The organism is Dyella solisilvae, assembly GCF_003351225.1.
Lineage (GTDB): Bacteria > Pseudomonadota > Gammaproteobacteria > Xanthomonadales > Rhodanobacteraceae > Dyella > Dyella solisilvae.
In genome coordinates this window covers 787311-902653 of record NZ_QQSY01000001.1, presented here as the reverse complement: position 1 = coordinate 902653, position 115343 = coordinate 787311, and the positions used below count along the sequence as shown (strand labels likewise).

The following is a 115343-nucleotide window of genomic DNA, read 5'->3' as shown; positions in this document are numbered from 1 at the left end:
GTCAGGTCCGTCGTGCACCGTGAAGCAGCAGGCCATCTTTCGAGCCCTCGCCGACCCGACCCGCCGAGCCATCCTCAAGCGGCTGCAGGGCGGGGCGCTGAGCGCCGGCGACATCGGCGCGGCGTTCGACATCACGCCGGCCTCGCTGTCGCACCACTTCGCCGTGCTCAAGCAGGCGGACCTGGTGCGCACCGAGCGCCGCGGCCAATACATCGTCTATTCGCTCAACAGCACGCTGATGGAAGACATCGCGCGCATGGTGCTTGACCTGTTTCCCCCTCATTCCCCCAAGGGAGGCAAGCGATGAAGCTCTCGCACAGTTTGCTGGTGTCGCTGGCGTTCGTCGTCGTCGCATTGGCGGCGGTGGCCTGGCTGTATCCCTCATTGCCGCAGCAGGTGCCGATCCACTGGAACATGCAGGGCGTTCCGGACGGCTATCGCCCGCGGCCCTGGGGCGCGGCGATGCCGGTTCTGGTGATGGCGGGCTTTGCCCTGCTGTTGTGGCTGTTGCCGAGGATCTCGCCGCGTGGCTTTGAGCTGTCGACGTTTGCATCGGTATACGCGCTGCTGATGCTCGCCGTGCAGGCGGCGCTGCTGGTCATCCTGCTGGCCGGGCTCCTGGTGAGTGCGGGCTACGCCGTGCCGATGTGGAAGGTGATGTCGCTGTCGCTGGGGGCGCTGCTGATGGTGCTGGGCAACTTCATGGGCAAGCTGCGCAAGAATTTCTTCATCGGCATCCGCACGCCCTGGACCTTGGCGAGTGATGCCGTATGGGAGCGCACCCATCGGGTCGGCGGCTGGATATTCGTCGCCACGGGCGCATTGGTGATGTTGGCGGCGTCCCTGGGTGGCCCGCGCTGGTTGACCTTCGCACTGATCCTGCTGATGGCTGGGTCATGCGTGCTGTATTCGCTGCTGGCCTACCGGCGCATCGAGCATCGCTAGGCTCCATGACATGAGGGAGTGGGCGCAATGTCGGGCTTGAGGAAACTGTGGTTCATCGTCGGCCTGTTGGCGGCAAGCGCTGCGCAGGCGACGCCGGAGGTCTGTGCGCAACGCGCGGCCGAGATTCTGCAGGCCCTGCAGAAGGGTGACTTCGCGTTGGTTGCGACGCATTTCAATGCGCGCATGAAGGACGCTTTGGACGCATCGCGGCTGGAGAAGGTCTGGACCCAGGCGCTGCCTCAACAGTTCGGCGCGTTCGATCATGCCGCTGATACCAAGGTCAGTCTGTTGGGTGATGGCGCGCTGGCTGAAACGCCTCTGCATTTCGCCAACCAGTGGCTGGTCATGCGGGTGGGTTGCGATGCGCAGGGGCAGGTGGATGGCCTGCGCTTCGCACCGGGCGCTGCTCCCGCGGGCGCGGAGGCGATGGGGCCGGGCGAGCGCTCGCTGGCGGTGCCCACGCCGTGGGGGCCGTTGCCCGGCGTGCTGACGCTGCCGTCCGGGCAGGGGCCCTTTGCGGCGGTGGTGCTGGTAGCCGGGTCGGGACCCAATGACCGGGATGAAACCGTAGGGGCCAACAAACCGTTTCGCGATATCGCACAAGGGCTCGCCGCGGCAGGCATCGCAAGCCTGCGCTATGACAAGCGCAGCCGCGTGTATGGCCCGCGCATGGCGCAACAAGCGGATGCCGCAACCATCGACAACGAAGTGACCGACGACGCTCTGGCCGCGGTGAAGCTGCTGTCCGTCCAGCCGGGCGTCGACCCGCATCGGGTGTTCGTGCTGGGCCACAGTCTGGGCGCGTATATGGCGCCGCGCATTGGCCAGCGCGAGCCGCAACTGGCGGGGCTGGTCTTGCTGGCGGCTTCGGCGCGCCCATTGCTGGACGTGATCGCCCAGCAGACCCGCGAGCAAGGCAAATTGCAGGGTCTCAGCGACGAGCAGATCCAGCAGAAGGAGCAGTCCATTGCCGCGGAGCAGCGGTGGCTGGCCACGGCCGATCCGTCGCGGCCGCCGCCGGGTTCGTTCGGCAATGCGCCGCAAGGCTACTGGCTGAGCTTGCGCGAATACGACGCTGTCGCGGTGGCCGGGGCGCTGTCCATGCCCATGCTGATCCTGCAGGGCGGCAGCGATTTCCAGGTATCGCCCACGCAGGACTATGGTCGCTGGCAAACGGGGCTGGCCGGCCGATCACTGGTGAGCTTCCACCAGTACGAGGGCTTGAACCATCTGTTCATGCCTGCCGGCAAGACAGGCACGCCGGCCGACTATCAGACGCCCTCTCGCGTCGACGGCAGGGTGATCCAGGACATCGCCAAGTGGATCAAGGCCCAGCCTGCCGCCCATTGATCCGGAAGGTGGCGGGATGGCTGTCCCCGGCCTCTGCTATATTTACCCGCTTGTCCCTGGACTCCTGTCTGCCATGTTCGAATCCCTCAGCCAACGCCTCTCCGCCACCGTCAACCGCCTGCGCGGCCGCGGTCGCCTGACCGAGGAGAACATCCGCGAATCGCTGCGTGAGGTGCGCATCGCCCTGCTCGAGGCCGACGTGGCCCTGCCGGTGGTGCAGGCGCTGGTCGAGCGCGTGAAGGTGCGCGCGGTGGGCCAGGAAGTGCTCAAGAGCCTCTCGCCGGGCCAGGCTCTGGTGAAGGTGGTCAGCGACGAGCTGACCGCGCTGATGGGCACTGCCAATACTGAGCTCAACCTTGCGCAGCAACCGCCGGCCGTGGTGCTGATGGCCGGCCTGCAGGGCGCGGGCAAGACGACCACGGTGGCGAAGCTCGCCCGCTTCCTCACCGAACGCAAGAAGAAGAAGGTGATGGTGGTGAGCTGCGACGTGTACCGTCCGGCCGCCATCGAGCAGCTGCGCACGCTGGCCGAGCAGGTTGGCGTGAAGTTCTTCCCGTCCGAAGCGGGCCAGAATCCGGTCGACATCGCCAAGAACGCCATCGCCGCCGCCCGTCGCGAAGTGGTCGACGTGCTGCTGGTCGATACCGCCGGTCGTCTGCACGTGGACGAGGCGATGATGGCGGAGATCAAGGCGCTGCACGCCGCGATCACCCCGATCGAAACCCTGTTCGTGGTCGACTCCATGACCGGCCAGGACGCGGCCAACACCGCCAAGGCATTCGCCGAAGCGCTGCCGCTCACCGGTGTGGTGCTGACCAAGACCGACGGTGATGCGCGCGGTGGCGCCGCGCTGTCGGTGCGTTATGTCACTGGCCGCCCGATCAAGTTCCTCGGCGCCGGCGAGAAGACCGATGCGCTGGAGCCGTTCCATCCGGACCGCGTGGCTCAGCGCATCCTCGGCATGGGCGACGTTTTGTCGCTGGTCGAGGAAGTGGAGCGCAAGGTCGATCAGGAGAAGGCGCAGAAGCTCGCCGAGAAGGTCATCAAGGGCAAGCGCTTCGATCTCAACGACATGCGCGACCAGCTCGAGCAGATGAGCAACATGGGCGGCCTGGCCGGCCTGATGGACAAGCTGCCGGGCGTGTCGAGCCTGCCTGACAACGTGAAATCCAAGGTCAACGATGGCGAGATCAAGCGCATGGTCGCGATCATCCAGTCGATGACCAAGAAGGAACGCCGTCACCCGGACCTGCTGAACGGCTCGCGTCGTGCCCGCGTGGCGCGTGGGTCAGGCACCCAGCCGGCCGACGTGAACCGTCTGCTCAAGCAGTACATGCAGATGGAGAAGATGATGTCCAAGCTGTCCAAGGGCGGCACCAAGGGCCTGCTGCGACAGATGCGCGGCGCCATGAAGGGCATGGGCGGCATGGGTGGTGGATTGCCGCCGATGCGCTGAGGCTGAACGGTCCGGTTGGTTTTTCCGGCCGGATTTGCCTGTCGGCTCTTCCTTTTTCCCCAAAATTCATTAAAATGCTGCGTTTACCGCGCACGGCCTCGTGCGTGCTGCCGGCATCCGGCAACTCTGGAGCTTTTACTTATGGTCAAGATTCGTCTTTCGCGCGGCGGCGCCAAGGGCCGTCCGTTCTACCACATCGTTGTCACCGATCAGCGCAACAAGCGCGACGGTCGCAGCATCGAGAACGTGGGTTTCTACAATCCGGTTGCTTCGGGCAAGGACAAGCGCCTTGAGCTGAACGTCGCCCGCGTGCAGGAGTGGGTTGGCAAGGGCGCCCAGCTGACCGATAAGGTCGCCGCCCTGGTCAAGGAAGCCGGCAAGCAGCAGGCTGCCTGAGCATGACGGCAGCCGGTCGACGCGTCCTGGTGGGACGCATCGTCGGGCTGTACGGCGTGCAGGGCTCGGTCAAGATCGAATCCTGGACCGAACCCCGCACGCGGATCTTCACCTACCAACCCTGGCTGCTCACATCGGCGCCGGGTGTGGAGATGGAGGTCGCGGGAGTGAAGGGTCGTCCGCAGGGTAAAGGGCTGATCGCCCAGTTGCCTGGAGTGGATGACCGCGACGCTGCGGCGGCGCTGGTGGGGCAGGACATTTATGTCGCCCGCGAGCTGCTGCCGCCTCCCGGCAAGGATGAGTATTACTGGGTCGACCTCGAGGGTCTGGAGGTCGTCACCACGGAAGGCGTGGTGCTGGGGCGGGTCAGTCATCTGTTCGCGACCGGCGCCAACGACGTCGTGGTGGTGAAGGACGGTACGCGCGAGCGGCTGATTCCTTTCATCCAGGGTTCGTATGTGCGTTCGGTGGATTTGTCCGGCGGGCGCATGGTGGTGGACTGGGATCCTGAATTCTGAGCGCGCCTGTGCGCGGCCACATGGGTTGAGGATCATGCGCATCGATGTCGTCACGCTGTTTCCCGACTTCATGCGCCAGTGTGCTGCAGTGGGGGTCGTGGGACGTGCGCAGCAGCGTGAGCTGCTGCAGGTGGAAACCTGGAACCCGCGCGACTACGCCACCGACAATTACCGCACCGTGGACGGCCGCACTTGTGGCGGCGGACCCGGAATGGTGATGCTGATCCAGCCTTTGCGCGATGCCCTCAAGGCGATGCGCGAGGCGGCGCCGGAACCGGTGCATGTGATTTACCTCAGCCCGCAAGGTGCGCGGCTGACGCAAGGCAGGGTGGAAGCGCTGGCGAAGCTGCCGCGCATCGCTCTGCTCTGTGGGCGTTACGAAGGTGTGGACGAGCGTCTGCTGGCGCACGAGGTCGACGAGGAGCTCTCCATCGGCGATTATGTGCTGTCCGGCGGTGAGCTTGGCGCCGCGGTTATCATTGATGCCGTGGGCCGCTTGCAGGACGGTGCGTTGAACGACGCGCAGTCGGCGCAGCAGGATTCGTTCTCGGACGGACTGCTGGATTGCCCGCACTATGCAAAACCGGTGCATGACGCACTGGGCGACGTGCCGGATGTACTGCTTTCCGGTGACCACGCGGCGATCCGCCGCTGGCGCCTGAAGCAATCGCTGGGACGGACCTGGTTGCGACGTCCCGACCTTTTGGCGCAGCGCGCGCTGGATGCAGAATCCCGTGCGCTGTTGGATGAATTCCGCCGCGAGCATGCTCAGCAGACGCGGCACGACGATACGGCCCACTAAGGGCTCAGAAATTAGACAGGTGTTGCCATGAACAAGATCATCGAACAGTTCGAAGCCGAGCAGATCACCCGCCAGCTGCCGGAGTTCGGCCCTGGTGACACCGTGGTGGTCAACGTGAAGGTGAAGGAAGGTAACCGCGAGCGCGTCCAGGCGTTCGAGGGTGTCGTCATCGCCAAGCGTAGCCGCGGCCTGCATTCGGCCTTCACCGTGCGCAAGATTTCGCACGGCACCGGCGTGGAGCGCGTGTTCCAGGCTCATAGCCCGGCCATCGACTCGGTCGAAGTGAAGCGCAAGGGCAAGGTGCGTGGCGCCAAGCTGTACTACCTGCGCAACCTGGAAGGCAAGGCTGCTCGCATCAAGGAAGACGTCGCCGCCGTCTCGGCCGCCAAGGCCGCGAAGAAGGCTGCCGCTGCGGAGTAATCCCGGCGTCTTGCCGATACACCAAAAACCCCGCGGAGCGATCCGCGGGGTTTTTGTTTGCGATTACGAAGTAGATAGGTGTGGGTGGGCTCGCCTCGGGGCTGTCTATGGATTGCCGCAGGCTCGCTCAAGGCGAAACACGGGAATTACCACGGTCTCCCTATCCGTCATCCCAGCGCAGGCTGGGATCCAGTGACTTTGGCTTTTGGCTCTGTGTTTGGCGTTGCCGCCAGCGTGCCGCCTACGCGGCGGGCGTTTCAATCGTCTGCCGACGCTCGAGTCACTTTTCTTTTGCTGGCCCAAAAGAAAAGTAACCCAAAGAAAACGGCCTAAGAGGCTCGTAGCGACATGTGGGTTACCAGCCCGGTGGACTGCGGCCAGCTTGATCGGTGACGTGATACCTCAGGGACAGCGGCTACCCAGTAACGCGCCGCGGCCGAGAGGACTTAAGGCAGACGGTCGCTGGTTCTAGTAGCGGTGATCATCGGGGAGAGGGGGAGTCTCGCCCCATGTCGCGGTGTGCCCCTGCGCGGGGCTGCGATTCCACCGGTCTCAGGTATTGGCGCCCTTTCCAAGCAAAGGGCAGCCCGCCTCACGCCAACCGCTGCGGCTCCTGCAGGAAGTTGCCCTGCACGAAGTCCACGCCGCAGGCGAAAAGCAGCGAGGTGCTGGCGGCGTCTTCGACCCACTCGGCGATGGTCAGCTTCTTCAGCTCGCGGGCCTGGCGGCAGATTTCGGCGACCTTTTTCTGGCTTTCCTGCTGCTGGGGCAGGTCGGCCATGTAGCTGCGGTCGATCTTCAGGTAGTCCGCGTCGATGTGGTTGAGCAACTGGAAGGAGTTCAGGCCCGAGCCGAACTGCTCCAGTGCGAACTGGCCGCCGAGCTGTTTCCACGCCCTGATGAATTCCTGCGCGGGGCGCAGCGAGGTCACGACCTTGCTCTCGGTGGTTTCGAGCACGAGCTTGCCGTTCTTCAGTCCCGCGCGACGCAGTTGCTCGCCCAGCCACGGCAGTAGCTGGGTGTCTTCCAGCGAGCCGGAGGTGAGCTTGACGAAGAACGTCGTGGGCGTGCCGCTGCGGTCGCGGGCGCGCAGATGCTCGATGGCCTGGTGCAGCACCCAGCGGTCGATGGCCGGGGTGAGGTTGTGCTTTTCCGCGATCGGCATGAAGAAGCCCGGCAGCACCTCGCCCTGTGGGCCGTTGAGGCGCAGCAGGATCTCGGAGAATTCGCCGTCGGCGTCCTGCAGGCTGATGGTCTGCTGGTGGTACAGCACGAAATCGTTCTGGGTCAGCGCCTGCTTCAGCACGCCCAGCCAGTAGCGCTCGCGCTCTTCCTCCGCCTTTTCGCGCGCGGCGGGGTCGTGCAGTTCGCTGCGGTTGCCGCCCTGGCTCTGCGCATTGCGCAGGGCCTGGCTGGCCTGGTTGAGCAGCAGTTCGGTGTTGGCATTGCGCTCGCCCAGCAGGCTGCCGCCGATGCTCGTGGTGACCGTGATGGAGCGCGTGCCCAGGTCGAAGATGCCGCCGGCGATCGCCTGCTGGAGCCCGGCGATCCACTGCTTGATGCTTTCGTCATTGCGGGTATGCAGCAGCACACCCACGGTGTGCTCAGCCAGCAGGCCGGCCGTGTCATGGGCGCCCAGCTGGCCCTCCACCCGGTTGGCGAAGGCGGCCAGCAGTTCGTCAGCCTTGGCCAGGCCCACGCCGGCGACGATGGCCTGCCAGTTGTCCGGCTCGATCAGCAGCAGCGACTGGCCCTTGACGCCTTCGGTGGCGGCGGAGACCGCCTGGTCGACGCACTCGAGCATGCGGGCGCGGTTGAACAGGCCGGTGACGGGGTCGCGCTGCAGCTGCTCGATGACGCTGGCGTCGATCTGCTGGCGACGGAACACCACCTGCAGGCAGGGCTCGCCCTCGAAGGTGGCGTGGGCGAAGTCCACGCTGGCCTTGAAGTTGCTGGCGTCGGCGCGACGCGCCTGCAGCTCGATCGGGGCGCTGGGCTTTTCCCCGCGCGAGAGGCCCTTGAGGGTGGTCTTGAACTCATCGGCGTCGGTGGGGCTGATCATGTCCAGCACCGGCAGTCCGAGCAGGTCGTCAAATTCGGTGTAGCCGAAGGTATCCAGGTAGGCCTGGTTGGCGCGCACGTGCATGCCTTCGTGCACGTAGGCGATGGCGTCGGTGGAGGAGTCCAGCAGGGCGTCGCAGCGGCGCTCCGATTCGCGCAGCGCGGTTTCCAGGCGGCGCAGCTGTCGGCGTGCATGGAGTGCGTCGAATTCCCGCTGCACCACCGCCATCAGCTGCTTGGGTTGCGTACGCAGCGCAACGCTGCGCGCGCCGCCCACAAAGAGTTCGGTGATGGTGGCGTTGTCGACCTGGCCGACCAGGGCGATCAGCGACAAATCGCGCCCATGCGCGTCGAGCAGGCGCGACACCTCGCGCAACTCCAGCGTGCCGACCGTCGGGTCGAACAGCACGACGTCCGGACCCAGTTCATCAAGCGCCGCATTGACCTGCTCGGCGCTGGTGGCGCGTGCGGGGCGGACGGCGATGCCGCTGTTGCGCAGCAGGCTGATGATCTGTTCCGCGTCTTCGACCGACTTTTCGATGAAAAGGATCTTGATGACCTGGTCTGTTTTCATGGGCACGTCGGTCTATCCATTGTTCGCCGCTGCTGTTGAAACCTGCCGTGACAGCAGGGCGCGGGCCTTGCGTGGTTGTAGCGGATTCCGCCCGTCACTGCCAGCGGAAAGTTTCCGGAAGTGACGCGGCCCACAAGTGTCGGGCGGGTATTACAGCGGGCGCTTGGATGCCTCGCCGCCAACCTCACGCACCAGCCTGGGCACGAGGTAGCCGGGCAGGCGGTGGCGCACGTCCTCGACCAGCGCGAGGGCGCATGCATCGTCCACTTCGAAGTGTGCGGCTCCCTGCACCCGGTCGAGCTGGTGCAGGTAATAGGGCAGGACGCCGGCGGCGAACAGGCGCTCGGACAGCGCGGCCAGGGTGTCCGCGTCGTCATTGATCCCGCGCAACAGCACGGACTGGTTGAGCAGGGTGGCGCCGGCCCCGCGCAGACGGCGGCAGGCTTCGTCGACATTGGCGTCGAACTCGTTGGCGTGGTTGGCGTGCAACACCACCACTTTCTGCAGCGGCAGCGCCGCCAGCCAGTCGACCAAGGCGTCGTCGACGCGCTCGGGCAGCACCACCGGCAGGCGGGTGTGGATGCGCAGGCGGGTGACGTGCGGAATGTCAGCGAGGCCGCGGGAAAGCTCCTCCAGCTTGGGCGTGGCCAGCGACAGCGGGTCGCCGCCCGAGAGGATCAGCTCGCTGATCGAGGCGTCAGCACGCACGTGCTCCAGCGCCTTGCGCCACTGCCCGGCAGCGGCCATCTCATCGCCGTAGGGGAAGTGGCGACGGAAGCAGTAGCGGCAGTTGATCGCGCAGCTGCCGCTGGCGATCAGCAGGGCACGCCCTTGGTACTTGTGCAGCACCCCTTGCGCCGAGCGGGCCGCCATGTCGCCGACAGCGTCCGTGCTGAAGCCCTCCACCTGGTCCAGTTCGGCCAGCTGGGGCAGGACCTGCAGCAACAGCGGGTCGTTCGGATCGCCCTGGCGCATGCGGGCCAGGAAGCCGCGAGGCACGCGCAGGGCAAAGCCCGCATCGTCCGCCGGCAATTGGTCGGCCAGGTGGGCCAGGCCGGCGGCCTCAAGCAGCTCGCGCGGGTCGGTGACGGCCTCGCGCCAGAGCGTGCGCCAGTCGGATCCGGGCGGAGATAGGCGGGCGGCTTGGCTTGCGGTTATCATAGTGGGTCTTGAAACGGGCCCCAGGCCCGGGGCAAACCCCTATTCTAGCCGCCTCCCAGCGGCATCACATCTGGAGCGCTACGCATGGCCACCGCCGGTCTCAACGACGTCAAGAAGGGTATGAAGATCCTTCACAACAATGACCCGTGGGTCATTACGGACGCCGACTTCATCAAGCCCGGCAAGGGTCAGGCGTTCACCCGCATCTTCATCCGCAACCTGAAGAACGGCCGCACTACCGAGCAGACCATGAAGTCCAGCGACTCCTTCGAAGTCGCCGACGTGGTCGATACCGACATGCAGTACCTGTACTCCGACGGCGAGTTCTGGCACTTCATGCACCAGGAAAGCTTCGAGCAGCACCAGGCCAGCAAGACCGGCATGGGCGACGCCGTGAAGTGGCTGAAGGGCGAGGAAGAGTGCGTGGTGACGCTGTTCAACGGCGAAATCATCTCCGTGCAGGCGCCGAACTTCGTCGAGCTGAAGATCACCGAGACCGACCCGGGCCTGCGTGGCGACACCTCCGGTGGCGGCGGCAAGCCGGCGACGCTGGAAACCGGCGCTGTCGTGCGCGTGCCGCTGTTCGTGACCACCGACGAAGTGATCAAGGTCGACACCCGCACGGGCGAGTACGTCAGCCGCGTCGGCAAGTGACGCATTGGCCCGCGCGCTTGCGCGCGGCTTGCCAATACGTCATCCCGGCGCAGGCCGGACGAGCGCGCAGCGCGAAGAACGTCCGCAGGACGGCCCCGAAGGGGCGAGCGCAGCGAGTCATCCAGTGAAGTACGTTGTGCGAAGCACGCGATATTGCTCTTGCGACGGTACGGCGAAAGTCACTGGATTCCGGCCTTCGCCGGAATGATGAGCGAAAAAGCGTCACGCCGTTAGGCAACCATGGGGCGGCCACCGCGAGGTGATCCGCCCCATGTCGTATCCACCACCGATAAAGCGAGCCTAAGGATGAGCCAGACCACCCCGCAATCCATCGACCTGTTGATCGAAGCGCGCTGGGTCGTGCCCGTGGAGCCTCACGGTGTCGTGTTGGAGCATCACGCGGTCGCGGTGGACAAGGGCGCGATCACCGCGTTGCTGCCGATTGCCGAGGCCCGCGCCGCCTATGCGCCGCGAGAGCGCGTCGAGCTGGGCGAGCACGTGCTGATCCCGGGCCTGGTCAACACGCACACGCACAACCCGATGACGCTGCTGCGCGGCCTGGCCGACGACCTGCCGCTGATGGTGTGGCTGCAGAAACACATCTGGCCGGTCGAGGGCCAGGTGATCGGCCATGAGTTCGTGCGTGACGGCGTGGAACTGGCGGTGGCGGAAATGATCCGTGGCGGGTCTACCTGCGCCAATGAGAACTACTTCTTCCCCGATGTCATCGGCGCCACTTACAAGCGCTTGGGTTTCCGCGCGGTAGTTGGCCTGCCGGTAATTGAATTCCCCACGGCGTGGGCGAAGACGCAGGACGAGTATTTCGACCGTGCCATCGAAGTGCACGACAGTTTCCTGGGCGATGCGCTGATCGGCACCTCGTTCGCGCCGCATGCGCCGTATACCGTCTCGGACGAGAGCTTCGAGCGCATCCGCGTGCTGTCCGACCAGCTGGATATCCAGGTGCACCTGCATACGCACGAGACTGCGCATGAGGTGGAAGAGGAGAAGGCCAAGAGCGGCCTGCGCCCGTTACAGCGCCTGCAGAAGCTCGGCATCGTCAACGATCGGCTGATCGCCGTGCACATGACCCAGCTGACCGACGGCGAGATCGCCGCCTGCGCGGAAGCCGGCGTGTCGGTGGTGCACTGCCCCGAGTCCAACCTCAAGCTCGCTTCGGGCTTCTGCCCGGCGGAGAAGCTGCGTCAGGCCGGCGTGAACGTGGCGCTCGGCACCGACGGTTGCGCCTCCAACAATGACCTGGACATGTTCGGCGAGATGCGCACCGCCGCGCTGCTGGCCAAGGCGGTGGCGGGTGATGCCGCGGCCTTCGATGCGGCCTATGCACTGCGCGCCGCCACGCTCAATGGCGCCCGCGCCATCGGCCTGGAAGATCGCATCGGCTCGATCGAGGCCGGCAAGCAGGCGGACCTTGCCGCTGTGCGCCTGTCCGATCTGGAAACGCAGCCGCTGTTCCACATCGCCTCGCAGCTGGTCTACGCGACCGGTCGTCATCAGGTGACGGATGTGTGGATCAACGGTGTGCGCAAGCTGGCCGGCCGCGTGCTTACCGATATCGACGTCGACGCCGTGCTGGCCAAGACGCATGCCTGGCGCGAACGTATCGCCGCGATCGACGCCGCCTGAGGATCCCCCATGAATCGCTACCTCGTCATGGCCATGCGCCGGCCGCATTTCGATCCGGCGGTGGTGCAGCCACACAAGGATTTCCTCGAAGGCCTGCGCGCCGGTGGTCGCCTGGAACTGTCAGGCGGCTTCAGCGACCAGTCTGGCGGCGCCTACCTGATGCGCGCGGAAAACCTGGATGAGGCGCTCGCCATCGCCCATCAGGACCCCGCGCATACCAGCGGAGGTTGGGATATCACGGTCTACGAATGGCAGGCGCGTTAAGCTCTGCGACCAGCTACCAAGGATGCTTCCGATGCAAGCCGCTGCCAATGTCAGCCCCGAGGAAATCGCCCGTTTCGGCAAGCTCGCCGCGCGCTGGTGGGATCCGGACGGCGAATCCCGCCCGCTGCATGACCTGAACCCCGTGCGCGCCGACTATGTCGCTGCGCGGTTGGACCTGCGCAACGCGCGCGTGGCCGATGTCGGCTGCGGCGGTGGACTGCTCAGCGAAGCCCTGGCCAAGGCTGGCGCGCGCGTCACCGGCATCGACCTCGGCGAGAAAGTGATCGAGATCGCCCGGTTGCACCTGCATGAATCGCGACTAGAGAAGCCCGAGCTGTCGATCGACTATCGCGTGCAGTCGTCGGCTGAACTGGCTGCGGCCGAACCGGAGAGCTTCGACGCGGTGTGCTGCATGGAGCTCATCGAGCACGTGCCCGATCCCGAGGCGCTGGTGCAGGATCTCGCTCGCATGGTGAAGCCCGGCGGCGTGGTGGTGATGTCCACACTCAACCGCACGCCCGCGGCGTTTGGCGCGGCCATCCTCGGCGCCGAATACCTCATGCGCATGCTGCCGCGCGGTACGCATCACTACGCCCAATTCCTCAAGCCGTCCGAACTGGGACGCCTGATGCGCCACGCGGGCCTGGAAGTGCAGGACGTCTCCGGCCTGGGTTACAACCCCATCAACCGCAAGGCCTGGCTGAGCCGGATCACCGCGGTCAACTACCTGATCAGCGCACACAAGCCGGCATGAAGGCGTTCCCCGAGTCCATCCAGGGCGTGCTGTTCGACCTCGACGGCACCTTGCTCGACAGCGCCACTGATCTTTACGCCGCGCTGCAAACGCAGTGCGATGAAATGCAGGTGGCCGCCCCGCCTTACGCGATGGTGCGTGAGGTGGTATCGCGGGGCTCTCGCGCCATCCTGCGTTGTGCGTTTCCCGACCACGATGACGACGGACTGATGCAGCTCGTGCCGCGCTACCTGGAGATCTACCAGGCGGTGATGGCCCAGCACACGCGCCCCTTCGACGGCGTCGAGGCATTGCTCGCCACCATCGAGTCGCAGGGAATGGCCTGGGGCATCGTCACCAACAAGCCGGGCTTCCTCACTGACGATCTGGTGCAGCGCATCGGCTGGGCCGGGCGCGCTGCGGCAGTGGTGTCGGGCGACACACTGCCGGTGAAGAAACCCGACCCGGCGCCGGTGCTGCTCGCCTGCGAACGCGCTGGGCTCGACCCCGCCCACTGCCTGTTCGTGGGCGACGACCGACGCGACGTGCAGGCCGGCGAAGCCGCCGGCATGTACACCGTGGCCGTGCGTTGGGGTTACCTCGACGGCGGCGATCCCCATGCGTGGGGCGCCGACCTGGTGCTCGAGCATCCCTCGGACCTCACTCGTCGCCTGCAGGTGGCGGCATGAGCGAGGCGGCGCTGCAGAGCTATATCGACAAATGGCTGGCGGTGCAGCCGCAGCAGCGCATCGCGCTCGCCTTCGTCGACCCTCACACCTATCCCGGCCACGTGGCGCTCGCTGCGCTGGAGCAGGAACTGCTGGCCGCCGCCTATGGCATTCGCGAGCCGCAGGTCGCCGCGACCAAGCTCAACTGGTGGGCGGAGGAGCTGTCTGGCGCCGCGGCCAGCGGTGGTCGCCATCCGTTGACCCAGGTGCTGTTCGACGATGAGCGCGCCCATGCGCTGCCGAACGAGCGTTGGGTGGCGCCGGTACTGGCCGCGATGGCGCAACTGGAGCAGGGCACGGCCGCCGATTTTCCGGCCCAGCTGGCCGCCGGCGGCATGTTGCACGGAGCCCTGGCTTCGCTGGAAACAGCCTGGTGGTATGGCGAGGGCGCCTCGGCCGAACACGCCTCGCGGGTCGCCACGCTGTCCCACCTCGTGTTCGCCCTGATGCGCCTGGAAGAAGACGCGGAGCGCGACCGCCTGGCCTTGCCGATGGCGCGACTGGCCCGTCACGGGCTCAGCCGCCACGATCTGCGCACGGCCAGCACCGCGCGCGAGGAAGCCGTTCGTGCCCAGCTGGAGGACCTGCACGCAGCCTGGGGTACAGCCGGGCAGCTTCCGGGGCCGCTCAGTGCATTCCGTGGGCTGGAGGCGCGCCAGGGCCGCACCTTGGTGGCCAAGGCCCGCAAGGCGGCCGATCCGCTCGCCGTGCTGCGCAAGGGGCAGGGGCGTCAGGGGCCCGGCGTGGCCTGGCAGGCCTGGCTGGCGGCGCGGGCCTGGCGCCGGCAGGCCGGCTGAACGCCGCTTCGGACGCATCGTTTCCGCTGCGCCACTATTGCCCGACCGCCAGGCTGCCCCAAGATTGGTTCTCGTTTGCGGCGGCCCCGACCGCTGAGTCACAGGATTTCCGCTATGTACAACGAGGAAAACACCGCTCGCCTGCTGCCCGACGTGGCCGTGCACGCCCAGCCCCACCTGGCCGGCGAGTTGGACTGGGTGGGCATGAACGGCATCGAGGTGCCGGTGCGCTTCGACGCGGGTGATGGCGACGCGCAGCGCGCGAGCGCCCGCGTGGGCGCCTTCGTCAACCTGCGCCGTCCCGACAAGCGCGGCATCCACATGTCGCGTCTGTACCTGATGGTCGAGCAGGCGCTCAGCACGCAGACGCTCAGCGCCGACAGCCTGCGCGATCTGCTGAAGGGTTTCCTGGAGTCCCACAAGGATCTTTCCGACCGCGCCTGCCTCAGCATCCGCTTTGAGCACCTGGTGCGAAGGCCGGCGCTGCGCAGCAGCAACAGCGGCTGGCGCGCCTATCCGGTGTGCATCGAAGCGAGCCTGGTGGGCGATGAGTTCCTGCTCGAGTTCGGCACCGAAGTCGTCTATTCCTCCACCTGTCCCGCTTCGGCGGCGCTTTCGCGCCAGTTGATCCAGGACCAGTTCGCGCGCGACTTCGATGCCGCCGCGCAGCTCGACCACGCCGCCGTGCTGGCCTGGCTCGGCAGCGAGAAGGGCATCGTGGCCACGCCGCATGCGCAGCGCAGCGTGGCGCGCCTGCGGGTGCGTCCGGCCAATGGCGCGAAATTCAACCTGATCGACCTGATCGACCAGACCGAGCACGCGCTGGGCACGCCGGTGCAGACCGCGGTCAAGCGCGAGGACGAGCAGGCCTTCGCGCGCGCCAACGGTGGCAACCTGATGTTCTGCGAGGACGCCGCCCGGCGCATCCAGAAAGCGCTCGATGCCGACGCCAGCCTCGGCGACTTCCACATCCGTGTGGAGCACCAGGAGAGCCTGCATCCGCACGACGCCGTGGCCTACGCCAGCAAGGGCGTCGAGGGCGGTTACGCCGGCAAGGGCTGCGATTGAGCCCGGTGGCAGGGGCTGCCTGTTAGGATCGGGGATGCCTCACGCCAGGCTCCCCGCTCAGGAGATTTGCATGCTGTCCCGTGTTTCCCTGCTGGCCATCGGCGCGCTCGCGCTGTCGGCCTGCTCGCTGTTCCCGCATCACGCCAAACCCGACACAACCGCTGCCGCGCCCACTCCGACGGCGGCGCCCGTGCACCAGACGCTGATGAAGTCGCTTGTCGGTGACATTCGCTACGAACTGCCGCAGCCGCTGCCAGCCGACGCCACGCTGAGGGTGACCCTGGCCGACGTGAGCCGCCAGGGCGCGCCCGCGCGCACCGTGTCCGAGGAGCGCATCCAGCCGGTCGGGGCCTCGCCCGTGGATTTTCTGATCAGCTACGACCCTGCGGACCTGCGCGATGGCGTGGACTTCGCCATCAACGTGCGCCTCGAACAGGGTGACAAGTTGCTCGCAATCAATGACACCCGGGTCAGCGTGCTGGGCCGCTCGGGCGAGAATGGCCCGGTGAGCATCACGCTGAAGGCCGTACCCTGATTCTTTCCCCTTCCTGAGGGAAACCCCGCTCGCGCCGGTCATTCCTGCGTTCGCAGGAATGACCAGTTGAGCGCAAGGGGTTACCGGGCGAACGCCAGCCGCTGGCCGCGCACGCCCTGGTCGACGGCGCTGCCGTCCCACACGCGCTGGCCGTTGACGAAGGTGGCCGCGATCGAGCTGTTGAAGGTGTAGCCCTCGAACGGCGACCAGCCGCACTTGGACAGCACTTCCTCGCGGCGCACGGTGTGCGGCTTGTTCGGATCGACCAGCACCAGGTCGGCGGCATAGCCTTCACGCAGGTAGCCACGTTCCTTCACGTCGAACAGGGTGGCGGGGGCATGCGTCACGGCTTCGACCACACGTTCTAGCGTCAGCTTGCCCTCGAACACGCGCTGCAGCGCCGCCTGCAGCGCGAACTGCACCAGCGGCAGGCCGCTCGGAGCCTTGTCATACAGCTGGCCCTTTTCCTCCAGCAGGTGCGGCGCGTGGTCGGTGGCCAGCACATCGAGGCGACCTTCCGCCAGCGCCTTGATGATCGCCTCGCGGTCGGCGGCGGTCTTGACTGCCGGGTTGCACTTGATCAGGAAGCCCAGGCGCTCGTAGTCGCGATCATCGAAGTGCAGGAAGTGCACGCAGGTTTCCGCGGTGATTCGCTTGCCCTTGATCGGGCCCGGTTCGAACAGCGCCAGTTCGTCCGCGGTGGAGATGTGCAGCACGTGCAGCCGGCTGTTGTGGCGGCGCGCCAGTTCGATCGACAGCCGGGTGGACTTGATGCACGCCTCGCGCGAGCGGATCAGCGGGTGCTCCCAGGCAGGGATGTCATCACCGTACTTTTCGTGGGCCTTGGCGAGGTTCGCGTCGATCATCGGCGTGTCCTCGCAATGCGTGATGATCGGCGTCGGCGCCTCGCGGAAAATGCCGTCGAGCACTTCAGGGTTGTCGACCAGCATGTTGCCGGTGGACGCGCCCATGAACACCTTGATGCCCGGCGCCGACAGTGGGTCCAGGCGGCGGATCGCCTCGAGGTTGTCGTTGCTGGCGCCGAGGTAGAACGCGTAGTTGACCGCGGAGGTTTCCGCCGCGCGGGCGTACTTGGCCTCCAGCGAGTCGCGATCCAGGGCAGGGGGCTTGGTGTTGGGCATCTCCATGAAGCTGGTGATGCCGCCGGCGGCGCAGGCGCGCGATTCGTGGGCGATGTCGGCCTTCTGGGTCAGCCCGGGTTCGCGGAAGTGGACCTGGTCGTCGATCATGCCGGGGAACAGCCACAGGCCGCTGGCGTCCACCACTTGTTCGCCGGGACGCGCGGCGAGCTCGCCGGCAATGGCGTCGATGCGGCCTTGCTTCACGCGCACGTCGGCGTGGAAACGGCGGCCTTCATTGACCAGTTCGGCGTTCTTGATCAGCCAGTCAGTGGACATGATTTGCTCCAGGGTTGCGGCAACGGCGGAAGGTGAACTGCTCGGGGACGGGGTCATCCCCCCCCTCGCACAACGGCTGGCAGCGCAACAGGCGCCAGCCGGTCAGTGCGCCGCCCCGCAGCGGACCGAAGCGCACGACCGCAATCCGTGCATAATCGGAACAGCTGGGATGGAAGCGGCAGCGCTGACCCAGCAGGGGGCTTAGCCAGCGCTTGTAGAAGCCGAGCAGTAGAAGTATTAGTCGGGTCACGACGGTTTTACGCTGCCGAAACGGCTTGCGGCATGTAGTGTCGCAAAGTATTCCAGAAGCAAGGTTGCCGGTGTTAGATACTTGGGCTATAACACCCGGCCGCCAAGGCCAAAATGGTGAAGGGAAATGGCGAAAACGACGCGTAGTGCGACAGCCACCAAGCCGCAGAAGGGAAAGACTGCCGGCAAGGTGAAAGAGGTCAAGGCTGCCAAGAAGCCCGCTACGGCGCGGGTTGCGAAGGCGGCGGCCAGCAAGGCTGCAGCGGCCAAAAAGCCCGCGGCCAAGAAAGCCGTGACCAAGAAACCTGCCGTGAAGAAGCCCGTCGCCAAGAAAGTCGCCAAGGCCCCGGCCAAGCACGTCGCCGCCAAGAAGCCCGCGCCCAAGCCGGCGGCCAAGAAGGCTGCCCCGGCGAAAAAGCCGGCGGTGGTCAAAAAGTTAGCCAAGCCGGCTCCGAAGAAGGTCGCTGTTCCCGCCAAGAAGCAGCCGCCCAAGACGGTCGCCAAGCCCGCGCCCGCCGCGAAGCCTGCCAAGGTGGAACCGGCCAAGGCTGCCGTCAAGGCGACCCCGGCCAAGCAGCCGGTCGCTCCAAAGGCGGCGGCTCCGACGCCGGCGCCCAGGTCCACCCCCATTCCCGCCGCGCCGGTGAAGCCGGCTGCCCCACCTATTGCAGGTAAGGTAGCCAGCGCCACCGCCCGACATACCCCCATCAAGAAACAGAAAGCTCAGCAGTCCTCGATGAACAAGTCCGCTACTCTCGACAATGGCATCACCCGTGAAGACGGCCGTTATGCGCTGCCTTCCACCACCCTGATCGACCTGCCCAAGGGTTACCGTCCCTCGAATGACGAGGAGTACATGAACCCCAAGCACCTCGCTTACTTCCGCAACAAGTTGCGTGAGTGGCGTGACCAGTTGGTGGAGGAATCGCGCCAGACCATGGAGAACCTCCGTGACGAGGTGCGCGATGTGGGCGACGAAGCCGAGCGCGCCACCCGCGAGACGGAGAACTCGCTGGAGCTGCGCACCCGCGACCGCTACCGCAAGCTGATCTCCAAGATCGACAAGGCGCTGCGCCGCATTGAAGAAGGCCGCTACGGCTACTGCGAAGAGACCGACGAGGAAATCGGGCTCGAACGCCTCGACGCCCGCCCGATCGCCACCCTGTCGCTCGATGCGCAGGAGCGTCGCGAGCATCTGCAGAAGCAGATGGGCGACTGATCGCTCGACGCGTCCCTGGTTGGAAAAGACAAAGCCCCGCCATTGGCGGGGCTTTGTTTTGCGAGAAGGTCCAGGTCCGGTGCGCCGTGCCGCCGACGCCGGAATGACGGCTTGGGAGACGCGGGCTCAGGTATTGAGCGTTGCCGCCGCGTACGCCTTGAGCTTGGCCAGCATCGCCGCCAAGCCGTTCGAGCGCGTGGGCGACAGGTGCTTGGCCAGGCCGATGGCTTCGATGAAGCGCGGCTCGGTGGCGACGATCTCACGCGCCGGGCGGTCGGAATACACGCGAAGCACCAGCGCGATCAGGCCGGAGACAATGGCCGAGTCGCTGGCCGCCTGGAAATGCAGCTTGTCCCCGTGGACGCTTGGCGCCAGCCAAACCATCGACTGGCAGCCGTGCACGCGGTAGTCCTCGGTCTTCAGTTCATCGGCGAGCGGCGGCAACTGCTTGCCCAGGTCGATCAGGTATTGATAGCGCTCGGTCCAGTCGCCGAAGAAGGCAAACTCCTCGACAATGTCCTGCTGCGCCTGTTCGGCATTCGGTGTGGCGATAGCGTTCATACGCGCATTATCGCGCGTTTGCCGCTTAACCGCCCCCTATGACTCCCTCTCCCCATGGGAAAGAAGGCCGCAGCGAGGGCCAAACGGGTGAAGAGCGAGTGCGCATTGCATGACCACCAGTCGCGAGCTCCTGGTGATCCGTAGGTCACGTCCCGTGCAAGAACCGGGTTGTCTCAGCCCTTGGCCACGCTCCACCGGGTGCCCTGCGCGCCGTCCTCGATGACGATGCCCATGGCGGTAAGTTCATCGCGGATGGCATCGGCCCGCTTGAAATCGCGGGACGCGCGCGCGGCGCGACGTTCTTCCAGCAGCGCTTCGATGCGAGACTCGTCGATCTCACCGGCGCCGCCTGCCTGCTTGAACCAGGCCTCCGGGTCCTGCTGCAGCAGGCCGAGCAGGGCGCCGGCGCCCTGCAGGGCGGCCTTGGCCGTCCGCCTGGCATCGTCGTCGCTGGCCTGGCGTGCGGCATCGGCCAGCTGAGCCAGCTCGGCCAGTGCCTGCGGCGTATTCAGGTCGTCGCACAGCGCCGCTTCCACTGCATCAGGCACAGGCAGCCTGGCCGAGTCCACCTCGACATCGACCAGGTCGCGCAGCACGCGGTACCAACCGTCGAGCGTGCTGATCGATTGCGTGATGGCCGCTTCGGACCAGTCCAGCGGCTGTCGGTAGTGGCCGCGCATGAGCAGCAGGCGCAGTGCCTCGGGCGGATGCGTCTTGAGCAACTCGTGCACCAGCATCACGTTGCCCAGCGACTTGGACATCTTGCGGCCGCTGAAGGTGAGCATGCCGTTGTGCATCCAGAAGCGCGCGAACACCTTGCCACCATGCGCGCAGGTCGACTGGGCGATCTCGTTTTCATGGTGCGGGAACTGCAGGTCAACGCCGCCGGCATGGATGTCGATGGTGTCGCCCAGGTGGGCCTCGGTCATGGCCGAGCATTCGATGTGCCAGCCGGGGCGGCCGCGTCCCCAGGGGCTGTCCCAGCCGGGCAGTTCCGGTGTGGAGGGCTTCCACAGCACGAAGTCGCCGGGGCTCTTCTTGTAGGGAGCCACCTCGACGCGCGCGCCCGCCAGCAGCTCTTCCGGATCGCGACCGGACAGGGCGCCGTAGGCGGGGTACGAGTCCACTTCGAACAACACGTGGCCTTCGGCGGCGTAGGCGTGGCCATCCTCGACCAGGCGCTCGATCATCGCGATGATCTGCGGGATATGCGCGGTGGCGTGCGGCTCCACGTCGGGCGGGGCGATGCCCAGCGCGGCCATGTCTTCGCGATAGGCCTGCGCATAGCGGGTGGTGATGCTTTCGATGCCCACGCCCAGTTGCAGGGCGGCGTTGTTGATCTTGTCGTCGACGTCGGTGATGTTCCGCGCGTAGACCACGTTCGGGTAGTGGCGGCGCAGCAGCCGCGCCAGCACGTCGAACACCACCGGACCGCGCGCATTGCCGATATGCACGTAGTTGTAGACGGTCGGTCCACACAGGTACATCGTCACCCGGTTGGGATCGAGCGGGGTGAACGGTTCGACGCGGCGCGTCAGGCTGTTGTGGAGCGAAATGGGCATCGGCGGGAGGTCTGGACGGTGGTGGCGGGCGCCTGCTGGCGCTGCCGGTCGCGCATCTTAACAAGCCGCAGGGCGCGCCGCAGGCGGTTGGCGGGCCGGTTGCCGGGGTCCCCTGCAACCTGCGGACCCAAGGCGGGGAGATCGGCCGGAAGTTCCTGGGCTTTAGGAAAAGTTCTAAGCCTCGATTCAGAGAGATTTTGTTGCAATGGATGGTAAGAGGTGCACAAATGCGCCCAACTTGCCCCCCGCGGAGGCCGCAGTGACCAAGTGGTTGTTCCCCGCGCTGGCGCTATCGATGATAGCGACCGGCGTGTGTGCGCAGGATGCGCGGTACCAGAACCAGAATGATGACAACACCCATTACGGTTGGGCCGACGTGCTGCGCGTCGATCCGGTGTATGGGGTGGCTCGTACCGAAGTCCCGCGCCAGGAATGCTACGACCAGCCGGTCGTGCGCCAGGCACCGCCGCAGGGTTCGGCCGCCGGCACCATCCTCGGCGCCGTCGTGGGCGGCGTGCTCGGCAGCACGGTAGGCAAGGGCGACGGAAGGACCGCGGCCACCGTGGCCGGCGCGGTCGCCGGCGGCGCCGTGGGCAACAGCGTCTCGGCCTCCGGCGGTGGCGAGTACCAGACCACCGAGACCCATTGCCGCCAGGTCAATGCGGTCAGCGAGCAGCGCCGGATCATGGGCTACGACGTGGAATACCGTTATCGCGGCGAGGTCTACCTGTCCCGCCTGAACTACGATCCCGGCGAGCGCCTGCGGGTCCGGGTGAGCGTTTCTCCCGCCGACTGAGACACGCCAGCATCGCCGCCTCCGGGCGGCGATCTTGCATCCGTCTGTGGCGAACCCCCGCTGCTTGTTGCATGGCAGCGAAAATCCCGTCATGATGCGCGTTCCATCACCCGGTACACCCATGTCCGCAGCCGTCTATACCGCCACCGTACTCACCAGCGCCCGCATGGCCGCTGGCATGACGTCGCGTGCGCGCCGACCGCTGGTCCGACATCTGGCCGGGTAGGCTGTCGCACGCGTTTCATGTGTATCGACGACAAAACCCGGCCTGCAGCCGGGTTTTTTTGTTTCCGGAATCCGAAGTTTCGACCAGGACATTCACCAACATGACTCTCCGCCACTTTCTGACCACCCAGGACTACAGCCGCGCCGAGATCGACGCGCTGCTCGATGAGGCCGCGGCCTTCAAGCGCTCCCCGCGCGGCCAGCAGCTGGCGGGCAGGTCGGTGGCGCTGATGTTCTTCAATCCCTCGATGCGCACGCGCACCAGCTTCGAACTGGGCGCGTTCCATTTGGGTGGCCACGCCATCGTGCTGGCGCCGGGCAAGGATGCGTGGCCGATCGAGTTCGAAGTCGGCACGGTGATGGAAGGTGATACCGAAGAGCACATCGCCGAGGTTGCGCGAGTGCTGTCGCGCTACGTGGACCTGATCGCTGTTCGCGCCTTCCCGAAGTTCCAGAACTGGTCGGTCGATCGCGAGGACAACGTGATCAAGGCGTTCGCCAAGTACGCCACGGTGCCGGTGATCAACATGGAGACCATTACCCATCCGTGCCAGGAACTGGCCCACGCGCTCGCGCTGAAGGAGCACCTGGGCAGCCTGCAGAACAAGAAGTACGTGCTGACCTGGACCTATCACCCGAAGCCGCTCAACACCGCGGTGGCCAATTCGGCGCTGCTGATCGCCACCAAGATGGGCATGGACGTGACCCTGCTGTGCCCGACGCCGGACTATGTGCTCGATGAGCGCTACATGGAGTTCGGCTACCAGAACGCGAAGGAGAACGGTGGCTCGCTGAAGGTCAGCCATGACGTCGAGGAAGCCTATCGCGGCGCCGACGTGGTCTACGCCAAGAGCTGGGGCGCGCTGCCGTTCTTCGGTCGCTGGGAGCAGGAAAAGCCGATCCGCGACGCCCACAGGCACTTCATCGTGGACGAGGCCAAGATGGCGCTGACCAACAACGGCCTGTTCAGCCACTGCCTGCCGCTGCGTCGCAATGTGAAGGCCACCGATGCCGTGATGGATTCGCCGGCCTGCATCGCCATCGATGAAGCCGAGAACCGCCTGCACGTGCAGAAGGCGGTGATGGCGTCCCTCATCGGCCAGCGCTGATCATGTATCTGCCCCCGTACTTCAAGGAAATCGACGCCTGCCGGCTGGACGCGCTGATGCGCGATTACCCGTTCGCCACCGTCATCGTGCATGGCGAGGGCGGCGTCGCCGCCAATCACCTGCCGCTGGAGCGCGCGGGCGAGTCGCAATTGCATGGCCACGTGGCGCGTGGCAACGAGCTGGCGAAGCTGGATGGCGCCGAAGTGCTGGTGATCTTCCGCGGGCCGGACGGCTACGTGAGCCCGAACTGGTACCCGAGCAAGCAGGAGACCCATCGCGAAGTGCCCACCTGGAACTACGCGGTGGTGCACGTGCATGGCCGCCTGCGCGTGATCGACGATGCCGTGTGGTTGCGTGCCTTGCTGGAGCGGCTGACCGATCGCCACGAGGCCGGCCAGCCCAAGCCCTGGCATGTGTCCGAGGCGCCGGAAGACCACATCGAGAAGAGCCTGCGCGCGATCGCAGGCATCGAGATCACCATCGAGCGCATCGAAGGCAAGTTCAAGCTGAGCCAGAACCACCCCACGGCCAATCGCCAGGGCGTGATCGCAGGTCTGGGTGAGCGTGCGGGCCGTGGCGATGCGGAACTCGCCGCGCTGATGAGCCAACTCGAAAAGGACAGGGCATGAGCAGGACGCACCAGCACCAGTACCGGGCAGAGGTGACCTGGACCGGCAACCAGGGCTCGGGCACCAGGACTTACCAGGGCTACAGCCGTGCGCACGAGATCCGCATCGCCGGCAAGCCGGTGATCGAGGGTTCGTCCGATCCGATGTTCCGCGGCGATGCCAGCAGGCTCAACCCGGAGGACATGCTTGTCACGGCGCTGTCCACCTGCCACATGCTGTCCTACCTGCACCAGGCGGTGCTGGCCGGAGTGGTGGTGACCGCCTATGTGGACCACGCCGAGGGCGTCATGGAAACCGATGCGCACGGCGGCCGCTTCGTCGAAGTGGTGCTGCGCCCGGTGGTGACCATCAGCGCCGACAGCGACCCGGCCAAGGCCACCTCTGCGCACGAGCCGGCGCACCACGCCTGCTTCATCGCCAATTCCGTGAATTTCCCGGTGCGCTGCGAACCGCGCATCGTCGTTGAATCTGCCTGATCACGCACTTTGAATGCAATTCAAAGTGTTCAATTGAAATTATCCGTTTAGCCTTCCATTTTCAGGATCTGCAAGCCATGAGCAAAGACATCGTTCTCGCCTTCTCCGGTGGCCTCGACACGAGCTTCTGCGTGCCCTACCTCAAGGAGCGCGGCTGGGCCGTGCATACCGTCTTCGCCGACACCGGCGGCGTGGACGCCGAGGAGCGCGCCTATATCGAGCAGCGCGCCAAGGAACTGGGCGTGGCCAGCCACGTCACCGTGGACGGCGGTCCGGCGATCTGGGAAGGCTTCGTGAAGCCCTTCGTGCAGGCTGGCGAGGCCTACCAGGGCCAGTACCCGCTGCTGGTGTCCGACCGCTACCTGATCGTGGACGCCGCCATCGCGCGCGCCAAGGAGCTGGGCACCAAGGCCATCGCGCACGGTTGCACGGGCATGGGCAACGACCAGGTGCGTTTCGACCTGGCGGTCAAGGCGCTGGGCGATTACGAAATCGTGGCGCCGATCCGTGAGATCCAGAAGGAGCACACCCAGACGCGTGCCTACGAGCAGGCTTATCTGGAGGAGCGTGGCTTCGAGGTGCGCGCCAAGCAGAAGAGCTACACCATCAACGAGAACCTGCTGGGCGTGACGCTGTCCGGTGGTGAAATCGACCACTGGAAGACCCCGGGCGAAGGCGCGCGTGGCTGGTGCAAGCCGCGCGCCGAATGGCCGTCTGAAAAGCTCACGGTCACCCTCGGCTTCGAGAAGGGTGAGGCCGTGTCGCTGAACGGTCAAAAGCTGCCGGGCGCCAAGCTGCTGGCCAAGCTCAATGAACTGTTCGCGCCGTACGGCGTGGGTCGCGGCATGTACACCGGCGACACCACCATCGGCCTCAAGGGCCGCATCGTGTACGAGGCTCCGGGCCTGATCTCGCTGCTCGCCGCGCATCGTGCGCTGGAAGAGGCGGTGCTGACCAAGCAGCAGAACCGCTTCAAGCCGGAAGTGGCGCGCAAGTGGGTTGAGGTCGTCTACGAAGGTTTCTTCCATGATCCGATCAAGACCGACCTCGAGGCGTTCCTTGCTTCCAGCCAGGCCTGTGTCAACGGCGAGGTGGTGCTGGAGACCTCCGGCGCCCAGGTGACCGCGGTGGAAGTGCGTTCGCCGCACATCCTCAACGCCAAGGGCGCGACCTACGCGCAGTCGGCGGACTGGGGCGTGGCCGAGGCCGAGGGCTTCATCAAGCTGTTCGGCATGAGCAGCACGCTGTGGGCTGAGGTCAATCGCAGCTGATGCCCGTCATCCCGGCGGAGGCCGGGATCCAGTGACTTTTGCTGATGAATGCAAAGGCGCTGGATTCCTGCTTTCGCAGGAATGACGGTGAAGTATCAACAAGGCCACAACTCCACCAGACGGATCGCATGAGCGCACTACTGGACGACACCCTCCGACATCTTCGAGCGCTGGTCGGCTTCGACACGCGCAATCCGCCGCGCGAGATCGGCACGGGCGGCATCTTCGACTACCTGCGGGACAACCTGCCGGGCTTCGATGTCACCGTGACCGATTACGGCGCAGGCGCCGTGACCCTGTATGCCGTGCGTGGACAGCCGAAGGTGCTGTTCAACGTGCACATGGACACGGTGCCTGATTCGCCGCACTGGACGGCCAGTCCTCACGAGCTGCGTGTGACGGCGGACCGCGCCATCGGCCTCGGCGCCTGCGACATCAAGGGCGCTGCCGCCGCGCTGGTGGCGGTGGCCAATGTCACCGACGGCGACATGGCGTTGCTGTTGTCCACCGACGAGGAGGCCAATGACCCGCGTTGCGTCGCCGGCTTCCTCAAGGGGAAACCGGCCTACGACGCGGTGATCGTCGCCGAACCTACCAAGGGCGAAGCGGTGCTGGCGCATCGTGGCATCCATTCGGTGCAGATGCGTTTCAAGGGCAGCGCCGGTCACGCCTCGGGCGAGCAGAAGCCCAGCGACAGCGCCTTGCACCAGGCCATGCGCTGGGGCAGTGCGGCGCTGGACTTCGTCGAGCGGCAATCGCACGAGCGCTTCGGCGGCCTCACTGGCCTGCGCTTCAACATCGGCAAGGTCGAAGGCGGCATCAAGGCGAACATGATTGCGCCGTCGGCAGAGGTTCGCTTCGGCTTCCGGCCGCTGCCGACCATGCATCCGGACCGGATGCTGGACGCCTTCCGCACCCTGGTCGAACCGCAGCCGGTGGAGTTCGCCGAACTGTTCCGCGGCGATTCCCTGCCGGCGGGCGACACCGCCACGGCCGAGGCGCGTCGCCTCGCCGCGCGCGACCTGGCCGACGAGCTGGGCATTCCGATCGGCAACGCCGTGGACTTCTGGACCGAAGCCGCGCTGTTCTCGGCCGCCGGCTACATCTGCTTCGTCTACGGCCCGGGCGACATCGCGCAGGCCCATACCGCCGACGAGTGGGTCTCGCTCGCACAGCTGCAGCATTACGCCGACACCATCTACCGCATCATCGATAAGAGCTAAGTCAACGTGGAAGCCCACAAGCACACCCGGAAAACCATCGTCCGCCTGCTATCGAGCATGGGCAGCGCGAAGGAGATCCAGCAATACCTCAAGCGTTTCTCCCAGCTGGACGCCAAGCGCTTCGCCGTGGTGAAGGTCGGTGGCGCCGTCCTGCGCGACGATCTCCCGGCGCTCACTTCCTCGCTGACCTTCCTGCAGCAGGTAGGCCTGACCCCGATCGTCCTGCACGGCGCCGGTCCGCAGCTCGACGAGGAGTTGTCGGCCGCCGGCATCGAGAAGCAAACGGTCAACGGCCTGCGCGTGACCACGCCCAAGGCGCTCGCCATCGTGCGCAAGGTGTTCCAGGAGCAGAACCTGCGCCTTGTCGAGGCTTTGCAGAGCATGGACACGCGCGCCACTTCGGTGTCGTCGGGTGTGTTTACCGCCGACTACATTGATCGTGATACCTACGGTCTGGTCGGCAAGGTCAGCAAGATCAACCTGGCGCCCATCGACGCCAGCCTGCGCGCGGGTTCCATCCCGGTGATCGCCAGCCTGGGCGAGACGGAGGAGGGGCAGATCCTCAACGTCAACGCGGACTTCGCGGCGAACGAGCTGGTGCGCGTGCTGCAGCCGTACAAGATCGTGTTCCTCACTGGTACCGGCGGCCTGCTGGACGACCAGGGCAAGATCATCGACTCGATCAACCTCAGCACCGAGTTCGAGCACCTGATGTCGCAGCCGTGGATCAACGGCGGCATGCGCGTGAAGATCGAACAGATCGCCGATCTGCTCAACGACTTGCCGCTCACTTCGTCGGTGTCGATCACCCAGCCGTCCGAGCTGGCCAAGGAGCTGTTCACCCACAAGGGCTCGGGCACCCTGGTGCGCCGCGGCGAGAAGGTGCAGCGCTTCGATTCGTGGGACGGCATCGACCTGGAGCGCATGCGCACCCTGATCGAGTCGAGCTTCGGCCGCGCGCTGGTGCCGGAATACTTCCAGCGCACCACGCCGTTCCGCATCTACGTGAGCGAGAACTATCGCACCGCGATGATCCTCACCCTGGAAGACGGCCTGCCGTACCTGGACAAGTTCGCGGTGCTGGACGATGCACAGGGCGAAGGCCTGGGGCGTGCCGTGTGGCAGGTGATGCGGGAGGAAAACCCCCAGCTGTTCTGGCGCTCGCGCCACGGCAACAGCGTCAACCATTTCTACTACGCCGAATCGGATGGCTGCCTGAAGCAGCCGCGCTGGAAAGTGTTCTGGTACGGCATTGAAGACTTCGACACGATTGCAAGCTGCGTGGCGCATTGCGCCCAGCGTCAGCCGACCCTGGTGGACTGAATCATGAGCACGACCCAACATCGCATCGGCATCGTCGGCGCACGCGGCCATACCGGCGCCGAGCTGATCCGCCTCGTGGCCAGCCATCCTGCCCTGGAGCTCGTCTTCGTCTCCTCGCGTGAGCTGGACGGCCAGCGAGTGGCGGATAACGTGCCAGGCTTCGAAGGTGAATTGCGTTACGCCAGCCTCGATCCGGAGGCGGTCGCAGCGCAAGGCGCCGACGTGGTGGTGCTGGCCCTGCCCAATGGCAAGGCTGCGCCGTACGTGGAGGCCATCGACAAGGCAAAGCCGGACACGCTGATCGTGGATCTGTCGGCCGACTACCGCTTCGACGAGCGTTGGTACTACGGCCTGCCGGAACTGACCCGCCAGCGTTGGCGCGGCGAAAAGCGCATCAGCAATCCGGGCTGCTATGCAACCGCGGTGCAGCTGTCGATTGCTCCGCTGAAGGACCTGTTGGCGGCGCCGCCGGTGAGTTTCGGCGTGTCGGGCTACTCGGGCGCCGGCACGACCCCGTCTGACCGCAACGATCCCGAGAAGCTGCGCGACAACCTGATGCCGTACTCGCTCACCGGGCACATGCATGAGAAGGAGGCCAGCCGCCACCTGGGCGTGCCGGTGGAGTTCATGCCGCACGTGGCGCCGCACTTCCGTGGTCTCACCGTCACCACCAACCTGTATCTGGCCCGCCCGGTGAAGCGCGAGGACATCGTGAACCGCTTCCATGGCGCCTATGACGGCGAAAAGCTGGTGCACGTGCAGGACGAGGCGCCGTGGGTCAGCCAGATTGCGCACAAGCACCACGTGGACATCGGCGGCTTCGCCGTTTCCAGCGACGGCAAGCGCGTCGTGGTGGTGGCGACCCTGGACAACCTGCTCAAGGGCGCCGCGACGCAGGCCATGCAGAACATCAACCGCGCGATTGGCGTGGACGAGTACACCGCGATTCCGGTTTGAAGGCGAGAAGTGAGTGAAGAGGAGTGAGTAGTGAGAGTTATGCCTTCGACTCTCGCTTTCTCTCGTTTCTCACTTCTGCCTACTATTTTCTCAAGGATTCTTTATGTCCCAGCCCCTCTGGCAGAAGTCCAACATCAAGATCGACGCCCGCATCATGCAGTTTCTCGCCGGCGACGACGTGCTGCTGGATCGCGAGTTCTTCCTGCATGACATCACCGCCAGCAAGGCCCATGTGGAGGGTCTGGCCAACATCGGCGTGGTCAGCGCCGACGAGGCCTCCGCGCTCAAACGCGAGCTGGACGCGCTTACCGAAGATTTTCGCGCCGGCGCTTTTGTGCTGGACGAGCGCTACGAGGACGGCCACTCGGCCATTGAGGCGCGCCTCACCGAGCGCCTTGGCGACGCCGGCCGCCGCGTGCACACCGGCCGCAGCCGCAATGACCAGATCCTGGTGGCCACGCGCCTGTGGCTGAAGGAACAGCTGGCTGCGCTGGAGCAGCACTGCAAGGCGATCGCATCGGTCTGCCTGGAGCGCGCCGCGCAGCCGGCCATCCCGTTGCCGGGCTATACCCACCTGCAGCGCGCGGTGGTGTCGTCTACCGCGATGTGGTTCGCCGGATTCGCGGAGGGGTTCATCGACAACGCGCTGCGCGCGAAGCAGACGGCGCTGCTGATCGACGCCAACCCGCTGGGTACGGCCGCCGGTTACGGGGTGAACCTCAAGCTCGATCGCGAACACACCACGCAGGCGCTGGGCTTTGCGCGCATGCAGGTGTCGCCGATCTACGCACAGCTCTCGCGCGGCAAGTTCGAGATGGCCGTGCTGGAGGCCATAGCCGGCGCCTTGCTGGATTTGCGTCGCCTGGCCTGGGATCTTTCCCTGTTCACCACCGCCGAGTTCGACTTCGTGAAGCTGCCGTCGGAATACACCACCGGCAGCTCGATCATGCCCAACAAGCGGAACCCGGACGTGGTGGAACTGCTGCGCGCCAGCTACGCCAGCGTGGCGGCGGCGCGCACCGAGATCGAACAGCTGCTGTCGCTGCCTTCGGGCTATCAGCGCGACCTGCAGTTCTCCAAGGGCTCGCTGTTCCACGGCTGCCGCCATGGCCTGGCCGCGCTGGAGCTGGTTCCGGACCTGCTGGCGCGCATGGCGTGGAACGAGCCGGCCATGCGCGCAGCGATCGAGCCGGCCATGTACGCCACCGACGTGGCGATCGAACAGGCGGCGGCCGGCGTGCCGTTCCGCGATGCCTATAGGGCGGCGGCCGACGCCGCGGCCTCGGCGGGCGAGGGGCGCACCCCCGAGGGCAGCCTGGCGGCGCGCGTATCGCCCGGTTCGGGTAATGACCTGCGGCTGGACGAATTGCGCGCTAGACTCAGCCGTCTGGATGGCTAAATGGTGGAGAGGGCATGGGGACCGTCAGTACGGGGAGTGCCGAACATTATCGATGGGGACAGGGTTGCGACGGCTGGCACCTGCTGGCCGGCGGTGACCTGAGCGTGATCGAGGAACGCATGCCCGGCGGCGCCTTCGAGGCGCGCCACCGGCATGCGCGATCCCGCCAGTTCTTCTACGTGCTGGCGGGCGAGCTGACCATCGAGCTGGATGGCGAGGAATTCCAGCTGCAGGCAGGGCAGGGGCTGCACGTGCCACCCGGCGGCGCGCACCAGGTCCGCAACGATGGCGTGGCGGACGTGCGGATGCTGGTTGTGTCTTCGCCGCGCAGCCACGGGGATCGCATCGACGCTCCGGCGGAGGGCTCGGCATGAGCGCTCATCACCTGACCGAGCAGGCCCTGCCGTCATGGCGGCGGGCGGTGCTCAAGGTCGGCAGCAACCTGCTGGCTGCCGACGGTGGTGGCCTGACTTCCCAATATGCCCAGGCGCTCGCTGCCTTCATCGCCGATAGTCGGGCTGCCGGTCGCCAGGTGGTGCTGGTGTCCTCCGGCGCCGTCGCGGCGGGGCGCGCGCAACTGCGTGCGCATGCACCGGCCGGCGGCGACCTCGCCGCCCGCCAGGCGCTGGCTGCGCTGGGCCAGGCCCCGATGATCGCGTTGTGGCAATCGCTCAGCCCTCAGCCGGTGGCCCAGGTGCTGCTTACACACGACGACCTGCGCAACCGCCGTCGTTACCTCAACGCGCGCGCCACACTGCGTGAGCTGCTGGCGCTGGACGTGTTGCCCGTCGTCAACGAGAACGACACGGTCGCCGTCGACGAATTGAAGCTGGGCGACAACGACAATCTCGCGGCCATCGTGGCGGCGCTGGTCGACGCCGACCTGTTGCTGATCGCCTCCGACATCGACGCGCTGTACAGCGCCGATCCGCGCCGTGATCCGGGCGCCACCCCGCTGGCCCGGGTGACCGCGCTGACGCCGGAGGTCCTGGCGATGGCGGGCGGCAGCGGCAGCGCGGTGGGCACCGGCGGCATGCACACCAAGCTCGAGGCAGCCGCGAAGGCGGCGGCGGCGGGCATTCCTACCGTGTTGTTCAGCGGACGTGATGCGGCCACGGTCGAAGCCCTGAGGCGTGGAATTCTGCGCGGCACGCTGTTCGACGCGGCGCGCACACGCATGCAGGCCCGCAAGTACTGGCTGCGGCATGCCCCAGCAGCCAGCGGATCGATCCAGGTCGATGCCGGCGCGGTCTCAGCGCTGTCCGGCCGGCGGGCGTCGCTGCTGCCCGGCGGCATCGTGCAGGCGCACGGCGAGTTTCATCGCGGCGACCTGGTCGAGATCATCGGCGCCGACGGCGCCGCGGTGGCTCGTGGCATCTGTCAGTACGGCGCCGGCGAGGTTCGGCGTCTGGCCGGACTGCACAGCAGCAAGGTCGGTGAGGTGCTGGGTTACAGCTATGGCGCCGAGGTCGTGCATCGCGACGACATGGTGTCGTTGGGTGAAATAGAGGCGACCGGGGAGGTCGACGCGTGAGTGATATTCGATCCCTGGCGATGGCTGCCCGCGACGCAGCATCTGATGTCGCGGTGCTCTCCACGGACGCCAAGCGCGCACTGATGATGGACATGGCGGCATCGCTTGAGCGCCATGCGGGCGAGATCCTAGCCGCCAATGCGCAGGACATGCAGCAGGCGGCGGCCAAGGGCGTGCAGGGCGCCATGCTTGACCGGCTGCGCCTCGATGAGGCGCGCGTCGCGACGATCGCGCAGGCCCTGCGTGAAGTCGCCAACCTGCCCGACCCTGTTGGCGTAGTCACCCGACGCGAGACGCGGCCCAACGGCATCGGTATCGAGCGCGTACGCATTCCCCTGGGCGTGGTGGCGATGATCTACGAAGCCCGGCCCAACGTGACAGCCGATGCGGCGGCGCTGTGCCTGATGGCCGGCAATGCGGTGATCCTGCGCGGCGGCTCCGAGGCGATTCATTCCAACACGGCCATCGCGGCGGCGCTGCATGACGCGCTTAGTGCGCATGGCCTGCCCGCCGCCGCTGTGACTCTGCTGACCGATTTGCGTCGCGAGGCCATGGTCGAGCTGCTGCAACTGGCTGACATCATTGACCTTGCCATTCCGCGGGGCGGCGAAGGGCTGATCCGCTTCGTGACGGAGCACGCGCGCGTGCCGGTCATCAAACACTACAAGGGCGTCTGCCACCTCTACGTGGATCGCGCCGCGGACCTCGAGCTGGCGCTGGGCCTGCTTGTGGACGGCAAGACCTCGCGGCCGGGAGTGTGCAATGCGCTGGAGACCTTGCTGGTGCATCGCGAGGTCGCCGCATCGTTCCTGCCGCTGGCCGCGAAAGCGCTGCAAGAGCGCGGCGTGGAGCTACGCGGTGACGAGACGGTTTGCGCGCTGGCGCCGGGGGCGAAGCCCGCCACCGAGGACGACTATGCGGCCGAGTTCCTCGACCTGATCCTGGCCATCCGCGTGGTGGACGACCTGGAACAGGCTATCGCCCACATCCGTCGCCATGGCTCCGACCACACCGAAGTCATCGCCACCCGCGATGAGGCCACCGCGCAGCGCTTCGTGCAGGCGTTGCGTTCGGCGGTGGTGATGGTCAACGCGTCCTCGCGCTTTTCCGATGGCGGCGAACTGGGCCTGGGCGCCGAGATCGGCATATCCACCACCCGCCTGCACGCCTACGGGCCGATGGGGGCGGAGTCGCTGACGGTGGAGCGTTTTGTTGTGCGGGGTGAAGGGCAGGTGCGGCATCCGTCAAGCCTGTCCGCGAATCTGTCGGCCCCGGTGCTGCCCGACGCTTCGGCTTGACTTCAAGCCGCCGTCTGGCGATAAGCCAAGGCAGAGGAAGGGGGGAGAGCCGTTGCACAGCAGGGTGAACAATTTTGATTTCGTCAGGCTAATGGCGGCTCTGATGGTTTTGTCTGGCCACCAGTACGCGCTGATGTTCTTGCTGGAGCCGCGCCCCTTTGGCTTGGTGACTATGGGCACGCTAGGTGTGTTGGTGTTTTTCGTGCTCAGCGGCTACCTGGTCGCGCAAAGCTGGAGGCGTGATCCCCATCCCTGGCGGTTCGCGGTACGGCGATTCCTCCGCATCTGGCCTGGACTTGGCGTGGTAGTGGTCCTAACTACCTTCGTGGTCGGGCCGGTATTTACTGAGGAGTCGTTGGGCGCCTACTTTCAGGACGCGCAGACCTGGAAGTATCTGGAGCAGCTCGGCTTGATCCAGCAGCCCGATCTGCCAGGCGTTTTCCATGGCAACGTATGGAGTGTGGTCAATGGTTCGCTGTGGACCATTCCTTTGGAAGTGCGCTGGTACGCCATCTTGATGGTGGCTGGCGCGTGCGGCCTGCTGAGTGCGCGGCTGCGCGTGCCGCTGCTGACTGTCGTCGTTGCGTACGCCTTCTATATGTTCGTCGTGTTTGACGTTCAGCGAAATCCGGCCGCGGCCTATCCCAAGCCCGGATTTGGCTGCGAGTACGGGTGTTTTTTCTGTTACGGCGTCGTGCTGTTCCACTGGCAGTCCGCCTGGGCCCGTCGGCCGCTGCTGCTGGCTGCCTGCCTGGGGGCAATGGCATCAGTGGCGGCCGTCTTGAACTATTCGTACCTGGCGTTGTATCTGGTGCTGCCCTTCGTGGTCATCTGGTTCGGCAACCGGTCCACGCCGTGGCTATCGCGCGCAGGACGGTATGGCGACTTGTCCTATGGCATCTACATCTACGCGTACTTGGTACAGCAATCGATCATCGCGGTGATTGGATTCCGTCACGGCTACGCGCTGACCCTGCTGATTTCCCTGCTCGCGACGTTGGCCTGTGCCTACGCCTCGTGGCACTTGGTCGAGAAGCCCGCGCTGGGGTTAAAGCACCATCTGACCGCTGCCGGGAGTGCAGACGTGACCGAAGGGACAAGCGTGAGCTCCGCCACTCCTTGATTTCACGGGATTGGCTGCGCCAAAGATCACGAGTGGCTTGTGCTGCGCTCGCGAGAATCGTCAGTTGTTGCCGGTCCAGCGACGTACGGCTTCGGCAAACGCGACACAGTCCGCATAGCGGTTGTACAGCGGCGTAGGCGAGATGCGGATCACGTCGGGCTCGCGCCAGTCGCCGATGACGCCGTGTTCCATCAGGTATTCGAACAGCGAGCGTCCGCGCTCGCGGCCGCCCAGCACGCGGATGGATAGCTGGCTGCCGCGGCGATCCGCTTCTCGTGGCGTCACCACTTCCAACACGTCGTGCAACTGGCTGTGCACGAGCCATTCCAGGTAGCCGGTCAGGCGAACCGATTTCTCGCGCAGGCGATCCATGCCCGCGCGACGGAAAATTTCCAGCGAAATGCGAAGCGGGGCCAGGGCGAGGATCGGTGGATTGCTGAGCTGCCAGCCGTCGGCGCCATAGGTTGGTACGAACTCGGGGCCCATCTGGAAACGGGTGGTCTTGTCGTGACCCCACCAACCGGCGAAACGGGGCAAGGTGGTGCGCGCGTGTCGATCGTGCACGAAGGCACCGCCAACGGCGCCGGGGCCGCTGTTGAGGTACTTGTAACTGCACCAGATGGCGAAGTCGGCGCCGCTGTCGTGCAGTTGCAGTGGAAGGTTTCCAACGGCGTGCGCGAGGTCGAAGCCGACCATGCAACCGTGGCGACTGGCCAGCCGCACGATGGCCGCCAGGTCGAAGGCCTGGCCGGTGCGGTACTGGATGCCTGGCAACATCACGAGGGCGATACGCGAGCCGTGCTCGGCGAGCACGCGCTCGATTGCGGCCATCGAGATCGTGCCGTTGGGTTCGTCGCTTTCCAGCTCGATCAGAGCGGTCGCAGGGTCGAAGCCGTGGAAGCGGACCTGTGATTCCACCGCGTAGCGATCCGTGGGGAACGAACCCGCTTCGATCAGGATGGCGTGTCGTTCCGGGGTCGGGCGGTAGAAGCTCACCATCATCAGGTGCAGGTTCACGCCCAGCGTGTTCATCGCCACCACTTCGGACGGCTGCGCGCCCACCACAGTGGCAAGGTCGTCGCGAACAAACTCGTGGTAGTCCATCCACGGCAGGCGGCCGCGGAAATGTCCCTCCACCGCCAGCTCACCCCAATAGTCCAGTTCCGCGCTGAGCGCCGGGCGCACGGCCCGCGGCTGCAGGCCCAGCGAATTGCCGCAGAAGTAGTGACTGTCGCGACCTTCGTGTGGAGGGATCAGGAACTCGTCGCGGAAGCTGCTCAGCGGATCGGCGGCGTCCTGGGCCTGCGCCCAGGCAAGGGTGGCTTCGTAGCTAGTGGACATGCATTTTCCGGACTTGTTCACCCTCGGTAGATTGCCATCATTCCCGACTTTTCACGAGCGTCGCCACCCGGCACACATTTCCGCGCATGACGCGGCGACGTCCCCCGCTACTGAACGTTGGTGGACGTCGGTGGAACTCCGTTCTATGCCGGACGAATGGGCACGCTTGTCTGGCGCGTGCCCAATGCAGGGCCTGCCGTCAGTGCGTCGAATCCACGCAAATCAGCGTATTGCCGCTTTGGGCGGTTTTCCATGTGCATTGGACTTCGCGTGGGTTTGAGCCGCCGTTGTAGTTCCAGTTGGTGGGAACACCGATGGAGTTCATGTGTTTGCCAAATCTTCCCATGTCGTCCCCACCGGCCGCCGGGCCATACCATTTGCCTTGATATTGGGGTTGATTGGAGTCCGGTATGCCCCGGTTCTTGGGTGTCGTGGCACTGCCTGGAACATACTCCAGCTTGGTCGAGTTCGTGCTTTTGGTGCTGAGCCGGTAAAGCGCAGTGCTCCCATCAGAAAATATCACCCGAACTTCCAGGACACCTTCGTCCTTTAGGCCAAGCAACATGAGCATCGTTTGATCGACCTTGTTTACGAAGGCACGTACCTGATTCCACTTATCCTTGTTGTTGACGATTTCGATGCCAATGCGATTGCGAAGGTTGTAATCCTCGGTGACATCGTAAGCAGACGTGCCTTGATTAAGGCCGGGGACATTCGGTCCCAAGTCGGTATACGGAATACTGATGGCGGCCTGCAACCTATACCCGGCGGCCTGGTAAAAACCGCTTACATTAGCGAATGCACTATAGATGTTGGGGTCAGTTGCGACCTCCATAACCTCAACGGCCTCGGGCGGCGGTTCAATCTGATCGGCATATCCCCGCTTCAGGCCAAAGACGTATGAATGAATTGCTCCAGTCTTGAGGTTGTAAAGCGTGACGCCGCCTATGTCGTAGTATTGCTTCGCTGTCTGGCGGAATGCTGCATCGGTTGTACATGACGCGCATTGGTCCACGACGCCGTCGTACGCGTGCGCCACGTTTGTTGCGCAGGCAGCCAGTGCAATGGCCAAGCATGGAAGAAAGCAAGCTCTCATGGGTTTTCACCTCGCAGTAGACGGTTTGGCATCGCATGAAATTGCGGTGCAACACTACTGTTCGAGATGTCCCCAAAGAATGCCGCCGGACTTTTCCCGTTGCTTCGTAGGCAAAGATGCGGGGTACCTGTCTCCGTTCTTCACCTGTCGCGTCCGGGGCATCCATGTCCGCCGGGCAGCGTCGAGGAAGTTCCAGCGGGAGACTACTTCAGGCGCGCCGCAATCGCGTCGCAACCCTTGTCGAACGCGGCCTTCCACTGGGCGCCGGCCTGGCTCTGCGAGGGACGCACGCAGCGCAGCTGGATGGCGTGGTTGTCCTTGAACCAGTAGCGCTCGCTGTAGGTATACGGGGCGCCGTTCTCCTGCGCGGTATACGCGAAGTTGTCCGAACCCTGGCCACTGCCGGCCTGGTAGCCGGTGAGCGCCTTGGCCTTGCTCATGGCGTTGTTCACGTACTGCTGGAATTCATTGGCATTGGCCACCTGCTTCACCGTCACGGTCACGCGGGCCAGGCTGCTGCTCGCCGTGGGCGAGGGGTCGGGCACCTGGAACACGCGCACTTCCGGATCGCCCTGGGTTTCCATGATGCCTACCCACTGGTCGGGGGTGCTGAAGCTGACGCTACCACCGGCCATGCTGACTTCGCCTGCGTGGGCGGCGCCAGCGAGCACGAGGGCGGCGGCGAGAACCATGTTGCGGGAAAAGCTCATGCCTGCTCCTGAGTAACGGCCATGGGTTCAAAACGATTGAGCGGCAGCCCCAGCCATTCCAGGGCCGTGCCGTGGAAGAGCCGCGCGCGGTCCGCATCGTCGAGGACCAATGCCTCGATGCCGCTGCCCGGAACTTGCTCCCCCAGCGGGAAAGGATAGTCGGTACCCAGCATCACGCGCTCGACCCCGGTCACATCCAGGAGATAGCGAAGGGCGTGGGGATCGTGCACGCAGGAGTCGAAATACAGGCGCTGCAGGTACTCGCGCGGGTTGCGCGGGTTGTCGGTGGCGACCAGGTCCGGGCGCATGCGGAAGCCATGCTCGATGCGGCCGATGCTCCACGGGAAGCTGCCGCCGCCATGGGCCAGCATCACGCGCAGCCGGGGCAGGCGTTCCAGCACGCCGCCGAACACGAGACAGCAGGCGGCGCGCGACTGCTCGGCCGGCATGCCCACCAGCCAGGGCAGCCAGTACTTGGGCATGCTGGCGGCGCCCATCATGTCCCAGGGGTGCACCATCACGGCGGCGCCGAGGTCCGCCGCCGCCTCGAAGAACGGGAACAGTTCCGGCGCGTCGAGATTCCAGTCGTTGCAGTGCGAGCCGATCTGCACGCCCTGCAAACCCAGCTCGTCGATGCAGCGCTCCAGCTCACGGATGGCCAGGTCCGGCGACTGCAGCGGAACCGTGCCGATGCCGGCAAAGTGGCGTGGGTGATCGTTGCACAGCGCGGCCATCTGGTCGTTGAGGTGGCGATGCAGCTCCAGCGCCTGGTAGCCGGGCGCCCAGTAGGAGAACAGCACCGGCACCGTGGACACCACCTGCACGCCGACGCCGAAGCGCGCGTAGTCATCGATGCGCTGGCGCGCGTCGAAGGCGGACTCCCAGACCTCGCGGAAGAACTTGCCATCCTTGTAGATGCGATGCCGTCCGTCGTTGTGGATCATCACGGGAAAGCGGTCGTCGCCGAACTTGGCTGCGAGGTTCGGCCAGTCACGGGGCAGGATGTGCGCGTGGGTGTCGATCTTCAGCATGTCACCGAGTGTAAGTCCTCGGCGCGTGGCCGTCGCGGGGGGATCTGCGGCCTTGGGGCGGCGGGCGGGGAACCGGTTCTGCCTGAACGGTGGTCGCGGCCGTGCGGCGCCGGGCCGGTCTCAGTGGCGGGCGGAATTGCGAAGCGGCCGGGCTTGGCAAAGGGGGCGTGGATCGGCGTGGCCGAAGCGTGGATGCCCCGTGAACAGCCACCTTCCGGCATGTGCGCAACCGGAGGAATGTCGGCATCATGCGCGATGCGGTCACGCCAGCTCAGCCATGGGAGGCATGCATGAAATTCCTGGTCATGATCTACAACGACGACGCGCTGCTGGGGGCCATGCCGCAGGACGAGCGGGACAGCATGATGCGCGGCTGCTTCGCCCACGCCGACGAACTGCGCGCCGAGGGCTGCCTGCTTGATTCGATGCAGTTGGAGGCGCCGTCGCAGACCAAGTCGCTGCGCATGCGCGAGGACACCATGAGCGTGATCGACGGCCCGTTTGCCGAGGCCAAGGAATACCTGGGCGGCTTCAACCTGATCGAGGCGGCCGACATGGACGAAGCCGTGCGCATCGCCCAGCAGTTTCCCTGGTCGCGCACGGGACGGATCGAGGTGCGGCCGGTGCGCGACATCGACGCCGTGCGGCGCAGCGTGGGGGCCTGACCTGGGTTTCCCCCGTAGGAACGTGGGTTACACCGTCGCGGCGGACTTGCTGCGGCTGCGGCCGGTGACGTGCGCCAGGGTGTTCACGTTGTCCACCAGACGGTCGCTGATGCGCGTCAACAGGTCCGCTGCCTGATGGTCTTCGGCCATGCCCAGCAGCGCGGCGTAGGTGCGCTGCAGGCTGCGCAGGTCCGGCAGGCGTTCGGGCGCGCGCTGTGCGCGCAACGCGATAGCCACTTCGTGCAGCGCATAGGCGGACTGGTCGACGAAGGTGCACATTTCCACCGTCTCCGGCAGGTTGTCGTGGTCGTCGATCAGTGCTTCCAGCGTCATCGCGGTGCGGGCCAGGCGGTTACCGTTGGCGAACAGCGCGTTGGCCAGTTCCAGCAGCGCTGGCGGCGTCGCCGGTTCGGCGCGCATGCGATCAAGGGAGGCCTGGGCATTGCTGCGCGCGGTGCGGGCCGCGGTGCGCGCCTCGCGGCGTCCATCGCGTCGCTCCGGATGGGCCAGCGCGTGCAGGTAGTCGGCATAGGCGTCGAGCATGTCCGACAGCGCCGCCCGTGCGCGGCCGCGCTCCCAGGTGGGCCACAACACGTAGGCAAGCAGGGCCATGCCGCTGCCCAGCGCCGTGTTGATCACGCGGTCGGTCACCGCGTCGCTGGAGTTGACGCCGTAGAAGGACAGCAGGATCACCACCGTGCCGGTCAGCGCCGCCACCGCCACGCCGTAGTGTGCGGTGGCGAGGTAACGGAACGCCATGCAGAGCACCGCCATCAGGGCGAGGTGCGCCCATGCCTCGTGCGGCGTGAAGTGCAGCAGCGCGGTGGTGAGCACCAGGCCGAGCACGGTGCCGACCACCCGCAGCAGGCCGAAGTTGAAAGTGGCGGCGAAATCCGGGCGCAGCACGATGGCGGCGGTCATGGGTAGCCAGTAGCCGTGGGGCAGGGCCAGTTCGCGTGCAACGAACAAGGTCGCAGTCAGTGTGACGGCGCTGCGCACCGCGTGGCGGAAAGCCACCGAGTGCGGCGTCAGGTTGGCGCGGAGCGTGGCGCGCGCCGAGCTGCTGCGTAGCGCGGCGGGTAGCGGCGTCTCGTCGGCGGCGGCGCGGATTTCACCACGGCTGCCGGCCCAGTTCGCGTTGCGCACGGCGGCGGCCAACTGGCCCGAAAGCGCGTGGAGATGCGTTGCCAGGCCGTCCGCGTCGCCGCCGTTACCGAGCAGTGCATTCTCGCTCGCCTGCAGCGTCTGCAGCGCGTGTTCTCCCTGCTGGGGCGAGTCACCCGTTTCCAGCGCATCGGCGATGGCGGCGAGCACGCGGGCGGCGTCGCTGCGGAACATCGCGTGGATGGAGGGATTGGCGCGCAGCTCTGCCATGGCAGTCAGTTCGAGGCGGATGCGCTCGGCCAGCTCCAGCAGCACGCCGAAGGCCTCCATCGCGCGGCCGCGTGCATGGTGCCGACCCAGCAGGGTGTGTTGCAGCTTGGTCATGGCCTCGGTCAACGCAGGCACATCGGCGTCGTCATGAGCCTGTTGCCGGGCCAATGCCGCCAGCCCGCGGTAGACCTCCGCCAGGGCGTGCCGTTCGGGGCGGTAGCGTTGCAGCGGCCAGGCCGCGACCGAGAACACGGTGAGCAGCAGGCCACCGGCGAAGATCAGCGCGGAGGCCCCCAGCGCTTCGGCCAGCGGACGCGGCGTGGCGGCCGTGACTACCAGCAGGATCATGCTGGTCATGCCCACGCGGGTCATGTCCGTGCCAAACACCACCAGCAGTCCGCCGACGAATCCGAAGGCGGCGGTGGCGATGAGGATGGGGATCAGCTGGTCGCCGATCAGGAAGCCGATCAGGGAGGCCAGTCCGGCGGCCAGCGAGGCCAGCAGCAGGCGGGCCATGCGCTGGCGATAAGGGCCCGGCTGGTCGGAAAACATGGTGTCCAACGCGCCGGCGCCGATACCCAGGCCGACGCCCGGGTGTCCGGTGGCCAGGCCCAAACCCATCGGCAGGACGACCGCGGCGGTATTGCGCAGCACCACGCGGACCGGCACGTCCGGCCGCTTGGTGGTCAGCAGGCTGTCGACGACGGAAGCGCGCAGTGAATAACCGCTCGAGGACATGACGCTACGTTCGCTCCTAAACGATACGGACATTCTGCCTCAGGTCGCCTGAAGCGGACGCGACGATGGGGCGCCGACATGCAGGCGGCGTTGCGCGCCTTGATGCTCAGCTTCCGCCTGCGCCCAGCTGTCGCGACAGTGTGTAGAGGATGCGCCGATCCTGATCGTCCAGCGTGTCGCCCTCCAGACCGCGATAGTGGTGATGGAACGACTGCACTGCGGCCGTGCGGTTATCCAGCGGATAGCCGATCAACGCGAGCGCGGCCCAGGGGTCGAAGTCCGCCGGCGGATCGAGCAGCGGACCTTGCGGCCAAAGACCGAAACCGGCCTGGGCGAGCTGTTGCCAGGGGAAGTGCGGGCCGGGGTCGGTCTTGCGGCCGGGCGCCATGTCCTCGTGGCCGATGACCTGCGTGCGCGGGATGCGCCAGCGGTCGGTCAGGTCGGCCAGCAGCCGCAACAGGCTGTCGATCTGCACCTGGGTGAAGGGCGAGTCGCCGTCGTTGTCCAGCTCGATGCCGATCGAGGCGGAATTCACGTCGGTGATGGTGCCCCAGCGACCGACGCCGGCGTGCCAGGCGCGCTGGTGATCGTCGACGAGCTGGTAGATGTGCCCGTTCTTGCCGATCAGGTAGTGCGAACTCACCGGGCCGCCGCTGTTGCGGGTGCGCAGGGTATGCAGGGCGCGCTCGGCCGAATCGTCGTCGGTGAAATGCAGCACCACCAGCACGGGCCGGCGTTCGTCGAAGTTGGGCGAGGGAACCCATTGGGCGATCGGGTTGTGCACCGGCGCCGGCGCACAGGCGGTGAGCAGGGCCACCAGCAGGGAAAGCAGCAGCGCTCGCCGTGGGGGCAGGAAGGGCATGGCGGTCACGTCGCGGGGCAATGGCGCGAAGCTGCCGCAGCGGCGCGCTGTGGTCAACCAACAAAAAAACGGCGCCCGGTGTCCCGGGCGCCGTGGAGACCATCAAAAGATGGTGAAGATCAGGCGCGGCCGGCGAATTCGCCAGTCAGCGTGTTCACCCACACCTTCTCTTCGTTGGTGATGTACTCGGGCACCTGGATCTCGATGCCGGTGTTGAGCTTGGCCGGCTTGGTGCGCTTGGTGGCGCTGGCGCCCTTCAGTTCCGGCGCGGTGTCGACCACGGTCAGCGTGACGCTGGTCGGCACCTGCAGGCCCACCGGTGCATCGTCGATCACCTGCACGTAGTAGCCCTCGAGGCCTTCCACGATGTAGCCCGCGTTGTCGCCCACCAGCTCGGGGCCGAGCGTGTACTGCGTGTAATCCTCGTTGTCCATGAACACGTAGGCGTCGCCGTCCATGTACGAGAAGTTCGCCGCACGGCGCAGCAGGTCCATTTCCTTGAGGTCGTCGTCGGCGCGCAGGCTCAGGTCGAACTTGCGGCCGCCGGGGATGGAATACATGGTGAAGCGGAAGGTGACGTTGCCGCCACGCGCGGTCGGTGAGCTGCGCTCGATGTCACGCACCTGGTAGACGGTGCCTTCGTGTTCGACCACGTTGCCTTTCTTGACGTCGGAAGCTTTCATAAGGGCCAGGAGTGAGTAAGTAGGAGTGAGCAGTGAGAGAGGGCAAGGCGTAGAGAGTGCATCTCTCACTCCTCACTCCTCTCCACTATTTTCTTGTTACTTCGGCTGCAGACGCACCGCGCCGTCCAGGCGGATGGTTTCGCCGTTGATGTAGCGATTGCCGAGGATGAAGCCCACCGTGCTGGCGAATTCGTCCGGCTTGCCGAGGCGCGAAGGGAACGGGATCGAGGCCGACAGCGACTCCTGCACCTGCGGCGGCATGCCGTCCACCATCGGGGTCCAGAAGATCCCGGGGGCGATGGTCGCCACGCGGATGCCAAAGCGCGACAGCTCGCGCGCCATCGGCAAGGTCATGCCGACCACGCCACCCTTGGAGGCGGAGTAGGCGGCCTGGCCGATCTGGCCTTCGAAGGCCGCCACGGAGGCGGTGTTGATGATCACGCCGCGCTCACCGTCCTCACCAGCCTCGTTGGCCTGCATGAGGTTGGCGGAGGCCTTGGACACGTTGAAGCTGCCCACCAGGTTCACCATCACGGTGGTGGCGAAGGTGTTGAGCGGCATCGGGCCTTCCTTGCCGAGCATGCGGCCGGCGCCGAGGATGCCTGCGCAGTTCACCACCACGTTCAGGCCACCCAGGGCCTCGCGCGCGGCGGCGACATTGGTGGCGACGCCTTCCTCGGAGGTGACGTCCGTACGGTAGAAGTGGCCACCCAGCGCCTTGGCCGCTTCCTGGCCCTTTTCCTCATTGACGTCGAACAGCGCCACCTTGCCACCGTGGGCCACCAGGTACTGGGCCACCGCATGGCCGAGCCCGGAAGCGCCGCCGGTGATGATCGCCTTGACTTGATTGAGCTGCATGAGAAATCTCCGGGCGTTGTGGGGCAAAGCGTCGATTGTACCGTTGGGCGTGAGAGGCCTGCACGACGCCATGCAGGCGCCGTCACGAGCCTCACCAGGGATGCGGCCAATCGCATGATCTTGCGAGGAATTTTGGTTGGCAATGCGGTCGGGCGATGCCAGAATGCCGCAGTCGGAATGTGAGCCATCACGCATTTCGTTCGTCGCACCCATCCGTCCACCGGATGGCGACAGGGGGCAAGACCGCAGTAACGCCACGGGCTGTATGTCCGCGTCCGGCCATGATCGGGCGTCGTGGTGTGTGCATCCGCCGGCCGCAGCAATTCCGGCAAGCCAGTCCAGCAAGCCAGTCCAGAAAGACAAGACCGGATTCTTCCCGGTTTTGTGCATGGCTCCAGGCAGGGGCGGCATCGGCCGCCAACGGCAATACAGATCGGCGCAGCCCAGGGGCTGTGTCAGGCAAAGGGAAGGGCCGGGTCCATCCATGCGTGCAAGGGGTACGCGGGGAGGCATCGGGGAACGTGCAGTAGCCGGTCCGTCGCGACCGGTGATGTTGCGGGATGTCGAGTTGCGATCAGGTCGTTAGCCATCGCCTGCCAGGTGCGGGCATCTACAGGGGAGTAGTGATGGAGAACAGGGGTTGCCTGCGTCCGGCAAACAGGATGCATGCCGCGGTTGATCATGGCCTGTCGGGCACGCTCACGGTCCGGGGGCGCGCATGAAGCAGCTGCTCATCTATGACCGGCCGATCGCGCTGAATCGCAACCAGCACCGTCACCTGCGCATCAAGCCGTCACTGCCCGGCTACCAGTTCGCCAGCAAGCTCAATTCGGTGCCGCTCACCGTCGCCGAATTCGGTGACGCGCTGCGCGACTACCCCATCGTGTTTGCAGGCAGCCCCGACAACGCTTCCATGCCGGTGGCGCTGCTCGGCCTCACGCAGGCCGAAAACCTGTTCGTACAGGACGATGGTCTTTGGGACGCCGGCGCCTATGTGCCCGCCTTCCTGCGCCGCTATCCATTCGTTGTCGCCGATCAGGATCAGGGCGACAACTTCGCGGTGTGCGTGGAGGGATCCTTCATCAGCGATGACCCCGATGCCGTGCCGCTGTTCGACGAAAACGGTGCGGATACGCCGGTACTCGCGCAGGCAGTGAAATTTCTCGCCGATTACCAGCAAGCGGTGGCACGCACGCGCGCGTTCATGGAGCAATTGCGCGAGCACAAGTTGCTGGTCAACAAGGCCATCCATGTCGATCGCAAGGGCGCTGCGCGGCAATCGCTCAACGGTTTTTGCATCGTCGACGAATCGCGACTCGGCAAACTAAGCGCACGCGCGCTGGAAAAACTCTCACGCACCGGCGCACTTGGCCTTGCGTATCTGCAAGTGGCTTCGCTCGGCAATGTGAAACGTCTGGCCAGCCGCCTCGACGCGCGTTCGCAAGTGCCTTCTCCGTTGCATTGATTGCGAGCGCGGACACGCATCGCGTGCCTGCGCCCGTCCTCGCACGTTTACCGCCATACGGTCAGTGCCATGAACCAGCGCATCATTTCGAAGAATCCGGCCAACCCGCGTTTGCATGGCCTGGAGAAGATGTCATTGCGAACCCTCGCTACCGCCGTGTGCGGTGCGCTGGGCATGGGCTTGTCTTCACAGGCATTGGCGGCGGCGCCATCGTCCACGGCGATCACGGTAGCGAGCGGGCAAGGCCACACGCTCAATAATTTCAGTACGGGCAACATCAGTACCAGCGGAAAAACAACCAACATCACGCCGGTGCGCCCCAACAATAGCGGCAGCGTCGCCTTCGGTTCGTACGGCGAATTCAATGTCGCCAGCGGTGATACGGTCAACTTCAATCTGCCGCAGAACACCAACAGCGTGGTCAACCTGATCTGGGGTGAAAGCACCAGCCAGGCGGCACAGATCTACGGCACGGTCAACAGCTACCTCCACGGGCAGAGCGGCAGCAACTACGGCGGCGCCGTGTACTTCGCTGACCCCAACGGCATCGTTATCGGCAAAACGGGCGTGTTGAATGTCGGCTCCTTGTCGTTGAGTGCACCCACCGCATCGTTCATGCAGAATGTGTTGATCGATGCCAACAACATCGGCACGGCAGGCGCCACCAGGGCCAATCTCGATGCGCTGCTCGGAGCCCAGAGCACGGTGACGACGCCGGCGACCACCACCTCGCCTTTCACCGATTCCAAGAATCCCACCTATCTCAACGGCAGCGCGCCGACCAGCACCACCACGTCCACGGACGTGAACGGCAACACCACCACCAACTACACCTACGTCAGCGGCAACGTCAGCACGCGAGTGGTGGTGTACGCGCCCAAGAGCGGTAGTACCACCTACACCATCTACACCACGACCGCCGAGACGGTGAATGACACCGCCGCGGCCAACGCCTGCGCGTCGGGCAACAGCGCGATGATCTGCGTGGATGGCGCCATCAATGCCGCCAACGCGGTGCGCATCCACGCCACCACCATCGACGTAAGCGGCACCATCAGCGTCACTGGGACCGGCGGCGATATCCTCGCCACGGCGGTCAACCTCGATGGCAATGGCGCACCGACGCAAGTGGAGCAGGATGGCAACACCATCCGCCTGATCGCCGAGGACAGCAACGGCAGCGCCGGCGGCGGCGACGCGCAGGCCAACGGAACGGTCAGCGTGAGTGGAACGCTCAGCACCGGCAACGTGGCTTACCCGAAATCGTCCACGCCTGCGCCTAGCCAGGACAGCTGGGGCGAAATCGCCCTGACCGCCAATGTCGCCAGCAACTCCGACTACGCCACTGGCAGCGAGATCAGCACGCTGGAAAGCGCCGGCAAGAACGTGGCTGATGGCGCCCTCTTGATGCTGGACCAGGGCACCTTCAACAGCCAAACACCGACCGAGATCATCGACAACCTGGCGCCGTCCACGACCCAGTTGGAATCCGATGCGATGGTCGCGGCCAATCTGGCGGCCGGTAAGCTGGGCGTGCAGGTGGCGTTCGCGCGTGCCTTCAGCACGGCCAATGTCGAGTTGTCGAGCGGCGCCAGGATCAACGCCGCCGGCGACGTGGTGCTGCAAGCCGGCACCACCACCGAAACCAGCGCCAATGTCACCGCCGCGACAACCAGCGGTTCCAGTCCGCTTTCGGCCGCCGGTTTCTACGGTGCCGTGTATAGCAAGGCCAATGCCTTGGTGGATTCGGGCGCTACCGTGACCAGTGGCGGCAACGTCACGGTGAAAGCCACCACCGACAACTCGATGGCGGTCACGGCCAGCAGCACGGCTACCGGCAGCAACAGCGTGGTCGGCGCCACGGTCGCGTGGACTCAGGCGGCGGTGGATGCCAACGCGCAGGTCAACGGCGCGGTCACGGCCAACGCGCTGAATATCGGCGCACACAACTCCAACGATTTTGACACCGAAGCGAGTGCTTCCACCAGCAACGCCAGCGGTTCCGGTTCCATCGGCCTGGCCGGTGCGGTCAGCCGGCAGACAATCGTCGCCGATGCGTACCTTGGCGGCGCGCCGACCATCAACAGTGGCGCGGCCGGCAACATCACCGTTGCCGCTGAAACGGACACCACCAAGAACAACACCAGCGCGTCGACCGGCACCACGGCGCCGACGCCGGCGCAAAGTCCGTCGCCGAGCCAGAGCGAGCAGGGCGAAAGCGGCGATCTCACCAATACCATGGGCAACGTGACCCAGAACGCCGATGGCAGCGGTTCGGGCAAGGGCCTGGGCAGTGACCTGCCGTTCAAGATCGGCTCGGCGGTGGCGTGGACCGACAGCAGCAACACCGCCACCGCTTCCACTGCGCCGAACCTGGTCATCGTCACTGGCGGCAACCTGGCGATCCAGGCCATCGTGAGCAACGCCGGCATCCACAATGGCGCCGACAGCGAAACCTCCTCTGCCGAAGATGCCGGCAGCGAAGGCGCCAGCTCCACGTCGGGCTCCAGCGGTGGCGGTTCCTCGACCGTCAACGTCTCGGCCGCCGTCGCCTACGCCAATTACCAAAACACCGCCGATGCCGAAATCGGCAGCGGCGACAAGGTCACGGCACAGAACATCGGCGTGAACGCACAGGTCATCGTGCCATTCGATTTCACCTTTGGCCTCGGCAGCCAGGTTTCTTCCGATCTTTCAGATCTGGAGAGCATGGGCAATAGCCTGGATGATTTCGAGAAAGGCCTTTCCGATCTCAACACACTCAAGAGCACGGTGACGGGTTTGCCCGCCACCATCATGAATGGGGTCAGCGGCTTTGCCGGCGCAGCCGGTGATGGCGGAACCGCCACACTTGGCGGTTCGGTCAACTATTTCGGCATGAGCAACAGCAGCCGCGCCTGGGTCGGCAGCGGCAGTTCGCTCACTTCCACTGCCGCCACGCCGACCAAGGGTGGCAACGAAAGCTGGACCAGTTCGCTAGGCTGGCTGACGGGTGCTGTCAACGACCAGAACATTGCCAACAGCACCACGCCCGCCGATCCGGGTGTTACCGGTACGGGTGCCGACGGCAGCAGCACGTTCACCTGGAACAATTCCATCGATGTGCTGGCCGGCACGCACGTGGCGGCATTCAACCTGGTGGGCGACCTCGCGCCGTGGGCCGACAAGGGCGCATCGGCGGCCATCGGTGGCGCGTTCAACTATGGCAGCTATGCCGACAGCGCCACCGCCGGCGTGGATTCCAAGGTCACGATCACCAGCAGCAACAGCGTGGCGGTCAATGCCACCGGCGCGGATACGCTGTTCGTGTTGAGCCCCACTTCCGGGCAAGCTAATTCGGTCGCGTTCGAAGGCATGGTGGCGCTCACCGATGTGAGTGATGCCACGCACGCCACGTTGAGCGGCAGCGACACGGTGAATGCATCCGCGCTGGACGTAAATGCCAGCAACCCGGTAATGGTGTGGTCGCTGGCCGGCGCCTTGTCGATGTCCGGCAGCGGTGCGGTGGGCCTGAGCGTGGGCATCAACGACATCACCACCAGCACCGTGGCGAGCATCGGCGACAACAGCGGCGACGAAGTGCCTCCACCCGCGCCCCCGCCGACGCCGGCGGAAACGGGGGGCGCCATCACGGTCGACAGCCTGGCTGTGCAGGCCAACACCAGTGGCGAAGCGGGCGGATTGAGCGTGGCCGGCTCGTATGTGAGTTCGCCGGCTCCCGCGCCGGCTCCCGCACCGGCTCCCGCACCGGCCCCCGCGTCGGCGCCAGGCAGTGGCCTGCTCAGCATGCTCAAGAGCGTGTCCTCGCTGGCCGACAAGTTGCGCGGTGGCGCGGACACCCTCCAGAGTGCGTTGGGCAAGGTGGATGAAATCAGCGGCTATGGCGCCACGATCGAAAGCGATCTGACCGGTTCCAGCTCCAGCTCGAGCTCCGGCAGTTCGCTGCTGGATGACGCCAGCAGCAAGCTCAGCACCATCTCCAGCGGCCTGAGCGCGGTATCCGGCGCAAGCTCCGGTTTGCAGGGCATTGTGGGCAAGCTGGGTAGCCTGAACAAGAAATCGAGCGGTACGCCCAGTTCCGGCTCGGGTTCCAGCTCGAGCTCCAGCGCTACCTTCGGCATTGGCATATCCGGCGCGGCCAGCGTGGACATGGCCAGCCTCAGCACACAATCGGGGGTGGATGGCGTCACCGTCACCGTGCCGGCCAGCACCACCGCCGGCAGCGCGCAGGTGGGCGTCACGGCGACCAACGATGCGCAGTTGTACAGCGCCGCCGGCAGCGCAGCGATCGTCCGCGCGAAGAGCGGCGGCAGCAATGCCGGCATCGCCGGCACGGTGGCGTATTCCAATGTGGCCGACACCACCACCGCCATCATCGGTGACCACGGCAGCAGCCATGCCACCCAGATCAATGCCGGCAATGTCGCGGTGCAGGCTGTCGACAACAGTATGCAAGTGGACGCCGGTATCGGCGTGGCGGCTGCGCTGGGCGGCAGCGGCACGGATGTGACGCTGGCCGGCTCCGTGTCGATCGGCGCCTCGCACAACCAGACCACCGCGTCGATCGATGACGCCGCCTTGAGCGATCCGAACGGAACCACCAGCGCCGACGGCGTGCAGGTCACGGCCTACGACGCCTCTGAAATCGGCATCGGCGCCGGTGCACTGAGCCTGAGCACGGGCAGCGGCACCAACGTCAACGGCGCGTTGAGCCTCACCTACGCGCAGATCAAGGACAACACCGACGCCAGCGTGGACGATGGCGCCAGCATCAGCAACTACGGCAATTTCTCGCTGAATGCGCTGGAGAGCGCGCAGATCGTGGCCGTGGCTGCCACCGGCAGCCTCGCCACGGGTGGCAAGGGCGTGAGCGTCACGGGCGCCGTGACCTACAGCGATGTGCAGAACGGCACCGTCGCCAGCGTCGACAACGGCGCCAGCGTGAATACCAACGGCAATATCGCCGTGCAGGCCGAAGCGGTCGATCCCACCAGTTCGCTGGTGACCGCGCTCAACCTGCCCACGCCGCAGCCGGCAACCAGCTACTACGATTTCAGCGGCGGCGGTTTGCAGTCGAACATCGCCAGTGCCAACAGCGCCAGCCAGAACGCCGCCAGCAACACCAACACGCAGGCCGGTCTCACTGACGCGACCACCACGTCCGGGCCGAACAGCACGGGGCTTGGCAGCTCAATTATCGCCGTGGCGGGCGACGTCAGCGCCGCATCCAACGACGTGGGCATGTCGCTGGCCTACAGCAACATCGCCAACACCCATCAGGTGGTGATCAACGACGCCAGCCTCACCGCCACCGGCGGCACGCTGAACCTCAACGCGCAGGACAACACGCGCGTCATCGATTTCGCCCTGGGCGTGGGCGTATCTGCCGGGCCATTCGCTGGCCTGGGCAGCGCCACGGTCAGCACCATCGCCAACCACGACGAAGTCCTGCTCGGCCCCAACAGCGATGAAGCCAGCGGCCTCGGTACCGGCGCGACCTCGCTTGCTGCCAACACCATCAACGCCAGCGCGACGGACAAATCGGCCATCTACAGCCTGGCCGGCGGCGTGGGCGTAAACACCCAGGGTGTCGCGGCCGGCGGCGCGGTCACCTACAACAACATCGGCAATACCATCGCTGCGGAAGCGACCAACGTCGCCTTCACCACCAACGGCGCCGACACCCAAGCCTCGACCACCAACCCCGTCTACGACCTTGGCCTGCAGGCCAGCAACAACGCCAGCATCATGGCTGGCGCGGTGGCCGGTTCGTTCGGTTCGGAGGCTGCACTCAGCCTCTCCTTCGGCTGGAACCAGACCAGCAATACGGTGGATGCCAGCCTCGTCGGCGGCTCGCTCACCAATCTCGCGCAGGGCAGTGGAAACGCCGGCGCGCAAGGCACGCTCGGCATCATCGCGACCGACAACGCCACTATCCAGGCGCTGTCCGGCGCGGTGGGCCTGAGCGGCAGCGCAGGCGTAGGAGCCGCCGCCAGCGTGCAGGAAATCGGCGATAGCGCGCAGGCCTCGCTGCAGAATGCCAGCCTGCAGACGGACGATGTCACCGTCAACGCCAGCACCACCGCGACCGAACAGTCCATCGCGCTCGGTGCGGCGATCGGTGGCGACGGCTCGGGCGCGGCTTCGGTGGCCTACAACTGCATCGGCAGCGGCGGCGTCAGTGATGGCAATTGCGCCGGCAGCAGCGCCGGCAGTCCCGGCACGCTGGCCGCGGTCAGCGGCATCACCGGGGCAGGCGGCGCGGGCGCCGCGGTGATCGGCAATGCGCTGAATGTCGCTGCCGTAGATAACAGCAATATCAGCACGCTGGCGGTGGACGTGTCCGACGCCAGCGGTGTGGGGGTCGGCGCATCGGTGGCCGTCAGCGGCATCGGCACGACCACCTCGGCGAGTATCGGCACGGCGGCGCCGACCAGTGGCAGCGATAGCACGCTTACCTTGCTGGACGTGGGCAATCAGACCAACGTTACAGCCACATCCAGCGCCAATATCGAATCGCTGGCGGTGGGCGCGTCCGGATCGGGGGATGCGAGCGTGGCCGGTTCGGCCTCCGCCAACAGCATCGACAACACCATCCGTGCCAGCATGACCAACGTGTCCACGGGCACGGCCACCGATCCACTGGTGGCGACCAGCAGTAACACCACCACGATCCAGGCGACCAACAGTGCGCAGATCGGCTCGCTGGCTGGCGCGCTGACCGATTCCGGAAGCGCGGCGCTTGGCGCGGCGGTGGCGGTGAACGACATCAACACCAACACCACCGCTGCATTCGATGGCGATGGTGGCACGCCCACCAGCACGATTGGCAACGTGGGCAACTGGTACCAGACCGGTTCGCTGCTGGTGGAGGCCACGGCGAGCATCCCGAGCAAGACCAGCGGCCTGTTCGGCGGTTCCAGCAGCCTGGCCAGCGACAACGCCAACATCCAGACCATCGCGGTGGCCGCGGGCCTGGCTGGCAGCGTGGGGGTATCCGGTTCGGTTGCCGTCAACCAGATCACCGGCAGCACCACCGCTTACGTGGACCAGGACGCCAATGTCGTGGCCAACCAGAACGTGGGCGTGCTGGCGTCCAGCAACCAGGGCATCAACGTGTATGCCGGCGCGGCCGGGTTGGGCGAATCGGCCGGCGTGGGCGCGGGCGTGGTGGTCAACACACTCAACAGCGACAGCACGGCCTACATCGACAACAGTGACGTCAACGCTTATGCCAACGGCGCTGCGTTGAGCGTGGCCGGCGGCACGTTGGCCAACACGGTCACGCTGCCCGACAGCCTCACCGGCACGCTCAGCAAAACGACCGCCACGACCAGCAACATCAGCGTGCCGGATCCGGATCTGGATGGCGCGAAGACGTCCGTCAAGGGCGTGGTTGTGGACGCGAGCAATGAGCAACATGCCTTCACGCTGAGCGTGGGCCTGGGTGTGGGTAGCGGCATCGCCGGCGCGGCCGAAGTGGGCGTCAACCAGATCGGCGGCAACACCAGCGCGTACATCGATGGCGGCTCGCTCATCAATGCACTGCGGGACACCACGACTGATGAATCGCAACAGTCCATCAGCAACGCGCAGCAGGTTTACGTCAATGCCTACAACGCACAGTACGCGGCCAACTACCTCGCCGCCGTAGCGGCCAGTGGCGGCATCGCCGTCAGCGCTGCCGCGCCGGTCAACACCTTCAACGGTGACACCAAGGCGTACATCAACGCCTCGACGGTCGATTCGCAGGCCAGCCAGCAAGGCACGGTGGTGCAGGCCGACAGCTACCAGTGGTCGCTGAACAACCTTGGTGCGGCGTCTGTAAGCATTGATGATTCCGCCAACCTCACTGGCGCCGTCTCCTTGTTCAGCGCCAACACCGACGCCTATATCAACGGCGGCAGCATCAGCGCCAGCAACGTCAACGTCCTCGCCAACTCGGCCATCCAGAGCTCGCAGATCGGCGGTGCGCTGGCGGTGGCCGTCGGTGAGCTGAGTGCGGCAGGTTCCGGCATGGCACTCGTCAACATCGACAATGCCGAAACCTCGGCGGAAGTCACCAACGTCGCGCAGTTCAACGACGGTGGCAGCGCCAACGTGCAGGCCACTTCCAGCAACACCGCTAATGCGCTCGGTGAGCAATTGGCCGGCGGCTTATGGGCTGGCCTGGCCGGTACGGTCGCGGTGGACATTCTTGGCAACAGCACCACTGCGCTGGTGGACAACAGTACGCTCTCGGTCGGTGGCCCGCTCAACGTGACGGCCAAGGACACGCAGGGCGTCACCAACAGCATCGGCGGCATCGGTATCGGCGCGGCCGGCCTGGGCGGTGGCGTGGACGTGACCCTGGTGCAGACGCACGTCGATGCGAACATCGGTGACAGCGTCGTCAACAGCAGCTACGTCGGCAGCAGCGACGCGGTGAACGTCAATGCCAATTCCACGCTCAACGTAGACAACCAGACCACCAACATCGCCGCAGGTGCGGCGGGCGTGGGCGTGTCAGTGGGTGTTCTGATCGCCGGCTCCGGCGATGCCATTGCCAACAGCAAACAGCTGTCCTGGCTCAATGATGGCTCGAACGCGCCAACCGCATCCAACGGCAGCGGTCAGAACCAGCAGCAAGTCACGTTGACCAATGTTGGCCAGCTCGGCAGCCAGGGCTCCCTGGGCGGCGACAGCATCACCGGTGTCAACAACGCCGGGGCGGTGGATGACAGCGGCAATTTCAGCAGTGCCTGGACCACGGCGATGGGTAGTGCCAGCAATGGCATCACCGCGCGCATCACTGACGGCAGCACCATCAACACCCATGGCATCGTCGACGTCGCCGCCAACATCACCGACAGCACCAGCAACACGGCCGGCGCGGGTACCGGCGGCGCGGCGGCGATCGGCGTTTCGGTGGCCTATACCAAGCTGGACAACCAGGTCGGCGCGCTGGTGGACAACACCAGCCAGATCGCCGGCGCCAGCAATGTGACCGTCCACGCCGGCATCGCCGACGGCGCGGGTGGCAGCGCGGCCTACACCGCGATCAGCACGGGGCAGAGTGCAGGCAACGTCACCGTAGGTGCGCTCGGCATCAACGTGGCCGTCGCCGACAGCGAAGTCAACAACAACGTGGTTGCCGAAGATGCCGGCAACGTCGCTGGCAGCGGCGCATTGAACATCGCGGCTGGCGACAGCAGTACGGCGTCCTCGGGCAACAGCAACCCGACCGTCAACGTCGGCATCGGTGTCGCCGCCGGTACCATCCAGGACACCGCCGATCGCACCGACAACATTCTTGCTTCGCTGGATGCCGGCGCGACGGTGAAGGGCTTCGGCACCGTGACGGTGGCTGCTACCGACAACGGCGGCGCTACCGCGCAGGGCGTGGCGGGCACCGGCGGCATCATCTCCGGCGATGGCGCGGATATCACCGCCAGCGACAGCAGCACCGTGGGCGCCAGTATCGGCGTGAACACACTGGCCGGCAGTGCGTCCGCGGCACTCTTCCCCGGCTACAGCATCGGCAGCGGCCTGGTCACTACCCTGTCGGGCGTGGCTAGCACCAACGTCATCGCCGATGCCGCGCCAACCCTGTCGGCCAGCGCCGATACCACCACGGTGGGGGTGGGTATTTCGATCGGCGTGAACAACGTGAATGCCACGGCTGCGCTCAACAGCAGCGCCTTGGTGGGGTCGTCCAACTCCGAGGTACTCTTCATCCCCGCCACGGTCACGACTACCGTTACCGACCCGACGAGCGGCAACACCACGACTATCATCAGCCCCGCGGTCAGCTCGCTGAACGTGACCAGCGATTTCGCGCCGAACCTCACTGCGTCGTCCACCGGCAACAGTGGCGGCATCATCGCCGCCGATGCGTCCAATGCGACCGCCAGCAGCAGTGGAGCCAATAATGCCGAGATTGGCATTGGCGTGATGCTGCCGGCGCTGGGCAACGTGTCGATCCTTGCCAACAGCACGCCGGTGGCCTCAGCCAATGCCAATGGCGTGGTCGCCGGCGGCATCATCGGAGGCGGTTTCAATGCGACCGCCAGTTCCAACGAAACCACTACCGCTTCGCTGGATGGCGGCATCGCCAATGCCACCATCAGCAATGGATCGGTGACCACGGCCATCACCGATCTGACCAGCCTCGGCATCAACGCCAGCGTTACCGACACCAATAACGCCTATGTGCAATCAGGCAGCGGTGAACTGGTCGGTGGCGTGGCGGCCACGGCCACCACGAAGGCGCTGTCCACCAGCAGCGCGACGCTTGGCGCGAACCAGTACCTGGAGATGGGTGGCGAGTTCAACCTCGCTGCCGACACCCACTACCTCTACGGCGTCACCGCCAATGCGAGCAACGGCGCGGTTGTCGGCGGCAGTGGCGCGTATGCCAACAACATCTCCGGCACCAGCGGCATTACGGCGGCGGCGAGCATTGGCGCCAACACCACGGTGGTCACCGGTGGCAACATCGACGTGACCGCCGATACCACGATGGGGGCCGACGCCAACAACGGCGGCGCCACCAGCGGCGCCGGCGGTCTGTTCGTGGGCACCGCCGCCGAGGCGGACAACAGTTTCACCGCCAACAACTACGCGCACATCGGCATTGGCGACAACCTCGCCACCTACGGTTACGACACGGGCAGTACGTTGAGCAGCCTGAACGTAATCACCTACAGCACCATCAAGAATGTGGACGACCAGGCCAGCATCACCATCGGTGGTGCGATTCCGGTCGCCAACCCGACGACGAACTTCACCGGCAACGTCAACAACACCATCGACATCGATGGCGGTAGCAACCTGAGTAGCTACATCGTCAACATTGGCACCTACGCCATCATGGGTGCGATGAACACGGCGATCGGCAATTCGTACGGCGTGGATGGCGTCGCCTCGGCCAGTGCGACCGCCACGCTCGACGCCAACCAGACGGTCAACGTCGGCACCGACGGCCATGGCGTCGCCAAGATCTCCAGCCTGGAAGGCAGCTACGTGCTGGCCGGCGACGATTTCGGCGACGGCGTGGGCACGCAGCTGGACGCGAGCCCGGTGGCACAGGCCTACGTGCGTGCGCTCATCGCCATCCCGGCGGTATCGGCGACGGCCAATGTGTCCAGCCAGTCTTCAATGACGTTGGGCACGGGCAGTTCGGTCACCAGCGATGGCGATGTGGACGTCGGCAGCATGAACGGCGGGCTCACCGCCAGCCCCGACAGCGAAGGCCACGGATACGAGCTGGGCTTCATTCCGGTCACCAACAGCGGCAACAGCACCAACGTTGGCGGCAGCAGCAATACCGTGATCAACGGCAGTGTGGTGGCTGGCACGGGGGGTGATCTGCTGATCAACATCGACGCCAGCGGCAGCCTCACCAGCAACGCCCTGGAATATGGCGTGAACACGGGCGGTGGCTTCACGACGTCCGGCGCCACGATCGGTGGCACCGCGAGCGCCGTCCCGTTCTTCGCGCAACTTGTGAATAACTACAACGAACAGGATCCAAGCTCGACGGGCAACGTGACGGCGTGGGAGTTCGGTGGTTCGGCCAGTGACATTCTCGGCGTGCCGCTCACCGTGCGCGGCGGTAACGTCTACCTGTACGGCGGCAATGGCACCAGCAACAACGAGGGCGGCATCACCGGCACCGGCAAGGTCACGGCCAATGCCGCGCCGTCCATCACCATCGACAATGCCAGTACTGATACGGTGGTGCTGGCCGGCATCGACGTGGGCTTCGGCGTCAGCGGTACGGTGTACGACAACAACGCCAGTACCCAAGGCGTCACCAGCATCGGCGGCATCGGCATCACGCAGGCACCCAGCACCGCGCAGCCGAACATCAGCGTCACCAACTCCTACATCAACACCCTGCCGCCAGGCGCCAACACGCCGGACATCATGGTCAACGGCGCCATCCAGGATTTCGGCGGCGAAGTATCACTAAGCACCAGTCTCGGATCGATCACCACCAGCGGCCTGTACGCCAATGATGTGTCGATTTACGCGCCGAACGGTGACGTGACATTCACTACCGCGCCGGCGTTCACCGGTGGCGATCCGGCCAGTGCGACCAGCCAGGCGACAAGCTGGCTTTACAGCATCATCAACCAGGATTTCACGTACAGCAGCGGCGGCGCCCTGAATGCGGATCTGGTGGCATCGGCGATCGTGCAGGCGGCTTACGCACCCGGCTCAAATGGCGTCTCCGCGCTCAATTCGGCGTTGATGAACTACAACAACGGCGAGGTGGCGACGAACATGACCACCAGCCAGGGATCGTCCACCTATGGCACATTCGAGCACACGCCGATCATTACCATCGGCAACTGCATGGGCTTTTCGTACGGTGGCACCACTTGCGGTGGTTCGGGTATCGGCCAGGGCACGGGTAGTGAGGGGCCGAATTACGATAGCTCCGATTACACGCCACTGATCCCGTGGATTGCGCTCAGCGCATCGGGCGCCACGGCCCCGGGTGTCTCCGGCAGCTGGAGCACGACGCATACGATGCCGTCGTCGCAATCGCAGACGTTGACCGTGAATGTCGGCGCGAATGGCTATATCGATTTCGATTCGGCCTACACGGTAGGCAAGTCCGGCGTCTGGACGGTGCAGACGCAACAGGGCCTGAGCGATTTCCTCACTGCCTACGCCAGCAACAAGAACACCACGCTCTATTCGTTCAATGCGGGCGCGGTGAGCAGCACCAACAGTGGTTACTCGTCGTACACCTCCAATTCGGCCGGGACCGGCACGCTGGCGTTGTCCGATGGCTCCGGCAACACGCTGTACTACTTCAACAGCAGTACCAGTACCTACGAGCCCTTGCTTGGTCTGGTGCAGTCTGCGGGCTCTAGCCAGCTCATCGGCGCCACCTACGACACCGGCCTGAAGCAGATTGACCTGAATAGCGTCGAGGCTACCGGTGGTGGCCAGGCCACGCTCATCGGCCACGTGGTGAGCACCGGTAACGGCAGCATCACGGTCAACAGCGGTTATGGCGAAGTGCTGGTGGACAACACCACGGGCCTGCCGTTGCAGGTGAACAACATCGATACCGGCAAGGCATCGCCGGGCATGGTCACCATCGAAGACTATTCGCAGTTGATCGCCAATTCGAATGTCCCAACCACCACCTGGTACGTCAGTGTGGATGGCGGCGCCACGCAAACCTTCACCAACAACAAGGGCGCCTACAACAGCGCGCAAGGCGGCGTGATTGCGACGCTGGCGTCTAGCGTGCCAACCATCGTGACGGCATCCAACACCAGCGGCGACCCGCTGTACGTGTTGACGGAAAACGGCTCCGCACTGACCAGTTACGCGCCTGCTCAAAACCAGTATTACAACTACGGCATGTCCATCAGCGTGGCCCGGGCGATCGATCCGTCGACTGGCCTGCCCTATGCGTATACCTCGGAAGGTACGTCCTCGGATTGGTCGTTCGTCAATCCGCAAACTGGCGCCAGCGGCAGCTATGTCAATGGCGACCAGGCCTGGAAGTACCTCACCGGTACGTTCGGCTCGTCGGCCACCGTGCCACTGAATGGCGGCGCCTGGGCCATGAAGATGACGGCCAGCAATGTGCAACTCACGGACGCCTACACCGCCCCGAACCAAGGCAGCAACGGCCAGTGGTATTCGGGCTATTCGACCATCTTTCATGGGTGCGGCGGCGGCATCGGTTCGGGTTGCAATTACGGCACCACTTCTACCGGCTGGGATTACGCTTGGAAGAATACCTGGGGCTCGGCCTGGGATTTCCTCTATCCCAACTACGGCACGCTCAACATCAACGTCAGCCAGACCGCCTCGCTGCCGATCGCGATCAACTTCGCCACCTCCAGCACCAACCGCGTGGAGATCGACTCCAACGCCAACATCCTGCTCCATGGCGTGATTGCCAACACCAACAACCCGGTGGTGAGCGGCAACACCGCCACCGGCGTGTCGGCCACGCCGGACACGTTGCTGGTGGCCAGCAACGGCGGCAACATCTACAACACCAACGGCATAAACCAGCAGATCTGGACCCACGACCTTGCCATGATCACCAAGGGCGGCGGCAGCATCGGCACGCCGTCTGCGCCGATCAACGTGAAGATCACCGGCTACGGAAACACTGACAGCAGCAACGGCAACGTGACTGACACCGGCAACGAAACCACGGTGGTGGCGATCACCGATGGCTTCACCAATCCCAACGGCCGGTTGGGCAACGGTAACGATGGCAGCATCAACCTCAACATCGATGCCGGGGGCGCCAATCAGCCTATCCTTGCAGTGGCCGGCGGCAATGGCGCCAGTGTCTACGGCGACATCAACATCAAGAGCGCAGGCGCCGGTTCGCTGGTGAGCACCAGCAGCAGCCGCAACCCCGGCGTGGCGATCCCGGGTCTGAGCTACCTCGAGTGCCTGTCGACGAGCATGGCCATCGGCAGTTCCTGCAACCCGGATCCCACGGTGAACGCTGCGCTCGGCGGCCAGGAAGACATCGTCGGAAACGCAGTGAACCTCACCAGCGGTGGCGGCATTTTCGGCTCGCAGACCACCATCGGCGGCCAGGTCATCGAGACGGCGTTGATGGTGCAGACGCACTATTCGCCAGGTTCCGCCGACACGCTCAACCTCAGTGCTGCCGGCGATATCGACGTCACCAACGACGCCGGCGACTTCGAAGTGGGCAGCGTGGCGTCGCAGCACGGTAACGTGACCATGGATGCCACGCGGGGCGGCATCTACGACGCCAGCTCGCTGTCGTCCGCGTCCACGCTCAACCAGCTGCAGGAAGAGCAGCTTTGGCAGCGTTTTGGCATCGTGTCACTCGATACAAACGGCAATGCCATCAACGCCCCGACGGCCGTGGATACAGCGATCACCAACCAGGTTAACGCCGCCTACAGCGAATACATTGGCCTGATGGCTGAGGGCACCTACAGCAATGGGGTGTTCACTTTCAACAAGACGCCATCGGCAGGGCTTCTGCAGTCGTACTGGGCGCTGGTGGTACAGAACAGCAAGGGTGCGATCAGTGCTTCGGCGACGCCCGACCAGGCCGATGTGGAGAACTACCTTTCCGGCCGGATCGCCAGCGACATTTCGCTGTTCATCCCGTGGATCGGCTCGTCCTGGAATACGCAAAGCGAATTCACCAGTCCGTACAACCCGAACAATCCCGTTAGTTCGACCAACACTCCCTACGTATTCGCACTCAATACGACCCAGATGCAGCAGCTGGCTTCACAGTCGTGGAGCGAAAACGCCTTGCTGTACAGCCTTGGCAGCGCGGGCATGATCGCCGTGCCAAGCACCGGCGGCGCAGGCTCGGGCCTCACCGTCACCACGGTTGGTAGCGACTTCACGCCCAACGTCAGTGGCGTGAACGTGACGTTGCTTGCCAATGGCATCAAGAGCGGCATTGGCCAGCTGGGCACGCCGATCACCATCAACGAAAGCGACCTCGCCGATCTCTACACCAACGGCACGCTCACCGGCACGCTCAGCAACAGCAACAACCCCGGTGTCTTGCAGGCGCTTGCCGGCGCCAACACGCCGGGCGACATCACGGTGTACGACACCAACGGCAACGTGATCAGCAGCACGCAGCTCGCGCTATTGGCATCAGGGAATGCCCTGTCGAGCGTGGGAGCCAGCTCGGGCGGCACCACCATCGGCAGCATCCAGGTCACCCAGGTCGATCCGCTGTTCGTCCAGGTGGCGGGCGACCTGGCAGGCAAGTCCAAGGGCGCGGTGTACATCCAGGCGATGGGCAACCTGGCGCTGGCCACGCAGGCGCAGGGCGATGTGAACACGCACTTGACCGGACTTACCTCTGGCCTGGGCATGAACCTCAGCGCCACCGGCAGCATTCAGGCCGATCCGAACGCGACATATGCGAGTACTGGCAACGCGCTGCTGACGGTCGGTGGCAGCTTGACCATCGCGGCCAACAACAATGTCGGCTTCGACAGTAACGGCAAGTATGCACTGCCGATCGCCATCACGGGCACGCTCAACAAGGGATCGGCCGGCGGCAACCTTGCACTGGAACAAACCACCGGCGACCTGCTGGTGAACCAGGCCGTAGCCAATGACGCCGTGCAGCTGGAATCGCGTAACGGCAGCATCTACGCGATCAACAACGTCACCAGCGTCGGGAGCAATCAGATCACCTTCGCCGCGCTGGACAACGTCGCCTACAACAGCACGCCGACTGCCGCCACGCCCACGCTGGGCGCGATGTGGGTGCAGGAAACAGGCAGCAGCCCGCTGCTCAAGGCTACGGCGACCAACGGCATCGTGGACATCGCCACGGACACCGGCGATCTCACCGTGGGCTCGATCCAGAGCGCGGGCGAGATCACGCTGCTTTCGACGGTGGGCAGCCTGACCGCGCAGCAGTTGACGTCCGACGATGCCGGCGTCAACGCCACTGGTTATCTGAATGCTGGGTTCGAGACCGTACAGACGGCAGGTGGCGTAGTACTCAATGCCACCACCGGTGCGCTGACCACCACCGGCACCATCGCCAGCAGTGGCACGCAAGCCATCGGCAGCAGCAATCCCAACGACGACGTTGATCTCAACGGCGCCACCGGCGTGACGATTGGCGGCCCTGTCTCTACCGGCAACGGCAATATCAATGCCACGCTGACCAATCTCACGGGTGCCGGTACGCTGGACATCGGCCAGGGCGCTGCGTTGAGCGCGAGCGGCGGCAACGTCGCCGTGAGTGCCATGCAAACGGGCGATGCCGTGCAAATGGACAGCGGCAGCAGCATCGCCGCCACTGGAACGGTAACGATTGCTTCCGGCGGCAATGTTGTACTCGGCCTGGTGCAAAGCACCGATGCCAGCGATACCCCGTCCATCAGCATTACCGCCGCTGGCGGCATTCAGGGTAATGGCGACCCGCTGAATGTGAATGTGGAAGAATTAGCGGGCGGCAGCGTGTTGTTGCAATCGGTCAGCGACATCGGCAGCGCATCGAATCCGCTGATGTTGAACCTGAGCCCGGGCACGCTAGATGCCACCAGCACGCAGGGCAGTATCTACATCAATGCGCTTGGCAACCTGAGCGCGCAGAGCATCAGCGCTAACCGCAACGTCGTTCTCGCGGTGGCCGACGCGCTGGACTTCACGCAGGTCACTGCGGGTGGCAACGCCACGCTCACGGCAGCAACCATCGACGGCAGTAACCTGACCGCTGGCGCCGCGCAAACCAACAGCACGGGCGCGACGACGCTGGGCACGGCGGCCATTGGTGGTGACCTGACCGCGACTGCCGGCACTGACCTCACGGCGGCCACATTGAGCAGCGGTGGCAACACGACGCTCACCGCCGGTAGCAACATTGACGTCAATGCGCTGACGGTGGGCGGCACGCTGGTGAGCAACAGCGGTGGCAACACGACGATCACGCAAGGGACGGTGACGGGCACCAGCCAGTTCTCCACCGGCGATGACCTCACGCTGGGTAGCTATACCGCCGGCGATGACGTCACGGCGCAATCGACCGGCGCCATCAACCTTGGCACGGTGACGCTCACCAGCGGCGACATCAACGCCACCGCTGGCGGCGATCTGAACGTGACGCAGCAGTTGAACGTGCAGAACGGCAGCGCGACGCTGGCCTCGGGCGGCGACATGACACTCGCCGACGTAAATACCAGCGCCGCGTTGTCTGCCAAAACCGGCGGCAAACTGTCGGCCACCACGTTGTCGAGCGGCGGCGATACCACACTGCAATCCGTACAGGACACGACCGTGCAGGACGCCACGACGGGCGGCGACTTGGCCATCACCAGCACCAGCGGTGCGATGAACCTGGCTCAAGGCACGGTGACAGGGGCGGCAGCACTCGGCGGCGCCACCGACGTCAACGTGGGCACACTCTACAGCGGCGGCAATGCCGCACTCGCCGCCACCGGTGGCTCGCTGCAAGTCACCAACTCGTTGACTAGTGGCGGCAGCACGACGCTCACCGCCGGTAGCAATATCGACGTGAATGCGCTGACAGTGGGCGGCACGCTGGTGAGCAGCAGTGCTGGCGACACGACGATCACGCAAGGGACGGTGACGGGCGCCAGCCAGCTCACCGCTGGCGGCGATCTCACGCTGGGCAGATACACCGCCGGTGATGACGTCACGGCGCAGTCGACCGGGACGATCAACCTCGGCGCGGTGACACTGACCGGCGGCGACATCAATGCCACCGCTGGCGGCGATCTGAACGTGACGCAGCAGTTGAGCGTGCAGAACGGCAGCGCCACGCTGGCCTCGGGCGGCGATATGACACTCGCCGACGTAAGCACCAGCGCCGCGTTGTCTGCCAAAACTGGCGGCAAACTGTCGGCCACCACGTTGTCGAGCGGCGGCGATACCACGTTGCAATCCGTGCAGGACGCAACCGTGCAGAGCGCCACGACGGGCGGCGATCTGGCCATCACCAGCACCATCGGTGCGGTGAGCCTGACGCAAGGTGCGGTGACGGGGTCGACCGCGCTCAGCGGCGCCACCGACGTCATCGTGGGCACGCTCCAGAGCGGCCGCAATGCCGCACTCGCCGCCACCGGCGGCACGCTGAAAATCACCAACGCGTTGACCAGCGGCGGCAATACGATGCTCACCGCCGGTAGCGATATCGACGTGAATTCGCTGACAGTGGGCGGCACGCTGGTGAGCAGCAGCGGTGGCGACACGACGATCGCGCAAGGGACGGTGACAGGCGCCAGCCAGTTCACAACGGGCGGCGACCTCACCCTGGGCGACTTCACGGGCGGCGACGATCTGACGACACAAGCGGCCGGTTCGATCAGCTTCGGCTCGGTGCTGCTGACTGGCGGATCGTTGCAGGCCCAGGCCGGCGGCGACCTGGCGGTCACGCGGCAGCTCAACGTGCAGCAGGGCAACGCGACGCTGGGCGCCGGCGGGAACATGTCGCTGGCGACGGTGACGGCTGCAGGCAACCTCGTTGGCAACGCGGGCGGTGCGCTCGATGCGAGCAACCTGCAGTCGGGCGGGAACACCACGCTGAGCGCGGGCGGCGCGATGAGCCTGTCGACCGTGCAGGCCGGTCATGACCTGCAGGCGACAGCGGGCGACTCGTTGCAGGCGGGCACGCTCAGCGCCGGCGGCAATGCTTCGTTGCAATCGGGCGACGCGATGACGCTCGGCTCGGTCACCGCGACAGGCAGCCTCGTGGCGAAGGCGGACAGCACGCTCGATGCCGGCAACCTGCAATCGGGTGGCGACACCGCGTTGAGCGCAGGCAGTGCCATGAGCTTGTCCTCGGTCAACGCCGGTCAGGACCTGTCGACGACGGCGGGTACCTCGTTGCAGGCCGGTACGCTCGATGCGGGCGGCAACGGCTCGCTGCAGTCCGGCGCCGGCATGACGTTGGGTAGCGTCACCACCGGCGGCAACCTCGGCATGCTGGCCGGCCAGCAACTCGCCTTCACCACGCTCGACGCCGGCGGTTCGGTGTCCGGCCAGTCGCAGCAGGCAGGCATCCAGGGAGACAGCGTGCAGGCGGGCGGCTCCATCCAGTTCGTGGCGCCCGGGGACATCCGCGTGGGTGCGCTCAAGGCCGGGACCGACATCAACCTGCAGGCGGGTGGCATGGTGGTCACCCAGACCATGGCGGCGGGGAACAACGTGATGGTGAAGTCGGGCGGCGACGCCGACCTGTACTCGACCACGGCGGGCAATGCGCTGGACGTGGACAGCGGCGCGGCCATCCATATGCACGATGGCTTCGCCGGGCACAGCATCAGCCTGGCAGCGCAGCAACTGGACTTCACCTGGCTCACCGCGCCGGACAGCATCACGCTGCTGGCACGCGACGGCAGCATCCTCGGCGCCACGTTGACCACGCGCGATGCGTTTGTTGCGGCCAACGGGGATATCCAGCTGGATGCCGCCTATATCGGCGACCGCATCAACCTGCAGGCTAACAACATCAGCGCCGACGTGAAGCAGACCACCCGTGGCCAGCCGCTGTATTCGGTGCTCACCGGCTACCAGGGCGGCGTGGCCCGCCAGATCGCGGTGACCGCCGATGCGCCGCAGGACTGGATGATCGATCGCCTGGCCGCGGTCAACGCTGCTCTGGCCACCACCGCGCCGAACGTGGACATCAGCTCAGCGCACATCGAGCAGACCATGTCGGTCAGGACGCCTGATGCCTATGCGTGGATGAACCAGCACAGCGCGATCCTGGTGCCGGCCACGGTGCAGTTGATGCAGCCGACCTACGACTTCCAGTTCCACCAGGACGGCATCGCCACGCTCACTGACGCCTTCATCGTCCGCTACAGCTTCGGCGACGACACCACGACGCCGGACTACGTGGCGCCGCATTACTGGTTGGCGCCGAACTATCTCGGTGAGAGCGCGCTGCGCTTCAATGGCCGCATGCTCAGCGAGCAGACCAATGACCGTGGCGATGACCAGGTCGATCCGCACCCGACGCCGGCGTGGACCCATACCGACCCCAGCCAGCTGGTGCGTCCGGTGGATGTCCACGAGGCTGCCGTCAACATCAATGCTCCGGAGTGAGGCAATACATGCAGGGATACAGGGGAGCGGCGCCGTGGCGCCGCGTGGTGATGAGTGCGGCGCTGGCGGCAGGATGTGGAAGTGGCGTCCTTGCCGTAACGCCGGTTCAGGCACAGACGCAGTCGCAGGTAACGCCCAGCACGTTGCAGAACGACGCCCAGCGCCAGCAGCGCTATTACCAGCAACAGCAGACGCCACCGCCAGCGCCGCAGACAGATCCGCTGCAGCAGCCGGCCGCACCGGCGGCGGGGGCGGCCAAGGCCCACGCGACCACGCGCTTCGTGCTCAAGCGCGTCGAGTTCACGCCCTCGGCCCTGCTCAAGCCGGCGGACCTGTCGGCGGCGGTCAAGCCGTACGAGGGCAGGGAGGTCGATGGCGCCGAGCTCGCGCAGATGCTCGATGCGGTGAACAACCTGTATCGCGCGCGCAAGATCACCACGGCGCGCGCGTTCTTGAAGAACCAGCCGGTGGTCGATGGCGTGGTGCACGTGGAGCTGGTTGAAGGGCGCCTGGGTAAGGTGGCCATCAAGGGCAAGCGGCATGTCAGTGACCACTACCTGGCCAAGCGCCTGGACCTGAAGGAGGGCGAGGTAGTCGACGCAGAGCAGCTGCGTGACCACCTGGTCACGCTCAACCGCACCAGCGACCTGCAGGCGCAGGCGGTGCTGGCGCCGGGCGCCTCGCGCGGGCTCACCGACGTCCAGCTAGACGTGCAGGAACCAAGCCGCTGGGCGCTGGATGCCTTTGTCGACAACGGTGGCGTGGACAGCACGGGGCGCAACCGGGTCGGCCTGCAAGGGCACCTGTACAGCCTGTTTGGCATCGACGACATGCTCGACGGCAACGTGGCGCACTCCAGCGGCGCCAACGATGGCGCGGTGTCGTATTCGGTGCCGTTGTTCCCGAACAACGGGCGCCTGGGCATCAGCTACTCGCACAGCCAGATCAACGTGATCAACCAGGCCTTCCGCAATATCGACATCCAGGGCGCCTCGTCGGTCACCTCGCTCAACTACAACCAGCCGTTGATCGCGACCCTGAGCTGGCTGTTCAGCGGCATCGGCTCGTATTCCATCACCGACTCCAACACGCATATCAGCAGCCAGAACATCGCCGACACGCGCACCAACGCCTGGACCCTGGGAGCCAGCCTGGCCCATCAGTCCGACGGCCAGCGCTGGGGCGCTACCCAGTTGGTGACGCGGATACGTTCCGACGAGCCGCTGCTGGGCAAGTCCGACTTCACCATCGCCCCGGGAAGCGCCTACTTCATCCAGCGGCTGTGGCAATCGCGCTGGGCCGTGCGCGCCGACCTCGGTTGGCAGTTCAGTGCCACCGACAACCTGCCCTCGGCCAACCTGTTCCAGATCGGCGGCCCGGGCAGCGTGCGCGGCTACGAGCGTGGCGTGCTATCGGGCGCCCGTGGCTACTACGCGGATCTCGAGTTGCATCGCTCCATCGGCGAGCGGCTGGACCTGTTCGGCTTTGTCGATCATGGCCAAGTGTCGTCCTCTTTCCCCGGCAACCAGCAGATCAGCGGCGCGGGCTTGGGCGGCAGTTACTCCTACCGCTGGTTCACCGCCTCGGCCGATGTAGCCAAGCCGTTCGACACAGTGACTCCCGACCAGGATAGCGTGCGCTTCGACTTCCGCCTGACCGCGCACTTCGACTGAGCGCGGTCAGCGGTTGACCCGCTGCAGGAACGCGGCCCAGGCCGCGTCCTCGCGCAAGGCGGCAAACGGGATCACCGGCGTGGGTGGCGTGGTCGGCGGCTGCAGCTCCTTCTGCCAGACGCCCACGTCCCACCAGCGGCCCAGCTTGTAGCCGGAGCTGCGCCATACCCCGGCGGGGGCGAAGCCCATGGCCTCGTGCATCGGCACGCTGCCCTCGCCGGGCAGGGTGATCACGCCCACCGCCTGGTTAAGGCCTTGCAGGGTCATTGATTCAAGCAGCACGACGTACAGCCGGCGGGCGACGCCACGACGTCGTGCATCGGGGTGCACGTAGATCGACGTCTCGGCGATCCAGTCGTAGGCCGCACGTTCGCGGAAGCGGCTGGCGTAGGCATAGGCCAGTACGCGGCCGTCCTCCTCCCAGACCAGCCACGGATAGTGCTGCAACCGGGTTTCCACCCGCTGGCGCATGGCGGCCACGCCGGGCAGTTCGGTCTCGAAGGTTTCCGCGCCGTGCAGCACCGAAGGGGTGTAGATCTCGTGGAAGGCGGCAGCGTCGTCGCCACGGGCGATGCGGATCATGCGAGCGACTTCTCCATGCAGATGCTGCGGGGGTTGGCGTGATGTTCGCCGAACGGCGGGCAGCGACGATAACCGGCGCGCTCGTACAGCTCCAGCGCCTCGGCCTGGGCTGTGCCGGTCTCCAGCCGGACCCGCTTGCCGCCGCCTCGCTGCACCTCGGCCTCGAGGGCCTCCAGCAATTGCTTGCCAAGGCCCAGTCCGCGACAGGCCGGCAGCACGTACATGCGCTTGATCTCGACGTAATCCGCGTGCCAGACGCAGGCGCCACAGGCGACCGGGGTTCCGTCCACCCGCGCGGTGAGGAAGGTGACGTTGGCCTGTTTCAGTTCTTCCACCGCGATCGGGCGGATGTTCCCGGTGGGATAGAGTTCGGCCAGATAGCCGTCCAATTGCCTGATCAGCGGGGCAACCTCCGGCGAGGCCGGATCATCGACGGCGAAATGCAGCGCGGGCGCGTTCAGCATGATTCGTACTTCCAGTTGCGCCGCTTGCCTTCGGCCAGCCACTCCAGCGTGGTGGCGATGCGTTTCTGGCGGGTGGCGTCGGTCTTGGCCTCGTTGATCCAGGCCACGTATTCGCGCTGGGCTCCGGGCGGAAACGCCTCGTAGTGCTTGCGTGCGGCCGCGTGCTTCTTCTGCGCGAGCAGGGCGGCGACGTCGTCAGGCATGCTCGGCGCCTGCGCGGCTGGCTTGGCCCGCTTGACCTTGACGCCAGCGTCGTTGAGCGCCATCGCCTTGCGGATGTGGGCGGTCAGCTCGCGCTTTGACGGCAGGTCCTTGAGCGAGGCGAGTTTGCCGAGCTGTCCCATGCCATCCTGCTCGACCTCGCCGAGCACTTCCTTGTGCAGCCAGAAGCCGAACGCGCAATGTTGCTTGAAGGCGGCCATCGAGCACATGGGGGCGCCGCGGTAGCTGAAGAACGGCATGCTCCATTTCACGCCTTCCTGCACCTCCGGGCAGGTCGCATGCACCAGCGCACGCAGATGTTCCAGGATCGGCTGGGCGAACGGCGCCGCCTTGGCGATGTAGGCATCGATGCGCGGATCATGCTGGCCCATGGCGTGTTCCTAGAGTTCGCGCAGATAGAACTGGTCGCAGCTGAAGTGGCCGGTGCCGCCCAGCGGAGCGGCGAGCGTGGTGAACCCGTGTCGACGATACAGCGTTTGCGCGGCGTCCATGCCGGTGAGCGTTTCCAGGTAGCAGCGGCTGAAGCCATGCGCGCGGGCGGCATCGAGGCACCGCAACATCATGGCGCTGCCGGCGCCAATGCCGCGTGCTTCCGGCAGAAAATACATCTTGCGCAGCTCGCATACATCGGGCTCGCCGCCTTCCAGCGGCGCCACGCCGCCGCCGCCGAGCACCACGCCGTCGCGTTCCACCACGAAATAGGCGCTGCGCGAGCGCGCATAGGCCTCGTGCATGGTGTCCACTTCGGCGTCATGGATGGCGAAGCCGGGGCCGTCGGCGCCGAATTCCGGCATCACCGCGCGGATGATGCGGGCCATGGCGGCGTTGTCGCGGGCTTCAATGGGGCGGATCAGAAAGTCGGTCATGGTGTGGCTTGCGGTGAACGGTAGATGGCGCCGTCCTTCATGACGAAGACGGGATGCTTGAGATCTTCGATGTGCGCAGCGGGATCGCCCTCGAAGGCGACGAGGTCCGCGCGCAGGCCCGGGGCGATGCGGCCGAACTTGTCCTGTTGGCGCAGTATGCGCGCCGCGACGTCGGTGGCCGCGTGCAACGCCTGTGGTGGGGTCATGCCGTCGCGCACCATGTTGACCGGCTCGCGCCAGTTGTCGCCATGGGTGAACACGCCCACGTCGCTGCCGTTGCCGATGGTGACGCCGAGCTTCAGGGCGGTGCGGAAGGCGCGCTCGGCTTCCTTCATGCGGGCGGTCGGCTCGCTCTGGCCGGGCACGTAATGCTCGAAATACTGCGCGGTCGATTCGACCGCCGTGAGCGTCGGTTCGTACGCCACGCCGTGCTGCTTGAGCAGGCGGAAGGTAGCCTCGCTGGCGCCGTAGCCGTGCTCGATGCTGTCCACGCCGGCTTCCACTGCGAGCCGCACGCCTTCGTCGCTGGCCGCATGCGCCGCCACCGGGCGACCGGAAAGATGCGCGGTGTCCACGATCGCCTTCATCTCGGCCAGCGAGAGCGTCGGCTGCGTGCTGCCGTCGGCGCCTACGCGGTAGTCGGCATAGAGCTTGATCCAGTCCGCGCCGTGGCCCGCCTGCTCGCGGGTGGCGCGGATCGCTTCGTCCACGCCGCTGACTTCCTGCGCGCCACCGGGCAATTCCATGTCCGGACGGAAGCCGCGCGGGCCGGGACCGTAGCTCGCGGTGGCGACAATGGCGCGGGTGGCGATGAACAGCCGAGGGCCGGGAATCATGCCTTCGTCGATGGCGCGCTTGACCGAGACGTCGGCGTAGCCGGCGCCTTCGGTGCCGAGATCACGCAGGGTGGTGAAGCCGGCCATCAGGGTGGCGCGCGCATGCGCGGCGGCCTCAAGCGTGCGGTAGTCCTGCGGTTCCTTCAGGACCTGGTCGTTCCACAGCGTCTCGTTGTACGGATGCAGGAACACGTGCGAGTGGAGGTCGATCAAGCCGGGCGTGAGCGTGGCGCCGGGCAGGGCCACGCGTTGGGTTCCCGCGGGCGCCTGGATGCTCGTTTCAGGGCCGACCGCGGTGATCGCCCCGTTGTGCACCAGCACGGCCCAGCCGGTGTGCGATGTGTCGCCTTCAGCCGTCCAGACGCGCGAGGGGAGCAGCAGGATGTCGCTCGATGCCGGAGCAGCCCGGGACGCGGGTGTGCCCGCCATGCATCCGGCCACGAACATGGCCGTCCAAACCTTCCACTGCGTCCACCACATCGCAAGCTCCCCAACCAACGAAGCTTGATTCTAGCGACGCATGGCGCCTGGCGGCGAGGCCAAAGGTCATGGAGCGGTCCGCACCGCGCTGGCGAGCTGTTGCGCGCATTCACTGGCGGCGGAGGGGACGGCGGTGACGCAGCTGGCGAAGTCCTTCGGCAGGGCGGTGATCATCACGGAGTTGCCTTCGCGCATGCTGAAGCTGCTGAGCGCCGGCCTGCAGGCACTGCCGCTGGCGGCGCACTGCTGGGGCAGCACGGTGTAGTGGCATTCGCCGGAGTTGCTGCGCAGGCAGCGGAAGGTGGCCAGCTTGCCGGTGACTTCGATCTGGCTGTCGATGACATCCACGCCATCGACGATCGAGTGCGTCACTACGGTATGACTCTGGTCGCATCCGGCCAGAGACAGCAAAAGGTAGAACAAAGCGATCAACTTGCTCATGGGGACCTCTGGCGCAAAACGCTGCGCGGCGGGGCAGGAAACCTCACATGTTGCGGAACAAGGCCATGAAGGGCTGGCTCACCACCAGCGTTTCGGGTCGCTGTTTCAGGCGCAGCGTGCCCTTGCCGGTGTCGTCGCGAATGACGGAGGCCACGGCCTTGAGATTGACGATGGTTGAACGATGGATCTGCTTGAAAAGGGCGGGGTCGAGCCGACTGGCCAGTTCGCGGATCGGCGTGCGCAGCAGCACCTCGCCCTCGGCGGTCATGGCCACGGTGTATTTGTTGTCGGCGCGGAAGTAGGCGACGTCGTCCACCATGATCAGGCGCGTCTCGCGACCGTGGCTGGCGGTGATCCAGGTCAGCGCCGGCGCGCCCTGGCCGCGATCGGTCGTCAGTTCGCGGAACAGCATCGCGAGCGCGTCGGCATTGACCGGCGGCGCCGCAATGCGCGCCTTGAGCCGCTGCACCGTCGCCGCGAGCCGCTCCGGCGCGATGGGCTTGAGCAGGTAGTCGACGGCGCCGCGCTCGAAGGCGTCGATGGCGTATTGATCGTAGGCGGTGGTGAAAACCACGCGGGTGCCCGGGCTGGCTTCGGCGGCCGCGGCGGCCACTTCCAGGCCGCTCAGGCCAGGCATGCGGATGTCGAGAAAGGCCACGTCGGGCTGCTGCTCGGCGATCGCTTCCAGCGCGCTGGCGCCGTCTTCGCAATCGGCAAGGATTTCCAGCTCCGGCCAGGCCTGCGCGAGCAGCTTGCGCAACACGTCGCGCAGCAGGGCTTCGTCCTCGGCGATGATGGCGGTGCTCACGGCGTGGCCTCCTTGCTTGCAGCCGATTGCGCCGGCACGGTGATGGTGCTGGCCACGCCTTCAGGCACGTTGCTCACCACCGACAGCGAGGCGCTGGCGCCGTAGATCAGGCGCAGGCGTTCACGCACGTTCTTGAGGCCGATGCCGGTGCCGGCGGTGGCGTCGCTGAAGCCACGACCATTGTCGGCCACCGTAATGGCGACGGTGTCGGCGTCGCGACGCGCGATGATCCACACCGTGCCGCCACCCGGCTTGGGTTCCAGTCCATGCTTGATCGCGTTCTCCGCCAGCGTCTGCAGCATCATCGGCGGCAGCGGCAGTAAACGCAGCGCGTCGGGCACTTCGAGCTGCAGTGACAGGCGCGAGCCCATGCGCAGCTTCATGATCTCCAGGTAGGCGCGGGTGCGTTCGAGTTCCTCGCCCAGCGTGGACAACGCATCGTCGGTGAGCGGCAGCGAGTGGCGCAGGTAGTGGATCAGGTGTCCGAGCATCTGGTCGGCCAGCGCCGGATCGCTGCGAGTCAGGTATTGCGCGCTGGCCAGCGTGTTGTAGAGAAAGTGCGGCTCGACCTGCGCGTGCAGCAGGTTGAGGCGAGCGACGGTGCGTTCCTTCTCGCTCTCCGAGCGCTGCGCGCGCTGCTGTTCCTGCCTGCGCCGCTCGGCCACGCGGCGGGTGATCGCGCGGGTGATCGCTTCGGCATTCTCCAGGTTGGTGGCGTCGTCGACGCGGAACCAGTCGCTCCATGCGCTGGCTTCCGGTTCGCAGATCAGGGTAACGCTGCCGGTTCCGTCGCCCGGTGTCACCGTGGCGTAGATCTGGTTGCGCAGATGGCCAAACCAGGTGGACGGATTCAGTCGCTCCAGCGGGCTGTTTCCGTAGGGCAGGGGGCGTTGCACCTTGGCGCGGATCTGCAGGCTGTCGCGCGCGGCTTCGATCTCTTCGGTACGCGGCAGTTCGCGGATGGCCGCCTCGACCAGGTCGAACGCCTCGCCGGCCTCGAACGGGACTTCCACGCGGCGGCGCTGGCGGTTGCCCAAGGTGTCCTCGTCCAGGTGCCCGGCGATCAGGCGCACGCGGCGCAGATGCGAGATGGCGCCCGTGGCGACCATCAGCAGCGCCAGGAACACCAGCAGCACCCACAGGCCGCCGGTGCTGTGGTGGCGGAACAACGGGCTGTTGGAGATCACGATGGCCGCGAACAACAGCACGAAGAACCACGCCAGGACCAGACGGGCAACGAAGAACAGGCTCTTGATCACGAAAGGACCCCAGGCATCGGCGGTGACGGACGGAGCATACCCAGCCCATCCATGGCCGGGTGTCGTTTTTCGACGGAAACGGGATGACGGCGACGAAGGGCCGGCTGGCAGGGATGAAAATCGCCGGGCCCGGCGTCAATTCTGGGGTCGACATGGGTCGATCCCGCGGTTTTTGTGGGGACGAAGCTCGACGAGGCTGACGCTACGGCTCAAACAGCCGGCGATGCGGCCCGAACCTGTGCCACGCCAGTACGCTGGCTGGCAGCAGTTGCTCCAGCGGCAGACCGACCGCTTCGCACAGCGAGAGCGTGTCCAGCAGGGCATGCTCGAAGGGGCCGGGCGCGCCGTGGTGTTCGCGTTCGAGCGATGCCTCGGCCAGCATCCGCTCGCTCCAGTCGTAGAGCAGTCCGGCCCGATCGGCGAGCCGCCGGGCCAGCCAGTCGCGCAGCGGTTCATGCAGGGGTAGTGATTCCTCGCGAGCCAGCTCGCGCGCCAGGGCGGTGAGTTCGGCATCGACGCCGCGATACCACTCGGTGCGCCCTCCCGCGGCGGCGTGCACCGCCAGCGGCGCCGGCGCGCGGCACTCTGGCCAGCGAGTGAGGAAGTGCCGCTCGATGCGTCGCGCCTGCGCCACGAGGTCGACCTCGATCAGCAGTCCGCGCCCGAGGTCGAAGAATTCGAAGAAGCGCGGGTGCAGGTCGTGGAGCCGCTGCATCGGGTCGCGCGAGAAACCTACCTTGAGCAGGTCGGCGTCGCGGCAGGGCAGCACATAGACATAGGCGCGCCCGCGCGAGGCGAAGCGCGGCTCTTCGGACTGCTGATCGCTGGCGGCGTGTGGCATGGCGGTCTGGGATAACGGAGCCACAAGGCGGACCGCCACAGCATGCACCGCGTGCGTCTCAGTTGAGCGGACGCGACGTTGCGTGGGTCAGGCCGCGGTGCGCGCCCGTGTCACGCGGCTGGAGGTTTCCTTGTGCAGCTGCGCCGCCAGCCAGGCGCCGGTGGCGACGAGGATGTCCAGGTCGATGCCGGTGTGCATGCCCATGCCGTGCAGCATGTACACCACGTCCTCGCTGGCCACGTTGCCGGTAGCGCCCTTGGCATAGGGGCAGCCGCCGGTGCCGGACACCGCGCTGTCGACCACGCGCACGCCTTCTTCCAGACAGGCGAGGATGTTGGCCAGGGCCTGGCCATAGGTGTCGTGGAAATGCACGGCGAGCGCCGTCATCGGCACTTCCTGCGCAACCGCTCGAAGCATCGCGCGCGCCTTGGCGGGCGTGCCGACGCCGATGGTGTCGCCCAGTGAAACCTCGTAGCAGCCCAGCGCGTGCAGGCGTTGCGCGACGCGCACCACGTCGCTGACCGGCACGTCGCCCTGATAGGGGCAGCCGAGCACGGTGGACACATAACCGCGCACCTTCACGCCGTCGGCCTTGGCGCGGGTGAGCACTGGCAGGAAGCGTTCGATTGATTCGTCGATGGAGGCGTTTATGTTCTTGCGGTTGAACGCCTCGGAGGCCGCCGTGAACACGGCGATCTCGCTGACGCCCACCGCGCGGGCGCGCTCATACCCTTGCTCGTTGGGTACCAGCACCGGGTAGCTGACCCCGGGCACCTTGCGGATGCCCTGGTAGACCTCGGTGGCGTCGGCCATCTGCGGCACCCACTTGGGGCTGACGAAACTGGTCGCCTCGATGGTCTGCAGGCCGGTGCCGGACAGGCGGTCGATCAGCGCGATCTTCACATCGGTCGGCAGCAGCGTCTTTTCGTTCTGCAGGCCGTCGCGCGCGCCGACTTCGACGATGCGAACGTGATCGGATTGGGCCGAGGAAGTATTCATGGAACAAACCTCACCAGTATGGCGTCGGCTTCGACGAATTCGCCCTGGGCCGCGCTCACGCTTTCGATGGCGCCGGCGCGGGGGGCTTTCAAGGCCAGCTCCATCTTCATCGCCTCCATCACCAGCAGCTCCTGGCCTTCCTGCACCGTGTCGCCTGGTTTCGCCTTGACCAGCACGATACGGCCGGGCATCGGCGCCACGATCTGGTTGCCGCCGGCGCCTTCCTTCGCCGCCCAGGCAAACGCCGCCGCGCGCTCGAAGGCATGACGATGGCCGAGGGCATCGTGCACGGTGACACGCGCGGCGTCGGCGGTCAGCGGGAGGCGCTGCGATTCGCCGTCGAAGCGCGCGCTGAGCGATGCGCCGTCGTGGCGGGCGCCGCGCACTTCCGTGGTCGCCTCGCCATGGTGCAGGTGGTAGTCGCCATCGTGCCCATGCGCTTCAACCTCGAAGCGTTGGCCGTGCAGTGACAGGGCGACAATGCGCTTGCCGGCATGTCCCACGCGCCAGGCATCGGCGCGCGACCATGGCGAATGGGGATCAGCACGGTCCTGCGCGCCAGCGACCACGGCGCGCTCTTCGTGCAACAGCGCGGCCACGGTCGCTGCGAACAGTACGCGATCGGCCGGCGTCGCCTGGCCGGCAAGGAATTCGTCGAGGTGGCGGTCAAGGTAGCCCGTGTCGATTCGGCCTTCGACCACCACCGGATGGCGGGCCAGCCGCTCGAGGAAGGCGATGTTGGATTTGGGGCCGACGATCTCGCAGGCCATCAGCGCATCGCGCAATCGCTGCAGCGCCTGTGGACGATCCACGTCCCACACGATCAGCTTGGCGATCATCGGGTCGTAGAAGATGGTGACGGTGTCGCCTTCGATCACGCCGCCGTCGATGCGCACATGGCGCGATGGGGCCGGCAGACGCAGCTTGAGCAGCTTGCCCGAGCCGGGCAGGAAATTCTGCTCGGGATCCTCGGAATACAGGCGAACCTCGATGGCATGCCCGCGAGCATGCACCGCATCCTGCGCCAGGGGCAGCGGTTCGCCGAAGGCGATGCGAAGCTGCCACTCGACCAGATCCAGGCCCAGCGTCTCCTCGGTGACCGGATGCTCCACCTGCAGGCGCGTGTTCATCTCCATGAAGAAGAATTCGCCATCCTGGGCCACGATGAATTCGACGGTGCCGGCGCCGACGTAATCCACGGCCTTGGCAGCGGCCACCGCCGCCGCGCCCATCGCCGCGCGGCGTGCGTCGTCGAGGAAGGGCGAGGGTGTTTCCTCCAGCACCTTCTGGTAGCGCCGCTGCGCCGAGCACTCGCGCTCGTTGAGGTGGATGACGTTGCCGTGCGTGTCGCCAAACACCTGGAACTCGATGTGGCGCGGATGCTCCACGTAGCGTTCGAGGATCACGCGGGTGTCGCCAAACGCGCTCGCGGCCTCGCGCTGCGCCGAGGCCAGCGCGTCGGCAAATTCATTTTCGTTGCGCACGATGCGCATGCCCTTGCCGCCGCCGCCGGCTGCGGCCTTGATCATCAGCGGAAAGCCGGTGCGGCGCGCCTGCTCGCGCAGCACGTCATCGGACTGGTCGTCGCCGTGATAACCGGGCACCAGCGGCACGCTGTGCTTTTCCATCAGCGCCTTGGCGGCGGCCTTGGAGCCCATCGCGTCGATGCTCGCCGGACGCGGGCCGATGAAGGCGATCCCGGCGTCGGTGCAGGCGCGCGCGAACGCGGTGTTCTCGGAAAGGAAGCCGTAGCCTGGGTGGATCGCCTGCGCGCCGCTCTTGCGCGCCACCTCGAGGATGACGTCGCCGCGAAGGTACGACTCGGTCGGACGCGGGCCGCCGATGGGCCAGGCCTCGTCCGCAAGGCGCACGTGTTGCGCGTTGGCGTCGGCCCCCGAATACACCGCGATGGTGTGGATCCCCAGGCGCCGGCAGGTGCGGATCACGCGGCAGGCAATCTCGCCGCGGTTGGCAATGAGTACGCGCTCGAACATGCGGCTTCCGGGGGTAGGGCGAAGTCCATAAACCTAGCAGATCGCCGCGCCGCAGCCGATGCGCGGCGCAGCAAAGTGCGGTCGCGGCGAAGTTATTCGTCGTCCCAGTAACCCACCTGCATGTCCGGCTTGCTCACCACGCGGAACACTTGCGGCTTGCCGTCGGCGCCGGGCGGGTATTCGGCCATGATCCCGTACTTGCCGGTGTCCGGGTATTCGCAGATTTCCGGCGTCATCTTGGTGCTCACCGCGAGATAGCGCATCTCGGTGGCGCCGGTGTTGATGATCTGGTGCGCCTTTTCGGGTCCACCCGGCGGGCAGGCGATCACGTCGCCCGCGCGGATCGCGTGGCGCTCATCACCGATGCGTACTTCGCCACTGCCTTCGAGGATGAAGAACATCTCCTCGTTGACGCGGTGGCAGTGCAAGGGAAACGCGCGCTTGCCCGGCGGCACGGCGGTGATGTTGTAGCCGAGTTTCTGCGCGCCGATCTGTGCGGAGAAGCGCCCCATGCGCGCCTCGAATCGTTCCGCGGTCTCGCCGGTGGGGCCCATGCAGGGTGGAAAGGGCTGCAGGTTGACGTCGGCGATGTTGATGATGGGATGCGTCATGTCGGGTATCCGAAAGAGGGGGCCACGGTATCCGTATGACGCCACATCAGCAGCGGTGAACGACGTCATGGCCTGGCTGTCGCGGCGCTGTCACTCCGGGCGGTGGCACACCGCCTCGATGTTGTGTCCGTCCGGATCGAGGACGAACGCGCCGTAATAGTGCTCGTGGTAATGCGGGCGCAATCCCGGCGGGCCGTTGTCCTTGGCGCCGGCCGCGATCGCGGCGAGGTAGAAGTCATCCACCGCGCCGCGGTCGGGGGCGCTGAAAGCGATATGCACCGGTCCGACCGAGGCGCCGTGTTGCGACGTGCCGATCCAGAATGTCGGCCGGCCATCCACGCCGAAACCGGCATGGGCGCCATCGCCGGTCTGTTCTTCGCTGATCTCCATCACCAGCGTGGCGCCCAGCGGCGTCAGCACCTTGCGGTAGAACTCGCGGCTGCGTTCGTAGCCGGAGACATGCAGCCCCACGTGGTCGAGCATGGCCAGACTCCTTCAACGACGGATGTAACACTCCATCGAGTATGCGTTGGCTGGCGTCAGGCTGGCGTGCACCAGGCCGGAGGACGCTTGGCGAGAAACGCGCCCAGCCCCTCCTGGCCTTCGGCGGATACGCGCAGGCGCGCGATCAGCGCCGCATTCTCCTGGTCCAGCCGTGTGGCCTCCGCCTCGCTGGCGCCGGCCATGCGCAGGGCCAGCTGCTTGGCTTCGGCTTGCGCCACTGGGCCGGCCTTGGCGAGCAAGGCCAGCGTCGCGTCGACGGCTTCATCGAGCTGGGCAGGAACCACGCATTGATGCAGCAGGCCGATCTGCAGCGCCACCGATGCGTCGAACAGCTCGCCAGTGAGGAACAACCGTCGCGCCTGGCGCAGCCCGATGGCGTGAATGACGTAGGGGGAGATCACCGCGGGCACGAGGCCCAGCTTCACTTCGGTGAGGCCGAAGCGCGCATTGTCCACGCCAATGGCGATGTCGCAGCAGACGACCAGGCCGACCCCGCCACCGTAGGCGGCGCCGTTGACGCGTGCGATGGTGGGCTTGGACAGGAACTGCAGCGTGCGCATCAGGCTCGCCAGTCGCAGCGAATCCTCGCGGTTTTCCGCTTCGCTGGCGGACGCCATGCCACGCATCCAGTTCAGGTCGGCACCGGCCGAGAAGCTCGCGCCTTCGCCGGTCAGCACCACGGCGCGCACGCCCGCGTCATGCCCGGCATCTTCCAGTGCGGAGGTGAGCTCGGCGATCAGCCCGTCGTCGAAGGCGTTGTGTACCTGCGGCCGGTTGAGGGTGACGCGGCGGACGCCGGCCTGGTCTGCGATATGGATGCTGGCGCTCATGCGTGACTCCTGATGAGGGGCGACATCTTAGAGCGGAACAGGGCGCCGCCAGACATGCCCTAGTCCTTGGCGGGCAGGATCAGGAACTCGGCAGCTTCCACCGCCGAGCTTTGCCAGTGGGCGGGAGCCACCTCACGCCACCACGGCTGCACGCCATCGTCGTGCGCCGGTTCGACCACTTCGCCCAGCCGAGGCATCAGCAAGCCTTCCGGCGCGCGCGCCAGCAGCACTTCGGCGGGTTCGGACCATGCGTGCATGGCGAGATTGAAGGTGCCCCAGTGCACCGGTAGCAGGCGACCGCTGCCGAGCTCGCGCCAGGCGGCGAGGGCGTTGTCCGGTCCCAGGTGCACGCTGCCCCATGACGGATGGAAGGCGCCCACCTCCAGCATCACCAGGTCGAACGGGCCCAGGCGCCGGCCGATCTCGGCAAAGTGGGGCGACAGTCCGCTGTCGCCGCTGAAGTACACCGAGTGGCGTTCGCCACGCAGCACGAACGAGGACCAAAGCGTGGCGTTGCGGTCGTGCAGGCTGCGCCCGGAGAAATGGTGCGAGGGCGCGGCGGTGATCGACAGCCCGCCCGGCAGCCTGGCCTGTTCCCACCAGTCCAGCTCGATGATCTGCTCGGCCGGCACGCCCCACGCTTCCAGATGCACGCCGACACCCAGCGACGTGATGAAGGGCACGCCCAGCCGGGTCAGCGCGCGGATGCTCGGGTAGTCGAGATGATCGTAGTGATCATGCGAAACGAGGATCGCGTCCAGCGGTGGCAGCGCATGGATGTCCACCGGCACCGGCTGGAAGCGCCGGGGGCCGAGGAACGGGAGCGGCGAGGCGCGATTGCCCCAGACCGGGTCGGTCAGCACGCGCACGCCGTCGATTTCCAGCAGCACGGTGGAATGACCGAGCCAGGTGGTGCGCAGTCCGGACTGCGGCGGACGCGCCCAGCCCTGGCGCGGATCGATCGCGGGCAAGGGGCGCGCCGGGGTGCGCCCCTCGCCGCGGAATACGAAGTCGACCAGCGAAGGGCGGTCATCCGGCACGCGGGGCGTGCTGGACGGATAAGTGTTCACGAAACCCTCGCCGGCGTACTGCCGCGAAGCCTGCATGCGTTCCAGCCGGAGTCCCGTGGCGTGGCGGGAGAACAAAGCCATATCGACCTCTGCAAGCCGTGGTGACAGGGCAGCGTCCGGAGGGACCTGCCCGGTTTGTGGGGAAGCCGCCGGGGTCGGTGGCCTGTGCAGATTCGTATCGGGGCGGCCCGGCTTTTTCCAAGCCAACCCTGCCACAAGGCAGCCCTGTGGCCGTTCAGGCGGCGGGGCCGAGACACCATGCCACGCTGCAGACAATCAAGGACTTATGTACAATGCGAACCATTCTTATTTAAGTTGGTGACCAGTGCGCCTGTCCGACCTGCCGAAAGGGGCTACTGCCGTGGTGGACCGAGTGGACGATGCTCATGCCTCCGACCCGATTGCGCAGCGCCTGCGCGACCTGGGCTTCGTGGCCGGCGAGCCGCTCCGGGTGGTGGCGATTGGTCCGATGGGCGCCGACCCGCTGCTGATCCAGATCGGGTCGACCCGCTTTGCGCTCCGTCGCAACGAGGCGGCGCGCGTGAAGGTACGCCAGGAGGGCGCCGCATGAGCGCCAGCACCTTGCGCATCGCCTTGGTGGGCAACCCCAACTGCGGCAAGACCGCGCTGTTCAACCAGCTCACCGGTGGTCGGCAGAAGGTGGCCAACTATGCCGGCGTGACGGTGGAGCGCAAGGAAGGCCGCTTCAGCGCGCCGTCCGGCCGTGTGCTGCACGTGCTGGATCTGCCGGGCACCTACAGCTTCGACGCGACCAGTCCGGACGAGCAGATCACGCGGGACGTGCTGGAAGGCAACTACCCCGGCGAGACGGCCCCCGACCTGGTGGTCTGCGTGGCCGACGCCACCAACCTGCGCCTGCACCTGCGCTTCGTGCTCGAGGTGAAGCGCCTGGGTCGCCCCGTGGTGCTGGCGCTGAACATGATGGATGCCGCGCGTCATCGCGGCATCCGCATCGACGTGGCGGAACTGCAGCGTCGCCTGGGCGTGCCGGTGGTGGAAACCATCGCGGTGAAGCGCGATGGCGTGAAGGCGCTGATCGCCCAGGTCGATGGCGAGATTCCTCTGGCGCCGCCGGCGCAACCGGATGATCCGGCCAGTCGCGCCGACCTGCACGCGCAGGTGCGTGAGCTGTTGGCCGCCACCGTGACGATGCCGCGCGCCACGGCCGAGATCGACGACGCGCTGGATCGCTGGGCGCTGCATCCGGTCTTTGGCCTGGCCATCCTGTCGGCGGTGATGTTCCTGGTGTTCCAGGCGGTCTATGCGGCCGGCAAGCCGATGAGCGACCTGATCGGCGAAGGCTTCGGTTGGCTTGGCGCGCACGCCACCGCGTGGATGCCGGCGGGGCCGCTGCAGAGCCTGGTTGTCGATGGCGTGTTTGGCGGCCTGGGCACCGTGGTGGGTTTCCTGCCGGTGATCCTGGTGCTGTTCTTCTTCATCCTGGTGCTGGAGGAGTCCGGCTACCTGCCGCGCGCGGCCTTTCTGCTGGACCGCCTGATGGTGTCGGTGGGGCTGACCGGGCGCTCGTTCATTCCCCTGCTTTCCAGCTTTGCCTGCGCCATCCCCGGCATCATGGGCACGCGCAGCATCACCGACCCCCGCGATCGCCTCGCCACCATCCTGGTGGCGCCTCTGATGACCTGTTCGGCGCGCCTGCCGGTGTATGCGCTGCTGATCGGCGCGTTCATCCCCACCCGGCGCGTGTTCGGCGTGTTCAACATGCAGGGGCTGGTGCTGTTCGCGCTGTACGTGGCGGGTGTCACGGGCGCGATGGCAGTGGGCTGGGTGATGAAGAAGATGCGCCGCGAGCGCAGCGAGCATGCCTTGCTGATGGAGCTGCCGTCCTATCGCCTGCCCAAGGTGCGCGACGTGGCGATCGGCCTGTGGGAGCGCGGAATGATCTTCCTCAAGCGCCTCACCGGGGTCATCCTGGGCCTGACCGTGCTGATGTGGTTCATCTCCACCTTCCCGGCGCCGCCGCACGGCGCGACGGGGCCGGCCATCGATTACAGCATCGCCGCCTACATCGGCCGGGGCATGCAATACGTCTTCGCGCCGCTGGGCTTCAACTGGCAGATGTGCGTGTCCTTGATCCCGGCGTTCGCCGCGCGCGAAACCGCCGTGGCGGCGCTGGCCACGGTGTACGCCGTGGGCGGCGACGGCGCCGATGGCGCGGGGCTGGCGCAGGCGCTGGCCGCCAACTTCTCGCTGGCCAGCGCGCTGTCGCTGCTGGTGTGGTTCGCCTTCGCGCCGCAATGCATGTCCACCCTGGCGGTGATCCGCCGCGAGACCAACTCATGGCGGAACGTGGGCATCTCCTTCGGCTACATGTTCGTGGTGGCGTACGTCGCCTCGTTCCTCACCTACCAGATCACGAACCTGCTGACATGAGCACCGGACTGCTGGCGCAATACGTGGTGATCGGGCTGGTCGTGCTGGCCAGCGTGCTGATCACCGTCCGCAAGCTGGCGCCGCAGCTCACCAACCGCTGGCTCGCTGCGCTGGCGTTGCATTTCGACCGGCCGGATCGTGCGGCCTGGCAACGCGCCCTGGGGCGCCACCTGCAGCCGAAGCAGGCCACTGGCAACTGCAGCGATGGCTGCAGCACCTGCGGTGCCTGTGGCCCCAAGCCTCCCTCGGCGGCGCGAGACGCGCACCCGCTGGAATTTCGCCCCCGCGCGAAGTGAGTTTCCCGTTGCTCAGGGATGATCCGGCGGATTGCTGTCCATCGGCGGGTTGATCTTGCGAATGGCCGGGTCGTCCGGACGTACCGGCGTAAGGATGCCGACCGTCACCGTGCCCGACAGCAACTCGCTCATGAATTTCGGATCGTAGGGATTGTCGCTCTGCCGGATGTTCAGATAGGCGATCGAGCCGTCGGTCGTGTGGGCGCCGGTGATCTCGCCAGGGGATACCAGGAGGCGTCCGCCATTGCCCACGTCGTAGTTCACTGGAGCATTGTGGTTGTTCAGGCCGACCTGGCCGCCAATCATCAGGTGCGTGGCGCCCGAACCCACCCGCGAGCCGGTAGCTGCGTAGCGCACTTCGCGCCAGCGCGCCTTGGCGCGCCTCAACGCGGTGGCGTCGCCGTAGGTGGGCAGCAGCTCGCGCCAGATCTCGTTGGCCTGCGCAAACTGCTCGGGCGTCAGGTGCGCGTAGAGCAACTGCTTGGCATACACGTACTGCGTCTCACCGCGCTCCGCCGCGAGCGCAAACCAGGCCATCGCGCGGGGCAGGTCCACCGGCGAGCCGTGGCCATTCAGATAGAGCACGCCCAGGTTGTACTGGGCCGGTTTGAACGCCCACGAAGCGGCCACCTCGTACATCGAGATGGCGTGCGCGTAATCCTGGCGCTGGTTGGCCAGCGCGCCCAGATAGAAGAAGTACTCGCCCGGACGGGCATCGTCCTCGGGCGTGTTGAACGCATCCGTGCGGCTGGTCGGCACATCCGCGGTGGCGCTGAAACTCACCACCTTGGGCGGCGGCGAGCTGGTGTCGATGGGGATGGTCGGCAGCGTCTCGTTGGTGGCGGAGCGGACCGCGGTGAGCGGTAGCGCGAGCGAGGCCGCGAAGCAGCACGCGCACAACGTCTGGAGCCTTTGCCTGTTCATGGCGACACTCCGGTTGCCTGCATCGGGGAATGCAGTGCATTTACGCTACTCCCGGCGACGCCGCGAGGCAATTGGCGAATGGACGTCCGAATGCCTGCGGCGCGTCCTTACGGGTGCTGCGCGTTGCCGCTGCTGCTGGCCGGGGCGGGGGTAGCGTCCTTGGTGGCGTCGCCGGCCTGCTTGCTGGTCTGGGTCAGTTCGCCCACCGAGACATGGCCAGTGACCGGATTGAGCTTGGGATCGTAGGGGTTGTCCGTGGAGCGCAGCGCTTGATAGGCCACGGCCGAATCGCCCTGATGCACGCCTGCCAGCTCGGCGGGGTTGGTGTTGACGTGGCCGCCGTCGTGCACGTCATAGTTGGGCGAGTTCATGCGGTTGGGCACGCCGGAGGCGCCGCCCACCATCACGCGGGTACCGCTGGAGCCCACGCGCGAGCCGGTCTGGTTCTGCAGCGCTTCGCGCCACTTTGCCTTCGCGCGCGCCAGCGCCACTTCGTCGCCATAGGTGGGTAACAGGTCACGCCAGATCACATTCGCCTGGTCGAACTGTTCCTTGCTCAGGTGGGCATACACCAGTTGCTTGGCGCGCACGTACCTCGGGTCGTGGCGCTCGGCAGCCAGGGCCATCCAGGCCATCGCGGTCGGCAGGTCCACCGGCGTGCCCTGGCCGCTGAGGTACATCACGCCGAGGTTGTATTCGGCCGGTTTGTAGGCCCAGGAAGCGGCCACCTTGTACATCGCGATGGCGTGCCCGTAGTCGCCCTTCCTGGCCGCCTGGGCGCCGAGCGCGAAGTAGTACTCGCCGGGCTTGCCGTCGTCGGTGGGCGTGTTGAAGGCGCGGCTGTTGTCCTCGCCCTGGTTGTCATCGTTGTTGACCGGCGGCGCCGAGGTGACCGGCGCCTCATCCATCGGGATGGTCCTGGGCGAGTCCTGGCCAGCAGCGATGCCGGCGCCCGGGCTGAACATCAGCAGGGCGGCAAGGAGACAGGCGGGGAGGGTCGAGATCTTCTGCACGGGCATGGCGGTTCCATCCATCGGCTGCGTGAGAGTTCGGCCCGCGCAACGCTACGCCGGCGCCCGATGCCGCGCAAATGCCGCGGCCGTGATGCCTGGGCCTGTCAGCCGGACGAAACCTGCTTGCCTTGGGTCGTCAACCTGAAGCGCGCATTCGATGACGACGAGGGGGTGACCCTTGATGCAGCTTGGTCGATGCGATGGTTCACTGGCGACCAGCCGATGGTGGCTGGTCGCGCCGCTGGCGTTCACCTGAAGCCGCTCGGGCGGCGGTGACGGCGCGCGCTATCGCAAGCTTTCGTCGAGGCGCCCGAGTATGTCGCCCCAGCCGCGCTGCGTAGCCTCGGCCCACTCGGGCAGGACTTCCTCATGGGTGAGCACGAGTTCGCATCCGGCGCCCCATGGCGTGATGTCGATGCTCACGCGGGTGTGCGCCGTCGAGTATCTGGGCACGGCGAAGGTGAAGACCAACCGGTGGGGACGTTCGATCTCCAGGTATTCGCCGACGTGGTCGACATCCACGCCATCGCGTCGGTCGGTGAAGCAGAAGCGGCCGCCCACGCGCGCGTCGATCCCGACGTGGACCATCTCGCCAGTGTCGGTGGCGAACAGCCAGCGCCCCGCGGTGGCGGGATCCAGCCAGGCGTCGAACTCGCGCTCGGCGCTGGCCGTGAAGCGATGCGTGACGCGCAGGGAACGCAGGACAGCTTGGGTCATCGCGGCGTGCCTCGTTGATGCGGATGGCCACTGGCGCCGTCCTCGGCCTTGAGCAGGGCGTCGAGCGCATGGAGCCGGTCGGTCCAGAACTGCTCGTAGTAGCGCAGCCACTCGTTGGCGGCCGCGAGGGGCGCCGGATCCAGCCGGCAGACGTGCGTGCGGCCCTGAATCACCCGGCGCACCAGGCCGGCCCGTTCCAGCACCTTCACGTGCTTGGAGGCGGCGGCCAGCGACATGTCGAACGGGGCGGCCAGCTCGCCGATGTTGCGTTCGCCCGCGGCTAGGCTGCGCAGCATGGCGCGCCGGGTCGGATCGGTGAGTGCCTGGAAGACGCCGTCCAGCGGCAATGACTTAGATTCAACCATGCGGTTGAATATCTGCCGACGCAAGAGGAAAGTCAACCATGCGGTTAAGTGTTTGTGGGCGCAGCATCGCTAGAATCGCGCGGACTGTCAGGAGTCCACGATGCAACCCCATTCCGCGACCGATAGCTCCACGCCCGAAGGCGACACCAGCGAGATCACCGTGCCGCCGACCGCCATGCGTCATCCGGCGCACGGCGTGCTGGACAACGCCGATATCGCCGGGCACGACGAAGTCGACCACGAAGCCGCTTTGCGCGATTCGATGCTGCGGGTTCCCCGCTAGGCGCGACCACCGCGGTTCTGCCCGTCGGGCGTGACGGCGCCAAGCCGTCGTGCCCAGCGGGCAGACCTTCATCACATGCGGAACACGCCGTAGCGCTGCGGCTCGATCGGCGCGTTGAGCGAGGCGGAAATGGCCAGGCCCAGAACGCGGCGCGTGTCGGCCGGGTCGATGATGCCGTCGTCCCACAGCCTCGCGCTGGCGTAGTAGGGGTGGCCTTGGCGCTCGTACTGGTCACGGATCGGCGCCTTGAAGGCCTCCTCGTCTTCCGCGCACCAGGTCTTGCCGGCGGCCTCGATGCCGTCGCGGCGCACGGTGGCCAGCACCGAGGCGGCCTGCTCGCCGCCCATCACGCTGATGCGCGAATTCGGCCACATCCACAGGAAGCGCGCGCCGTACGCGCGGCCGCACATCGCGTAGTTGCCGGCGCCGAAGCTGCCGCCGATCACCACAGTGAACTTCGGCACGTGCGAGCACGCCACGGCGGTGACCATCTTGGCGCCGTCCTTGGCGATGCCGGCGTTTTCGTACTTCTTGCCGACCATGAAGCCGGTGATGTTCTGCAGGAACACCAGTGGCACGTTGCGCTGGTTGCACAGCTCGATGAAGTGCGCGCCCTTGAGCGCGGACTCGGAGAACAGGATGCCGTTGTTGGCGATGATGCCGACCGGATAGCCATGGATATGCGCGAAGCCGCACACCAGGGTCTTGCCGTAGCGCGCCTTGAACTCGTGGAACTCCGAGCCGTCGACGATGCGCGCGATCACCTCGCGGATGTCGAACGGGCGGCGCGTGTCCTGCGGAATCACGCCGTACAGTTCCTCGGCGGGGTACAGCGGTTCGCTCGGCGCCTTCAGCGCCAGCGGCATGTCCTTGCGGCGATTAAGGCTGGCCACGATGTCGCGTGCGATCGACAGCGCGTGCGCGTCGTTCTCGGCGAAATGGTCGGCCACGCCGGAAATGGACGTATGGACATCCGCGCCGCCCAGCGACTCGGCGTCCACCACCTCGCCGGTGGCGGCCTTCACCAGCGGCGGGCCGCCGAGGAAGATGGTGCCCTGCTCGCGCACGATGATGGTCTCGTCGCTCATCGCCGGCACGTAGGCGCCGCCGGCGGTGCACGAGCCCATCACCACGGCGATCTGCGGGATACCCAGCCCCGACATGCGCGCCTGGTTGTAGAAGATGCGTCCGAAGTGCTCCTTGTCCGGGAACACCTCGTCCTGCAGCGGAAGGAAGGCGCCGCCGGAATCGACCAGGTAGACACAGGGCAGGCGGTTTTCCAGCGCCACTTCCTGCGCACGCAGGTGCTTCTTCACCGTGATGGGGAAATAGGTGCCGCCCTTCACGGTGGCGTCGTTGGCCACCACCACCACCTCGACGCCGTTGACGCGACCGATGCCGGTGATGATGCCGGCCGCGGGCGCCGCGTCGTCGTACATGCCGTGGGCGGCCAGTGGCGACAGCTCGAGGAACGGCGATCCCGGGTCGAGCAGGGCGCGGATGCGTTCGCGCGGCAGCAGCTTGCCGCGGGCCGTGTGCTTTTCCCTGGCCTTGTCGCCGCCGCCCTCGGCGCTGCGCGCCAGCTCGCGGTGCAGGTCGTCCACCAGTCCGCGCAACTGCGCGCTGCTGGCCTGGAATTCAGGGGAGCGGGGGTCGATCTGTGAGGCGATGACACTCATGGGCGCGCGGCTGCCGTTCGAATGAAGCTCCGGATGATAGCGGCGTGCGCCTCGCAGCTAAATCGGCGACGCAGCATGGCGATCGCGCAAAAAAAAACCGGCCGCGCGAGGCGGCCGGTTTTCCAAAGTACACGAGGGTACTTAGTGACCAGCGGTCGAGGCGGCAGCCGGAGCAGCCGTCGAAGCCGGAGCCGGAGCCGGCTGTTCGGCCGGGGCAGCAGCCGGAGCGGCGGTCGAGGCAGCAGCCGGAGCAGCCGGAGCAGCCGCGGTGGAAGCCGCAGCAGCCTGATGAGCCTGGTCAGCAGCCTGCTGAGCCTGGTCAGCCGACTTCTGAGCGTCCTGCGCGGAATCCTGCGCGCCGTTGCTGCAAGCCGCCAGCAGCGCGACGAGCGCAGAGGCGAGAAGGGTACGCGTGAACTTCATGGTGAATCTCCTTTGCCGTGGAATGCCGTTTGGCGGGCGTATTAATAGCGCTTTCGCGGAAAATGCGCCACACATTTATGTGAAGGATTATGTAAAGGGGCCGAACCGGTTAACCCCGCTTTCATCGGCGGCCGGCTGGCCGGCCGCCGACGACCACCTTCAGTCGAGGCATTCCACCGCCACGGCGGTGGCTTCGCCGCCGCCGATGCACAGGGACGCCACGCCGCGCTTGAGGCCGCGGGTCTTGAGCGCGTTGATCAGGGTCACGACCAGGCGGGCGCCGCTGGCGCCGATCGGATGGCCGAGCGCACAGGCGCCGCCATTGACGTTGATCTTGTCGTGGGGGATGTCCAGCTCGCGCATGGCCGCCATGGCGACCACGGCGAAGGCTTCGTTGACCTCGAACAGGTCGACGTCCGACGACTTCCAGCCGGCCTTCTCCAGCACCTTGTGCAGGGCGCCCACAGGGGCCGTGGTGAACCACTCCGGCTCCTGCGAGTGGGTGGCGTGCGCGACGATGCGGGCCAGCGGCTTGAGGCCGCGCGCCTTGGCGTCGTCGGCCGAGAGAAGCACGACGGCGGCGGCGCCGTCGGAAATGCTGGACGAGCTCGCGGCGGTGATCGTGCCGTTCTCCTTGCGGAAGGCCGGCTTCAGCGACGGGATCTTGCTGACGTCGGAACGGCCCGGCTGCTCGTCGGTGTCGAACTTCGCTTCGCCCTTGCGGGTGGCCACGGTGACCGGGACGATTTCGCCGGCAAAGGCGCCGGCCTGCTGCGCGGCCTTGGCGCGCTCGACCGAGGCGGTCGAGAAGGCGTCCTGCTCCTCGCGGGTGAAATGGTACTTGTCCGCGCACTGCTCGCCGAACACGCCCATGGCCTTGCCATCGTACGGGTTGGTCAGGCCGTCCCACGCCATGTGGTCGACCAGGCTGCCGTCGCCGTAGCGGATGCCGGTGCGTGCATTGGCCATGTGCGGGGCATTGGTCATCGACTCCATGCCGCCGGCGACCACGATCGAGGCCGAGCCGGCCTTGATCAGGTCATGGCCCAGCATGATCGCCTTCATGCCCGAACCGCACACCTTGTTGATGGTGGTGCAGCCAACGGCGGGCGGCAGGCCGGCGCCGAGGGACGCCTGGCGGGCGGGCGCCTGGCCGAGGTTGGCGGGCAGCACGCAGCCCATGATCAATTCGCTGACGTCCGCCGGAGCCACTCCCGACTGCTCCAGTGCGGCGCGGATCGCGGTGGCGCCCAGCGTGGGCGTGGGGACGCCGGTGAACTGGCCGAGAAAGGAGCCAATGGCGGTGCGCTTGGCACCGGCGATGACGACGCTGACATCCGACATGGGAATCTCCGCAAGTACTTGGTAGGGCGAGGGTGCCCGGTATACAGCTGTGGAATTATCGCAGTCCGCGCCGGAGAGGGGCAAACCGGCCCGGAATGCGATAACCCTGCGATCTTCCCGACATTTAGTTGCGTTTTCGTTGTGCCACCATGGGCGCTGTCGCGAGTGGTCCGGTCAGTGGGCGCGCGTCGGGGATGGATCAACAGGTGCGGTTCGGGGTGGGGACGCCATGAATACGGGGATGCAGGGGTTGCAGTACCGCCGGGCGGCGGTGCTGGTGTGGCTGGCGCTCGGCCTGGGCGCGTGCGGCGGCGGGGGCGGCGGCAACAGCAATACCCGGGCGAGCCAGCCGAGTCCGACACCGCCATCGACGCCGCCGGCCCCGTCGTCGAGCGTCGCGCAGCCGCCGATCGATGCGCAGTTGGCCCTGACCAACACGTATGCCGCGCACTCTGCCGGCTACAACGGCGCTGGCGTCACCATCGGCATCGTCGATACCGGCGTGATGGCCACGCATCCCGCCCTGGCCGGTCGCGTGGTGAAAGAACTCACCTACGTCGACCCCAGCACCAACAACCTCAGTGTCGACGACGTCAACGGGCACGGCACGTTCGTCGCGGAGATCGCCGCCGGGACTTCGTTCGGTCAGTTCGTCGGCGGCATCGCGCCGGGCGCGGACATCGTCTCGGCGCGCATCATCGACGACAACGCGCCGGACGATAACGGCTCCACCGCGGCCGCCACGGTGACGTCTTCCGACGCCATTCCATTGGCCCAGGTCAACTCGGACCTGATCGCCAATGGCGTGAAGGTGATGAACAACTCCTGGGGCGGCATCAGCTGGAGCTCCAGCGATACGGCCACCACGCAAGGGTTCCACGACGCGTACAACACCTTCATCAATTCGTGGGGTGGTCTGGTGGTGTTCGCGGCCGGCAATGATTCCCAGGCCAACCCCAGCACCATCGCCTCGCTGCCCAGTCTCGCGCCCGACCTGGAGAAGGGCTGGCTTACCGTGGTGGCGATCAACAGCAATAATCCGACCCAGCTCGACAGTTACTCCAACAAGTGCGGCATCGCGATGAACTACTGCCTGGCTGCTCCGGGCGACGTCATCGTGAGCGGCAAGAGTGACACCAGCACGGCCAACGAGACCTACTGGATCGTCGAGGGCACCTCGCTGGCGGCGCCGCAGGTGTCCGGCGCGGCGGCGCTTGTGTGGCAGGCCTACCCGTATTTCAGCAACGACCTGGTGCGCCAGACCCTGCTGGGTACGGCCGATGCGCTGGGTGGTTCCCAGCCGAACGCCACCTTCGGCTATGGCGAACTGGACGTGGCCAAGGCGGTGAACGGGCCGGAGCAGTTCAATTGGGGCGATGTCACGGTGAGCTTCAGCGGCACCTCCAGTTGGAACAATCCGATCTCCGGCGCCGGCGGCCTGATCAAGCAGGGAACTGGCGCGCTGATCCTTACCCAGCCGTCCAGCTATACCGGCCTGACCCAGGTGCAGGGCGGCATGCTGGTGGCGAACTCGCTGGCTTCCAGCGTCAGCATTGGCGCGCAGGGCGTGTTGAGCGGCACGCCGCACGTCGGCGGTTCGGTCACCAATGCCGGCGTGCTGGCGGTGGGAAGTTCCAACGTCACCGTGGGAGGCAACTACACCCAACAGGGCGCCGGACGTCTGGCCGTCTCCCTCGGTTCGGCGCTGCTCGTGACGGGAAGCGCGAGCCTCACCGGTGGCGATCTCTACGTCACCGGCGTCAACTCGAGCTATCAGGTCAACTCGCACACCAATGTGCTGACCGCCAACGCAGGGTTGACCGGTACGTTCTCCGCGCTCAACGCCGCCACGGGCGTGCTGCTGACGGCTACGCTCAACTACGACGCCAACGACGCGTGGCTCAACGTCAGCCAGGTCCAGGTCAGCACCGTTACCGGCGCCACGTATACACCGGCGTCGTTCGGTGCGGCCCGGCGCGTGGATGGGGCATTCACTCAGATCAACACCCAGGTGACACAGGGCGGCACGACGGGATCGCCGTTGCCCACTTCCTTCATCAACGGCGCGGCGAACCTGCAGCAGGTCGCCACCACCAGTGCATTGCAGCAGTCGCTGACCAGTCTTTCCGGACAATTGCATGCGGCCAGCGCAGCGATGACCTTCGACGCCATGGATGCTGGCACGCGCGCGCTCTCCAGTCGTTTCGACCAACTGGCCGATGTCGGCAAGGCAGGTGGCTGGACGCAGACGCTGGGTGACTACGGCAGCATGAGCCGCAGCGGCTACGACAGCGTGGGCTATGACCTCAACGGCTGGATGGTGGGCCAGGACAAGCGCGTTGGCGGCAACGGCGTGTTCGGCTTTGCGGTCAGCCAGAGCCAGGACGTCGGTCGCCTGAATGCGTTTGCCGACCAGGGCTGGAGCCGTTCGGTGGAAGGCATGCTTTACGGCGGCCTGACGCAGAACCAGTGGTACCTGATGGGTCGCCTGGGCGTGGGAAGTTATCGCGAGGACATGAACCGCCATATCGAGCTTGGCGGCGACGTCGAAACCGTGGCCAGCAACAGCAACGGCCGCTACGACGTCGCCTACGGCGAAAGCGGTTACCACCTGTCGCTGGGTACGGTGCACGTCACGCCCTATGTCAGTCTGCAGTACGCCAACATCCAGTCCGACGGCTTCGATGAAGTGGGCGGCGATGGCTTTGGCCTCAAGGCTGGCGCGCAGACCATCGAGCGTGGCCAAGCCGGCGCCGGCGTTCGGGTGGGGCGCGACTGGTCGCTGGCTGACGGCGGCAGCCTCAGCCTGCAGGGGCAGATGCTGTGGGAGCGCGCCTTCAGCATGCGCGGGGCCTTGCCGGATGCCAGTTTCGCCGTGCTCGACCAATGGGCGCCGGTCGGCGGCGTGGGGCTCTCCCGCTATGGCGGCTACGCCGGCGTGGACCTGAACTGGGCGATGTCGCGACGCGCGAGCCTGTCGCTGGGGCTGGAGCAGTACGCGGCCCAATACGAGCGCGGCAGGATGGAGACGCTCAGCTACCGCCTGTCTTTCTGAAGGACGTCTCGCGGCCGATGTCCCCCGTCCACGCCGGGGGGCGCCAGCGCGCGGCCGTTCGGCCGTGTGACGCACCGTAAGAATTTGCCGGCAAGGTTGTGCGAACATGCCGCAAGGAGGTGCTGGCGGAGTCCAGTAAGCAGCCGCCGCGCCACGGAATGCACGGGATGCCCGGATGGGCACAGGGGAAGCTATGGATAGTCGTTTGGGCGGCATGCGTTTCCGCCAGTTGTCGGTCGTGGTGTGGATGGCGCTGGGAGTGAGCGCCTGTGGTGGCGGGGGCAACGGCAACGTCAAGGCCTCCGTATCGTCCTATTCGCCGCCCTCGCCGGGTTATCAGCCCCCGAGTAGCGGTTACCAACCGCCCAGTTCCGGTTACCAGCCGCCAACCAGCCCCGGCACGCCGTCGACTCCGCCCTCGACGCCGCCGTCCAGTACGCTGCCGACGCCGCCGTCCGATGCGCAGCTGTCGCTGACCAACACCTATGCCGCGCGCAGCGCTGGCTTCGACGGTACGGGCGTCACCATCGGCGTGGTCGACAGCGGCGTGATGCGCAATCACCCGGCGCTGGCGGGGCGCGTGGCGCAGAACCTGGTCTACATCGACCCCAGCAGCAACAACCTCTCGATCGACGACGTGATCGGCCACGGCACCTGGGTGGCCGAGGTCGCCGCGGGCAATTCGTTCGGCAAGTTCGCCGGAGGTGTGGCGCCGGGCGCCACGCTCGTGTCGGCGCGCATCATCTCGGACAAGGCGCCGGACGATAACGGCTCCACGCCGGCGACCACGGTCAGCGCGGCGGACGCCGCGCCGTTCCAGTACATCAACGCCGACCTGATCAAGGCCGGCGTGAAGGTGATGAACAATTCCTGGGGCGGCATCACCTGGAACGCGAGCGACACCGCGACCACCCAGGGTTTCCACGACGCCTACAGCACCTTCATCAATTCATGGGGCGGGCTGGTGGTGTTCGCCGCCGGCAACGACTCGCAGGCCAATCCCAGCACCATCGCCTCGCTGCCCAGCCTAGCGCCGGACCTGCAGAAGGGCTGGCTCACGGTGGTGGCGCTGGACAGCAACAACCCCACGCAGCTAGCGAGCTATTCCAACAAGTGCGGCATCGCCATGAGCTACTGCCTGGCGGCGCCGGGCAACGTGATCGTCAGCGGCAAGGACGACACCACCTCGAGCCAGACCTACTGGATCGTCGAAGGCACCTCGTTCGCCGCGCCCGCGGTGTCCGGCGCCGCCGCGCTGGTGTGGCAGGCCTTCCCGTACTTCACCAACGACCAGGTGCGCCAGACCCTGCTGGGCACCGCCGATCCGCTGGGCGGCTCGCAGCCCAACGCCACATTTGGCTACGGCGCGCTCGACGTCGGCCGCGCGGTGAAGGGGCCGGCGCGATTCGATTGGGGCGACTTCGACGTCAACCTCAACACCACTTCCACCTGGGGCAATGCGATCAGCGGCGCCGGCGGCCTGGTCAAGGATGGCGTCGGCACGCTCATCATCACCCAGGCGCCCAGCTACCAGGGCGACACGCATATCGTGCACGGAACCTTGTCGGCGCCGTCTCTGGCCGGCTCGCTGTACATCGACAATGCCGATGCGCTGATGCGTGATGCGCACAGCTTCGGCAAGGACGTGCAGAACATGGGCACGCTGATGGTGGCCGGTGGCGACGTGCACGTCAGCGGCAGCTATTACCAGGGGCTGAGCCCGAACACGCCGCTGATTGGTCGACTGGCGCTGGAGCTGGGCTCGACGCTGCGTGTTGATGGCCAGGCCGTACTGAGCGGCGGCGACCTGCTGGTGATTGGCGCCAAGCAGGGCTATGTCGCCAACGCACACACCGACGTGCTCACCGCGTCGGGCGGCATCACCGGCAAGTTTTCCTCGCTCGACGTGGCTCAGGGCGTGCTGCTCGCCGCGACGCTCAACTACAGCAGCACCGATGCCTGGCTTAACGTGAGCCAGGTGCAGGCGACTGCGGTGATGGGCATGAGCTACACCACAGCCTCGTTCGGCGCCGCGCAGCGCGTGGACAACGCCTTCAGCCAGATCAACAGCCAGCTGGGGCAGGGCGCGGTGGTGGGCGGCGGAGTCACCACGAACTTCGTCAACGCCGCCGCCAACCTGCAGCAGACCGCCAGCACGGCGGCGTTGCAGCAGTCGCTGGAGAGCCTCTCCGGTCAGTTGCACGCGGCCAGCACGGCGATGACCTTCGAGGCCATCGACGCGGGGACGCGCGCCCTGTCCGATCACTTCGACAGCCTGGTCGACACGCGCAACACCGGTGGCTGGGCGCAGACCCTGGGCTACCACGGCAGCATGAGCCGCAGCGGGTACGGCGACGTGGGCTACGACCTCAGCGGCTGGATGGCGGGACAGGATCGCCGTTTTGGCAGCAACGGCGTGTTCGGTTTTGCGGTCAGCCAGAGCGAGGGCCTGGGACGATTGGCCGAGTACGCCGACCAGGGCCAGAGCCGGGCGGTGGAGGGCATGCTCTACGCCGGGCTCGTGCAGGACGCGTGGTACACGATGGGACGGCTCGGTTACGGCACCTACCGTGAGGACATGCGCCGGCATATCGAACTGGGCAGCGACGTGGCGGCGGTGTCCAGCGACACCAATGGGCGCTACGCGGTCGCCTACGGCGAGAGCGGCTATCGCGCCTCGTTCGGTGGCCTGCAGTTCACGCCGTACGCCAACCTGCAGTACGCGAGCATCCGCCGCGACGGCTTCAACGAGATTGGCGGCGATGGTTTCGGGCTGAAGTCGTCCGCGCAAACGGTGGAGCGCTGGCAGGCTGGCCTCGGCCTGCGCGCCGGCCGCAGCTGGCCGTTGGCCAACGGCGGCAGCCTCAGCCTGCAGGGGCGCCTGCAATGGCAGCAGGCCCTGGCTACGCACGGTGATGTGATCGACGCCAGCTTCACCGGCGTGGACCAGTGGGCGCCGGTCGGCGGCGTGGGCTTGTCGCGCTACCAGAGCCAGGCCGGCCTCACCCTGGACTGGAGCATGTCCACCCGCTCGAGCCTGCAGTTCGGCATGGACCAGTACTTCGGCCAGAACAGCCAGGGCATGATGGGCATGCTCAACTACCGGCTGAATTTCTAAGCACGATGCTCTTTCCCTCTCCCCCAAGGGGAGAGGGCAGGGTGAGGGGCCACTCTTGCGACGCGTTTTCGACCAGGCGAGCTTCGTAGGCGAGCACCCGCCCCTCACAACCGTAAAGGTCGCAATGCCACCATGAAGGTGGCAATGCCATCGTAAAGGTGGCAAGGCCCCGGCTCTGTCCCCGAAGGGAAAAGGGAGAAGTGAGATGTCGTGGCGCTAGCGCGCCAGGATGATGCGGTTACGCCTTCCCGTGGAAAAGCTCGCGGCCGATCAGCATGCGGCGGATTTCGTTGGTGCCCGCGCCGATCTCGTACAGCTTGGCGTCGCGCAGCAGGCGGCCGGCAGGGTATTCGTTGATGTAGCCGTTGCCGCCCAGCGCCTGGATTGCCTCCAGCGCCACCTTCACTGCGTTCTGCGACGCGTTGAGCAGGCAGGCCGCCGGATCGATGCGCGACCGCACGTTGTTGTCGAACTGCTCCGCGACCATGTAGGCAAAGCCGCGCGACGACTGCAGCGCGGTGTACATGTCCGCCACCTTGCCCTGCATCAGGCCGAAGGTGCCGATCGGCGCGTTGAACTGCTTGCGTTCGCGCACGTAGGGCAGAGTGATGTCCAAGGCCGCCTGCATCAGGCCGATCGGGCCGCCGGAAAGCACGAGGCGCTCGGTGTCCAGGCCGCTCATCAGCACGCGCACGCCTTCGTTCACTTCACCGACGATGTTCTCGGCGGGGATCTCGCAATCCTCGAACACCAGCTCGCAGGTGTTGGAGCCGCGCATGCCGAGCTTGTCGAGCTTCTGCGCGGTGCTGAAGCCCTTCATGCCCTTCTCGATGATGAAGGCCGTCATGCAGCGGCTGCCTGCGGCGCGCGGCGCGGTGCGCATGTAGACCAGCAGCACGTCCGCGTCAGGGCCGTTGGTGATCCACATCTTGGAGCCGTTGGCGACCCACACGTCGCCCTTCAGCTCCGCCCTGCAGCTCATCGAGCCGACCACGTCGGAGCCGGCGCCCGGCTCGCTCATCGCCAGCGCGCCCACGTATTCGCCCGAGCACAGCTTGGGGATGTACTTGCGGCGCTGCGCTTCGTTGCCGTTGTGGAAGATGTTCTGCACGCACAGGTTGGAGTGCGCGCCGTAGGAGAGGCCGACCGAGCCGGACGCGCGCGAAATCTCTTCCATCGCCACCAGGTGCGCGAGGAAGCTCATGCCGCTGCCGCCGTACTCCTCGGGAATGGTGATGCCGAGCAGGCCCATTTCGCCAAACTTGCGCCACAGGTCGGCCGGGAAATGGTTCTCGCGGTCGATATGGTGGGCGCGCGGTGCGATCTCCTTTTCGGCAAACGCATGCACGCTCTCGCGCAACAGATCGATTTCTTCACCCAGCGGGAACGGACGCATGCCTGACGACTCCGAAATACTCGTGAGGCAAATATGGTACCGCGCTGGACGTGACAAGCCGTTGCGCGTCGCACAACCTTCCGTGAGGCATTTTCTTCGCCGTATCTCCGCGCAGCTTGAATAACCGACTTTTCACGAAGGTGACGCGAGCGGCATCAGTCCGCCTGCAGCGCGTTGGCCAGTTCCGCCAGGCGGTCGCGCTGTTCCTGCACCTGGGCAAGCTGGCTCAGTACGAGGCGCGCCGTGTCGTCCTCACCGCACGTCGCCAGCGCCTGCGTGAGAGGAGCGTCGTTGGCGTGCAGCGGAGCCTGCAGGTTGTTGGCCAGGGCGTCAGCGAGTTGCTCCAGCGCCTCGGAAGTTGCGCGGCCCGCCATCGTCACGGCTTCACGCGCCGCCGCCGACGGGATGGTCTGCCGGTGTACGCCGAGCGCCGATAGCTGGCCCAGCAAGGTGTGCGCCGCGGCGAGGAATCGCAGCAGGCGTTCACTTCCGGGTCGGTGCTGGCCGGGCTCGCGCAGCATGTTGGCCACCACGGCGCTCAGCGCCGCGTTGGCGTTGTGTGCATCGCGGCGGGCGATGCGATAGTCCAGGTCGTCGCGGCGACCGCTGGCGTACTGACCGATGATGCGTGTGAGATAGCGTCCATCGCTGCGCAGCATGTCCGCGAGCACGTCGTCGAAGCGGCGTCCCTGCCAGTCGGGCATCACCAGGCGCATGGCCAGGGCGGCGATCGCTGCGCCGACGAGGGTATCGAGCAGTCGAGGCCACATGACTTCGTAGCCGCTGCCGACTTCGTTGAAGCACAGCACCACGAACAGCGTGATCGCCGCCGTGGCGGTGGGATAACGCCGCAGGCGAGCCGCGAAGAACACTACGCCGGAGACGATGATCAGTGGCGTCTGCCATGACAGCGACGGCGCCAGGCGCAGCGTCGCCCAACCGAGCACCAGGCCGGACACGGTGCCGGCGATGCGCTGCATCAGTCGCAACCGCGTCGCGCCGTAACTGGGCTGGCACACCAGCAGCGTGGTCAACAGGATCCAGTAGCCGTGGCGCGCGTGCATCAGGTGCAGCAGCGCATAGCCAGCCAGCAGCGCGAGGGCGAGCCGCACCGCGTGGCGGAAGCGGAATGAACGCGGCGTCAGCTGTATGCGGATGCGCTCCCACGCCTCGCCCGGCGATTGGGGGCCAGGGTTCTGCAGCATGCTCTCCGCTCCCGCCGCAGGCAGGCCGATCGGAGCGTCGCCGGCCAGTTGCTGCTGGATGGCGGCGATGTTGCGCACCAGCGCCTCGAGCGAGCGAAGCAGCGGGGTGGGCGGAGTCTGGACCTGGTCGCGCAGGCCGGCCAAGGCGCCCTGCAGATCCTCGACCGACTCGGCGATGCCACCGGTGGCCCTGACCTTGGCGTGCAGTCGCATCGCCTCCGCGCGCTCGCGGCACGCCTGGGCCTGCAGTCGCAACAGATGCTCGCAACGAAACAGCACGTCGCTGTGGAAGAGCGCTTCGGCCAGCGCATCGTAGGCGTAGTGCGTGGAACTGATGCGCTCGTGGATGTCCTGGGCGATGAAGTAGAGCCGCAGGCGGGCGGCGCTGCTGCCGCGTGGACGCCGCGAGCCGAGGCGGTCGATCAGCAGCAGCCGGGTGTCGTTGAGGGCCTCGACCACGCGTTCGTTGCGCATGGCCAGTTCCAGTTGCATGGCCTCGCGATCCACGCCGTGCACGGGCAGGAACAGCGCCGCCTTGGCGTCGAGCAGCGCCGCCAGCGCCTCGAACAGCCGCGCCAGCGAGTGCCGCAACGCCTGTTGCGGCGCGAGCACGCTCCACAGGAGCGACAGCACGCCGTACCACGCCGCGCCCGCCAACAGCAGCAACGGTTGATGCCAGGGATCATCTGCCGTTGCGCCCACGGCGTCGGCGCCGATCATGGTGTAGACCGCCAGCAGCAGGGTGGCGCCAGCAATGGTGGCGTAGCGCTCGCTGACGGCGCCCAGCATCACCAGCACAAAGGTCGACACCGGCAAGCCCAGGGCGAATAGCCACGGATAGGGAAACAGGAGGTGCACGGCCGTGGCGGACACTGCGAAGCAAGCCAGGGTCACCAGCAGGGTGCTGAGCCGGTTGCGCCAGTGGTCCTCGGTTTCCGCCAGGGCGCAGGCGATCACGCCCAGCAGCAAGGACACCACGTCCTCCACGCGGCCCGTGCCGAGGCACCAGGCGACCGCGCCGGACAGCGCGAGCAGCACGAGGAGGCATTCGGCAAAACGGTCGGAGCCGCGCAGCCGGCGCCAAGGGTGGCCGAGGGAGTGGAGCATGGCGCCAGCATACGATGTCGGTGCGCATTTGGAGGAGGGCGGTGCGCGGGCTCGCCTCGGTCGCCGAATTTCATTCTGGCATTCCGGCGAAAACATAAGGCCGACCTTTTTCGCGGTCATGCAAAGGCGCTGGATGACCACCTTCGCCGCTGTGAGGCGTTTGCCGCTTTCGCCGGAACGAGGGAGACAAGGGGCGTGCGTTGGATGAAAACCAGGCCCGGAAGCGGTCGCCAAAACAAAGACGCCGGCCCAAGGGCCGGCGTCTTCAACAGCGTAACAACGATGTTGCTTACTGACCGCGCATGCGACCCGCAAAGCGCGGACCATGGTTGCCCATGCTCGGCAGCTTGATCTTGCCGATGGCATCGATGCGCTCTTCGGCCAGACGGTCGGCGGCCTTGTAGGTCGGCACGCCCTGGGTCTTGGAGATTTCGAAGATGCGGCCAAGGTTGTAGTAGATCGTGCGCATCATGCGCATGGCGCGCTCGCGGTTGTAGCCGTCGATTTCCAGCGAGACGTTCATCACGCCGCCGGCGTTCACGGCGTAATCCGGGGCGTAGAGCACGCCACGGCGCTGCAGCTCGTCGCCGATGGCGTCGGTGGCCAGCTGGTTGTTGGCCGCGCCGCAGATGATCTTGGCCTTGATGCGGTCGATGGTCTGCTCGTTGAGCGTGCCGCCCAGCGCGCACGGCGAGTACACGTCGGCGTCGACGTCGTAGATCTCGTCCAGGCCCACGGCTTCGCAACCCAGCTCGTCCACGCAGCGCTGCACGGCATCCTTGTTGATGTCGGTGACGAACACCTTGGCGCCCTGCTCGCGCAGTAGCTTGATGAACTCGCTGCCCACGTGGCCGCAGCCCTGCACGGCGTAGCTGTACTTGCCCACGTCTTCGTTGCCGTGCTTGACCTGCAGCGCGGCCATCAGGCCCTGCAGCGTGCCGAACGCGGTGAACGGCGACGGGTCGCCCGAGCCGCCGTGCACCTGGTGCACGCCGGTCACGTATTCGGTTTCACGGAACACGTATTCCATGTCGTTGACGTCGATGCCGACGTCTTCGGCGGTGATGTAGCGACCGTTGAGCGAGTTGACGAAGCGGCCGAACGCGCGGAACAGCGCCTCGGACTTGTCCTTGCTCGGATCGCCGATGATCACCGCCTTGCCACCGCCCAGGTTCAGGCCGGCCACGGCGTTCTTGTAGGTCATGCCGCGCGACAGGCGCAGCACGTCATTCACCGCGTCCTGCTCGCTCTTGTACGGCCACATGCGCAGACCGCCGAGCGAGGGGCCCAGCACCGTGTTGTGGATCGCGATGATGGCCTTCAGGCCGGCGTCCTTGTTGTGGCAGAAGACGACTTCTTCGTGACCCGTGTTGGCGATGGTTTCGAAAATCATTGGAACGGAGACTCCACGTTTGGCGGCGCCGGGGGATGGACATCCGCGGGATGGAGGCGGGGGTCGATCCAGTGCGGCCCCGCCAGGGCGTACTAACAACAGCCTTAAAGTCAAAACCCCGACCAGGGGTCGGGGCGGTGAATTTAGTCCGATAGTTTAGTACGTCGCCGCGATGTGGGTTGTTGCGACGCCGCAAGTCGCTGGCGTACGTACAAAAAAAAGCGACCGCACATCGTTGCGCCGCGTGTGGCCCTGCAGCAGCGCACGTGGCGCCCGGCAACAAAAAAGCCCCGCCTTGCGGGCGGGGCTTGGGGTATGCCGGCGACGGCGAGGGCGATCAGCCCGCGACCCACACGCCTACGTTGAGGTGCCAGCCGTCGGCGCGCTGCTCGTAGTGCGGATGGACATAGTGATAGCCGGGGCGCTCGGCTTCCCAGTGGCCACGCATGGCGACGTATTTGTGGCCATTCCAGTGCCAGTAACCACGGGCCCAGATGTAGCCCGGACGGTGAGGCGGCTCTTGTTCGACCAGTTCGACCGGTGGCGGCTGCGGCGCGATCACTTCCACATACTCGCGCTGCACCGGCCGCTCCTCCACCACGACGGGGTGGGGACGAGGAGCCGGCTGCTCCACCACGCAGCCACTGGCGAGCAGGGTCAAGGCAGACAGGGCGACTAGACGGATCGACTTCGACATGAAGGATGCCTTTGTGAAGGAAGGGTGATTTGGTGGCGCGAAGATGGCCTCACTGGCTGAGGGCCAGCTTTCACGAACGGCGTCTCGTAGGCTCAACTTTTTGCCGCAACAGCAAGGGCTTGCGATCGCTGGTGATGGCCCTCCCCGCGGCGGCCGGAAGTTCCGGCCGCCCATCTCGTTGACGGGTCAGGGGATGGCGTTGGCTGGCGCCGAAGCGAGGGCTTACGACTCAGTGACCCCAATGCCCCTCATGCAGGCGCCAACCGTCGTGTTCGTGCTCCCAGTGGGCCTGGTGGTAGACGTAGCCCGGGCGGGCCGGCATCCAGTAGCCATTGACCCAGACATGTCGCTGGCCTTCCCAGCGCCAGTAGCCGGGCGCCCAGACGTATCCGGCGCGAGGTGGCGGGACGACTTCATAGACCGGGGCGGGTGGCGGCACATTGATGCCGACCGAGACCGACACGCCGGCTGCAGCGGTCGGGGCGTAGACGGCGCCCGCGCTGGCCATGCCAAGGGCGGCGAGCAAGGCGATTGTGCGGGTGGTGCGCATCATGACGATCTCCTCCTGGCTGGCCGCGCCATGCGGCCTCATGGCGGAAAACGGGGTGTTTCGGGCCCTGTTGACCCCCAAGGGCGTCCTTGTTCAGGTTCACGTGGGCTGATTGCGGACATTCGTTCAGCTTCCCTTGACGTCAAAAGAACGAACGATCGTGCTATTTTATGCACATGAACTACACGGCCACCAGCACGGGAAAGCGCGCAGCGACGCGGGAGCTGATCCTCGAACATGCCTACCAGCTCGCGCGTCGCGACGGTCTGGAGGGCCTCTCCATCGGCTCGCTGGCGCAGGACGTGGGCATGTCCAAAAGCGGGGTCTTCGCCCATTTCGGATCACGTGAGGACTTGCAGTTGGCCGTATTGGAAGCTGGGCAGCTGCGCTTCCTGCAGCAGGTGAAGTGGCCGGCGCTGAAGTTGCCGCGTGGCTTGCCGCGCCTGCGCGCCATCGTCGCCAACTGGGTGACCTGGGCGCAGGAGTACCAGAGCGGCTGCGTGCTGCTGACGGCCGCCAGCGAGTACGACGGTCGCGAGGGACCGCTGCATGACATGGTTACCCGGCAGCAGTCGGGATGGCGGCAGGAGATGTGCCGCGCGATCGACCATGCCGTGGCCAATGGGGAAGTGAGCGGCGACACCGACGCGCCCCAGATGGCCTTCGAGATCTATGCGCTGATGCTGGGCTTGCACCACGACGCGGCCCTGTTCGGTTTCGAGGAAGCCCGCCGTCACACCCTGGCGGCTTTCGAACGCCTGCTCGTCAGTTATCGCCCGCTTCCGGGCCGGGAGGCTGCACCATGACTCGCCACGCCACGACAACCACCGCCGCCAAACGTCACCACGGTCCCGGCGCCTTCAAGCTCGGCGCGGTGCGCGCGGGCTTCACTCTCGGCAGCCGGCTGGCGCCGGGGAGCACGGTGGAGCAGGCCCTGCGCCTCTTCGTGACGCCGTTCGCCAGCAGCCGCGCACGCGCGCAGAACGCCCGCCCCGATGCGGACATGCGCCGCGGTGAGCTGGAGGTCAATGGCAAGCGGATCGCCACCTATACCTGGGGAGACCCTTCGCGCCAGCCGTACGCCCTGTTGGTGCATGGCTGGTCCAGCTTTGGCCTGCGCTACCTGCCGTGGGTGGCGCCGCTGCGTGAGCTTGGCTACGCACTGGTGGCGTTCGATCAGCCGGGCCATGGCCTCAGTGGTGGCCAGCACTGCACGTTGCCCGATTTCGTGGACACCGTGCGCGAGGTCGGTCGTCACTACGGCGACGCCGCGCTGACCATCGCCCATTCGCTGGGCGGCGCCGCCGCGGCGCTGGCCCAAGGCGAGGCGTGGCGCGCGCAGAAGCTCATCCTGATCGCACCCGCCGCTGATCCGGTCGCCGCGACGCAACGCTTCAGCCAGATGGTGCACCTCGGGGAACACCTTCGCGGTCGGCTGCACGACAGGCTCCAGGCGATGACCGGAATCAGCATCCATGACCTGCAAGTGCATCGCCACTTGCCGTCGCTGGGCCAGCCTGCGCTGATCGTGCACGACACGGATGACCACGACGTGCCCTGGGCCGAAGGCGAACGCTATGCACGCCACTGGCGTGGGGCGCGCCTGCTCAGCACGCAGGGCCTGGGACACCATCGGGTGCTGGATGCGCCGGAAGTGATCGATGCGTCGCTGGCTTTCCTGCGCGGCGAGGTGGTCGGCGAACGCGTGGTGTCGTCGCCGAATCTGCCTTACGGGGATAGTTGAGCGGCCGGCGCCACAGCCGGATTCCACCGGTGAAAAGGCACTGAGTCGTCCGTTCCGTCATTCCCGCGATAGCGGGAATCCAGTGTCCCTGCATGTCGGTCAAGCAAGGCGGAAGACCCTGGATTCCGCTTGCGCGGGAATGACGAATCAGGCGATTTCGGCGCGGGACAGCAATACCAGTGCGCATGTTCGACACGTGCGGCGTGCGAAAACCCTTTGTGGATCAAGCTTTCTCCGCGCCGCAACATGTTCCGAACGTAACCATCCACTAAAATCCGGGGATTAGCCGCACACGACGTTCCGGAGTCCCCATGAGTTCCCCCGCTCAGCACGTTCCCGCCAGCGCCGCCCAGGCGGAAACCCGCCCGTTGCGCTTCGTCACCGCCGCCAGCCTGTTCGACGGTCACGACGCGGCCATCAACATCATGCGACGCATCATCCAGTCGCAGGGCGCGGAGGTGATCCACCTCGGTCACAACCGCTCGGTCGAGGACGTCGTGCGCGCCGCGCTGCAGGAAGACGCCGATGCCATCGCGCTGTCGTCCTACCAGGGCGGCCACGTCGAGTATTTCAAGTACATGGTGGACATGCTCAAGCAGCATGGGGCCGCGCACATCCGCGTGTTCGGCGGCGGTGGCGGCACCATCACGCCGGAAGAGATCCGCGAGTTGCAGGCCTATGGCGTGGAGCGCATCTACCACCCGAACGACGGCATGAAGCTCGGCCTCACCGAGATGATCGAGGACGTGATGCATCGCGCCCGCGCCGGAGCGGTGAAGCGTGCAAAGGATGGCGCCGCCACGGCGGTGACGCCGATGGTCGACATCGGCGACGAGATCGCCGTGGGCCACGTGCTGTCGGCCATCGAGGAAGGTGAGCTGTCCGACGCCGAGCTCGAGCACCTGCGCAAGCAGTGGAAGATGGCCGGCAAGCAGACGCCGGTGCTCGGCGTCACCGGTACCGGCGGCGCGGGCAAGTCCTCGGTCGTGGACGAACTGCTGCTGCGCTTCCTGCACGCGTTCCCAGAGATGCGCATCGCGGTGCTCGCCGTCGACCCGACCCGTCGCCGCAGTGGCGGCGCCCTGCTGGGCGACCGCATCCGCATGAACTCCCTGCGCAGCCATCGCGTTTACATGCGCTCGATGGCCACGCGACGCCAGCACGCCGCCACCAGCGCGGTGCTGCGCGACTGCATCGATTTCCTCAAGGCGCAGCCGTACGACCTCGTCATCGTCGAGACCGCCGGCATTGGCCAGAGCGACTCGGAGATCGTCGACCTGGTGGATTTTCCCACCTACGTGATGACCAGCGACTACGGCGCCGCCAGCCAGCTCGAGAAGATCGACATGCTCGACTTCGCCGAGCTGGTGGTGCTCAACAAGTTCGACAAGCGTGGCGCGGAAGACGCGCTGCGCGACGTGCGCAAGCAGTGGAAGCGCAATCGCACCGCCTTCACGCTCACCGACGAGCAGCTGCCGGTGTTCCCCACCATCGCCAGCCAGTTCAACGATCCGGGCGTGACCTGGATGTTCACCAACCTGTGCCGCCTGCTGCGCGACAAGCTCGGGCTGCCGGCCGAGAAGTGGACGCCCAATCTCGACACCACGGTGAAGGAGCCGCGCGCCACGGTGCTTATCCCGGGCAGCCGCGTGCGCTACCTGGCGGAAATCGCCGAGCAGGGCCGTGGCATCAACAAGGAAATCGAGCGGGAGGCCGAGTTCGCCAGCAAGGCGCAGCATTACTACGAGGCGCTGAAAGAGCTCGGCGATTCGCATCTGCCTCGTGAGCTCGCGCGCTACGAATCCGAGGCGCTGCATGAGGAGGGCGCCGACCGCTCGCTGCTCACCCTGCGCCAGCGCTACAACGCGGCGATCAAGGAGCTGAGCCACGAGGCGATCCACCTGCTACACGACTGGCCCAAGCGCTACAAGTCGGTGACCGAAGCGGTCAACGAGTACAAGGTGCGCGACAAGGTGATCCGCGTGGAGAACTACCGCGTATCGCTGAGCCACCAGAAGATTCCGAAGGTGGCGCCGCCCAAGACCAAGGACTGGGGCGACCAGCTGCGCTTCCTGATGCGCGAGAACCTGCCCGGCTACTACCCGTACACCGGCGGCGTGTATCCGTACCGCCGCACCGGCGAGGACCCCACCCGCATGTTCGCAGGCGAGGGCACGCCCGAGCGCACCAACCGCCGCTTCCACTACCTGAGCCAGGGCGGCGCCGCCACGCGCCTGTCCACCGCGTTCGACTCGGTCACGCTGTACGGCGAAGACCCGGCGCCGCGCCCGGACATCTACGGCAAGATCGGCAACTCCGGCGTCAACATCGCCACGCTGGACGACATGAAGAAGCTGTACTCCGGCTTCGATCTCAGCGCGCCGACGAGCTCGGTGTCGATGACCATCAATGGTCCCGCGCCGATCATCCTCGCGATGTTCATGAACACCGCGATCGACCAGAACGTCGAGAAGTATCTGAAGGAAGATCCTGCGCGCTGGTCTGCGGCCGAGAAAAAGATGGCTGCGATGTTCCCGCAGGGCCGTCCGCAGTATTCGGGCGATCTGCCCAAGGGCAACGAAGGGCTTGGCCTGGGCCTGCTCGGCATCACCGGCGACCAGTTGGTGGATGCCGACACGTACGCGCGCATCAAGGAAGAAACCCTGCAGAACGTGCGCGGCACGGTGCAGGCGGACATTCTCAAGGAAGACCAGGCGCAGAACACCTGCATCTTCTCCACCGAGTTCGCACTGCGCATGATGGGCGACATCCAGCAGTACTTCGTCGACCACAAGGTGCGCAACTTCTACTCGGTGTCGATCTCCGGCTATCACATCGCCGAGGCCGGCGCGAACCCGATCAGCCAGCTCGCCTTCACGCTCAGCAACGGCTTCACCATCGTGGAGTACTACCTGGCGCGCGGCATGCAGATCGACGACTTTGCGCCGAACCTGTCGTTCTTCTTCTCCAACGGCATGGACCCGGAATACACCGTGATCGGCCGCGTGGCCCGCCGCATCTGGGCGCGCGCCATGCGCGAGCGCTACGGCGCCAGCGCGCGCAGCCAGATGATGAAGTACCACATCCAGACTTCCGGACGCTCGCTGCACGCGCAGGAGATCCAGTTCAACGACATCCGCACCACGCTGCAGGCGCTGTACGCGTTGTTCGACAACTGCAACAGCCTTCACACCAATGCGTACGACGAGGCGATCACCACGCCGACGGAAGAGAGCGTGCGTCGTGCGGTGGCGATCCAGATGATCATCAACAAGGAACTCGGCCTCAACTTCAACGAGAACCCGTGGCAGGGCAGCCATATCGTCGATGCGCTGACCGACATCGTGGAAGAGGCGGTGTACAAGGAGTTCGAGGCGATCAGCGAGCGCGGCGGCGTACTCGGCGCGATGGACACCATGTACCAGCGCGGCAAGATCCAGGAAGAGTCGATGTACTACGAGCACAAGAAGCACGACGGCAGCCTGCCGCTGATCGGCGTGAACACCTTCCTGCCCAAGGACCACGGCGGCGAAATCGCCACCGAGATCGAACTGATTCGCTCGACGGAATCGGAGAAGGGTCAGCAGATCGACAACGTGCAGGCGTTCGGCAAGGCCCGCAACGGCCTCGCGCCGGAGAGCCTGAAGACGCTGCAGAGCACGGCGCGCGATCGCAGGAATGTGTTCGAGCAGTTGATGGAAGCGGTGAAGTACAACTCGCTGGGGCAGATCAGTCACGCGTTGTATGACGTGGGTGGCGAGTACCGGCGCAACATGTAAGTGGGTGGATCACGCCCTCTCCCCTTGGCGAGAGGTCGTTACGCGCCGCTCGGTTACTCCCATTTTGGGGCGGCGCGTCGGCACGCGACCGATTTCGCCTCAGTTCTTAGAGGCCGTCATCCCAGCGAAGGCTGGGATCCAGTGACTTTGGCTCTTGGCTCTCTGTTCGGCGTTATTGCCAGCGTGCCGCCTGCGCGGCGGGCGTTTCGATCGCCTGCCGGCGCTCGAGTCACTTTTCTTTTGCTGGCCCAAAAGAAAAGTAACCCAAAGAAAATGGCCAGACAGGCTCGTAGCGATATGTCGGATCCCAGCCCGGTGGACTGAGGCCAGCCGGATCGGCTTCGTGCTACCTCAGGGACCGCGGCTACCCCGCAACGCGCCGTAGCGGAGAGGGGGCGCAGCATTGCGCGGCATACAAGCCATGGCGATTGCGGCAAGCCGAATTCGTCGCGTGTTACCTCAGGGACCGCGGCTATACCGCTGGGCGTCGTCCTACCGAGGACTTAATGCAGGGGGCTTGAGACCTCGCGTTGCGCCGGTCTTTGCTCCCTCTCCCCTTCGGGGAGAGGGTTGGGGTGAGGGGTCAATCTTGCGGTGCCCAGGAACCAAGGCGCATATCCCCAAACCCACTTCCCACAATGCGCACCGTTGCCAGCTTTGCGCACCGGCCACCGTGCTAGCCTCAGCCGTCGCCAGTCGCGCTCGTGTGCCCTCATGCTGATCGTCCACCACCTCAACAACTCGCGTTCCCAGCGTGTGCTCTGGCTGCTTGAGGAGCTGGGCGTGCCGTATGAAGTGCGGAAATACCAGCGGGACCCGAAGACGCTGCTGGCGCCGCCGGAGTTGCGGGCGATCCACCCTCTGGGCAAGTCGCCGGTGATCGAGGACGACGGGCAGGTGATCGCGGAGTCCGGGGCCATCATCGAATACCTTGTGGACCGTTACGACGCCGGTGGACTGGCGCCGCTGCCGGGGATGCCGGAGCGGCTGCGCTTCACCTACTGGCTGCACTACGCAGAAGGCTCAGCGATGCCGCCGTTGCTGCTGAAGCTGGTGGCGTCACGCATCGCCACCGCGCCGATGCCGTTCTTCGCCAAACCCATCGCCCGCAAGATTGCGGACAAGCTGCAATCGAGCTTCGTGGATCCACAGTTGGCTCTGCATCTGTCGTATGTCGACCAGGCGCTTGCCACCACCGGCTGGTTCGTGGGCGACGCCTTCAGCGCCGCTGACATCCAGATGAGCTTTCCGCTGGAAGCGGCCATGGCGCGCAGCGGCATGAAGGCGCATCTGCCGCATGTCGCCGCCTTCGTCAGGCGCATCCATCAGCGTCCGGCCTACAAGCGGGCGCTGGAGCGCGGCGGCCCTTATAGCCAGCTGGCATAACTGCGGGGTCGAATGGCGGCCTTCTGCGGGCGCGCAACGCGCGATCGCAATACGCCGAGCCTTGGCGAGCTCGGTCTGCTCCTGCCAGGTGAAGCCAGATGGGGGCCAGAAGGTTTGCAACCGGAGCCGCAAGCGCATGGCTGCTGCCCGCTGGCCAAGCCTGCGGCCTCCGGCTGCAAACCTTCTGAACCTCGTTCAACGCCAACCGTTGGCTGGTGATCGAGCGCTTCTTGCCCAATCGGTCGTCGGCGTCACCCTCCGTCGAGTTGGAGGCGAGCGCGTCTGGCGACAGCTATCGCTACGGAAGGGTCATGCGATGGCGTCCAATCGCGCGAACCGAAAATAGTCGCCGTTGCGTAAGGCACAGCGCCAGGTAAAGCGAACTCAGCGCAAGACCTCGCCACAGGGCGGTGTTGTTGCCGGGGTGAAGGATCAGCGTCCCCACCGAAATCGCGAACAACACTGTCGCAGTGACCATGCAAATGCCACGAAGCGAGGGGTGGCGTGAAACGCGTCGGCTGATGTTCTTCATTCCGTCATTGTCCGGGCCGTGCTCGTAAAGAAGCGAGTCGAAAGCTCCGCGAAAGCGTATAGGGCGCGTAAAAAATTACAGGAGACATCCGCGGGCAAAAAATGTTGCGCCTACCGCGCCAGCTGAATAGTTGCGGAATCGTTTAGACGTCCAATCATGTTTGCTCCAGATTAAATACACATGGTCAGAGTGGAATTTTCGGTCGAACTGTAAGCCGCACGACAGCATAGTCGTGGCGCGAGTTAATAAAATGCAGGGCGTTGGCCCGCGTCGGCATATCGTGTCGATGGGTCTCGCTTGACGAGACGCAGCATGGGTCGTTTCGCCTTCTGGCGAGTATCTGGAACGCCCTGTGAAAGTCCCCATCCTCATGTACCACAACGTCGCCCGCGCACCGAAAGACGCCGCGGTCTACCGCAGTCTCTATGTGTCTCCGGGCGCTTTCGCCAGGCAGATGGGGTTGCTGCGCGTATTGGGGTACCGAGGCGTGTCGATGTCCGACGCGATGCCTTACCTGCGAGGCGAGAAGCAGGGGCGCGTGGCGGTGATCACGCTGGACGATGGCTATGTCGACAATGTCGAGTCGGCGCTGGCTGCATTGCGTCGCTATGGATTCACCGCGACCTGCTACGTCGTCAGCGGACGCATCGGCCAATACAACGTCTGGGACGCCGACAAGCTCGGCGTGCGCAAGCCGCTGATGTCGGTGGAGCAACTGCGCTCCTGGCACGACGCGGGCATGGAAGTGGGCGCGCACACGCGCACGCACGTTCGCCTGAGCCAGTGCGACGATCAGCAGCAGCAGGATGAGATCCAGGGCAGCAAGGAGGAACTGGAAGATCGTCTCGGCGTGCCGGTCACCCAGTTCTGCTATCCGTACGGTGATCACGATGCACGCGCTGTCGAAGTGGCGCGCAAGGCGGGCTACGCGGCCGCCACCACGACCCAACGCGGACGCGCGCAGACCGGGCCGGACATCAACCTGTGGCGCCTGCCACGCATCCAGGTGGCGCGGCACCACGTGTTGCCACAGGTGGCGGCCAAGCTCCTCACCGGCTACGAAGACCAACGCTCATGAAACTGCTGTTCGTCGGCACCAATCCCGAAAACACCGGGGCAGCGACCCATTTCGTCGCCCTGGCCAAGGCGATGGCGGAAGCGGGCCATCAGGTCTCCGGCATTGTTCCCCGCAAGGGCCTGATCGGCGAGGGCTTTGAAGCGGCGGGGTTGCCCGTTCGCTACAGCATCTTCCGCAACGCGTTCGACGTGCGGGGATACGCCGCGGTGCTGGGAGAGATCAGCCGGCAGTCGCCGGACTGGCTGGTCGGCAATTTCGGCAAGGAATACTGGCCGCTCATCGCCTGCGGCCGCCTCACGAATACGCCGGTGGCGTTGTTCCGGCATCGCAATCCACGCATGAGCAAGTTGTCCGAATATGGCGTGCCGCGCCTGGCGCAGCGTTTCATCGCCGTTTCCGAGTACGCGCGGGGCGCTTATCTGCGCTGGGGCGTGCCCTCCGAGCACGTGTGGATCTCCTACAACCCGGTCGATACGGTGCAGTACCAGCCTGATCCGCAGCGGCGCGCGCAAGTGCGACGCGAGTTCGGCATTGGCGAGGATGACATCGTGCTCGGTTACGTCGGTCGCATGCACGGTGGCAAGGGAGTCTTCCAACTGATGCAGGCCGCGAACCAGGCCATGGCTCGCGAGCCTCGGCTGCACGTGCTTTGGGTCGGCGACGGGCACGAGGAGGGACGGTTGCACGAAATCGCCGCACGCAGCGGTTTCGAGGATCGTCATCACTTCACCGGTTGGGTCGCCGACACCTCACGTTTCCACCCGGCGTTTACTTTCCTTGCCTTTCCCTCGATCGAGCCGGAAACCTTCGGGCGCGTGTCCATCGAGGCGGCGGCCTGTGGCGTGCCGGTGCTGGGCAGCGACATTGGCGGTGTGCCGGAAACCATGCTGGACGGCGTGACTGGTTTCCTCATCGAGCCCGGCAACGTCCCGGCGTGGCGCGACCGCATCCTCGACATGTGCGATGAGCCACGTTGCCGTGCGATGGGCTTGGCGGCGCGCTCCTATGTCATCGAGAATTTCGGCAACGCGGCGGTGGCCAAGGACTTCGAACGCCTGCTGCGCTTTGGGGCCATCCCGGTGCACCATTTGGGCCACGCCGCAACCTGACAAGCACGGCGCCCTCAGTGCATGCGGCGTCATGAGACATCGCCCTCCGCGCCTGTGACGTTGGCGGGAGTCTGGCCTGAAGGAAGCCAGGGTTACGCGAGTCGCCTGCGATGGTCGTGTGCGGTTGCTTCAGTGATCGAAAATGGCGATCGGCTTCGCAGCATGCGTGGCTGCCCGTCGCGCCACCATCCCTACGAAGACGTGCTTCCCGGCGCGCGCGCCGGTGCAAGGCAATAAACCAGGAAGCCGCCGAATACGGTGAGCCCCACACCGGTGAGCCTCATGATGCCGTCACCCGCTTGCGTCCACTGGACGATCAGCGCTCGTGCATGGTCCATCGCCAGGAACGCCGTCAGCGCCGTGACCACGCCCAAGGCCGCGATCAGGATGCCGATGGTACGGACCGTCCTTGGCATGCGCGAGCGCGACGCCACCTCGATCAACAGCAGGCCGAAGCCAAGCCGGATGGCAGCGAGCACCAGGAAGGCGCCGGATTCAATGCTCAGCCGGGCGATGGGCAGCAACAAGGGCGGTGACAGCACGCCGACCAGGCCTACCGTTAGCATGCACAAGGCAAACACGAAGGCGATCGTTTTCATGACCAGGACCCCGGGTTGATGATCTGCCGTGCAACATGCTCTCGCGGCTGCGATCTTGCGCCTGCCCAGTCGCCATGTCATCCGCGGTGATTGCCGTGGCGACTGACGGGTCGCAGGCAGGCCGATGCTGTCCCCACGGGGGCGGTTCCATTTTCATGGCGACCCGATCGGCTTGCCGCTGCGGCACGACAGGCAAATGCAAACGTGGACAGGTCCTCGCGACCAGGGCGCTCGCCATCAGAGTGAAGTGAACTTTCCCCCGGCGCGGTGTCTGTTTTCAGATAACGCAGTCTTACCCACGTCCCTTCCGAGGTGCTCCATGTCTGGAAAAACGGCATCGTGTTACTGCGGGCAGTTGCGCATTGAAGTCCAGGGCGAGCCTTTGGGGATTGGGATCTGCCATTGCCTGGCTTGCCAGCAACGCACCGGCAGCGTGTTTGCGGCGCTCGCGTCCTTCTCCGCGCCCTACGCCGTGGTGGGGACGGCGACCGAGTTCGTTCGCACGGGCGACCACGGGTCGCAGTTTCGCTTCCGCTTCTGTCCCGTGTGCGGCAGCACGGTCTTCCACACGGAGGAGGGAGAGGACTCGAGGGTTTCGGTGGCGGTCGGGGCTTTCGCGGACCCGACGTTCCCTCCGCCACGGGTCTCCGTCTATGAACACCGCCGGCACGCATGGGTGAACTTGCCGGCCGCCATGGCGCGCTACGATACAGATCCGGCCTAGCGGCCCGCGGGTCGCCAGGTTCCGGTATGCACGCTTGATGTCGATGGGGGCCAACCGGGAGCGCAGCCATGGGTGTCACGGTCACGGGCATCAATCTTGATGCCGAGCCGAGTGGAACGGGATGTGTCGAATGTCTGCGTAGCGGCGAGTGGTGGTTTCACTTGCGCCGATGCGCGCAATGCGGGCATATCGGTTGTTGCGACAGTTCGCCGAACCAGCACGCAAGCAAGCACTTCCATGCCACCGGGCATCCGGTGATCAGCAATTTCGAGCCTGACGAACCCTGGTTCTACGACTACCGGACCGGCGCGTTCTTTGACGGGCCGTCGTTGCGCCCACCGCAATGCCACCCGTTGGATCAGCCGGCACCGGGTCCAGAGGGCAGGGTCCCTCGACGTTGGCAGACGCTACTGCATGAATAGAACAACGCCGCCACGTTGAAGGCACATGTGGTCGGCGTAAGCTGGATGGGCGCAACGGTCAACACAAGGTGATCGTCGCTGGGGATGGCCGCCCATGTCTTAGGCCGACGGAGGTCCGGTCCATGCGTCTTCGATGTGTCGCCGGCTTGCTTGGGTGCCTGCTCTGGTCGGCGTATGCGGCAAGCCCGGCCGTGGCCCAGGTCGGCCATCCAACCGTAAGACTGATGGTGGATGGCAAACCCTCCGATGTATTCGATCAGGCGGCGCTGGCATCCATGCCACAGGCCTCGGTCACCGCCGCCGCGGCGGGTGAGCAGGCGGGCACATGGCAAGGCGTGGCATTGGAAGACATTGTGCGTCGCGCCTGCGTGGCCTCCGGCGATGCGCTGGCGGGTCGTGCGCTGGCGCGACTGGTTCGGGTCACTGCCGCGAATGGCGACCAGGTGGTATTCAGCGCGGCCGAACTCGACCCTGATTTCGGCAACCTCCAGGTGATCCTGGCCGACAGGAGGGACGGCAAGCCGCTCGCCGAGGATGTCTCGTTCCGGCTTATCGTGCCCAAGGACAAGCGCGCCGACCGCTGGCTCCGCCATGTCACCACCATTGAGGTCATGGACGCTTCGGGCTCCTGATCGATTTCAAGATGAGCCGTATGGAAGTCCAAACGGTGACCACGGCCGGATCCGGCAGATGATCAGGTCTGACGGCGCAGCGCCGGATGCGTCTCCGGCATCGTCACCAGCACCGGCAACACGGCGATGGCGATCACTGCGATCATCGCGCCTGGCGCTGCCGGCCATCCCGTCAGCCTGATCAGCAGCTCGGCCAGGAATGGCGTCGCGCCGCCAAACACGGCAGTGGCCATGGTCGCGCCCAGGGCCAGCCCGCTCAGGCGCCCTTCGCCGGGGAACTGCTCGGCGGTGGCCGGCGCCCCCACGGCGCTGACACCGCCCGCGACGCAAGCCAGCACAATGGCCGCGAGCATGATCTGCACATGAGAGCCGCGCGCCATCAGCCCGAACATCGCCAGGGGCAGGATCGTGCATGCCAGCGCGAGGACGGCGAGCACCGGCTTGCGGCCCACGCGATCGGACAAGCTACCGGCCAGGGGAGTCACCACGATCACCGCCGCCGCCGCCACGGTCGACAGCCCGAGCGCATTCCTCTCGCCCAGTGTTCCCGTGGAATGCAGAAAGGCCGGGACGTAGGTGATGCCGACGTAGTAGGTAATCGAACCCAGTGCGGAAATGGCGAAAGTTCGCCATAGCGCACGCCGGTGGTGGGCGAGCGCGTGCCGCAGCGGCGCCACCGGCACCGTTCCATTGCTCTTCTGTCGTTCAAAGTCCGGCGATTCCTGCATGGTTGAGCGCGCGACCCAGATGCCGGCGGCCAGCGCCGCACCGATGAAGAACGGTATGCGCCAGCCCCACGCATCCAGGCTGCTCGTGCTCATCAGGCTCACGGTAAGAGCCGACACCGCCACCGCCAGAAGCGCGCCGATTTCGCTGGCGGCTGACGCGAACGACGTGACCAGGCCACGACGATGGTCGTGTGCGCCTTCCAGCAGGTATGCCACCACGCTGGTGTACTCGCCCCCCACGGAAAAGGTCATCAGGCAGCGAAGCGCCAGCAGCAGCA

92 protein-coding genes (1 of these 92 only partly in view) are annotated in these 115343 nt (G+C 66.0%); 49 read left to right on the top strand and 43 right to left on the bottom strand.

Annotation, left to right across the window (positions count from 1 at the left end):
• The first annotated feature begins 19 nt into the window (after positions 1 to 19).
• From DVT68_RS03955 to rplS, 8 genes are all read left to right on the top strand, one after another.
• The gene (locus DVT68_RS03955; protein WP_114823721.1) at positions 20 to 307 is read left to right on the top strand and encodes an autorepressor SdpR family transcription factor; all 288 of its coding nucleotides are present in this window, start codon (positions 20 to 22) and stop codon (positions 305 to 307) included.
• The gene (locus DVT68_RS03950; RefSeq protein WP_114823720.1) at positions 304 to 945 is read left to right on the top strand and encodes an SdpI family protein; all 642 of its coding nucleotides are present in this window, start codon (positions 304 to 306) and stop codon (positions 943 to 945) included. The genes DVT68_RS03955 and DVT68_RS03950 overlap by 4 nt, the downstream gene beginning before the upstream one ends.
• Positions 946 to 972: 27 nt before the next feature.
• Positions 973 to 2295: an alpha/beta hydrolase gene (locus DVT68_RS03945; protein ID WP_114823719.1), complete on the top strand. Its 1323-nt coding sequence runs from the start codon at positions 973 to 975 to the stop codon at positions 2293 to 2295.
• A gap of 73 nt (positions 2296 to 2368) precedes the next feature.
• Positions 2369 to 3751 carry a signal recognition particle protein gene (ffh, locus tag DVT68_RS03940; protein WP_114823718.1) on the top strand — a complete coding sequence of 461 codons (1383 nt, stop codon included), beginning with the start codon at positions 2369 to 2371 and terminating at the stop codon, positions 3749 to 3751.
• 141 nt (positions 3752 to 3892) lie between these two features.
• Positions 3893 to 4147, top strand: a complete 255-nt coding sequence (gene rpsP, locus DVT68_RS03935) for a 30S ribosomal protein S16 (protein WP_109125566.1) — start codon at positions 3893 to 3895, stop codon at positions 4145 to 4147.
• A 2-nt stretch (positions 4148 to 4149) separates the two neighbouring features.
• Complete coding sequence (gene rimM, locus DVT68_RS03930) at positions 4150 to 4665, top strand: ribosome maturation factor RimM (protein WP_114823717.1); 516 nt, start codon at positions 4150 to 4152, stop codon at positions 4663 to 4665.
• Positions 4666 to 4699: 34 nt separating this feature from the next.
• Positions 4700 to 5467 carry a tRNA (guanosine(37)-N1)-methyltransferase TrmD gene (gene trmD, locus DVT68_RS03925; RefSeq protein ID WP_114823716.1) on the top strand — a complete coding sequence of 256 codons (768 nt, stop codon included), beginning with the start codon at positions 4700 to 4702 and terminating at the stop codon, positions 5465 to 5467.
• A gap of 27 nt (positions 5468 to 5494) precedes the next feature.
• Positions 5495 to 5887: a 50S ribosomal protein L19 gene (rplS, locus tag DVT68_RS03920; RefSeq protein ID WP_038616079.1), complete on the top strand. Its 393-nt coding sequence runs from the start codon at positions 5495 to 5497 to the stop codon at positions 5885 to 5887.
• A 592-nt stretch (positions 5888 to 6479) separates the two neighbouring features.
• Here the strand turns inward: rplS and DVT68_RS03915 are convergent.
• Entirely contained in the window at positions 6480 to 8522 is a 2043-nt protein-coding gene (locus DVT68_RS03915) for a GGDEF/EAL domain-containing response regulator (RefSeq protein WP_114823715.1), read from the bottom strand.
• Positions 8523 to 8672: 150 nt separating this feature from the next.
• Positions 8673 to 9683: an EF-P beta-lysylation protein EpmB gene (epmB, locus tag DVT68_RS03910; protein ID WP_114823714.1), complete on the bottom strand. Its 1011-nt coding sequence runs from the start codon at positions 9681 to 9683 to the stop codon at positions 8673 to 8675.
• Between the two features lie 84 nt (positions 9684 to 9767).
• Here epmB and efp point away from each other — a divergent pair, with 84 nt between their 5' ends.
• From efp to DVT68_RS03870, 8 genes are all read left to right on the top strand, one after another.
• A complete protein-coding gene (gene efp / locus DVT68_RS03905) occupies positions 9768 to 10337 on the top strand; it encodes an elongation factor P (RefSeq protein ID WP_114823713.1) in 570 nt (189 codons plus the stop codon).
• A gap of 306 nt (positions 10338 to 10643) precedes the next feature.
• A complete protein-coding gene (locus DVT68_RS03900) occupies positions 10644 to 11984 on the top strand; it encodes a TRZ/ATZ family hydrolase (RefSeq protein ID WP_114823712.1) in 1341 nt (446 codons plus the stop codon).
• 9 nt (positions 11985 to 11993) lie between these two features.
• Positions 11994 to 12248 carry a YciI family protein gene (locus DVT68_RS03895; RefSeq protein ID WP_114823711.1) on the top strand — a complete coding sequence of 85 codons (255 nt, stop codon included), beginning with the start codon at positions 11994 to 11996 and terminating at the stop codon, positions 12246 to 12248.
• A 31-nt stretch (positions 12249 to 12279) separates the two neighbouring features.
• A complete protein-coding gene (gene ubiG / locus DVT68_RS03890; RefSeq protein ID WP_114823710.1) occupies positions 12280 to 13002 on the top strand; it encodes a bifunctional 2-polyprenyl-6-hydroxyphenol methylase/3-demethylubiquinol 3-O-methyltransferase UbiG in 723 nt (240 codons plus the stop codon).
• On the top strand, positions 12999 to 13670 hold the full coding sequence (gene gph / locus DVT68_RS03885; RefSeq protein WP_114823709.1) for a phosphoglycolate phosphatase: 672 nt from the start codon (positions 12999 to 13001) through the stop codon (positions 13668 to 13670). The genes ubiG and gph overlap by 4 nt, the downstream gene beginning before the upstream one ends.
• The gene (locus DVT68_RS03880) at positions 13667 to 14506 is read left to right on the top strand and encodes a squalene/phytoene synthase family protein (protein ID WP_114823708.1); all 840 of its coding nucleotides are present in this window, start codon (positions 13667 to 13669) and stop codon (positions 14504 to 14506) included. The genes gph and DVT68_RS03880 overlap by 4 nt, the downstream gene beginning before the upstream one ends.
• A 114-nt stretch (positions 14507 to 14620) precedes the next feature.
• Positions 14621 to 15574, top strand: a complete 954-nt coding sequence (gene folE2 / locus DVT68_RS03875; protein WP_114823707.1) for a GTP cyclohydrolase FolE2 — start codon at positions 14621 to 14623, stop codon at positions 15572 to 15574.
• A 70-nt stretch (positions 15575 to 15644) separates the two neighbouring features.
• Positions 15645 to 16109 (top strand): YbaY family lipoprotein, encoded by a 465-nt coding sequence (locus DVT68_RS03870; protein WP_158543450.1) that lies wholly within the window; start codon positions 15645 to 15647, stop codon positions 16107 to 16109.
• 80 nt (positions 16110 to 16189) lie between these two features.
• Here DVT68_RS03870 and DVT68_RS03865 read toward each other — a convergent pair whose 3' ends face one another.
• Together DVT68_RS03865 and yidD are read right to left on the bottom strand one after the other, a co-directional pair.
• Positions 16190 to 17527 (bottom strand): dihydroorotase, encoded by a 1338-nt coding sequence (locus DVT68_RS03865; RefSeq protein ID WP_114823705.1) that lies wholly within the window; start codon positions 17525 to 17527, stop codon positions 16190 to 16192.
• The gene (gene yidD, locus DVT68_RS03860) at positions 17517 to 17777 is read right to left on the bottom strand and encodes a membrane protein insertion efficiency factor YidD (RefSeq protein ID WP_233523331.1); all 261 of its coding nucleotides are present in this window, start codon (positions 17775 to 17777) and stop codon (positions 17517 to 17519) included. The genes DVT68_RS03865 and yidD overlap by 11 nt, the downstream gene beginning before the upstream one ends.
• Positions 17778 to 17903: 126 nt before the next feature.
• On the opposite strand from yidD, the gene dksA reads away from it, so the two are divergent.
• Positions 17904 to 18995, top strand: a complete 1092-nt coding sequence (dksA, locus tag DVT68_RS20640; protein ID WP_233523330.1) for an RNA polymerase-binding protein DksA — start codon at positions 17904 to 17906, stop codon at positions 18993 to 18995.
• A 126-nt stretch (positions 18996 to 19121) separates the two neighbouring features.
• Here dksA and DVT68_RS03845 read toward each other — a convergent pair whose 3' ends face one another.
• Positions 19122 to 19556, bottom strand: a complete 435-nt coding sequence (locus DVT68_RS03845; RefSeq protein ID WP_114823703.1) for a SufE family protein — start codon at positions 19554 to 19556, stop codon at positions 19122 to 19124.
• A 173-nt stretch (positions 19557 to 19729) separates the two neighbouring features.
• Positions 19730 to 21118, bottom strand: coding sequence for a cysteine--tRNA ligase (gene cysS, locus DVT68_RS03840; protein ID WP_114823702.1), 1389 nt, complete (start codon positions 21116 to 21118; stop codon positions 19730 to 19732).
• Between the two features lie 259 nt (positions 21119 to 21377).
• Here cysS and DVT68_RS03835 point away from each other — a divergent pair, with 259 nt between their 5' ends.
• From DVT68_RS03835 to DVT68_RS03775, 13 genes are all read left to right on the top strand, one after another.
• The gene (locus DVT68_RS03835; RefSeq protein ID WP_233523329.1) at positions 21378 to 21914 is read left to right on the top strand and encodes a glycine zipper 2TM domain-containing protein; all 537 of its coding nucleotides are present in this window, start codon (positions 21378 to 21380) and stop codon (positions 21912 to 21914) included.
• A 326-nt stretch (positions 21915 to 22240) separates the two neighbouring features.
• Positions 22241 to 23248, top strand: coding sequence for an N-acetylornithine carbamoyltransferase (locus DVT68_RS03830; RefSeq protein WP_114823701.1), 1008 nt, complete (start codon positions 22241 to 22243; stop codon positions 23246 to 23248).
• 2 nt (positions 23249 to 23250) lie between these two features.
• Positions 23251 to 23877, top strand: a complete 627-nt coding sequence (locus DVT68_RS03825; protein ID WP_114823700.1) for an FMN-binding negative transcriptional regulator — start codon at positions 23251 to 23253, stop codon at positions 23875 to 23877.
• Complete coding sequence (locus DVT68_RS03820; RefSeq protein WP_114823699.1) at positions 23874 to 24353, top strand: OsmC family protein; 480 nt, start codon at positions 23874 to 23876, stop codon at positions 24351 to 24353. The genes DVT68_RS03825 and DVT68_RS03820 overlap by 4 nt, the downstream gene beginning before the upstream one ends.
• Before the next feature lie 77 nt (positions 24354 to 24430).
• Positions 24431 to 25624 (top strand): argininosuccinate synthase, encoded by a 1194-nt coding sequence (locus DVT68_RS03815; RefSeq protein WP_114823698.1) that lies wholly within the window; start codon positions 24431 to 24433, stop codon positions 25622 to 25624.
• A gap of 128 nt (positions 25625 to 25752) precedes the next feature.
• Positions 25753 to 26847: an acetylornithine deacetylase gene (locus tag DVT68_RS03810; protein WP_114823697.1), complete on the top strand. Its 1095-nt coding sequence runs from the start codon at positions 25753 to 25755 to the stop codon at positions 26845 to 26847.
• Positions 26848 to 26853: 6 nt separating this feature from the next.
• Positions 26854 to 28170 (top strand): acetylglutamate kinase, encoded by a 1317-nt coding sequence (locus DVT68_RS03805; protein WP_114823696.1) that lies wholly within the window; start codon positions 26854 to 26856, stop codon positions 28168 to 28170.
• Positions 28171 to 28173: 3 nt separating this feature from the next.
• Positions 28174 to 29127 carry an N-acetyl-gamma-glutamyl-phosphate reductase gene (gene argC / locus DVT68_RS03800; RefSeq protein ID WP_114823695.1) on the top strand — a complete coding sequence of 318 codons (954 nt, stop codon included), beginning with the start codon at positions 28174 to 28176 and terminating at the stop codon, positions 29125 to 29127.
• Positions 29128 to 29230: 103 nt separating this feature from the next.
• Positions 29231 to 30526, top strand: a complete 1296-nt coding sequence (gene argH / locus DVT68_RS03795; protein WP_114823694.1) for an argininosuccinate lyase — start codon at positions 29231 to 29233, stop codon at positions 30524 to 30526.
• A 14-nt stretch (positions 30527 to 30540) separates the two neighbouring features.
• Positions 30541 to 30900 (top strand): cupin domain-containing protein, encoded by a 360-nt coding sequence (locus tag DVT68_RS03790; protein ID WP_114823693.1) that lies wholly within the window; start codon positions 30541 to 30543, stop codon positions 30898 to 30900.
• Positions 30897 to 32060, top strand: coding sequence for a glutamate 5-kinase (proB, locus tag DVT68_RS03785; protein WP_114823692.1), 1164 nt, complete (start codon positions 30897 to 30899; stop codon positions 32058 to 32060). The genes DVT68_RS03790 and proB overlap by 4 nt, the downstream gene beginning before the upstream one ends.
• On the top strand, positions 32057 to 33358 hold the full coding sequence (locus DVT68_RS03780; protein ID WP_114823691.1) for a glutamate-5-semialdehyde dehydrogenase: 1302 nt from the start codon (positions 32057 to 32059) through the stop codon (positions 33356 to 33358). The genes proB and DVT68_RS03780 overlap by 4 nt, the downstream gene beginning before the upstream one ends.
• A gap of 64 nt (positions 33359 to 33422) precedes the next feature.
• Entirely contained in the window at positions 33423 to 34481 is a 1059-nt protein-coding gene (locus DVT68_RS03775; RefSeq protein ID WP_147281662.1) for an acyltransferase family protein, read from the top strand.
• 60 nt (positions 34482 to 34541) lie between these two features.
• Here DVT68_RS03775 and kynU read toward each other — a convergent pair whose 3' ends face one another.
• The 4 genes from kynU to DVT68_RS03755 form a co-directional block, all read right to left on the bottom strand.
• Positions 34542 to 35822, bottom strand: coding sequence for a kynureninase (gene kynU, locus DVT68_RS03770; RefSeq protein WP_114823689.1), 1281 nt, complete (start codon positions 35820 to 35822; stop codon positions 34542 to 34544).
• 199 nt (positions 35823 to 36021) lie between these two features.
• Complete coding sequence (locus DVT68_RS03765) at positions 36022 to 36894, bottom strand: hypothetical protein (RefSeq protein ID WP_147281661.1); 873 nt, start codon at positions 36892 to 36894, stop codon at positions 36022 to 36024.
• Positions 36895 to 37121: 227 nt separating this feature from the next.
• Positions 37122 to 37628 carry a hypothetical protein gene (locus DVT68_RS03760; RefSeq protein WP_114823687.1) on the bottom strand — a complete coding sequence of 169 codons (507 nt, stop codon included), beginning with the start codon at positions 37626 to 37628 and terminating at the stop codon, positions 37122 to 37124.
• Positions 37625 to 38659: an amidohydrolase family protein gene (locus DVT68_RS03755; RefSeq protein WP_114823686.1), complete on the bottom strand. Its 1035-nt coding sequence runs from the start codon at positions 38657 to 38659 to the stop codon at positions 37625 to 37627. The genes DVT68_RS03760 and DVT68_RS03755 overlap by 4 nt, the downstream gene beginning before the upstream one ends.
• 290 nt (positions 38660 to 38949) lie before the next feature.
• Here DVT68_RS03755 and DVT68_RS03750 point away from each other — a divergent pair, with 290 nt between their 5' ends.
• Positions 38950 to 39324 (top strand): YciI family protein, encoded by a 375-nt coding sequence (locus tag DVT68_RS03750; RefSeq protein WP_114823685.1) that lies wholly within the window; start codon positions 38950 to 38952, stop codon positions 39322 to 39324.
• A 27-nt stretch (positions 39325 to 39351) separates the two neighbouring features.
• Here the strand turns inward: DVT68_RS03750 and DVT68_RS03745 are convergent, their stop codons facing one another.
• From DVT68_RS03745 to DVT68_RS03730, 4 genes are all read right to left on the bottom strand, one after another.
• On the bottom strand, positions 39352 to 41436 hold the full coding sequence (locus DVT68_RS03745) for an FUSC family protein (RefSeq protein ID WP_114823684.1): 2085 nt from the start codon (positions 41434 to 41436) through the stop codon (positions 39352 to 39354).
• Positions 41437 to 41542: 106 nt separating this feature from the next.
• A complete protein-coding gene (locus DVT68_RS03740) occupies positions 41543 to 42298 on the bottom strand; it encodes an N-acetylmuramoyl-L-alanine amidase (protein WP_114823683.1) in 756 nt (251 codons plus the stop codon).
• A gap of 119 nt (positions 42299 to 42417) precedes the next feature.
• Positions 42418 to 42981: an elongation factor P-like protein EfpL gene (efpL, locus tag DVT68_RS03735; RefSeq protein ID WP_114823682.1), complete on the bottom strand. Its 564-nt coding sequence runs from the start codon at positions 42979 to 42981 to the stop codon at positions 42418 to 42420.
• A 96-nt stretch (positions 42982 to 43077) separates the two neighbouring features.
• Positions 43078 to 43839: an SDR family NAD(P)-dependent oxidoreductase gene (locus DVT68_RS03730; RefSeq protein ID WP_114823681.1), complete on the bottom strand. Its 762-nt coding sequence runs from the start codon at positions 43837 to 43839 to the stop codon at positions 43078 to 43080.
• Between the two features lie 718 nt (positions 43840 to 44557).
• On the opposite strand from DVT68_RS03730, the gene DVT68_RS03725 reads away from it, so the two are divergent.
• The 3 genes from DVT68_RS03725 to DVT68_RS03715 all read left to right on the top strand — a co-directional run bounded on the left by DVT68_RS03725 (position 44558) and on the right by DVT68_RS03715 (position 67548).
• On the top strand, positions 44558 to 45304 hold the full coding sequence (locus DVT68_RS03725; RefSeq protein ID WP_114823680.1) for a SapC family protein: 747 nt from the start codon (positions 44558 to 44560) through the stop codon (positions 45302 to 45304).
• A 69-nt stretch (positions 45305 to 45373) separates the two neighbouring features.
• The gene (locus tag DVT68_RS03720; RefSeq protein ID WP_114823679.1) at positions 45374 to 65875 is read left to right on the top strand and encodes a filamentous hemagglutinin N-terminal domain-containing protein; all 20502 of its coding nucleotides are present in this window, start codon (positions 45374 to 45376) and stop codon (positions 65873 to 65875) included.
• 8 nt (positions 65876 to 65883) lie between these two features.
• Positions 65884 to 67548, top strand: a complete 1665-nt coding sequence (locus DVT68_RS03715) for a ShlB/FhaC/HecB family hemolysin secretion/activation protein (protein WP_114823678.1) — start codon at positions 65884 to 65886, stop codon at positions 67546 to 67548.
• Between the two features lie 6 nt (positions 67549 to 67554).
• On the opposite strand, the gene DVT68_RS03710 is transcribed toward DVT68_RS03715, so the two are convergent.
• The 15 genes from DVT68_RS03710 to DVT68_RS03640 form a co-directional block, all read right to left on the bottom strand.
• Entirely contained in the window at positions 67555 to 68130 is a 576-nt protein-coding gene (locus tag DVT68_RS03710; protein ID WP_114823677.1) for a GNAT family N-acetyltransferase, read from the bottom strand.
• Entirely contained in the window at positions 68127 to 68594 is a 468-nt protein-coding gene (locus DVT68_RS03705; RefSeq protein ID WP_114823676.1) for a GNAT family N-acetyltransferase, read from the bottom strand. Before DVT68_RS03705 ends, DVT68_RS03710 begins: the two co-directional genes overlap by 4 nt.
• Positions 68588 to 69187 (bottom strand): YdeI/OmpD-associated family protein, encoded by a 600-nt coding sequence (locus DVT68_RS03700; protein ID WP_114823675.1) that lies wholly within the window; start codon positions 69185 to 69187, stop codon positions 68588 to 68590. The genes DVT68_RS03705 and DVT68_RS03700 overlap by 7 nt, the downstream gene beginning before the upstream one ends.
• 9 nt (positions 69188 to 69196) lie before the next feature.
• A complete protein-coding gene (locus DVT68_RS03695) occupies positions 69197 to 69682 on the bottom strand; it encodes a GNAT family N-acetyltransferase (RefSeq protein WP_114823674.1) in 486 nt (161 codons plus the stop codon).
• Positions 69679 to 70947 carry a metal-dependent hydrolase family protein gene (locus tag DVT68_RS03690; protein WP_233523328.1) on the bottom strand — a complete coding sequence of 423 codons (1269 nt, stop codon included), beginning with the start codon at positions 70945 to 70947 and terminating at the stop codon, positions 69679 to 69681. Before DVT68_RS03690 ends, DVT68_RS03695 begins: the two co-directional genes overlap by 4 nt.
• A 117-nt stretch (positions 70948 to 71064) precedes the next feature.
• A complete protein-coding gene (locus tag DVT68_RS03685; protein WP_114823673.1) occupies positions 71065 to 71439 on the bottom strand; it encodes a hypothetical protein in 375 nt (124 codons plus the stop codon).
• Between the two features lie 43 nt (positions 71440 to 71482).
• Positions 71483 to 72247 (bottom strand): LytR/AlgR family response regulator transcription factor, encoded by a 765-nt coding sequence (locus tag DVT68_RS03680; RefSeq protein ID WP_114823672.1) that lies wholly within the window; start codon positions 72245 to 72247, stop codon positions 71483 to 71485.
• Positions 72244 to 73506, bottom strand: coding sequence for a histidine kinase (locus tag DVT68_RS03675; protein WP_199535949.1), 1263 nt, complete (start codon positions 73504 to 73506; stop codon positions 72244 to 72246). Before DVT68_RS03675 ends, DVT68_RS03680 begins: the two co-directional genes overlap by 4 nt.
• Positions 73507 to 73708: 202 nt before the next feature.
• The gene (locus DVT68_RS03670; protein ID WP_114823671.1) at positions 73709 to 74347 is read right to left on the bottom strand and encodes a GIY-YIG nuclease family protein; all 639 of its coding nucleotides are present in this window, start codon (positions 74345 to 74347) and stop codon (positions 73709 to 73711) included.
• 87 nt (positions 74348 to 74434) lie between these two features.
• Positions 74435 to 75346 carry a hydroxymethylglutaryl-CoA lyase gene (locus tag DVT68_RS03665; protein ID WP_114823670.1) on the bottom strand — a complete coding sequence of 304 codons (912 nt, stop codon included), beginning with the start codon at positions 75344 to 75346 and terminating at the stop codon, positions 74435 to 74437.
• Positions 75343 to 77340 carry an acetyl/propionyl/methylcrotonyl-CoA carboxylase subunit alpha gene (locus DVT68_RS03660; protein ID WP_114823669.1) on the bottom strand — a complete coding sequence of 666 codons (1998 nt, stop codon included), beginning with the start codon at positions 77338 to 77340 and terminating at the stop codon, positions 75343 to 75345. The genes DVT68_RS03665 and DVT68_RS03660 overlap by 4 nt, the downstream gene beginning before the upstream one ends.
• Before the next feature lie 92 nt (positions 77341 to 77432).
• A complete protein-coding gene (locus DVT68_RS03655) occupies positions 77433 to 77951 on the bottom strand; it encodes a cupin domain-containing protein (protein ID WP_114823668.1) in 519 nt (172 codons plus the stop codon).
• 90 nt (positions 77952 to 78041) lie between these two features.
• Positions 78042 to 78440 carry a VOC family protein gene (locus DVT68_RS03650; RefSeq protein WP_199535984.1) on the bottom strand — a complete coding sequence of 133 codons (399 nt, stop codon included), beginning with the start codon at positions 78438 to 78440 and terminating at the stop codon, positions 78042 to 78044.
• 50 nt (positions 78441 to 78490) lie between these two features.
• On the bottom strand, positions 78491 to 79285 hold the full coding sequence (locus DVT68_RS03645; protein ID WP_114823666.1) for an enoyl-CoA hydratase-related protein: 795 nt from the start codon (positions 79283 to 79285) through the stop codon (positions 78491 to 78493).
• A gap of 59 nt (positions 79286 to 79344) precedes the next feature.
• Entirely contained in the window at positions 79345 to 80436 is a 1092-nt protein-coding gene (locus DVT68_RS03640; protein WP_114823665.1) for an MBL fold metallo-hydrolase, read from the bottom strand.
• 244 nt (positions 80437 to 80680) lie between these two features.
• On the opposite strand from DVT68_RS03640, the gene DVT68_RS03635 reads away from it, so the two are divergent.
• The 3 genes from DVT68_RS03635 to DVT68_RS03625 are packed head-to-tail and all read left to right on the top strand — an operon-like array spanning position 80681 to position 83063.
• Entirely contained in the window at positions 80681 to 80926 is a 246-nt protein-coding gene (locus tag DVT68_RS03635) for a FeoA family protein (protein WP_114823664.1), read from the top strand.
• On the top strand, positions 80923 to 82767 hold the full coding sequence (gene feoB, locus DVT68_RS03630; RefSeq protein WP_114823663.1) for a ferrous iron transporter B: 1845 nt from the start codon (positions 80923 to 80925) through the stop codon (positions 82765 to 82767). Before DVT68_RS03635 ends, feoB begins: the two co-directional genes overlap by 4 nt.
• Positions 82764 to 83063: a DUF6587 family protein gene (locus DVT68_RS03625; protein WP_114823662.1), complete on the top strand. Its 300-nt coding sequence runs from the start codon at positions 82764 to 82766 to the stop codon at positions 83061 to 83063. Before feoB ends, DVT68_RS03625 begins: the two co-directional genes overlap by 4 nt.
• A gap of 12 nt (positions 83064 to 83075) precedes the next feature.
• Here the strand turns inward: DVT68_RS03625 and DVT68_RS03620 are convergent, their stop codons facing one another.
• From DVT68_RS03620 to DVT68_RS03600, 4 genes are all read right to left on the bottom strand, one after another.
• A complete protein-coding gene (locus DVT68_RS03620; protein WP_114823661.1) occupies positions 83076 to 83987 on the bottom strand; it encodes a tetratricopeptide repeat protein in 912 nt (303 codons plus the stop codon).
• Positions 83988 to 84094: 107 nt separating this feature from the next.
• Positions 84095 to 85006, bottom strand: a complete 912-nt coding sequence (locus DVT68_RS03615; RefSeq protein WP_114823660.1) for a tetratricopeptide repeat protein — start codon at positions 85004 to 85006, stop codon at positions 84095 to 84097.
• 279 nt (positions 85007 to 85285) lie between these two features.
• Positions 85286 to 85717, bottom strand: a complete 432-nt coding sequence (locus DVT68_RS03605; protein ID WP_114823658.1) for an SRPBCC family protein — start codon at positions 85715 to 85717, stop codon at positions 85286 to 85288.
• Complete coding sequence (locus DVT68_RS03600) at positions 85714 to 86082, bottom strand: ArsR/SmtB family transcription factor (RefSeq protein WP_114823657.1); 369 nt, start codon at positions 86080 to 86082, stop codon at positions 85714 to 85716. Before DVT68_RS03600 ends, DVT68_RS03605 begins: the two co-directional genes overlap by 4 nt.
• Before the next feature lie 100 nt (positions 86083 to 86182).
• Between DVT68_RS03600 and DVT68_RS03595 the strand changes: the two genes are divergently transcribed.
• Entirely contained in the window at positions 86183 to 86365 is a 183-nt protein-coding gene (locus DVT68_RS03595) for a hypothetical protein (protein WP_114823656.1), read from the top strand.
• Positions 86366 to 86436: 71 nt separating this feature from the next.
• Here DVT68_RS03595 and DVT68_RS03590 read toward each other — a convergent pair whose 3' ends face one another.
• The 3 genes from DVT68_RS03590 to DVT68_RS03580 form a co-directional block, all read right to left on the bottom strand.
• The gene (locus tag DVT68_RS03590) at positions 86437 to 88044 is read right to left on the bottom strand and encodes a carboxyl transferase domain-containing protein (RefSeq protein ID WP_114823655.1); all 1608 of its coding nucleotides are present in this window, start codon (positions 88042 to 88044) and stop codon (positions 86437 to 86439) included.
• A gap of 141 nt (positions 88045 to 88185) precedes the next feature.
• Positions 88186 to 88467 (bottom strand): hypothetical protein, encoded by a 282-nt coding sequence (locus tag DVT68_RS03585; RefSeq protein ID WP_114823654.1) that lies wholly within the window; start codon positions 88465 to 88467, stop codon positions 88186 to 88188.
• A gap of 159 nt (positions 88468 to 88626) precedes the next feature.
• Entirely contained in the window at positions 88627 to 89811 is a 1185-nt protein-coding gene (locus DVT68_RS03580; RefSeq protein WP_114823653.1) for an acetyl-CoA C-acyltransferase, read from the bottom strand.
• 229 nt (positions 89812 to 90040) lie between these two features.
• Between DVT68_RS03580 and DVT68_RS03575 the strand changes: the two genes are divergently transcribed.
• Positions 90041 to 92866, top strand: a complete 2826-nt coding sequence (locus DVT68_RS03575) for an autotransporter serine protease (protein WP_114823652.1) — start codon at positions 90041 to 90043, stop codon at positions 92864 to 92866.
• 193 nt (positions 92867 to 93059) lie between these two features.
• On the top strand, positions 93060 to 95984 hold the full coding sequence (locus tag DVT68_RS03570; protein ID WP_114823651.1) for a S8 family serine peptidase: 2925 nt from the start codon (positions 93060 to 93062) through the stop codon (positions 95982 to 95984).
• A 238-nt stretch (positions 95985 to 96222) separates the two neighbouring features.
• Here DVT68_RS03570 and DVT68_RS03565 read toward each other — a convergent pair whose 3' ends face one another.
• The 5 genes from DVT68_RS03565 to DVT68_RS03545 form a co-directional block, all read right to left on the bottom strand.
• Positions 96223 to 97380, bottom strand: a complete 1158-nt coding sequence (locus tag DVT68_RS03565) for an isovaleryl-CoA dehydrogenase (protein ID WP_114823650.1) — start codon at positions 97378 to 97380, stop codon at positions 96223 to 96225.
• A gap of 155 nt (positions 97381 to 97535) precedes the next feature.
• On the bottom strand, positions 97536 to 99692 hold the full coding sequence (yccS, locus tag DVT68_RS03560) for a YccS family putative transporter (protein WP_114823649.1): 2157 nt from the start codon (positions 99690 to 99692) through the stop codon (positions 97536 to 97538).
• 289 nt (positions 99693 to 99981) lie between these two features.
• The gene (locus DVT68_RS03555; protein WP_114823648.1) at positions 99982 to 101085 is read right to left on the bottom strand and encodes a Glu/Leu/Phe/Val dehydrogenase dimerization domain-containing protein; all 1104 of its coding nucleotides are present in this window, start codon (positions 101083 to 101085) and stop codon (positions 99982 to 99984) included.
• Positions 101086 to 101422: 337 nt separating this feature from the next.
• A complete protein-coding gene (locus DVT68_RS03550; RefSeq protein ID WP_114823647.1) occupies positions 101423 to 101782 on the bottom strand; it encodes a YXWGXW repeat-containing protein in 360 nt (119 codons plus the stop codon).
• A gap of 229 nt (positions 101783 to 102011) precedes the next feature.
• Positions 102012 to 102335 (bottom strand): YXWGXW repeat-containing protein, encoded by a 324-nt coding sequence (locus tag DVT68_RS03545; protein ID WP_114823646.1) that lies wholly within the window; start codon positions 102333 to 102335, stop codon positions 102012 to 102014.
• 167 nt (positions 102336 to 102502) lie between these two features.
• Between DVT68_RS03545 and DVT68_RS03540 the strand changes: the two genes are divergently transcribed.
• The 6 genes from DVT68_RS03540 (at position 102503) to DVT68_RS03515 (ending at position 111960) form a co-directional block, all read left to right on the top strand.
• On the top strand, positions 102503 to 103138 hold the full coding sequence (locus tag DVT68_RS03540) for a TetR/AcrR family transcriptional regulator (protein WP_425477426.1): 636 nt from the start codon (positions 102503 to 102505) through the stop codon (positions 103136 to 103138).
• Entirely contained in the window at positions 103135 to 104076 is a 942-nt protein-coding gene (locus tag DVT68_RS03535; protein WP_114823645.1) for an alpha/beta hydrolase, read from the top strand. Before DVT68_RS03540 ends, DVT68_RS03535 begins: the two co-directional genes overlap by 4 nt.
• 311 nt (positions 104077 to 104387) lie before the next feature.
• Entirely contained in the window at positions 104388 to 107855 is a 3468-nt protein-coding gene (locus DVT68_RS03530; RefSeq protein ID WP_114823644.1) for a methylmalonyl-CoA mutase family protein, read from the top strand.
• A 714-nt stretch (positions 107856 to 108569) separates the two neighbouring features.
• Complete coding sequence (locus DVT68_RS03525) at positions 108570 to 109241, top strand: glutathione S-transferase (protein WP_114823643.1); 672 nt, start codon at positions 108570 to 108572, stop codon at positions 109239 to 109241.
• A 902-nt stretch (positions 109242 to 110143) separates the two neighbouring features.
• Positions 110144 to 110851, top strand: coding sequence for a polysaccharide deacetylase family protein (locus DVT68_RS03520; RefSeq protein ID WP_114823642.1), 708 nt, complete (start codon positions 110144 to 110146; stop codon positions 110849 to 110851).
• Positions 110848 to 111960 (top strand): glycosyltransferase family 4 protein, encoded by a 1113-nt coding sequence (locus DVT68_RS03515; protein WP_114823641.1) that lies wholly within the window; start codon positions 110848 to 110850, stop codon positions 111958 to 111960. The genes DVT68_RS03520 and DVT68_RS03515 overlap by 4 nt, the downstream gene beginning before the upstream one ends.
• A gap of 191 nt (positions 111961 to 112151) precedes the next feature.
• On the opposite strand, the gene DVT68_RS03510 is transcribed toward DVT68_RS03515, so the two are convergent.
• Complete coding sequence (locus tag DVT68_RS03510; RefSeq protein WP_114823640.1) at positions 112152 to 112559, bottom strand: hypothetical protein; 408 nt, start codon at positions 112557 to 112559, stop codon at positions 112152 to 112154.
• A 124-nt stretch (positions 112560 to 112683) separates the two neighbouring features.
• Between DVT68_RS03510 and DVT68_RS03505 the strand changes: the two genes are divergently transcribed.
• The 3 genes from DVT68_RS03505 to DVT68_RS03495 all read left to right on the top strand — a co-directional run bounded on the left by DVT68_RS03505 (position 112684) and on the right by DVT68_RS03495 (position 114337).
• Positions 112684 to 113283 carry a GFA family protein gene (locus DVT68_RS03505; RefSeq protein ID WP_325050403.1) on the top strand — a complete coding sequence of 200 codons (600 nt, stop codon included), beginning with the start codon at positions 112684 to 112686 and terminating at the stop codon, positions 113281 to 113283.
• 68 nt (positions 113284 to 113351) lie between these two features.
• A complete protein-coding gene (locus DVT68_RS03500) occupies positions 113352 to 113705 on the top strand; it encodes a UBP-type zinc finger domain-containing protein (protein ID WP_114823638.1) in 354 nt (117 codons plus the stop codon).
• 122 nt (positions 113706 to 113827) lie between these two features.
• Positions 113828 to 114337, top strand: coding sequence for a molybdopterin-binding protein (locus tag DVT68_RS03495; protein WP_147281660.1), 510 nt, complete (start codon positions 113828 to 113830; stop codon positions 114335 to 114337).
• A 62-nt stretch (positions 114338 to 114399) separates the two neighbouring features.
• Here the strand turns inward: DVT68_RS03495 and DVT68_RS03490 are convergent, their stop codons facing one another.
• Positions 114400 to 115343, bottom strand: partial view of an MFS transporter gene (locus DVT68_RS03490; protein WP_114823636.1) — the 3' portion only. 346 nt of this gene lie beyond the right edge of the window; 944 of the gene's 1290 nt are visible here — the last part of the coding sequence; its start codon lies beyond the right edge, outside the window; it ends in the stop codon at positions 114400 to 114402.

Bases quoted from the DNA above. Each gene is read 5' to 3' on its own strand.
- rplS (WP_038616079.1), top strand. From the start codon at position 5,495: ATGAACAAGATCATCGAACAGTTCGAAGCCGAGCAGATCACCCGCCAG.
- DVT68_RS03880 (WP_114823708.1), top strand. From the start codon at position 13,667: ATGAGCGAGGCGGCGCTGCAGAGCTATATCGACAAATGGCTGGCGGTG.
- DVT68_RS03520 (WP_114823642.1), top strand. From the start codon at position 110,144: ATGTACCACAACGTCGCCCGCGCACCGAAAGACGCCGCGGTCTACCGC.
- DVT68_RS03525 (WP_114823643.1), top strand. From the start codon at position 108,570: ATGCTGATCGTCCACCACCTCAACAACTCGCGTTCCCAGCGTGTGCTC.
- rpsP (WP_109125566.1), top strand. From the start codon at position 3,893: ATGGTCAAGATTCGTCTTTCGCGCGGCGGCGCCAAGGGCCGTCCGTTC.
- DVT68_RS03545 (WP_114823646.1), bottom strand. From the start codon at position 102,335: ATGATGCGCACCACCCGCACAATCGCCTTGCTCGCCGCCCTTGGCATG.
- DVT68_RS03950 (WP_114823720.1), top strand. From the start codon at position 304: ATGAAGCTCTCGCACAGTTTGCTGGTGTCGCTGGCGTTCGTCGTCGTC.
- DVT68_RS03865 (WP_114823705.1), bottom strand. From the start codon at position 17,527: ATGTCCACTGACTGGCTGATCAAGAACGCCGAACTGGTCAATGAAGGC.
- trmD (WP_114823716.1), top strand. From the start codon at position 4,700: ATGCGCATCGATGTCGTCACGCTGTTTCCCGACTTCATGCGCCAGTGT.
- DVT68_RS03825 (WP_114823700.1), top strand. From the start codon at position 23,251: ATGTATCTGCCCCCGTACTTCAAGGAAATCGACGCCTGCCGGCTGGAC.
- DVT68_RS03655 (WP_114823668.1), bottom strand. From the start codon at position 77,951: ATGACGCATCCCATCATCAACATCGCCGACGTCAACCTGCAGCCCTTT.
- yccS (WP_114823649.1), bottom strand. From the start codon at position 99,692: ATGCTCCACTCCCTCGGCCACCCTTGGCGCCGGCTGCGCGGCTCCGAC.
- DVT68_RS03595 (WP_114823656.1), top strand. From the start codon at position 86,183: ATGCAACCCCATTCCGCGACCGATAGCTCCACGCCCGAAGGCGACACC.
- DVT68_RS03715 (WP_114823678.1), top strand. From the start codon at position 65,884: ATGCAGGGATACAGGGGAGCGGCGCCGTGGCGCCGCGTGGTGATGAGT.
- rimM (WP_114823717.1), top strand. From the start codon at position 4,150: ATGACGGCAGCCGGTCGACGCGTCCTGGTGGGACGCATCGTCGGGCTG.
- DVT68_RS03605 (WP_114823658.1), bottom strand. From the start codon at position 85,717: ATGACCCAAGCTGTCCTGCGTTCCCTGCGCGTCACGCATCGCTTCACG.
- DVT68_RS03620 (WP_114823661.1), bottom strand. From the start codon at position 83,987: ATGAACAGGCAAAGGCTCCAGACGTTGTGCGCGTGCTGCTTCGCGGCC.
- dksA (WP_233523330.1), top strand. From the start codon at position 17,904: ATGGCGAAAACGACGCGTAGTGCGACAGCCACCAAGCCGCAGAAGGGA.
- DVT68_RS03790 (WP_114823693.1), top strand. From the start codon at position 30,541: ATGGGGACCGTCAGTACGGGGAGTGCCGAACATTATCGATGGGGACAG.
- DVT68_RS03665 (WP_114823670.1), bottom strand. From the start codon at position 75,346: ATGAATACTTCCTCGGCCCAATCCGATCACGTTCGCATCGTCGAAGTC.
- DVT68_RS03870 (WP_158543450.1), top strand. From the start codon at position 15,645: ATGCTGTCCCGTGTTTCCCTGCTGGCCATCGGCGCGCTCGCGCTGTCG.
- DVT68_RS03945 (WP_114823719.1), top strand. From the start codon at position 973: ATGTCGGGCTTGAGGAAACTGTGGTTCATCGTCGGCCTGTTGGCGGCA.
- DVT68_RS03845 (WP_114823703.1), bottom strand. From the start codon at position 19,556: ATGAACGCTATCGCCACACCGAATGCCGAACAGGCGCAGCAGGACATT.
- DVT68_RS03915 (WP_114823715.1), bottom strand. From the start codon at position 8,522: ATGAAAACAGACCAGGTCATCAAGATCCTTTTCATCGAAAAGTCGGTC.
- argC (WP_114823695.1), top strand. From the start codon at position 28,174: ATGAGCACGACCCAACATCGCATCGGCATCGTCGGCGCACGCGGCCAT.
- gph (WP_114823709.1), top strand. From the start codon at position 12,999: ATGAAGGCGTTCCCCGAGTCCATCCAGGGCGTGCTGTTCGACCTCGAC.
- DVT68_RS03550 (WP_114823647.1), bottom strand. From the start codon at position 101,782: ATGTCGAAGTCGATCCGTCTAGTCGCCCTGTCTGCCTTGACCCTGCTC.
- DVT68_RS03600 (WP_114823657.1), bottom strand. From the start codon at position 86,082: ATGGTTGAATCTAAGTCATTGCCGCTGGACGGCGTCTTCCAGGCACTC.
- efpL (WP_114823682.1), bottom strand. From the start codon at position 42,981: ATGAAAGCTTCCGACGTCAAGAAAGGCAACGTGGTCGAACACGAAGGC.
- DVT68_RS03815 (WP_114823698.1), top strand. From the start codon at position 24,431: ATGAGCAAAGACATCGTTCTCGCCTTCTCCGGTGGCCTCGACACGAGC.
- DVT68_RS03720 (WP_114823679.1), top strand. From the start codon at position 45,374: ATGAACCAGCGCATCATTTCGAAGAATCCGGCCAACCCGCGTTTGCAT.
- DVT68_RS03810 (WP_114823697.1), top strand. From the start codon at position 25,753: ATGAGCGCACTACTGGACGACACCCTCCGACATCTTCGAGCGCTGGTC.
- DVT68_RS03750 (WP_114823685.1), top strand. From the start codon at position 38,950: ATGAAATTCCTGGTCATGATCTACAACGACGACGCGCTGCTGGGGGCC.
- feoB (WP_114823663.1), top strand. From the start codon at position 80,923: ATGAGCGCCAGCACCTTGCGCATCGCCTTGGTGGGCAACCCCAACTGC.
- DVT68_RS03820 (WP_114823699.1), top strand. From the start codon at position 23,874: ATGAGCAGGACGCACCAGCACCAGTACCGGGCAGAGGTGACCTGGACC.
- DVT68_RS03540 (WP_425477426.1), top strand. From the start codon at position 102,503: ATGCACATGAACTACACGGCCACCAGCACGGGAAAGCGCGCAGCGACG.
- DVT68_RS03500 (WP_114823638.1), top strand. From the start codon at position 113,352: ATGGGTGTCACGGTCACGGGCATCAATCTTGATGCCGAGCCGAGTGGA.
- DVT68_RS03590 (WP_114823655.1), bottom strand. From the start codon at position 88,044: ATGAGTGTCATCGCCTCACAGATCGACCCCCGCTCCCCTGAATTCCAG.
- DVT68_RS03710 (WP_114823677.1), bottom strand. From the start codon at position 68,130: ATGATCCGCATCGCCCGTGGCGACGACGCTGCCGCCTTCCACGAGATC.
- DVT68_RS03900 (WP_114823712.1), top strand. From the start codon at position 10,644: ATGAGCCAGACCACCCCGCAATCCATCGACCTGTTGATCGAAGCGCGC.
- DVT68_RS03640 (WP_114823665.1), bottom strand. From the start codon at position 80,436: ATGGCTTTGTTCTCCCGCCACGCCACGGGACTCCGGCTGGAACGCATG.
- DVT68_RS03685 (WP_114823673.1), bottom strand. From the start codon at position 71,439: ATGAGCAAGTTGATCGCTTTGTTCTACCTTTTGCTGTCTCTGGCCGGA.
- DVT68_RS03625 (WP_114823662.1), top strand. From the start codon at position 82,764: ATGAGCACCGGACTGCTGGCGCAATACGTGGTGATCGGGCTGGTCGTG.
- ubiG (WP_114823710.1), top strand. From the start codon at position 12,280: ATGCAAGCCGCTGCCAATGTCAGCCCCGAGGAAATCGCCCGTTTCGGC.
- DVT68_RS03510 (WP_114823640.1), bottom strand. From the start codon at position 112,559: ATGAAAACGATCGCCTTCGTGTTTGCCTTGTGCATGCTAACGGTAGGC.
- DVT68_RS03745 (WP_114823684.1), bottom strand. From the start codon at position 41,436: ATGTCCTCGAGCGGTTATTCACTGCGCGCTTCCGTCGTCGACAGCCTG.
- DVT68_RS03565 (WP_114823650.1), bottom strand. From the start codon at position 97,380: ATGCGTCCGTTCCCGCTGGGTGAAGAAATCGATCTGTTGCGCGAGAGC.
- DVT68_RS03495 (WP_147281660.1), top strand. From the start codon at position 113,828: ATGCGTCTTCGATGTGTCGCCGGCTTGCTTGGGTGCCTGCTCTGGTCG.
- ffh (WP_114823718.1), top strand. From the start codon at position 2,369: ATGTTCGAATCCCTCAGCCAACGCCTCTCCGCCACCGTCAACCGCCTG.
- DVT68_RS03760 (WP_114823687.1), bottom strand. From the start codon at position 37,628: ATGAGCTTTTCCCGCAACATGGTTCTCGCCGCCGCCCTCGTGCTCGCT.
- DVT68_RS03895 (WP_114823711.1), top strand. From the start codon at position 11,994: ATGAATCGCTACCTCGTCATGGCCATGCGCCGGCCGCATTTCGATCCG.
- kynU (WP_114823689.1), bottom strand. From the start codon at position 35,822: ATGTCCACTAGCTACGAAGCCACCCTTGCCTGGGCGCAGGCCCAGGAC.
- DVT68_RS03660 (WP_114823669.1), bottom strand. From the start codon at position 77,340: ATGTTCGAGCGCGTACTCATTGCCAACCGCGGCGAGATTGCCTGCCGC.
- DVT68_RS03555 (WP_114823648.1), bottom strand. From the start codon at position 101,085: ATGATTTTCGAAACCATCGCCAACACGGGTCACGAAGAAGTCGTCTTC.
- proB (WP_114823692.1), top strand. From the start codon at position 30,897: ATGAGCGCTCATCACCTGACCGAGCAGGCCCTGCCGTCATGGCGGCGG.
- DVT68_RS03830 (WP_114823701.1), top strand. From the start codon at position 22,241: ATGACTCTCCGCCACTTTCTGACCACCCAGGACTACAGCCGCGCCGAG.
- cysS (WP_114823702.1), bottom strand. From the start codon at position 21,118: ATGCCCATTTCGCTCCACAACAGCCTGACGCGCCGCGTCGAACCGTTC.
- DVT68_RS03535 (WP_114823645.1), top strand. From the start codon at position 103,135: ATGACTCGCCACGCCACGACAACCACCGCCGCCAAACGTCACCACGGT.
- DVT68_RS03705 (WP_114823676.1), bottom strand. From the start codon at position 68,594: ATGCTGAACGCGCCCGCGCTGCATTTCGCCGTCGATGATCCGGCCTCG.
- epmB (WP_114823714.1), bottom strand. From the start codon at position 9,683: ATGATAACCGCAAGCCAAGCCGCCCGCCTATCTCCGCCCGGATCCGAC.
- efp (WP_114823713.1), top strand. From the start codon at position 9,768: ATGGCCACCGCCGGTCTCAACGACGTCAAGAAGGGTATGAAGATCCTT.
- DVT68_RS03740 (WP_114823683.1), bottom strand. From the start codon at position 42,298: ATGCCCTTCCTGCCCCCACGGCGAGCGCTGCTGCTTTCCCTGCTGGTG.
- DVT68_RS03580 (WP_114823653.1), bottom strand. From the start codon at position 89,811: ATGTCGGATGTCAGCGTCGTCATCGCCGGTGCCAAGCGCACCGCCATT.
- folE2 (WP_114823707.1), top strand. From the start codon at position 14,621: ATGTACAACGAGGAAAACACCGCTCGCCTGCTGCCCGACGTGGCCGTG.
- DVT68_RS03755 (WP_114823686.1), bottom strand. From the start codon at position 38,659: ATGCTGAAGATCGACACCCACGCGCACATCCTGCCCCGTGACTGGCCG.
- DVT68_RS03505 (WP_325050403.1), top strand. From the start codon at position 112,684: ATGCTGTCCCCACGGGGGCGGTTCCATTTTCATGGCGACCCGATCGGC.
- DVT68_RS03645 (WP_114823666.1), bottom strand. From the start codon at position 79,285: ATGAGCGCCAGCATCCATATCGCAGACCAGGCCGGCGTCCGCCGCGTC.
- DVT68_RS03695 (WP_114823674.1), bottom strand. From the start codon at position 69,682: ATGACCGACTTTCTGATCCGCCCCATTGAAGCCCGCGACAACGCCGCC.
- DVT68_RS03585 (WP_114823654.1), bottom strand. From the start codon at position 88,467: ATGAAGTTCACGCGTACCCTTCTCGCCTCTGCGCTCGTCGCGCTGCTG.
- DVT68_RS03615 (WP_114823660.1), bottom strand. From the start codon at position 85,006: ATGCCCGTGCAGAAGATCTCGACCCTCCCCGCCTGTCTCCTTGCCGCC.
- DVT68_RS03530 (WP_114823644.1), top strand. From the start codon at position 104,388: ATGAGTTCCCCCGCTCAGCACGTTCCCGCCAGCGCCGCCCAGGCGGAA.
- DVT68_RS03690 (WP_233523328.1), bottom strand. From the start codon at position 70,947: ATGGCGGGCACACCCGCGTCCCGGGCTGCTCCGGCATCGAGCGACATC.
- DVT68_RS03575 (WP_114823652.1), top strand. From the start codon at position 90,041: ATGAATACGGGGATGCAGGGGTTGCAGTACCGCCGGGCGGCGGTGCTG.
- DVT68_RS03515 (WP_114823641.1), top strand. From the start codon at position 110,848: ATGAAACTGCTGTTCGTCGGCACCAATCCCGAAAACACCGGGGCAGCG.
- DVT68_RS03670 (WP_114823671.1), bottom strand. From the start codon at position 74,347: ATGCCACACGCCGCCAGCGATCAGCAGTCCGAAGAGCCGCGCTTCGCC.
- DVT68_RS03570 (WP_114823651.1), top strand. From the start codon at position 93,060: ATGGATAGTCGTTTGGGCGGCATGCGTTTCCGCCAGTTGTCGGTCGTG.
- DVT68_RS03730 (WP_114823681.1), bottom strand. From the start codon at position 43,839: ATGCAGCTCAATCAAGTCAAGGCGATCATCACCGGCGGCGCTTCCGGG.
- DVT68_RS03700 (WP_114823675.1), bottom strand. From the start codon at position 69,187: ATGGGCCAGCATGATCCGCGCATCGATGCCTACATCGCCAAGGCGGCG.
- argH (WP_114823694.1), top strand. From the start codon at position 29,231: ATGTCCCAGCCCCTCTGGCAGAAGTCCAACATCAAGATCGACGCCCGC.
- DVT68_RS03725 (WP_114823680.1), top strand. From the start codon at position 44,558: ATGAAGCAGCTGCTCATCTATGACCGGCCGATCGCGCTGAATCGCAAC.